The 108,384-nt window shown below is 59.9% G+C and carries 85 protein-coding genes and 2 riboswitches; of the genes, 38 read left to right on the top strand and 47 right to left on the bottom strand.

The features are described 5' to 3' along the window. Positions 1-112 precede the first annotated feature (112 nt). Positions 113-1,852 carry an N-acyl-D-amino-acid deacylase family protein gene (locus tag MB02_RS07695; RefSeq protein ID WP_067535116.1) on the bottom strand — a complete coding sequence of 580 codons (1,740 nt, stop codon included), beginning with the start codon at positions 1,850-1,852 and terminating at the stop codon, positions 113-115. 112 nt (positions 1,853-1,964) lie between these two features. Here MB02_RS07695 and MB02_RS07700 point away from each other — a divergent pair, with 112 nt between their 5' ends. The 4 genes from MB02_RS07700 (at position 1,965) to MB02_RS07715 (ending at position 7,413) form a co-directional block, all read left to right on the top strand. Then, positions 1,965-2,660, top strand: coding sequence for a TetR/AcrR family transcriptional regulator (locus tag MB02_RS07700; RefSeq protein WP_067535119.1), 696 nt, complete (start codon positions 1,965-1,967; stop codon positions 2,658-2,660). 595 nt (positions 2,661-3,255) lie between these two features. Then, positions 3,256-5,544: a TonB-dependent receptor gene (locus MB02_RS07705; protein WP_067535346.1), complete on the top strand. Its 2,289-nt coding sequence runs from the start codon at positions 3,256-3,258 to the stop codon at positions 5,542-5,544. 247 nt (positions 5,545-5,791) lie between these two features. Further along, entirely contained in the window at positions 5,792-6,367 is a 576-nt protein-coding gene (locus MB02_RS07710) for a nuclear transport factor 2 family protein (RefSeq protein WP_067535123.1), read from the top strand. Positions 6,368-6,471: 104 nt separating this feature from the next. Next, complete coding sequence (locus MB02_RS07715; RefSeq protein WP_067535126.1) at positions 6,472-7,413, top strand: IS1595 family transposase; 942 nt, start codon at positions 6,472-6,474, stop codon at positions 7,411-7,413. A gap of 319 nt (positions 7,414-7,732) precedes the next feature. Here the strand turns inward: MB02_RS07715 and MB02_RS07720 are convergent, their stop codons facing one another. Then, positions 7,733-8,374, bottom strand: a complete 642-nt coding sequence (locus MB02_RS07720) for a hypothetical protein (RefSeq protein WP_067535130.1) — start codon at positions 8,372-8,374, stop codon at positions 7,733-7,735. Between the two features lie 310 nt (positions 8,375-8,684). On the opposite strand from MB02_RS07720, the gene MB02_RS07725 reads away from it, so the two are divergent. From MB02_RS07725 to MB02_RS17670, 3 genes are all read left to right on the top strand, one after another. Continuing rightward, complete coding sequence (locus MB02_RS07725) at positions 8,685-8,867, top strand: hypothetical protein (protein ID WP_067535133.1); 183 nt, start codon at positions 8,685-8,687, stop codon at positions 8,865-8,867. Then, the gene (locus MB02_RS17665) at positions 8,864-9,007 is read left to right on the top strand and encodes a hypothetical protein (protein ID WP_156495453.1); all 144 of its coding nucleotides are present in this window, start codon (positions 8,864-8,866) and stop codon (positions 9,005-9,007) included. The genes MB02_RS07725 and MB02_RS17665 overlap by 4 nt, the downstream gene beginning before the upstream one ends. Before the next feature lie 134 nt (positions 9,008-9,141). Further along, positions 9,142-9,282: a hypothetical protein gene (locus MB02_RS17670; RefSeq protein ID WP_170304672.1), complete on the top strand. Its 141-nt coding sequence runs from the start codon at positions 9,142-9,144 to the stop codon at positions 9,280-9,282. A gap of 35 nt (positions 9,283-9,317) precedes the next feature. On the opposite strand, the gene MB02_RS07730 is transcribed toward MB02_RS17670, so the two are convergent. Beyond that, positions 9,318-10,211: an AraC family transcriptional regulator gene (locus tag MB02_RS07730; protein ID WP_156495455.1), complete on the bottom strand. Its 894-nt coding sequence runs from the start codon at positions 10,209-10,211 to the stop codon at positions 9,318-9,320. 248 nt (positions 10,212-10,459) lie between these two features. Here MB02_RS07730 and MB02_RS07735 point away from each other — a divergent pair, with 248 nt between their 5' ends. From MB02_RS07735 to MB02_RS07760, 6 genes are read left to right on the top strand one after another with little or no spacing between them, the layout of a single operon-like run. Next, positions 10,460-12,733 (top strand): TonB-dependent receptor, encoded by a 2,274-nt coding sequence (locus MB02_RS07735; RefSeq protein WP_067535139.1) that lies wholly within the window; start codon positions 10,460-10,462, stop codon positions 12,731-12,733. A gap of 11 nt (positions 12,734-12,744) precedes the next feature. Beyond that, positions 12,745-13,983 (top strand): cytochrome P450, encoded by a 1,239-nt coding sequence (locus tag MB02_RS07740; RefSeq protein WP_067535143.1) that lies wholly within the window; start codon positions 12,745-12,747, stop codon positions 13,981-13,983. A 13-nt stretch (positions 13,984-13,996) separates the two neighbouring features. After that, positions 13,997-14,860, top strand: coding sequence for an SMP-30/gluconolactonase/LRE family protein (locus MB02_RS07745; protein WP_067535146.1), 864 nt, complete (start codon positions 13,997-13,999; stop codon positions 14,858-14,860). Then, positions 14,857-16,278: an FAD-binding oxidoreductase gene (locus tag MB02_RS07750; RefSeq protein ID WP_067535149.1), complete on the top strand. Its 1,422-nt coding sequence runs from the start codon at positions 14,857-14,859 to the stop codon at positions 16,276-16,278. The genes MB02_RS07745 and MB02_RS07750 overlap by 4 nt, the downstream gene beginning before the upstream one ends. Continuing rightward, positions 16,271-17,128, top strand: a complete 858-nt coding sequence (locus MB02_RS07755; RefSeq protein WP_067535154.1) for an HpcH/HpaI aldolase/citrate lyase family protein — start codon at positions 16,271-16,273, stop codon at positions 17,126-17,128. Before MB02_RS07750 ends, MB02_RS07755 begins: the two co-directional genes overlap by 8 nt. Further along, positions 17,125-18,249, top strand: coding sequence for an SDR family oxidoreductase (locus tag MB02_RS07760; protein ID WP_067535157.1), 1,125 nt, complete (start codon positions 17,125-17,127; stop codon positions 18,247-18,249). Before MB02_RS07755 ends, MB02_RS07760 begins: the two co-directional genes overlap by 4 nt. A gap of 44 nt (positions 18,250-18,293) precedes the next feature. Here the strand turns inward: MB02_RS07760 and MB02_RS07765 are convergent, their stop codons facing one another. The 3 genes from MB02_RS07765 to MB02_RS07775 form a co-directional block, all read right to left on the bottom strand. Further along, entirely contained in the window at positions 18,294-19,022 is a 729-nt protein-coding gene (locus MB02_RS07765; RefSeq protein WP_067535161.1) for a TetR/AcrR family transcriptional regulator, read from the bottom strand. A gap of 120 nt (positions 19,023-19,142) precedes the next feature. Beyond that, the gene (locus MB02_RS07770; protein ID WP_082826059.1) at positions 19,143-20,042 is read right to left on the bottom strand and encodes a Coq4 family protein; all 900 of its coding nucleotides are present in this window, start codon (positions 20,040-20,042) and stop codon (positions 19,143-19,145) included. 12 nt (positions 20,043-20,054) lie between these two features. Continuing rightward, positions 20,055-21,809, bottom strand: a complete 1,755-nt coding sequence (locus MB02_RS07775; RefSeq protein ID WP_170304673.1) for an N-acyl-D-amino-acid deacylase family protein — start codon at positions 21,807-21,809, stop codon at positions 20,055-20,057. 316 nt (positions 21,810-22,125) lie between these two features. Here MB02_RS07775 and MB02_RS07780 point away from each other — a divergent pair, with 316 nt between their 5' ends. From MB02_RS07780 to MB02_RS07795, 4 genes are all read left to right on the top strand, one after another. Further along, positions 22,126-23,955, top strand: a complete 1,830-nt coding sequence (locus MB02_RS07780; RefSeq protein ID WP_067535355.1) for a sensor domain-containing diguanylate cyclase — start codon at positions 22,126-22,128, stop codon at positions 23,953-23,955. Positions 23,956-24,304: 349 nt separating this feature from the next. Continuing rightward, positions 24,305-25,492, top strand: coding sequence for an efflux RND transporter periplasmic adaptor subunit (locus MB02_RS07785; protein WP_067535164.1), 1,188 nt, complete (start codon positions 24,305-24,307; stop codon positions 25,490-25,492). Positions 25,493-25,499: 7 nt separating this feature from the next. Then, entirely contained in the window at positions 25,500-28,703 is a 3,204-nt protein-coding gene (locus tag MB02_RS07790; RefSeq protein WP_067535167.1) for an efflux RND transporter permease subunit, read from the top strand. Then, entirely contained in the window at positions 28,700-30,091 is a 1,392-nt protein-coding gene (locus MB02_RS07795; protein WP_067535172.1) for an efflux transporter outer membrane subunit, read from the top strand. Before MB02_RS07790 ends, MB02_RS07795 begins: the two co-directional genes overlap by 4 nt. 42 nt (positions 30,092-30,133) lie before the next feature. Here the strand turns inward: MB02_RS07795 and MB02_RS07800 are convergent, their stop codons facing one another. The 7 genes from MB02_RS07800 to MB02_RS07830 all read right to left on the bottom strand — a co-directional run bounded on the left by MB02_RS07800 (position 30,134) and on the right by MB02_RS07830 (position 37,017). After that, positions 30,134-31,087: an FAD:protein FMN transferase gene (locus tag MB02_RS07800; RefSeq protein WP_156495456.1), complete on the bottom strand. Its 954-nt coding sequence runs from the start codon at positions 31,085-31,087 to the stop codon at positions 30,134-30,136. A 50-nt stretch (positions 31,088-31,137) separates the two neighbouring features. Further along, positions 31,138-31,950, bottom strand: coding sequence for a DUF4198 domain-containing protein (locus MB02_RS07805; protein WP_067535178.1), 813 nt, complete (start codon positions 31,948-31,950; stop codon positions 31,138-31,140). Positions 31,951-31,964: 14 nt separating this feature from the next. Further along, complete coding sequence (locus MB02_RS07810) at positions 31,965-32,471, bottom strand: DUF2271 domain-containing protein (protein ID WP_067535181.1); 507 nt, start codon at positions 32,469-32,471, stop codon at positions 31,965-31,967. Between the two features lie 9 nt (positions 32,472-32,480). Next, positions 32,481-33,170, bottom strand: a complete 690-nt coding sequence (locus tag MB02_RS07815; RefSeq protein ID WP_082826060.1) for a PepSY-associated TM helix domain-containing protein — start codon at positions 33,168-33,170, stop codon at positions 32,481-32,483. A gap of 4 nt (positions 33,171-33,174) precedes the next feature. After that, entirely contained in the window at positions 33,175-33,969 is a 795-nt protein-coding gene (locus MB02_RS07820) for an energy transducer TonB (protein WP_235829461.1), read from the bottom strand. A gap of 53 nt (positions 33,970-34,022) precedes the next feature. Continuing rightward, a complete protein-coding gene (locus tag MB02_RS07825; RefSeq protein ID WP_067535184.1) occupies positions 34,023-36,245 on the bottom strand; it encodes a TonB-dependent receptor in 2,223 nt (740 codons plus the stop codon). A gap of 88 nt (positions 36,246-36,333) precedes the next feature. After that, on the bottom strand, positions 36,334-37,017 hold the full coding sequence (locus MB02_RS07830; RefSeq protein WP_067535187.1) for a Fe2+-dependent dioxygenase: 684 nt from the start codon (positions 37,015-37,017) through the stop codon (positions 36,334-36,336). A gap of 145 nt (positions 37,018-37,162) precedes the next feature. Between MB02_RS07830 and MB02_RS07835 the strand changes: the two genes are divergently transcribed. The 9 genes from MB02_RS07835 (at position 37,163) to MB02_RS07875 (ending at position 48,761) form a co-directional block, all read left to right on the top strand. Beyond that, entirely contained in the window at positions 37,163-37,807 is a 645-nt protein-coding gene (locus tag MB02_RS07835; RefSeq protein WP_067535190.1) for a TetR/AcrR family transcriptional regulator, read from the top strand. Between the two features lie 18 nt (positions 37,808-37,825). Beyond that, positions 37,826-38,323: a carboxymuconolactone decarboxylase family protein gene (locus MB02_RS07840; protein ID WP_067535193.1), complete on the top strand. Its 498-nt coding sequence runs from the start codon at positions 37,826-37,828 to the stop codon at positions 38,321-38,323. After that, positions 38,313-38,840: a carboxymuconolactone decarboxylase family protein gene (locus MB02_RS07845; protein ID WP_067535196.1), complete on the top strand. Its 528-nt coding sequence runs from the start codon at positions 38,313-38,315 to the stop codon at positions 38,838-38,840. Before MB02_RS07840 ends, MB02_RS07845 begins: the two co-directional genes overlap by 11 nt. Positions 38,841-39,299: 459 nt before the next feature. After that, the gene (locus MB02_RS07850) at positions 39,300-41,927 is read left to right on the top strand and encodes an EAL domain-containing protein (RefSeq protein WP_067535200.1); all 2,628 of its coding nucleotides are present in this window, start codon (positions 39,300-39,302) and stop codon (positions 41,925-41,927) included. A gap of 210 nt (positions 41,928-42,137) precedes the next feature. Next, on the top strand, positions 42,138-43,976 hold the full coding sequence (locus MB02_RS07855; RefSeq protein ID WP_170304674.1) for a putative bifunctional diguanylate cyclase/phosphodiesterase: 1,839 nt from the start codon (positions 42,138-42,140) through the stop codon (positions 43,974-43,976). 9 nt (positions 43,977-43,985) lie between these two features. Next, complete coding sequence (locus MB02_RS07860) at positions 43,986-45,974, top strand: sensor histidine kinase (RefSeq protein ID WP_067535206.1); 1,989 nt, start codon at positions 43,986-43,988, stop codon at positions 45,972-45,974. Beyond that, positions 45,974-46,420, top strand: a complete 447-nt coding sequence (locus MB02_RS07865; protein ID WP_067535209.1) for a response regulator — start codon at positions 45,974-45,976, stop codon at positions 46,418-46,420. The genes MB02_RS07860 and MB02_RS07865 overlap by 1 nt, the downstream gene beginning before the upstream one ends. A gap of 99 nt (positions 46,421-46,519) precedes the next feature. Beyond that, positions 46,520-47,197, top strand: coding sequence for a response regulator transcription factor (locus MB02_RS07870; protein WP_082826061.1), 678 nt, complete (start codon positions 46,520-46,522; stop codon positions 47,195-47,197). Continuing rightward, complete coding sequence (locus MB02_RS07875) at positions 47,187-48,761, top strand: PAS domain-containing sensor histidine kinase (RefSeq protein ID WP_067535213.1); 1,575 nt, start codon at positions 47,187-47,189, stop codon at positions 48,759-48,761. Before MB02_RS07870 ends, MB02_RS07875 begins: the two co-directional genes overlap by 11 nt. 65 nt (positions 48,762-48,826) lie before the next feature. On the opposite strand, the gene MB02_RS07880 is transcribed toward MB02_RS07875, so the two are convergent. Both MB02_RS07880 and MB02_RS07885 read right to left on the bottom strand, forming a co-directional pair. Beyond that, the gene (locus MB02_RS07880) at positions 48,827-50,572 is read right to left on the bottom strand and encodes a putative bifunctional diguanylate cyclase/phosphodiesterase (RefSeq protein ID WP_082826062.1); all 1,746 of its coding nucleotides are present in this window, start codon (positions 50,570-50,572) and stop codon (positions 48,827-48,829) included. Positions 50,573-50,614: 42 nt separating this feature from the next. Further along, complete coding sequence (locus MB02_RS07885) at positions 50,615-51,106, bottom strand: PilZ domain-containing protein (protein WP_067535220.1); 492 nt, start codon at positions 51,104-51,106, stop codon at positions 50,615-50,617. Between the two features lie 844 nt (positions 51,107-51,950). On the opposite strand from MB02_RS07885, the gene MB02_RS07890 reads away from it, so the two are divergent. The 3 genes from MB02_RS07890 to MB02_RS07900 all read left to right on the top strand — a co-directional run bounded on the left by MB02_RS07890 (position 51,951) and on the right by MB02_RS07900 (position 58,793). Beyond that, positions 51,951-52,481, top strand: a complete 531-nt coding sequence (locus MB02_RS07890) for a hypothetical protein (protein WP_067535224.1) — start codon at positions 51,951-51,953, stop codon at positions 52,479-52,481. Between the two features lie 9 nt (positions 52,482-52,490). Further along, on the top strand, positions 52,491-53,849 hold the full coding sequence (locus tag MB02_RS07895) for a CsgG/HfaB family protein (protein ID WP_235829462.1): 1,359 nt from the start codon (positions 52,491-52,493) through the stop codon (positions 53,847-53,849). A 120-nt stretch (positions 53,850-53,969) separates the two neighbouring features. Continuing rightward, on the top strand, positions 53,970-58,793 hold the full coding sequence (locus tag MB02_RS07900; RefSeq protein ID WP_082826063.1) for a beta strand repeat-containing protein: 4,824 nt from the start codon (positions 53,970-53,972) through the stop codon (positions 58,791-58,793). 186 nt (positions 58,794-58,979) lie between these two features. Here MB02_RS07900 and MB02_RS07905 read toward each other — a convergent pair whose 3' ends face one another. The 11 genes from MB02_RS07905 to MB02_RS07955 all read right to left on the bottom strand — a co-directional run bounded on the left by MB02_RS07905 (position 58,980) and on the right by MB02_RS07955 (position 69,000). Beyond that, positions 58,980-59,636 carry a response regulator transcription factor gene (locus MB02_RS07905; RefSeq protein ID WP_067535231.1) on the bottom strand — a complete coding sequence of 219 codons (657 nt, stop codon included), beginning with the start codon at positions 59,634-59,636 and terminating at the stop codon, positions 58,980-58,982. A gap of 588 nt (positions 59,637-60,224) precedes the next feature. Beyond that, the gene (cobU, locus tag MB02_RS07910) at positions 60,225-60,734 is read right to left on the bottom strand and encodes a bifunctional adenosylcobinamide kinase/adenosylcobinamide-phosphate guanylyltransferase (RefSeq protein ID WP_082826072.1); all 510 of its coding nucleotides are present in this window, start codon (positions 60,732-60,734) and stop codon (positions 60,225-60,227) included. Beyond that, positions 60,734-62,191: a cobyric acid synthase gene (locus MB02_RS07915; protein WP_067535238.1), complete on the bottom strand. Its 1,458-nt coding sequence runs from the start codon at positions 62,189-62,191 to the stop codon at positions 60,734-60,736. The genes cobU and MB02_RS07915 overlap by 1 nt, the downstream gene beginning before the upstream one ends. Then, positions 62,179-63,117 carry an adenosylcobinamide-phosphate synthase CbiB gene (gene cbiB / locus MB02_RS07920; protein WP_067535242.1) on the bottom strand — a complete coding sequence of 313 codons (939 nt, stop codon included), beginning with the start codon at positions 63,115-63,117 and terminating at the stop codon, positions 62,179-62,181. Before cbiB ends, MB02_RS07915 begins: the two co-directional genes overlap by 13 nt. Further along, positions 63,110-64,117: an aminotransferase class I/II-fold pyridoxal phosphate-dependent enzyme gene (locus MB02_RS07925; RefSeq protein WP_067535245.1), complete on the bottom strand. Its 1,008-nt coding sequence runs from the start codon at positions 64,115-64,117 to the stop codon at positions 63,110-63,112. The genes cbiB and MB02_RS07925 overlap by 8 nt, the downstream gene beginning before the upstream one ends. Further along, positions 64,090-64,809, bottom strand: coding sequence for an adenosylcobinamide-GDP ribazoletransferase (cobS, locus tag MB02_RS07930; RefSeq protein ID WP_067535248.1), 720 nt, complete (start codon positions 64,807-64,809; stop codon positions 64,090-64,092). Before cobS ends, MB02_RS07925 begins: the two co-directional genes overlap by 28 nt. Continuing rightward, entirely contained in the window at positions 64,806-65,375 is a 570-nt protein-coding gene (locus tag MB02_RS07935; protein WP_067535252.1) for a histidine phosphatase family protein, read from the bottom strand. Before MB02_RS07935 ends, cobS begins: the two co-directional genes overlap by 4 nt. Beyond that, positions 65,372-66,385 carry a nicotinate-nucleotide--dimethylbenzimidazole phosphoribosyltransferase gene (gene cobT / locus MB02_RS07940; protein WP_067535256.1) on the bottom strand — a complete coding sequence of 338 codons (1,014 nt, stop codon included), beginning with the start codon at positions 66,383-66,385 and terminating at the stop codon, positions 65,372-65,374. The genes MB02_RS07935 and cobT overlap by 4 nt, the downstream gene beginning before the upstream one ends. Further along, on the bottom strand, positions 66,382-66,789 hold the full coding sequence (locus MB02_RS07945; protein WP_067535260.1) for a DUF1636 domain-containing protein: 408 nt from the start codon (positions 66,787-66,789) through the stop codon (positions 66,382-66,384). The genes cobT and MB02_RS07945 overlap by 4 nt, the downstream gene beginning before the upstream one ends. A gap of 228 nt (positions 66,790-67,017) precedes the next feature. Next, a riboswitch (cobalamin riboswitch) is annotated at positions 67,018-67,207 on the bottom strand. A gap of 21 nt (positions 67,208-67,228) precedes the next feature. Continuing rightward, positions 67,229-68,011 carry an ABC transporter ATP-binding protein gene (locus MB02_RS07950; protein ID WP_067535263.1) on the bottom strand — a complete coding sequence of 261 codons (783 nt, stop codon included), beginning with the start codon at positions 68,009-68,011 and terminating at the stop codon, positions 67,229-67,231. Further along, positions 68,005-69,000, bottom strand: coding sequence for a FecCD family ABC transporter permease (locus MB02_RS07955; RefSeq protein WP_067535368.1), 996 nt, complete (start codon positions 68,998-69,000; stop codon positions 68,005-68,007). The genes MB02_RS07950 and MB02_RS07955 overlap by 7 nt, the downstream gene beginning before the upstream one ends. 88 nt (positions 69,001-69,088) lie before the next feature. Between MB02_RS07955 and MB02_RS07960 the strand changes: the two genes are divergently transcribed. Continuing rightward, positions 69,089-69,949, top strand: coding sequence for an ABC transporter substrate-binding protein (locus MB02_RS07960; protein WP_067535266.1), 861 nt, complete (start codon positions 69,089-69,091; stop codon positions 69,947-69,949). Between the two features lie 17 nt (positions 69,950-69,966). On the opposite strand, the gene cobO is transcribed toward MB02_RS07960, so the two are convergent. The 13 genes from cobO to MB02_RS08025 all read right to left on the bottom strand — a co-directional run bounded on the left by cobO (position 69,967) and on the right by MB02_RS08025 (position 90,170). After that, on the bottom strand, positions 69,967-70,572 hold the full coding sequence (cobO, locus tag MB02_RS07965) for a cob(I)yrinic acid a,c-diamide adenosyltransferase (protein WP_067535269.1): 606 nt from the start codon (positions 70,570-70,572) through the stop codon (positions 69,967-69,969). Next, positions 70,569-74,306: a cobaltochelatase subunit CobN gene (gene cobN, locus MB02_RS07970; RefSeq protein ID WP_067535272.1), complete on the bottom strand. Its 3,738-nt coding sequence runs from the start codon at positions 74,304-74,306 to the stop codon at positions 70,569-70,571. The genes cobO and cobN overlap by 4 nt, the downstream gene beginning before the upstream one ends. 1 nt (position 74,307) lies before the next feature. Continuing rightward, positions 74,308-75,342: a cobalamin biosynthesis protein CobW gene (gene cobW, locus MB02_RS07975; RefSeq protein ID WP_067535276.1), complete on the bottom strand. Its 1,035-nt coding sequence runs from the start codon at positions 75,340-75,342 to the stop codon at positions 74,308-74,310. Then, positions 75,339-76,154 carry an ABC transporter ATP-binding protein gene (locus MB02_RS07980; protein ID WP_067535279.1) on the bottom strand — a complete coding sequence of 272 codons (816 nt, stop codon included), beginning with the start codon at positions 76,152-76,154 and terminating at the stop codon, positions 75,339-75,341. Before MB02_RS07980 ends, cobW begins: the two co-directional genes overlap by 4 nt. Further along, on the bottom strand, positions 76,151-77,173 hold the full coding sequence (locus MB02_RS07985; RefSeq protein WP_235829463.1) for a FecCD family ABC transporter permease: 1,023 nt from the start codon (positions 77,171-77,173) through the stop codon (positions 76,151-76,153). Before MB02_RS07985 ends, MB02_RS07980 begins: the two co-directional genes overlap by 4 nt. Further along, complete coding sequence (locus MB02_RS07990; RefSeq protein WP_067535281.1) at positions 77,170-78,024, bottom strand: ABC transporter substrate-binding protein; 855 nt, start codon at positions 78,022-78,024, stop codon at positions 77,170-77,172. The genes MB02_RS07985 and MB02_RS07990 overlap by 4 nt, the downstream gene beginning before the upstream one ends. Further along, on the bottom strand, positions 78,024-78,581 hold the full coding sequence (locus MB02_RS07995) for a DUF7676 family protein (protein ID WP_067535283.1): 558 nt from the start codon (positions 78,579-78,581) through the stop codon (positions 78,024-78,026). The genes MB02_RS07990 and MB02_RS07995 overlap by 1 nt, the downstream gene beginning before the upstream one ends. Before the next feature lie 64 nt (positions 78,582-78,645). Next, positions 78,646-80,514: a TonB-dependent receptor plug domain-containing protein gene (locus MB02_RS08000; RefSeq protein WP_170304676.1), complete on the bottom strand. Its 1,869-nt coding sequence runs from the start codon at positions 80,512-80,514 to the stop codon at positions 78,646-78,648. A gap of 213 nt (positions 80,515-80,727) precedes the next feature. Beyond that, positions 80,728-80,976, bottom strand: a riboswitch (cobalamin riboswitch). Positions 80,977-81,073: 97 nt separating this feature from the next. Then, positions 81,074-82,879: a glycogen debranching protein GlgX gene (glgX, locus tag MB02_RS08005; RefSeq protein ID WP_067535289.1), complete on the bottom strand. Its 1,806-nt coding sequence runs from the start codon at positions 82,877-82,879 to the stop codon at positions 81,074-81,076. Further along, entirely contained in the window at positions 82,876-84,327 is a 1,452-nt protein-coding gene (glgA, locus tag MB02_RS08010) for a glycogen synthase GlgA (RefSeq protein ID WP_067535292.1), read from the bottom strand. Before glgA ends, glgX begins: the two co-directional genes overlap by 4 nt. After that, the gene (gene glgC / locus MB02_RS08015) at positions 84,324-85,592 is read right to left on the bottom strand and encodes a glucose-1-phosphate adenylyltransferase (RefSeq protein WP_082826066.1); all 1,269 of its coding nucleotides are present in this window, start codon (positions 85,590-85,592) and stop codon (positions 84,324-84,326) included. The genes glgA and glgC overlap by 4 nt, the downstream gene beginning before the upstream one ends. A 22-nt stretch (positions 85,593-85,614) precedes the next feature. Beyond that, positions 85,615-87,780, bottom strand: coding sequence for a 1,4-alpha-glucan branching protein GlgB (gene glgB, locus MB02_RS08020; protein ID WP_067535299.1), 2,166 nt, complete (start codon positions 87,778-87,780; stop codon positions 85,615-85,617). Continuing rightward, positions 87,777-90,170, bottom strand: coding sequence for a glycogen/starch/alpha-glucan phosphorylase (locus MB02_RS08025; RefSeq protein WP_407919334.1), 2,394 nt, complete (start codon positions 90,168-90,170; stop codon positions 87,777-87,779). Before MB02_RS08025 ends, glgB begins: the two co-directional genes overlap by 4 nt. 344 nt (positions 90,171-90,514) lie before the next feature. Here MB02_RS08025 and MB02_RS08030 point away from each other — a divergent pair, with 344 nt between their 5' ends. From MB02_RS08030 to MB02_RS08050, 5 genes are all read left to right on the top strand, one after another. Continuing rightward, positions 90,515-92,137, top strand: a complete 1,623-nt coding sequence (locus MB02_RS08030; protein WP_067535303.1) for an alpha-amylase family glycosyl hydrolase — start codon at positions 90,515-90,517, stop codon at positions 92,135-92,137. Positions 92,138-92,210: 73 nt separating this feature from the next. Continuing rightward, positions 92,211-92,978, top strand: coding sequence for an ion channel (locus MB02_RS08035; RefSeq protein WP_067535378.1), 768 nt, complete (start codon positions 92,211-92,213; stop codon positions 92,976-92,978). A gap of 104 nt (positions 92,979-93,082) precedes the next feature. After that, a complete protein-coding gene (locus tag MB02_RS08040) occupies positions 93,083-95,314 on the top strand; it encodes a sensor domain-containing diguanylate cyclase (RefSeq protein ID WP_206598581.1) in 2,232 nt (743 codons plus the stop codon). Positions 95,315-95,522: 208 nt separating this feature from the next. Beyond that, on the top strand, positions 95,523-96,788 hold the full coding sequence (locus MB02_RS08045; RefSeq protein WP_206598582.1) for a glycosyltransferase: 1,266 nt from the start codon (positions 95,523-95,525) through the stop codon (positions 96,786-96,788). Positions 96,789-96,791: 3 nt separating this feature from the next. After that, positions 96,792-97,796 (top strand): galactose-1-phosphate uridylyltransferase, encoded by a 1,005-nt coding sequence (locus MB02_RS08050; protein WP_082826068.1) that lies wholly within the window; start codon positions 96,792-96,794, stop codon positions 97,794-97,796. A gap of 12 nt (positions 97,797-97,808) precedes the next feature. On the opposite strand, the gene MB02_RS17675 is transcribed toward MB02_RS08050, so the two are convergent. The 6 genes from MB02_RS17675 to MB02_RS08075 form a co-directional block, all read right to left on the bottom strand. After that, positions 97,809-97,955, bottom strand: a complete 147-nt coding sequence (locus tag MB02_RS17675; protein WP_156495457.1) for a hypothetical protein — start codon at positions 97,953-97,955, stop codon at positions 97,809-97,811. 32 nt (positions 97,956-97,987) lie between these two features. After that, the gene (locus MB02_RS08055) at positions 97,988-98,284 is read right to left on the bottom strand and encodes a hypothetical protein (RefSeq protein ID WP_067535310.1); all 297 of its coding nucleotides are present in this window, start codon (positions 98,282-98,284) and stop codon (positions 97,988-97,990) included. A 90-nt stretch (positions 98,285-98,374) separates the two neighbouring features. Beyond that, on the bottom strand, positions 98,375-98,701 hold the full coding sequence (locus tag MB02_RS08060) for an ArsR/SmtB family transcription factor (protein ID WP_067535314.1): 327 nt from the start codon (positions 98,699-98,701) through the stop codon (positions 98,375-98,377). Then, complete coding sequence (locus tag MB02_RS08065) at positions 98,698-101,928, bottom strand: efflux RND transporter permease subunit (protein WP_067535317.1); 3,231 nt, start codon at positions 101,926-101,928, stop codon at positions 98,698-98,700. Before MB02_RS08065 ends, MB02_RS08060 begins: the two co-directional genes overlap by 4 nt. Continuing rightward, the gene (locus MB02_RS08070) at positions 101,925-102,911 is read right to left on the bottom strand and encodes an efflux RND transporter periplasmic adaptor subunit (RefSeq protein ID WP_067535320.1); all 987 of its coding nucleotides are present in this window, start codon (positions 102,909-102,911) and stop codon (positions 101,925-101,927) included. Before MB02_RS08070 ends, MB02_RS08065 begins: the two co-directional genes overlap by 4 nt. A 22-nt stretch (positions 102,912-102,933) precedes the next feature. Beyond that, positions 102,934-103,269, bottom strand: a complete 336-nt coding sequence (locus MB02_RS08075; RefSeq protein WP_067535324.1) for a rhodanese-like domain-containing protein — start codon at positions 103,267-103,269, stop codon at positions 102,934-102,936. A gap of 142 nt (positions 103,270-103,411) precedes the next feature. Between MB02_RS08075 and MB02_RS08080 the strand changes: the two genes are divergently transcribed. Genes MB02_RS08080 through MB02_RS08090 form a run of 3 tightly spaced genes read left to right on the top strand, consistent with a single transcriptional unit; the run spans position 103,412 to position 106,186 of the window. Next, positions 103,412-104,692: an NAD(P)/FAD-dependent oxidoreductase gene (locus MB02_RS08080; RefSeq protein ID WP_067535327.1), complete on the top strand. Its 1,281-nt coding sequence runs from the start codon at positions 103,412-103,414 to the stop codon at positions 104,690-104,692. A 12-nt stretch (positions 104,693-104,704) separates the two neighbouring features. Then, positions 104,705-104,908 carry a YgaP family membrane protein gene (locus MB02_RS08085; protein WP_067535388.1) on the top strand — a complete coding sequence of 68 codons (204 nt, stop codon included), beginning with the start codon at positions 104,705-104,707 and terminating at the stop codon, positions 104,906-104,908. A gap of 12 nt (positions 104,909-104,920) precedes the next feature. Next, positions 104,921-106,186, top strand: coding sequence for a TolC family protein (locus tag MB02_RS08090; protein ID WP_067535336.1), 1,266 nt, complete (start codon positions 104,921-104,923; stop codon positions 106,184-106,186). Here the strand turns inward: MB02_RS08090 and MB02_RS08095 are convergent. Next, positions 106,177-107,865, bottom strand: a complete 1,689-nt coding sequence (locus MB02_RS08095; RefSeq protein ID WP_067535339.1) for a SulP family inorganic anion transporter — start codon at positions 107,863-107,865, stop codon at positions 106,177-106,179. The genes MB02_RS08090 and MB02_RS08095 overlap by 10 nt on opposite strands. Before the next feature lie 5 nt (positions 107,866-107,870). Continuing rightward, positions 107,871-108,191, bottom strand: a complete 321-nt coding sequence (locus MB02_RS08100) for a helix-turn-helix domain-containing protein (RefSeq protein ID WP_067535342.1) — start codon at positions 108,189-108,191, stop codon at positions 107,871-107,873. Between the last annotated feature and the right edge of the window lie 193 nt (positions 108,192-108,384).

The raw sequence follows: 108,384 nt of genomic DNA on the forward strand, positions 1-108,384 counted from the left end.
GGCAACTGCCTGCGTATCTGCTCCGCAGGTAGTGGATTTCCCCGATGCGATAAAAAAGACGGGGCGGAGACCATCGCCTCCACCCCGTCCCTGAACAATCAGATGACTCTGCTTATTCGGCTGCCTGAGCGTACTGGAACTCCGGCGCGGGTGAGAGGAATTCGCCCGGGCGAGTACCTGTCGCACCCGAAGGGTCGAAGGTCGGGGTGCCGTTCACCAGGGTAAGCCGCATCGGCGCGGGATCGCGCGTATAACGCCAGGTGACGCCGCCCATGCCATCGGGAGTGTCGAAGATCTTGCGTTCTTCACGCCGCTCGATCTCGTCGATGTTGAACACGGTGATGTCGGCCGGGTTGCCGACTGCCAGCACGCCACGGCCTTGCAGGTTGAAATGCTCAGCCAGCTTGCCGGTCTGTACGTGGACGGCTTCCTCGATCGTGATCTTGCCTTGACGGACATAGTAGGTGAACAACAACATGTTTTCACCCGGGCCGCAGAACATCTGGGCGTGAGCCCCGGCGTCAGAGACGTTACCCGCCGACTTGGGGTCGCGGATAAGTTCGATGATCACTTCTTCGTTCATGGGGAACGGGGCCATGTGAACGGTCGACTTCACGCCATTGCGAAGGATCCAGTCCGCCATCGCGTCAGAGCGATGCTCGATGCCGGTCATCTTCATGTAATCGACAAGCGTGAGATTCATCGGGCCGACGCCATTGTCCGAATTGCGGAGCAGCAGACGGTCCGGGTTGTTCATGGGAGCATGGTCCCATGCCTTGGTGTCCCAGCTTTCACGGGCACGGGCGCGCCACTCGGGATCGGCCAGCAGCCGTTCCTTTTCTTCCCAGCTATCGGCCGTCACGACTTCATGCCACACGAAATCGCCGGACTGTGCGAAGATCAGCGACTTGGTAAGCGAGAGCGTGTTGGTCGGGGATACGTGAGTGTAGGCGGTCCAGAAATCACGACCATCCGCCTTGAGCTTTTCGTGCTGGGCCTTGAGGTTTTCAAGGATCGGCTTCTGGAAATCCAGTGTCGGCATCCCGCCCCACTGTACGCGAACGTCGAGACCTTCGGTCAGGCGAGCGAAGCGTGCGAGCGCATCCGGGCAAGTCAGCCGGATGAAGGTATCCATCACCACCTGGCACAGCGTTCCGGGGTGACGTTCGAGAACTTCGAACAGAGCCCGGTATTCCTTGTCCTCGGCTGCGAAGGTCGGCACGGGCCGCTCGTCGCCGTCGAAGTCGAGTTGATTGGTGGAAAGTCCGAGAGCGCCGGCCTTGCAGGCGTCATCCAGCAACTCGCACATGCGTTCGATTTCTTCGTCGGTCGCCGCACGTGTCCAGGCGTCCAGGCCCATTACGGCGAGGCGAATGGCGATATGGCCGACAAACGCAGCGTAGTTGAGCGGCAGCTTGATGCGCGATGTCATCGATGCCTTGTATTCGGACCACTTGCGCCAGTCCCAGGGCAATTCGTTGACAAATGCTTCCTTGTCGATGTCTTCGAAGAAGGCGAAAATCCCGACGATTTCGTCGCGGACCTTGGTGTCGTCGGAGATAGGAGCGGCAGAGAATCCGCAATTGCCCATGACAATCGTCGTTGCGCCATAGCCAGGCAGGGGGTTGAGATCGTTCTGCCACCACATCGTCGCGTCGAAGTGAGTATGGGTTTCGATGAAGCCGGGGGTTACGTAGCAACCGCTCGCATCGACCACTTGCTCGTCCGGGCGAGGGGCGAGGTCGGAACCGATTTCAACAATACGTTCCCCGGAGACGCGAACGTCGGCCGGATAAGCTGGCGCCAGGGTCCCATCGACCACCGTACCGCCTTTGATCAGAAACTCTGCCATTTCTCTCCTCCTTGTTATGTTCGATGACGCTATGATACAGCCGGAAATCGGCTAAGCACATTTTGTTAATGACGTAAATTAAATTCAAATGATGAACAAGGGGTAATTCGATATGGCCGGGCAAAAGGGGACCGTGCTGCGCATCCGGCCTCGGGGACGACCTGCGGTATTGTCGGCTGAGGCGATCGTGGAAAAGGCGGTCGGGATGCTGGATGCGCACCCGACGGCGGAGCTTTCCATGGCTGCGATTGCGCGCGAACTGGGTGTGTCCGCTCCGGCCCTCTATCGGTATTTTCCCGATTGGACTGCGCTACTTAACGCCATGTCGGCCGAGGTCTTTCGGGATTTTCCCGAGATACCCGAAGATCTGTCATGGGGCGATCAACTGCTGTTCTGGCAGAAGCAGGTTGTCAGCCTGTATCATCGGCATCGTGGCGTCATGATGCTCATGGGATGGGATGGGCAGTTGGCAGGCCCTTGGCTGCGCGTGCAGATGCCGGTGCTGCTCGTGCTCAAGTACATGGGTTTCCGAGAGCAGGCGCTGGTGGAAACATCCGCGTGGTTCCTCGCCGGAACGCTTGGCCTGATTCGGACTTATCTGCCGGCCGATATGGAAGATGTGGCCAGCAGCAACCAGTTGGATCTGGACAACGGCATTGGATACCTCACCGAGGAGCAGAGGCAGATGCTGGACGAGCAGAGGCCATGGATCACGTCCGGCAATACCGAACGGATATTGGAAACCGGCTTTCGCGCTCTGGTGGAAGGTGTGATCCAGGAACAGCGGCGGATTGGCGCGGCTGACTGACCGTTATGTCCCGGCGTTTGTTTTGCCGCGTTTGCGGTAAGTGCCTCTGTTCGGGATGGCCGCGCCGATGAGCCCTGTAAACGAGGTTGCGCTACGATATTCGTGGCGGTGAGCATTGACGCGTTCTTGCTTCCGAAGGCAACCTCTTCGATAGTCAGCGCAAATGGGATTCGGCTGCGGTCATAAGACTCGCCGTTCCGCACCATTTGCATATCCGGCAGCAGCATCACGCAAATAGCCCCTGCCGACAGGAACCCCAAAATCTGGCGGATTTCCGCCGAAATTCGACGCGTCCGGGCAAGCATCGCTTTGCTGTTGACACTCACATATTTTAATTTATGTGCTTTATAAAAGAGCAATAACTAATCGTCCGTAATTGGTCTGCGGCAGGGAAATCGCGGCCATCGAGCGGTGCCGGGAGGGATAGCGTCATGTTCTTCAGTCCATAATATCGCTGCGTGTTTCCTTCGGTGCATGCGTCCTGTTGGGACGCCGGGTCCGAAATTGAAATCATATCCAATGTGTTGAGTGCGTGAAGGCAGGGCGTTCGGCGTTCCTGACCTTTGATCGCGTCCCGGTTTGAGGAATGCCAATCATGAAATTTGCCAAGACGACTGCCGGCCTGCTGGCCGGCGCCTCGATGTTTGTTGCCGGAGCTGCTTATGCTCAGGCCGATCAGGCGCAAGAAGGTGGCCTGACGGAAATTATCGTCACTGCGCAGAAGCGCGAACAGAACCTTCAGGATGTGCCTATTGCGATCACGGCGCTGAGCACCGAAGCGCTTGAAAACAATCGCGTTACCAGCATCGGCAACCTGGACGGTCTTGCCCCCAACGTGACAGTCAAGGATCAGGGTGATCCCAGTGCACCGTCAATCACCATTCGCGGGATTGGTTGCTGTGCGACGCTGAATGCGGTCGATCCTTCGGTCGGCATCTACGTCGATGGCGTCTATATCGGACGTGCGAGTGGTGCACTGTTCGACCTCGCCGATATCGAGCGGATCGAAATCCTGCGTGGTCCGCAGGGCACGCTTTTCGGGCGCAACGCAACTGCCGGTGCCATGAGCCTGATCAGCCGTACGCCGAGCGGCGAACTGCGCATCAAGCAGGACCTGTCGTACGGCAACTATGATTCATTCCGTTCACGTACGTCCATCGACTTGCCGGCCTTTGGGCCGTTGAGCCTTTCGATGACTTACCTTCATGACGAATCCGCAGGATACAAGAAGAACTCGGCAGCTGGCCTGTCGATTGATTACGGTCCGTCCACGGAAGGCCGCTATGGGGTGCTGACCGCAGCGAAGAGGCTCGGCGCACGCAACACCGATGCTTTCCGTGTCGCGGCTCATCTGGAAGCGGCAGACGATCTCACGATCGACTACAAGTTCGACTATTCCGATACCCATGCAACTGGTGAGCCGGTGCAGGTCGTCGGATTCTCAGGCGGCGATGGCGGCGCCTATGCGGCCGCCATTCTTGGCGCGCAGAGCTACTTCGGCGGGCACACCAACATTGGCACGCGTCCGCTGGATGAAATCTACAATTTCAACACCGACCAGCACCTGCGCACTGGCGGCCACAGCCTCACAATGGAATGGAACGCCACTGACACCGTGACGCTGAAGAGCATCAGCGCCTGGCGTTGGATGAAGATCAGCCCGAACAGCTTCGACCTCGCGGCGAGCGGTGGCCTGGTCGATCCCGAAGGATCGGGCGCGCCTTACACCTTGCTCCAGTCGGTGCGGAAGACCAAGCAGCGCCAGTTCTCGCAGGAACTGCAATTGAACATTTCGACCGATCACGTCGATTTCGTCGGCGGCCTGTTCTATTTCAATGAACGTTCGCCCGCTTATGACCCGCTGTACACGTTCCAGGCTTACCCGGATAACGTGGCCTTGCCGCCAGTTGGTGGTGTGACGAATTCGGTTTCGAAGAATGAATCCAAGGCGGCATTCGGTCAGTTGACCTATCATTTCTCGCCTTCGTTCGATCTTACCGGAGGTATCCGCGCCACGTGGGATCGGCGGTTCGTCGATATCAGCAGCCTGCAGGGCGGTACGACAAACGTCGGGATTGGCGAGCACACCAGCAATTTCAGCAATATCGACTATACTGCGATCGCTTCGTGGAAGCCTCGTGACAATTTCACTGCCTATGCCAAGCTGACGACCGGCTATGTATCGGGTGGCATCGTTGCCGGTATTGCTTTCAACCCGGAAAAGCTGACGTCTTATGAAATCGGCATCAAGGGTGACTTCTTCGATCGCAAACTGCGCGTGAATGCTGATGCGTACTACATGGATTACAAGGACCTGCAGGTGCAGCAGTTCCTCAATGGACAGCTGGTATATGACAATGCCGGCAAGGCGAAGGTAAAGGGCTTCGAGGTCGAATTGCAGGCTGCGCCTGTTCGTGGCCTCACTCTCAATACCAACATCGGCTATCAGAAGTTCATCTATGAATCCTTCGTCGTTGGCGGTGTGGATGTTGGGCGCGACGGTCTCGACATCGCCACCCCGCGTGACGCACCGAAGTGGAACCTCTCGCTGGGCGGACAGTACGACTTCGCGGAATTCAGCAATGGTGCGGTGCCGTTCGTTCGGATCGACGCGCGTTATCGTTCGAAGTCGGCCGCCAATGTCGTGCCGATCGGTGTGCCTGAAACCGATGCGGTGGCCAAGCTGTCAGCCTACTGGCTGGTGGATGGCCGGATCGGCATCCGGGATTTCGATCTTGGCGGCGTGAAGGCAAACGTCTCGCTGTTCGGCAAGAATCTGTTCAACGAGCGTGAATTCCTGTTCATGAACAACCTCAGCACGGTTGTGGCAGGCGTCTTTACGCGTCCGCGCACTTACGGGATCGATTTCTCGGTCGAATACTGATCCACACTCGCCCCTGTCCCGCCGTTGGGATGGGGGCGGTGCCCAATCGGGTATGGTCTTGAAATTCAGCCGCTTGCCTGTTGGGGCGAGCGGCTGAATGCTTTTGCAGGAACAGCCGTTGTCTGAAGCGTTGGCTGGCTGGCGTGGCGATTGTGATCCCACGCTCGTCCGGCGGATGCATTGCAACCGTTGCGTTTCGGAGTCGGTTCCATAGGGTGCGCGATCACATAAACACCGGGGGACAGTCATGAACGGAAAAACGCCTGAGGATGCATCGACAGGACATTTTTCAGAGCTTTCGAGCGATGCGATGTTTTCGATACAGGATCTGGCCGCCCGCGCCGAGATAGCCGATCTGGTTGCCCGCTACAGCCGGGCAGTGGACCGGAGGGATTTCCAGCTCCTGCTCAGTCTTTACGCGCCCGGTGCAATTCACAATCATGGCGAGGCATTTTCGGGTGAAGCAACCGGATTTGTGGAATGGCTGCGCCAATCCATGGGTACCATGATTACCCAGCATCTCGTCGGAAATATGATCGTGCGTGTATTTGGCGAGGAAGCCGAAGGGGAAGTCTACACCGTAAACCACCACATGATCGAAGCGGGTGATACGATCCAGTTTACCGCCGGTGGCCGCTATCTCGACCATTACATCAAAACAGAAGGCCGTTGGCTGTTCGCGCATCGCCGCCGTGTCGTCGACTGGTCGAGGGAGGAGCTTGCCAGCCCCAGCAGCCATACTGCGGGGGTCCTGCGTGGGACTGTCAGTTCCGACGATCCGTCCTATGACACTCTCGGTCGCATGACCAAGATGTTGGGGTAGTTGGGCAAGGCCAGTCTGTTCGGTTTGCCCCCAAAAAAGGGCGATTATATATTTTGCAAACACACCTGATTCTGGTATGCTCTAAAGGGTAAGGAGTTAAGCCAGTGTCCGTCCTTTCGAAGCCCTATTTCCACGACGAAGAAGCGGCCTTCCGCTATCTGGAAAGCATCGTCTGGACGGACGGAGCAACCTGCCCGCATTGCGGCGGCGTTGATCGCATTACCAAGGTCAAGGCGAACCCTGAAAAGCGCATTCGTGTCGGCCTGTGGCGCTGTGGCGACTGCAAGAAGCAGTTCACGGTCAAGGTTCGCACAGTGTTCGAGCATATGCGTCTTCCGTTGCACAAAGCGTTGCAGGCCGTCTATCTCATGACGAGTTCAAAGAAAGGCGTTTCCGCTCATCAATTACACCGCGTACTTGAGATTACCTACAAGACGGCTTGGTTTCTATCGCATCGCATCCGCGAATCCATGCGGTCGGGCGATCTGGCTCCGATGGGCGGAGATGGAGGCATCGTGGAGATCGACGAAACTTTCATTGGGCATGACCGCACCATCAAGCCCAAGGGAGATAAGAAGGGGCGCGGCTTTCACCACAAGTACAAGGTTCTCTCGCTTGTTGACCGCAATACAGGTCGCGCCCGATCCATGGTGGTGGACTCGCTGCGCGCCGCCGATCTGACCCCCATCCTGCAAGCGAATATCGATTACGAAGCGTTTGTAGTTACGGATGAGGCTGGCCAGTACAGGTTCCTTGACCAGCATTTTGCTCAGCACGATTTTGTCTCCCATGGTCGTGGCGAATATGGCCGTGGACAGATTCATACCAATACTATCGAAGGCTACTTCTCGATCTTCAAGCGGGGCATGAAAGGCGTTTATCAACACTGTGGGAAGAAGCACTTGCACCGCTACGTCAGTGAGTTCGAGTTTCGCTATAACAACCGCGAAGCGAATGGTTTCAATGACCGCGACAGATCGCGGGAAGCACTACGCGGGATTGTCGGCAAGCGTTTAACCTATAGCAGCACTGGTCTCGAAGCCTGATCAGAAGATTGGACCGAAGGCCCGTAAGCGCAGTTTCAACGTTGGCGGACGAAGCCGCACCGCAAATCGCTAAAGAATTCATGTGGACGGCAGTTGGGGCTTCCGCTATGAAAATGACCGCTTAGCAATGCCACGCATCAGCGTGGAAAGCCGTTGAGCCTCTAGGGGTTCGGCGGCTTTCGTTTTTCGGTGGAGCCGCCGGGGATCGGACCCGGACCTTCGGCTTAGCAATGCCTCAGTAGCACCAGCTCGGCCCCATAAACGGCAAGCTACTCCGCCTGATATTCGCGGCCTAATTCGCCATTATATTCGCGGGAAATTAGCCGCGAATAGGCGGTTTCCCTCGTTTTCCGGGACCTCGTAATTCGCGGAGCAATTCGCGGAATTGTTCACGTGAGATTGAATTTTTTGGATAGGCTGCACGGGTGGCGGTTAGCGCTTTTCCCTCCGTCACCTGCTCGCCAAATGCCTCAAGGTACACCGTCAGATAGCGTTTCGTCTCTGCTGTGGGCAAAGGTGGGAGATCTGTGCCTGTTGGATCTACAACATCATCGCTATTTGCGACCGGGACTTCCGGGAAAGCAGTCGGATCAAAGCGAACGTCGAATAGTTCCATGCGGTTGGTCGGGCGCATTGGTGTAGTGTCAGGAAGGATCATTACCCCAACAAACGGCTCCTCATCGGTAATCGTAATGTCCCCTGTTTCCCAAAAATCGGCGTCCAATTGTCGCCAGGGGTCAGCCCAGAACTCTGGGCGGATGGCCGTGGGTTCGCCTGTGCTGACCTGCCTGTTGTGACTAAAGGTTGCTGCTATCGAAACGATCTGTCCGCTCGCTAGGCGTCGGTATATCCAACGCTTGCGGATTTCTGCATCAGGCCATTTCCCGGCGAGCGATTCGAGTGCCTGTGCGGGTGTGAGCCAAGTTTGAAAATCGATTGCATCGCTGTCACCTGCGCTCATCCCCGCTCCGTTCGGATCTCTCCGAATGGTGAGCAGGGAAACGCCTCGGAGTGCTGCGCTTTCGGTTGGCCGACCTATCCCTGCCATTGCGTGATAGCACATGGACATAAGACGCAAAGAGCCATATCCAGTCAAAGCCGTCCGGGTCTGAACAGCCTTGATGGTGCACAACATGTGCAGAGCACGGAACCGCCGTATGTCGGGCGGCTCCCGGAATACAATAGCCTCTCGGCGAATACGGGAGGCGTGCTGCACCGTGCTCGCACGTGTTCAACCACCCGGCACCCGCCGGCAGATGAGAGCACGGTAAATGTATAAGGTCTATGGCTTCCCCGAGCGGGGGGCAAAGAGTGTGATGGAAACCGCTAATATCGAGATAGCCAAAGATATAGCCGAACTACTCAGAGCTAAAGGCATGACCGTTCGCATATATGCACAAGATCGTAAAAAGAATGGTGATGTCGTCGAGACGCTGATAGAAAGCGCGAGATGACCTCAGGTAAAACGCAAACCCAGCGCGAGAAGTTCGAGGCACTGGTCCGCGAACTCGAATGCGACGAGGACGAGGCCAAGTGGGATGAGCGACTAAAGAAGGTCACCAAGGGCAAGCCGGCCCCAGAGAAGTCGGAATGACCCCTCGCGATTGTATCGAGTTAATCGCAGCCAGTTCTATTCCGCTGGCGATAATCGCACTCTTCGTAAACCGTTGGCATTCGGGCAGGAACTTGGGTGTCCGAGCAATCCAAATGCTTTCTGTGGCTATGTTCATGCCCGCGATCATCGTTCTGGCCATGGAAAAAATCATCGACGGCGCTGCCGTCGCGGCGCTTATTGGCGGTGTAGTTGGCTATCTCTTCGCAAACATCTCAGAATATGACCGGACCAAATATCGTGACGGTTCAGGCTAAGTTTGCAAAATATATAATCGCCCAAAAAAGCGGTATCAGTGGCGGACCAGTCGCCTGAAATCCGATGGGCTTTGCCCACAAGATCGTTTGAATGCGACCGAAAAACTGCTCGCCGTGGCGAACCCCAGCATATGGGCGATTTCCTTGATCGAATGCCCTTTTTCGGCGAGCAGCAGTTGCGCCCGGCCGATCCGTGTCCGTTGGACATGTTCGTGAATGGTTTCGCCTGTCGATTGCCGGAAACAGCGCATGAGATGTCCGGGGCTGATGCCGCAGGCCTGGGCGAGTTCGGAAATGGTCGGGCTCTGCGCCAGCGAGCTTTCGATATATTCGGTCACCCGGCGTAATTGGGCGGCTGAAAGACCACCGGCTACAGGCCGCTGGTTTTCTATGGTCTGGCGAACGTGGCGGACGACATCCACCATTGCCGTCTGGATCAGCAGATTGACCATGGTCTCGTGAGCAAAGCCGGGGGAGCGTAATTCCGCTGCGAGGCGCCGCATGATCTCGGACATTCCTGGCGTGCGAATGTCGCCACAGGCCAGCAGCCGTTCGTCCGACAGGCCGTCCTCGAACGGTGCCAATACCTTGAACATGCCGCGGTCGAGGCGGCAGGACAACGTCTGCTGCACACCGCCGGGGCCCCAACCGATGATGGGAACGCCACCGGGTACGAACGTGATGTCGCCAAATCGGAAGGGACGGGTTTGGCGGTGACGCCGGACGTAACATCCCGTCGACCCTTGGGGGCGTCCATTGAGGCTGAAGCTCAACACGTGATCGCGTCTCGCCTTGCCCGCCTGGCTCGGCGTGTCATGGCTGTACGTGCGGAGCTGCAGGTTGATGCCCGGTGCAGAATACATGGCATCGACGCGATAATCCCTGATCCGTCGTACGGGGCGACTTTCCAGAGAGACAGAACCGTTCACCGATCACTTCTCCATTTTCGGGGCCTACCGTGCAGGCGCGCCCTCTCTGCTGCAGCCGCAGGATAACGGAACTGCCATGGGGATTCCATAGACCGGAAGTCGCCGGGCCTTTGGAAAATGTTGGCATTTGAAACGATGCGAGTTTCTGAAAAGCCATAGTGCTTCCCGCCCGCTCCGGCCCTGCATAGCATTCCGACTGAAAACGGCCACGCATCGGCAGATGGCCATGATTTTACCGGAGAGGACCAATGATCCGCACGATACGCATAATCGCTGTCGTCAGTACCATGCTGGCATCGGGTACGGCGCTTGCCCAGACATCGGACGATACCGCCGCGCAGGGAAACGGCAGCAATGGCGGAGGCATTGCGGAAATCGTCGTGACGGCGCAGAAGCGAGCGGAAAACCTCCAGAGTACGCCGCTTGCGATCTCGGCCCTGACGTCGGAAGCCTTGACTGCGAGCGGGATTACGAACCTGGCGGGTGTTGCCGCGGTCACGCCCAGTATCTATTCCGCGCCATATCCCAATTCTTCCAATACGCTCAGTTATTTCATCCGTGGGCAGGGCGCCGCCGACCCGATGCAGATTACCCGTGATGGGGCAGTTGGCATTTACGTCGATGGTGTGTTTGTAAACCGTCCGCAGACATCGACGATCGATCTTGCCGATATCGAGCGGATAGAGGTGTTGCGCGGCCCGCAAGGCACGCTTTACGGCCGCAATACGACTGGCGGCGCAGTCAGCGTCATCAGCAGAAAACCGACCGGCGAGGCCGAGGTTCGCGGCAAGTTCACTTACGGCAATCGCGACCGTGTGCGGGGGCTCGTGAATGTCGATTTGCCGGCCATGGGTGATTTCGCGATCAAGCTGACCGGCCTGTTCAGCCGTGTCGACGGCTATGCGAAAAATCCCAATCGCGATTCCAACGATTTCCAGTTCGAAAGGCAGGTAGCAGGCCGTGTCGCGGCCCGCTGGACGCCAAGTGCGGATGTCACGGTCGATTATTCCTATGAGATCGGCAAGGTATCGAACACGCCGATCCTTTACGTCAATCCGGGGTTGGTCGGCGTCGTGCCCGGATATGACGGCGATGGGTATCGGGCTTATCAGCCTGTGAATCTCCCGCTCAGTACCACCAACTTCAACGATCACACCCTGAATGTGGAATGGGTCGCAAGCGACAGCCTGACATTGCGATCGATCAGCGGTTATCGCCGGGTGAAATTCATCGGTCATCAGGAGTTCGCCGGTGCCTACGGCTACGGGCTGACTGGTCTCGAAGACGTCCGTAGCCGACAATACAGCCAGGAATTCCAGGCCGTCGGCAGCATCGGTGACCGTATCGAGTACGTTGCGGGGCTATATTACTTCCGCGAACGCGCCTCCCACTATCAGGAGGTCGGTATCGATTTTTCGGCGGACCTCATCATTCACAATTACCGCAATGTCCGGGCTCTTTCGATCTCCGAAGCCGCCTACGGCCAACTGACCTGGACTCCCCCTGTTCTCGGCGACCGCCTGAAATTGACTGTCGGTGGACGGTACACGCACGACAAGCGCAATTCCACGCGCGACTATCTCGATCAATATATCACGACACCGGATGGGACGATTGTCATTCCCAAGGATCCGGGCACGAGCAACCGGCAGCGTTTCAGCCGGTTCAACCCTTCGTTTGTCGCCAGCATGGCATTTTCCGACAACATCAATGGCTACGCCCGGGTGGCCACAGGCTACAAGGCGGGCGGGGCCAATGAAGGTTCACCGAATTTCGCCGTTACATTCGGGCCGGAAAAGGTGACCAGTTATGAAATCGGCCTGAAAACCGATTTGCTGGACCGGCGGCTGAGAGTGAATCTTGCCGGTTTCATCACCGATTATCGCGGGATTCAGCTGGATCAGTCGCTCGATCCGCAGGACCCTTCCGTCACGGCGACCACCAATGCGGGCAAGGCGCGGATCAGCGGTATAGAGGCCGATGTGACGGCCAGACCGTTCAGGGACCTGACGCTGTCCGTATCCTATGCCTACCTGCATACGAAAATCAGCCGGGTGACGGCAGGGGCCGGGACCGTGTTCGATCCGGTGGTCAATCCTTCCTCGCCGTATCAGGTGGGGGACAATATCGCTTCGCTCTACGTTATTCCCTTTGCCCCGCAGCATGCGGTGACGTTGACTGGCGACTGGACCTTCCTCCGCTTCGACAGCGGAAAGCTGACCGCTCACGCAGACTACCGGTGGAAGGATGATGCGTTTGCCACATCGGGCGCGGGCCCGGCCGTTCCCGGCCGGGAAAAGAATCTCATCCCGGCCTATGGCCTTCTGGATGCGCGTGTCACTCTGGAACGGGAATGGAATGGCCGCCCCTTCACATTCAGCCTGTGGGGCCGCAATATCACGGACAAGCGTCACGTGATCCAGGGCAACGGTATCGGTGGGATACTGACCGGATATGCGGATCAGGTGTTCGCCTATTCCGAACCGGCCACCTACGGGGTGGAGATCGGTTTCGATTTCTGAGGGCGCAATTCATGTCGACCGGGACTCTTCAATTTCAATACGATCCATTCTCGCTGGAAGCGATGACGGACCCGCAGCCGCTCTACCGGAGGTTGCGGCAGGATTTTCCTGTCTATCCCCTGCCGCAGTATCGGGCCTGGGCGTTGTCCCGTTTTCAGGATGTGTGGGACGCGTTTCTGGATCGTGATCGCTTCACCGAAGCCGAAGGGCAGGTCTTTCCGCGTGAATTGCTGGAAGCGCCAGCATCGGAGACTGTGCCTGAACCGCACCTGGAGCCGTTGGACATCTTCAACAATCTCGATCCGCCGGTGCATGGCCATGTCCGGCGTGCGATGGGGGTCTCCCTTCTTCCGGGCGCGGTTGCGAAATTTGAGCCAATGCTGCGCTCCATCGTGCGGGAACGGCTGGATGTTCTGGCCGACACGGGTCGGATGGATGTCAATCACGATCTGGCCAGCCATGTGTCGGCTGGTGCCGCGTGCCATGTTGTCGGGTTGCCGCTGTCCGAAATTCCGGATGCGATATCGCTGGTCAACCGCTCCATGGTGCGTGCTCCGGGCCAATCCGGCATCACAGAGGATGGCTGGGCGGCAATTACGGAGATTACCGCGCGTCTGAAGGCATTGGTCGCTCGTCGCCGCGCCGGGACGGTGCCAGGCGATCCCCGCATGATCGACGGCCTGATTGCGGCGGAAGTATCAGGGCGGGGGCCTTTGACCGATGACGAGATCGCGCACCAACTCGTCAGCATCCTGATCGGCGGCACGGAGTCTCTGCCGAAAGTGGTCAGCGGGGGATTGCGCGAACTGTGGCACAGACCGGATCAAAGAGCGGCGGTGGCAAAAGATCCAGCCGCCAATGCGGCCTCGACGTTTGAAGAGATGGTCCGCATGTTCGCGCCAGCGCAATGGTTCGGCCGGACTCTGAAAGCCGATGCGGAAATTGCGGGCACCGCAATGCGTGCGGGAGAACGGGTGCTGTTGCTGACGGCATCGGCCAATCGGGACGAGCGGGAATTCGACGATCCCGACACGTTCCGCTGGGATCGTCCGACGCGGCGTGTCGTGGCATTCGGCATGGGGCCGCATTTCTGCATCGGTATCCACATTGCGCGTCTGGAAGGACGCCTGATCGTCGAAGAACTGCTGCGCCGCTTCCCCGATTACGAAATCGACGACACAACTGCGGAGCGTGCCGTTTCGGAATTCCAGATCGGCTGGGTCCGACTGCCAATAATTGTCCGCCAATAGGGAAAGGTGCCTGATGCATACATTTACCGCCAAGCCTGACATCGTTGCCACGGGCTTTGCCTTTGCAGAGAATCCCCGCTGGCACGATGGACGGCTGTTCTTCGCAGATATTCATGGCGGCCGGGTATGCGCCATGGCGCCTGACGGGAAAGTGGAGACGATCGTTTCCCCTCCCGATGCGCCCTCGGGCATTGGCTTCATGCCTGACGGGAGCCTGCTGGTCGTCGCGGTACATGAACTGAAAGTGATGCGTTGGAAAGATGGCGTGCTGTCGCAGCATGCAGACCTGTCCCATCTCGCGAGAGTCGGCCTTAACGATATGCTGGTCGATCCCGCAGGCCGCGCATATGCGGTTCAGTACGGTTTCGATTGGCGCGCGGGTGAGGCCGCAGTCGCGGCAGCCCTGCTGGCGGTCGAACCGGATGGCAGTGTCCATATCGCTGCCGAAGGGTTGGAGACAGGCAACGGCATGGCCTTGACGCCGGATGGCCGCACATTCGTGATCGCGGAAAGCGGTGCGTGCCGGTTGAGTGCGTTCGATCGCGCCGAGGACGGCCGCCTGTCCAATCGCAGGGTGTTCGCGCAGCTTCCCGATGGCCATTATCCCGACGGGATCTGCCTCGATAGCGAAGGTGGTGCATGGGTGTCGTGCTGCTGGGGGCCAGGCGTCGTCAGGGTGGAAGATGGCGGTCGGATCACGCATTTCGTGCCGATCGAAGGAGGACGGAATCCTTTCGCCTGCGTTTTTGGCGGGCCTGACCGCCGAACGCTCTATATTTGCACCGCAGAAGAGGAGGAACCAGGTGAGGCGCGGGCGCGGCTGTCATCGCGGATCGAAGCGATTGACGTGGGCTTCGCGGGTGCGGGCCTGCCATGAACATGCCGAATGATCTGCGCACTGCGCTTGCTGATGCTGTCGGGGCGGAACAAGTGTTCGAAGGCGAGGCTATCGACCTTCGCTATCACAGCGATCTTCGCGGCCAGCCCCTGCCGCGCCCTGCGTTCGTTGTCCGGCCGGGAAGTACCGGGGAAGTTGCCGCAGTCCTGAAAGCGGCGGCACGCTTCCACACCCCTGTCACAACCCAGGGCGGCCGCACAGGTGTCGTGGGCGGGGCCGACGCAGGTGCGGATGCGATAGTTCTGTCATTGGAACGAATGAACCGCATCCTCGAGATAGATCCTGCGAGCATGACGATGACAGTCGAGGCCGGTTGCGTTCTTCAGGCGGCGCACGAGGCAGCCGAAGCTGAAGGAATGATCCTGCCACTCGATCTGGGCGCCCGCGGCACTGCCACGGTGGGTGGCAATATCTCGACCAACGCGGGCGGTGTCCGTGTCCTGCGCTGGGGCATGATGCGTGACATGGTGCTGGGTGTGGAAGCGGTGCTGGCCGATGGCACTGTGTTGCCCGGTCTGCGCAAGACGATCAAGGATAACGCCGGGTACGATTGGAAGCACTTGCTGATCGGCAGTGAAGGCACGCTGGGTGTGGTTACGAAGGCCGTCTTGCGGCTCCGCCCGGCCCCGCGCAGCACGTCTACAGCCTTGCTATCCCTGGCCCATTTCGACGATGCGGTGCGTCTGTTGAGACGGCTGGAAGGCGACATGGGTGGGACCCTTTCGACTTTCGAATTGATGTGGGACGATTTCTATGAACTGATTACGACAGCGAATGCGGATAAACGCCCCGCCCCGCTGCCGGTCGGCTCGTCGCTTTATGCTCTCGTTGAAGTTCTCGGGGCCGATCCTGATAACGATCCGGTGAGATTCGAGCAGGTATTGGCTTCCGTCATTGCCGATGGTCTGGCAACCGACGCCGTAATCGCGCAATCCGGTGCGGACCGTGAGCGGTTGTGGGCCGTTCGCGAGGACTTGAACGAGGCATTTGCCAATCTGTGGCCGCTTTTCGCCTTCGATGTCAGCGTTGCAGTGTCCGACATGGCGGCCTTCGTCGCCGATGCGAAAGCCAGCGTCTTGTCCCGTTTTCCCGACGCGAGGCTGATTACGTATGGGCACATCGGGGACGGAAATCTCCACCTGATGGTCGGCACCGGGCATGCCGATCATGATACCCATCATGCAGTCGATGTCGCCGTGTTCGAGGCCGTTCAGCGGTTCGGCGGGTCGATCTCCGCTGAACATGGCATTGGATCGGCCAAGCGCAATTACATCGGCTATTCGCGTGCGCCTTCGGAACTGGCGCTGATGAAGGCGATCAAATCCGCGATCGATCCCGACAATATCCTCAACCCGGGAAAGATTTTCCCTGACCAACCGGAAAAACCCCATGGCTGAAATCGAACCGTTACGCCGATCCATGCTCTATCTTTCCGGTGCCTATCCGGACATGCTGGGCGTCTATCCCAAATTCCCTGCGGACATGTTCTGCTTCGATCTGGAAGACGGTACGCCACCGGCGGACAAGATCGTCGCTCGGCAACGCATTGCTGATGCGCTGAACGATCCGGACCCTGCAGGCCGCGAACGCCTGCTGAGAGTGAACGGCTTCGACACCCCCTGGGGTTACGACGACCTCGTGACCGCAGCGGGCATGCCGCTCGATGGAGTGTTGTTGCCCAAGGTCGAAGGAGCGGGGGCAGTGCGGCAGGCGATTGCTGTTCTTGACGCGGCAGGTGCGCCAGCTTCCCTGAATGTCTGGTGCCTTGTCGAAACGCCGATGGGAGTGTTGCGGGCGGAAGAGATCGCCACCTCCAGCGAGCGTGTGGCAGGGCTGGTGATCGGTGGTACCGATCTGGCGGAAACGACACACACCCGGCAGACGGCGGGGCGGCTGCCGCAGCTTGCCGCACTCAGCCATTGTGTGCTGGTCGCCCGGGCCTATGGCCTGGCGATTATCGATGCCGTCCATCCCAACTATAAAAACGACGACGGTTTTGCAGAGAGTTGCGCCCTTGGGGTGGAATTCGGGTTTGACGGCAAATCGATTGCACTGCCTGCCACGATTGCCGCCGCCAATGCCGCTTTCGGGCCAAGCGAAGATGAAATCGCCCATGCGCGGGAGCAGGTTGCTGCTTCGGATGGCGTGGGCGATGGCTATGCCAGTTTACATCTGGCCCACGCCCGGCGGCTGCTCGCGCGCGCTGAACAGGTCGCGGAACAGGATGCGCGGAGGGGAGCGCTGTGACCGGGAAAGTCCTGATCGCCGGAGGGCTGGGGCTCGTCGGACGTGCGGCAGTGGAACATTTCGAAGCGTTGGGTGACTGGGACATTGTCGCGCTTTCCCGCCGCGAGCCGGATTTTCCCACCCAGGCGGATTTCGTTTCGGTGGACCTGTCGGATCGCGAGGCGACGCTGTCAGCGCTTTCGAGAATCCGCGACGTCACTCACATCGTTTACGCTGCCGTGATGGAAAAGCCGGTTCTGGCCGATGGCTGGACCGATGCCGAACAGATCGCGGCCAACCTGGCGATGTTGCGCAATCTGCTTGACGGACTAGAGCCGGACAATTCGACACTGCGGCACATCACCCTGTTGCAGGGTGGAAAGGCCTATGGGGCGCATCTCGGGCCAATGAACCTCCCCGCGAAGGAGAGCGACCCTCGGCACATGCCGCCCAACTTCTATTTCGAACAGGAAGACCTGTTACGGCGAAGGCAGGAGCAGGGCGCCAAGTGGGCGTGGACGGTCCTGCGGCCAATGGCGTTGATCGGTTTTGCTCTCGGCAGTCCGATGAATCTGCTTTCCGCGATTGGAACATATGCGGCTATCGCCCGCGAACTGGATGTGCCGTTCCGGTTTACGGGGGCGATGCATCAGCAGATCGGTGAATTGACCGATACCCGGCTTCTGGCGCGCGCGATTGCCTGGGCGGGCCTGTCGCCTGCTGCGGCAAACCAGATTTTCAATGTAACCAATGGCGATTTCGTGGTCTGGCAGACGCTGTGGCCGAAGCTGGCGAACATGCTGGATGTCGAATGGGCGCCGCCACAACCGATGCCCTTGTCGCTGATGATGGCGGACAAGGCCCCGGTATGGGACGAGATCGTCGCCAGATATGGACTGGTGCCCCATCGCTACGATGCGATGGCCAATGCGTCATGGCAGTTTGCAGACGGGATGTTCGGTTACAACGCGCCCCCCAATCTGGCGTTGCTCAGCACGGTCAAGATACGCCGGGCTGGGTTTCACGACTGCATCGACAGTTGCGAAATGTTCGAAGACTGGATCAGTATTCTGCGATCGAGAAAAATCCTGCCGAGCATCAGCTTGTCGGCGCATAGGAGACATGGTGGCGTTTCAGGCTGAAAGGAGGCCTGCTGTATATTCGCGAGGCAACCGCTTGGCGTGTGTCAAACGTCTGCCGTTGTAGGCTTGTCGTCCGGGATCAATTCGGCAAGTCCGCGAATGATGTTGGCGATGCCGAAATCATAAATGGCATCGGTATCCGCATCGCCTATGGTGCGCACAAGTTCCTGAACCAGGGCGAGATCCTTCGGATCAAGATGCGAATTGCGTGCTGCTGTTATCTCGACCGCTGCGGCTTCCTCGCTTGAGGAGATGCGGGTCATCAACAACGCCATCGAGGTCCGGCCCACCCAGTTGGAACCGATGATCAGGGATTCGCCTGAAAGCCCTGCGCGAGACAGGATCCGGAGCAGCGGCACCCACACGTCCAGCCAGGATGGCGTCACTGCGCCGTCCCATTTTATCAGGCGGAGACCGATGGGATAACGGCCGAACAGGTCATACAGCGCCCGCAACCATGCCTCGACCGCATCACGCCATGGGAGGTCGTCCGGTGGCGCGTCGAAAGAGTGAAAAATCCTGCCGGCGGCGTCATCGAGCAGCGCCTCACGGCTGGGAAAGTAGGTGTAGAGCGTCATGACAGACGCGCCGAGCCGCCGGGCGAGCTTGCTCATTGTGAAGGCGGCAAGACCGTCATGCTCAAGCATATTGAGCGTGGCGTTCAGGATTCTGTCGCGGTCGAGCAGTTTGGGGCGCCCGGGGCGCCGCGCCGGCGATGATTGTTCTTGTTCGGAAGCCGCATCCTGGGGGGTGCAGGGGATAGCACGCGTCATATTGGTTATTCTAGAAGGCAATTCGCAACGCCGCAACATCCAGGGGCAATGTCCCCTTGATGTTGCGACGCCCGAGCCTCGCCTTCCCCCAAGTATGGGCGAGGCCGTTGTGGCCTGGCTTCAGCCTAGCAGCAGGTGATCGTCAGTAGCCCATGCCTGGCCCGGACCGCGGGTAAAGCCGAGATCGGCGGCGATATCGGCCATCTGCCAGTCGAGATAATCCTCCCAATTGACGATATGGAGTGGCTTGCGCAGTGCGCGCCCGGCTTCGATGCCAAGCTGGGTCGCTTCCAGCAGTCGGGGCATGCCCGCGGGATAATGGAGCGAACTGCGCATCAGGTTGGCTGAGGCGAGGAAATATGGCGAACGGGAAATATGGGCCGCGAGGTCGGGGCTGAAATAAAGGGCGTTGGACGTGACGTTCATCATGATGAGGGCGTGTTCACCCGCAATGTTCGGGCCGAACCCCGTGACCATATGCTGGATGTCATGGCATTCGCCCGCCCGCTTCATCAGATATTCGAGGTCGTTGGCAGGCTGCATGCCCTTGTCCATGAACTCCAGGTCGTAGCCGGACGAAATCATGAAATCCCGGATCGCTGCACCCAGCGTTCCATCCGCGTAATGGCCCATCGTGCGGGGATCGTACTGTGTCGTCCGCCGTTCTTCCAGCCAGGCGGCGAAGTCGGGCTTCTTGAGCTTTTCGATTTCGATCAGCTTTGCCCATTCGGCATAGTCGGCGACATCGTCTATCGCGCGCGACATGTCGGGAATGTCATAGGTGACCGCAATGTCATCGCCCATCTTGCGAAGGGACATGCGGCTGAATGCGTGGACGAATAACGGACTGTTGAGGAAGCGGGAGGTGGACATGGGCAGGCTGCCTTCCACCGCCGGGCGGTCGCCCCGCATGTATGCGGCTTCCGCGGGGGTCATTCCCCCGCGTTTGCGCACGAGAGGGGCCTCGCTATTGCTGGTTTCAGTTTCGGCCGGTTTCGATTTGAGGTCTTGATCGGACATGACGGGCTTCCTTCATTCAGCCGCTTGGGCGTAAGGGGCAGGTTCTGCTGGGTCGGTGGTAATGTACTCGCCGGGGAACTTGCCGGTGAACTCGCCCCGCACGAACGTTGCAGTGCCGTTGACCAGCGTCAGACGGACCGGGGCAGGCTTGCGGCTGTACCGATATGTGCAGCCGCCTTCGCCATCGGGCACGTCATAGGATTTGAATTCCGGACGCCGTTCGATCTCGTCGAGATCGAATACGGTGATGTCGGCTTTCTTGCCGACTTCCAGCGTGCCCCGTTCCGCCAGCAGATTGAAATGCTCCGCGATTCGGCCGGTTAGCAGGTGGACGCCCTGTTCGATCGTCAGTTTTTTCCTGTCGCGGACATAGCGGGTCAGTAACAGGACATTGTCACCAATCCCGCAGAACATCTTGCCATGGGCGCCTGCGTCGGAAATGTTCCCCACTGCCTTGGGATCGTGGAGCAGGTAATCCATTGCCTCTTCGTTCTTGGCCGCTTCTTCCATCCGCAAATTGGAATGGATGCCATTCTCGATCACCCAATCCGCCAACGCGTCGGATGGATGGCCATAGCCATTTTCTTCCATGAACTGGCGCAGGCTGATGCCGGTCGGTCCGGCATCGGTTTCGCTGTCGAACAGCTCGAATGCGTCGGGGCTCTTGGCGCGCGATACGTCGCGAATGCCGTCCCAGGATTGCCGGGCGCGTTCGCGCCATGCGGGATCGGCCAGCAAGGCGAGCTTTTCCTCTTCGGTCTTGGCCTCGATGATTTCGTGCCAGACATAGTTGTTGGTCTGCGCCCAGACGAGCGAATTGACGAAGCCCACCAGTGTTGTTGATGCGACATGGTGGTAGCCTGCCCACATATCGAGACCGGCGGCCTTGCGAGCTTCGTGCAGTGCTTTCGCGCCGTCGAACAGGCGGGCCTGATATGCCAGGTTGGGGACTGCTCCGGCAAGCTGGACGCGGATATCGCGACCTTCGACGAGCCGTTCGATCTTGGCCATCGATTCCGCAGCATCGACGCGCATGACGTAATCGACGATCACCTGCAACTGGCGGCCTGGATACCGCTCCAGAACGTCGAGCAGCGCGGACCATTCGGCATCGTCGGCCTTCTTCGTCGGAATCGGCCGGTCCTTGCCGTCATTGTCCAGCAGGTTCGAAGACATGCCGATTGCGCCGGCCGCTAGTGCGTCGTCGAGCAGCACACACATCTTTTCGATTTCGTCCGGCGTGGCTGCGCGATCCCACGCTTCCGGCCCCATTACGGCAAGACGGATGGCAATATGTCCGACATAGGCCGCGAAATTCACTGGCAGCTTGACGTTACGCTTCAACGAAGCGCGATATTCGCTCCACTTGTTCCAGTCCCATGGCAGCCGGTTGAGAAAGGGTTTTTCCGGAATATCCTCGAAGAAAGAGAATATCTGGACCATTTCCTTGCGCACGGCCGCATCCTGATGGACAGGTGCCGCGGTGAAGCCGCAGTTGCCGTTGACCGACGTCGTAACACCATAGCCGGGCATCGGCTCCATCGCGGGCATCCACCACATCGGGCCGTCGAAATGGTTGTGCGTTTCCATGAAGCCGGGCGTTACATAGCAACCGGAAGCGTCGATCACCTGTTCGCGCTCACGCCGGTCGAGACCGGGTGCGATTTCGGTGATGATTTCACCTGCGACACGAACGTCCGCTTTGTATGCAGGGCGGCCAGTCCCGTCCACGACTGTGCCGTTCTTGATCAAAAAGCCTCTCTTCACGGGGCCTCTCCTCGTCTTGTTGTTCTTGTCGCATGCCTGGCAGTCGCCAGCTTTGCCGACTCGTTATTTGTATAACATACGAATATTATGCTGGGGACCCTGTCAAGCGACGGGCGTGCCGCTGTTGCGTGCTAAACGTCGGGGAATCCGGGTATGCGGAAAATCATGCACAATCGGGGGTTGTGCAGTTGGGCGTGCTGACATCGCAAGTTCCCGGCGTTCCGGACACTGGAACAGGCTCTGCTGCTGCGGCACCTTCGGCTTGCGGTTGGTCATTGTTAACCTTTTTGTCGCGGTTGTTGGGCACAATGCAGCGATGCGTTTGGCAACAATCACAAACTGGGCCTATGGCGCGACAGTAGCGCTTACTCTTATATCCGGAACGACCATGATCATGGCGTCGAACGCGCAGGAGCGGGAACGCACTGCGGTCGAACAGCGCCATGTTCTCAACAAGGTGACGTCCCGGCTAGGCGCTAATCTCTATGCGCTGACGAATGAAGCGCGGCAGTACGTCAACACGGGCGATCCGAGTTACAGGATCGTCTATCGCCGGGAACTCGCCGACCTCGGTTCTGTGGAGGACCGCATCCGTCACATCGGTGACGCCGGGGCGAGCGCCAGCGAACTCAATAGTCTCAAGGAAGCGGTTCACTGGGCCGATACCCTGCATGATGAGCAGGCTGCGGCCCTCGCTGCGTACGAGGAAGGCAATGAAGCGCAGGCTCGCCGCATCCTTTTCGGTGCGGAATATGAAAGGGAACTCGACCGCGTCGAGGTGCTTATCGGCCGTTTTCAGGACCAGCTCGACCGGCGCACGGGGGAAAAGGTCCGGGATGCCACAGAAAGCGCGAAGTTATGGAAAACGGCGTCCGAGATCGTGCTTGGATTGACGGGTTTCCTGTTCCTTTGCGTCTTGTATTTCGTGTTTCGGCAACGGGTGTTGCGACCGGTCGTGAAGTTGAGCGACGTCGTCAGCCGGCTTGCGGCCCAGGACTATGCCGTTGAGCCGCCGGAACTGAAGCAGATCGACGAAATCGGCGACATGGCCCAGGCCATCCGGGTGTTCAGGGAGAATGGCCTTGAGCGGCAACGGCTCGCGGCGGAACGCGATGCCGACCGCACGATCCGCGACCTTCTGTCCCGGATGACCCAACGTATGCAGGGCTGCGATACGCTGGACGATATGACGGGAGTGATCCGGCGGTTCGTGCCGGAGATCGCCCCGGATCGGGCAGGCAGGCTCTATTTGATCGACAAGCGTCGCAACGCGCTGGTCGAGATATGCAACTGGATGGATCCCGGCCACTCGGAACCCGAATTTCCGCCTTCTGCCTGTTGGGCCCTGAGGCGTGGCCTGCCGCATCGTCCGAGTGGGGGAAATGTCGATGTGCCTTGCCCCCATCTTGGGCTTGAAGGGGAAGAATTGCCCAACACGCTGTGTCTGCCACTCACGGCGCAGCGGGAAACACTGGGGCTGCTTTATTTCGAGACTCGGGCCGACCAGCCGGCGGACCATTTGACGGCGGAAATCTACCTGCACATGCTGGCGGAAAATATCAGCCTTGCCCTGGCCAATCTGGGACTGAGAGATGCCTTGCACGAAATGGCCATGGCCGATCCCCTCACCGGGCTGTCCAATCGTCGTCAGCTCGACATCGTGCTTGAAAAGCGTCTGGTGGGCGCTGGCCACATAGATGGCCCGTTGAGCTGTCTCATGATCGACGTGGATCACTTCAAACGTTTCAACGACGTATTTGGCCATGACGCCGGGGATGCCGTCCTGCGAGAAGTGGGCAAGGTTCTGCGTGGCCACACGCGAGAGCCCGAACTGGCCTTCCGTTATGGCGGCGAGGAGTTTCTGCTGCTGTTGCCCGGCCTTGATGCCGAGAGGGCAGCCGACCGTGCAGAGGATATCCGCAAGCATGTCGGCGATCTGCGTATCAGCCATTCTGGTGAAGAGCTTGGCGTGATCAGTGTCTCCATCGGGGTAGCCAGCGTGCCCGAACATTGCGAGATCGACCGGCTAGTGCAGACTGCTGATGCGGCACTGCTGTACGCAAAAGCCCACGGTCGCGATCGCGTGGAAGTTTCCGCGACGCGCAAGGGAGACCGGGCATCCGCGAAGGCACGAGCGATAGTCTAGGCCGGGCAGCTTACTGATACCACACGGCTGGCAGAGGCGTTCTGTCCATGGCGGCATTTTGGTCGGGCAAGCATTTCTATACCGCTCTCAACTTAATTCTGTTCCCCCGGTGGATGCACTGTTGCGTGAAGGAGGCTTGCAAGTGTGCCGAAGCGTCAGGTTTTCTGCCCCCTCGGAGACCGTGAACCGGGGCGAATGCTGTGGGTTGCCGCATTCCGGGCTGCGGCGACCTGGGACGCTTTCCCACCGCAGAAAATGTCACAAATTGTCATAGTTGCATTTGGTTGGTTGCCAGTGGCCATGGGGGCTGTAATGGGCAGGATAATCCAGATCGTGACCCGCGCTGAACATGTTTCCAAAACACATCTCCAAGGGCCTGCTCCTCCTGCCGCTGCTTCTGGCCGCGATTGCGGCCTGTTCGGATAATGGCAGCCAGAACGCCCAAGGGCAGGTGAAGGAAGTCGGCTATGTCACGGTCAAACCACAGGCTGTCCCGGTAGAGACAACGCTTGGCGGCAGAGTGGTGGCATACGCCACCAGTGAAGTACGGCCCCAGATTACCGGTGTTATCCGCCGCCGATATTTTACGGAAGGCGGTTACGTACGCGCCGGCCAGCCATTGTTCCAGATTGATCCCAGCCTTTATCGCGCTGCCGTGAACGAGGCGTCTGCCGATCTGGCAAGTGCCGAGGCAAGCGCTGCGGCGGCTTCTGCCAAGGCGGATCGGTTCCGGCCACTGGCGGACATGGAAGCGATAGCGAAGCAGGATTATACCGACGCGGAAGCGCAGGCGAGAATGGCCAAAGCGGCGGTTGCTCAGAAGCGCGCGGCATTGGAAACGGCGCGGATCAACATGCGCTTTACCACAGTGCCAGCCCCGATCAGCGGGCGCATCGGCCGTTCGCTGTTTACGATGGGGGCGCTGGTCAGTGCCGGGCAATCCGATCCGCTCGCCGTGATTCAGAGCATCGATCCCGTCTATGTGGATATGCAGCAGTCGAGTGCCGATCTGACCAGGTTGCGAAACGGCTTCGGCTCCAAAGGCCTGACCGGGGGCAGTGCCGCCGTGCACCTCAAGCTTGAGGATGGCACCAGTTACGATCAGACCGGACGGGTCGAATTTTCCGAAGTGACTGTCGATCAATCGACTGGCACGGTTACTCTTCGGGCGCGGTTCCCCAATCCGGACGGGGTATTGCTGCCTGGCATGTTCGTCACGGCAGTGTTCGACCAGGCGATCAACCCGAATGCCTATCTCGTTCCTCAGGCGGCGCTGCAGCGCGATTTCGACGGTTCTGCGTTCGTCTTCATCGCGGGGAAGGATAGCAAGGCATATCGGCGGAAGGTGAATGCAGAGCGGACTGTCGGCCCGAATTGGGTAGTGACGGAAGGCCTCAAGACGGGTGAGCGGATCATCACCGAAGGAATCAGCGGTCTGGTTCAGGGCGCAGCCATCAAGCCTGTAGCCGCAAGCAAGCAGAAAAAGCCGGATACCTCGCCACCGCCCAAGGAAGCGTCTGCGAAAGCGGACGACTGAGTAACCGATGTCGCGGATCTTTGTAGATCGTCCGATTTTCGCCTGGGTCATTGCGATTATCGTTATGCTGGTAGGGCTGGCCGCATGGCATGCTCTCCCGGTGGATCGCTATCCGGATATTGCCCCGGTCCAGGTCAATGTCCGTGCAACCTATCCTGGTGCTTCCGCGGAAACGGTTGAGAACAGCGTTACGCAGATTCTCGAACAGCAGCTGACCGGAATTGACGGGCTGCTGTATTTCAGCTCGCAATCGAGTGCCACTGGCTCGGCGTCGATTTCGGTTGTGTTCGCCAAGGGCACGGATCCGGACATTGCGCAAGTTCAGGTCCAGAACAAGATCGAGTCCGCGATCTCGCGCCTGCCGCAGAGCGTCCAGAACCAGGGCGTGAGAGTCAGCAAATCGACACCGGATTTTCTGCTGCTGATCGCCATATATGACAAGACGGGGCAGCGCGCGGACGGTGAGATTTCCGATTACCTGGCCTCCTATGTGCAAGATCCGCTTTCACGTGTGTCGGGCGTCGGCGATGTGAACGTATTCGGTTCGGCGCATGCCATGCGGATCTGGCTGAATCCGCAGCGTCTGGCCGCTATGCATCTGATGCCGGGCGATGTGATCTCGGCGATTCAAAGCCAGAATGTCCAGGTGGCCGCAGGCCAGATCGGGGGACTGCCCGCGCCCGAGGGGCAAATGCTCAATGCGACAGTGAATGCCCAGTCGCAGCTCGAGACGCCGGAACAGTTCGAACAGATCGTGGTCAAGACTCTGGAGGACGGCTCGGTCGTCCGTATTCGGGATGTTGCCCGGGTAGAGATCGGCGCAGAAAACTATTCGACCATCCGCCGGATGAACGGTCTTCCGGCAGCGGGTATTGCGATCTCGCTCTCCCCCGGCGCGGACGCCCTCAAGACAGCGGAACTTGTGAAGGCGGAATTGAGCCGCCTGGCACGGAGCTTCCCCGACGGGCTGGCCTATTCCTATGCCAGCGACAACACGGAATTCATCAATCTGTCGATCGAGGAAGTCCAGAAATCCTTGCTGGAGGCGATCGCGCTGGTGGTGATCGTGATGTTCGTCTTCCTGCAAAGCTGGCGGGCGACCTTGATCCCGGCCATCGCGGTGCCGGTGGTGTTGCTGGGGACGCTCGGCGTGTTTTATGTCGCCGGGTTTTCGATCAATACGTTGACGATGTTCGGGCTCGTTCTGGCGATCGGGCTGCTGGTGGATGACGCCATTGTCGTCGTAGAAAATGTCGAACGGCTGATGGAAGAAAATCCCGGCATGAGTGCGCGGGATGCGACACTTCAGTCGATGAAGGAAATTCAGGTCGCGCTTGTCGCGATTGCGCTGGTCCTGTCCGCAGTATTTCTCCCGATGTCCTTTTTCGGCGGTTCGACGGGCGTCATCTACCGGCAGTTCTCGCTGACGATCATTTCCGCGATGGTGCTATCCGTTCTCGTCGCCCTTATCCTCAGCCCTGCGCTGACTGCGACCCTGCTGAAGCCAAGATTGCCCGAGGGAGAGGAAGCGCCGCCATCGCCATTTGCACGCCGTTTTCCCGCCTTGGTGGATTCCGTTCATCGTGTTCAGAACAGTTTCAACACCGGCTTTACAGCCTTCGTGGAAGGCTATCGTAATCTCGTCACCAAAGTGGTCGACCGCAAATGGCTGGCTTTGGGAGTGTATGGCGGGGTTCTGGTCGCCATGGGATTGCTGTTCGTGCGTTTGCCGGGCGGTTTTCTGCCCAATGAAGATCAGGGCATCATCCTGGTGCAGTTCCGCCTTCCCTCAGGGGCGACGCGGGAACGGACTGTCGAGGTGCAGCAGGCAGTCCAATCGTACTTCATGACGAAGGAGAAAAAGAACGCGGAAACCGTCTTCACGCTTGTTGGCGGCGGCGGGGGGAGCCCGACAGGGCAAAATTCCGGCCAGGGCTTCATCAGGTTCTACCCGTGGGATCAGAGACACGGTGAAGAAAACAGCGCGGAAGCGATTGCCGCGCGCGCGACCGAGGCGCTCCATTCGCTGCGGGATGCGCAGGTGTTCGCACTTGTTCCCGGTGCAATCAGGGGGCTGGGCAACAGTTCCGGTTTCACCATGCAGTTCCAGAATATCAGCGGGATGCCGGCCAAGCAGTTCGAAAACGAGCGAGACAGCCTTATTGCGGAGGCCAATGCGGACCCGCGCCTCACATCGGTACGCTTGAGCAATCTGCCGGATATTTCGCGGCTGAACATTGATATCGATACGCTCAAGGCGACTGCGCTTGGGCTCAAGCAAAGCGATATCAATTCCACGCTTTCGACAGCGTGGGGCGGGACTTACGTGAACGATTTCATCGATCGGGGCCGTGTTAAGCGGGTCTATGTCATGGGCGATGCGCCGTATCGTTCAAGCCCTGAGGACCTCAGCGAATGGTATGTGCGCAACGAAAGTGGAGGCATGGCCCCGCTGACTGCCTTTTCCCATGTGGACTGGAGCAGTGGGCCCAGCAGCACATCCCGATTCAACGGGGTGCCGGCATATGAAATCCAGGGTGAAGCTGCGTCGGGCACCAGTTCGGGGCAGGCCATGGATATCATGACGCAACTGGCCGCGAAATATCCGGGTGCGGGCGTCGCCTGGTCCGGGGGCTCTTATGAGGAGCGCCAGTCGTCCGGGCAGGCTCCACTGCTTTATGTACTTTCGCTGGTCGTCGTATTCCTGTGCCTTGCCGCCCTTTATGAAAGCTGGTCGATCCCGATAGCGGCGATCATGGTTATTCCTCTCGGACTGGTCGGAGCGATCTTCGCCGCCACCTTGCGGGGGTTGGAAAACGATGTGTTCCTCCAGATCGGCCTGCTGACCACCATGGGGCTGGCGACCAAGAATGCGATCCTGATAATCGAGTTCGCAGAAGCTGCCGAAAAGCGGGGGATGCGTGTCATCGACGCGGCGTTGGAAGCAGCTAGGATCAGGATCAGGCCAATCCTGATGACGAGCTTCGCTTTCGGTTTCGGCGTGCTGCCGTTGGCGCTTTCTTCCGGTGCCGGGGCCAACAGCCGGATTGCCATTGGCACTTCGGTGGTCGGCGGTATGCTGACCGCCACGGCGCTCGCGGTGTTCTATATCCCGCTGTTCTTCGTCATTGTCCGTCGGAGCGTGCGGGACAGCCTGAAAGCCGCCAAGGAGCGTTTCGGGACGAAGGAAGACGGGGAGGCGCAGGCATGAAGATGCGGACTCTCGTCGCCATTCTGCCGCCGCTTGCTCTGGCCGGGTGTTCGCTAGCGCCGCGCACCGATCTGCCGCCGCCGCCGGTGCCGCAATCCTGGCCGGTAGGCGACGCCTATCTCATGCAGAGTGAAGCGGCGCTGCCGGTCATATCCTATAGCGACATATTCCGCGATCCGGCATTGCGGGCGCTGGTCGAACTCGCGCTGGCAAACAATCGCGACTTGCGTGTCGCCGCTGCCAACGTCGCTGCCGCCAGAGCGCAGGCCAGAGCCACGCGAGCAGAGCTGTTTCCCGAAATCACTGTGGGTGGATCGGTCGAACACACCGACCGTTCCGGCGCGGAGCCTGAAACCAGCTACGCGGTGAGCGGTGGTGTTTCGAGTTTTGAACTCGATCTGTTTGGCAAGCTGGCAAATGCGTCTGAGGCAGAGCGAAATCGTGCGCTCGCAACCGAGGCGGCGGCGCGGGCTGTGCGTTTGGGGCTGGTGGCGGATCTCGTAAATGCGTGGGCCGGTTACGCCGCTGACCGCGATTTGCTGATCATAGCAGAGGAAACTGCGGCCAACGCGCGCGATAGTGTGCGCCTGACTCGTGCACGGCTGGAAGGCGGTGTCGCGCCGAGGACCGACCTGCGGCAGGCTGAGCAGATTCTCGCGAGCGCAGAAGGCGATATCGCACGGCAGAAAACCGCGCTGGCCCAGGATGAAAACCTTGTCCGTTTGCTGGTGGGGTCGGAGTTCGACACAAAGCTTCTTCCGACCGATATGGGGCAGGTTGTCGGCAACACGGAAGTCTTGCCTGCCGGGACAAATTCGCAGGTTTTGCTCCGCCGTCCGGACATCGTGCAGGCGGAATATTTGCTGCGAGCGGCCAATGCGGACATCGGCGCGGCGCGGGCCGCCCTTTTCCCGTCAATTTCCCTCACCGGGCTGCTCGGGTTTGCCAGCGATGCACTGGCGACCCTGTTCGACAGCGCGGCGTTCAGCAAGACGATCGGTGGGGCTGCCTCGCTGGCTATTTTCGACGGCGGGAAACGCAGTGCGAACATCGTCGCCGCGCAGGCCGATCGCGATGCGGCACTGGCGAATTACGAGGGTGCGATTCAGAACGCCTTTCGCGAAGTCGCCGATGCCCTTGCCGATCAAGGTACCGTTGGCGACCGGTTGAAAGCGGCGCAGGCATATCGAGAGGCAGCGGCGGACAACGCGATGCTGGCCGACGCGCGCTATCGCGGCGGAGTGGACAGCTATCTCGCCAATCTCGATGCCCAGCGCAGCCTGTTCGCCGCGCGGCAGGCAGAAGTTGCCGTGCAACTCGAAATGGTGCGCAATCGGGTTACTCTCTACCGGGTTCTGGGTGGCGATCAGGCCAGCCCAGCTAACTAGACCCCGGGCGCCTTATGGCGGCGTATGGGCAATCCCGCATTTCTATTCCAGCATTGCCGCCAATGTCGGTGTGATTTCCTCTGAGTGGCCACCGTCGCTTGATCGGATGATGCGAGCGGCGATGTCATGGCGTCGGGCGAACTCTCCTGCCCTGTCGCCAAGAGCGGTCAGCGCGGTTGCCAACGCGTCAGCGCGCATGGCGCTTGCCGTCAATACGGAGACGGAGACGACGTTGTTGCACAGAGGACGGCCAGTGCGTGGGTCAAGGCTGTGGCTGACGCGTGCACCGCCAATATCATGGAAACGGCGATAGTTGCCGCTTGTGGCGATGGCCATGTTGTACAAGGCTGCGCGGAACGGTGGCAAGGTTGCTCCGGGGGGATCTTCCAGTGCCACCCACCAGGGCTGCCCATCGGGTTTGACGCCTTGCCCGACCAGTTCCCCGCCCACATCCAACAGGAAGGCACCTATCCCGGCATTCCGGAGAACTGCCGCGGCCTGGTCCGCGCCAAAGCCTTTGGCGATGCCGGACAAGTCCAGATGCAAGCCGCCCGGCTGTCTCAGGCGGGCTTTGCCGCTATCAAAGTCCAGTTTGTCCCAACCCGATGCCGCAAGGGCGTCGGTGATGGCGGCATCATTTGGCAGTGACTGAATGGCTTTTGCACCGAAGCCCCAGATTTCGGTCACCCTGCCCAACGTGGGGTCGAAGGCACCGTCAGAAAGCCGTGCCATCGCCAGGGCTTCATCGATTACCTTGGCGAAATTGGGCGGAAGCATGTGCCAACTTCCCGCAAGGGCGCGATTGAAACGGGAAAGATCGGAATCCCGCTCCCATTGACTCATCTCAGCGACGACCCTGTCGAGAGCGGCCTGAATGGCCCGGGTCAGGACATTACTCTGTTCCGGTGCCGCAAGGGCGGCGAGGGCCGACCATGTGGTTCCCATGGTTCGGCCGCCCAGGCGCGCAACTTCCCCTTTTGCGGGGGCATCACGCATCGCGGCGGAAATGTCCGCCGGGATGGCGATGCGGATGTTCCCGGCTGTACTCAGGGTGTCATGACCTCCAGTGTGGAGACATAGCCCAGCCGCCTCTCGGTAGCGCCAGGGATCGTGGAATTACCGTCTTCGGCTTCTGCTTCGAGCCAGTACATTCCGGGTTGCGGCCAGGTAATGGAGACTTCTCCTGCCGCATTCGTTTCGAGAGCGATCTGGTCGAGCGAATTGCGATAACGACTGCCGCCGGGGGTGACGACGACTTTCAGGCCCGCGGCCGGTTGGCCATCAATGATGAAACGGAACAGGGCCGGTTCACCTGCGACGAGATCGTTGGGGTGCGTGACCGGCAGGAATTCCAACCCTTTTCCGCTAGGTTTGAAAACCGTTTCGGTGGGGGCCCCAAGCGTCACGAATGTCTCGTTGCGCATGGCGTTTTCGCTGATCTGTACGTCGGTCGCACCAGCGGGGATGAGGCTCTCGAGCTGGTCGGCGCTAGCCCCTCGGGGCAGGCGCTGCTGCTTGCCGTCCAGAGTATAGCGACCGAAGATGCCTTTGCGTTCAAAGCCGATCTTCCATGTCCCCTGCTGATCGAGATGGACGTCGAAAGTCGAACGATAATGGCCTGTATTCTGGTTCTCCAGCTCGGCTTCGCTGCCGTCCGGACGCCATACCTGCATATTGTCGAGCCGGAGCGCATTGTGATTGAAATAGAACAGATCATTGGAAACTGCGGCATCGACTGTAACCCAGCTCTCATCGCCGGACAGCACGGTCGATGACGGCAGGATCCACGCGTTGTGGGCCTGAACCGCGGCAGGCAAAGACAGCAGCGCCGCTGCGGCTAATGCGATACGGAATTTCATGGGCCTGTATCCTTTCAGGGCTTAACGGTTGCGATGACGGCGCCTAGTTCGCTCTTGCCTTCGGCGCGGGCGGTGGCGGAACGCTTGCTGCCCAGAGTGATGGGCATGCGGACCGTTTCGCGTCCGCCGACTTCGCGGGCAGCTTCGACGACGAGTTGATAATCACCTGCGGCCAGCCCCTTCAGGCTGCTGGAGGGAACTGTCAGGCGTTGCGGGCCGGGTGCGCGGGTGGCGCCTGTCACACCGTCAATCTGGGCGGAACGGCCGCCTTTGCGCCACCAGGTGCGCAAGTCGCTCAGCCACTTGCGGCCTTCGTTGTTTCGCATGTCATGATCATACCAGACGGCGAGAGTGCGAATGCTCGGCATGCCGGGCTTTTCAAGCCAGATGGCGACATAGGGGCGATGATATTCGGCGACCGACAGGCGCGGAACATTGACAGTTATATCCAACGATTCCGCTGCCGCGGGCGTTGTATAAGAGGCCAGACCGGCCAGTGCGAAAAGAACGGTAACGCGCATGGGAATCTCTCAGTGAATGAAGAACATGGCAAGCAGGAGGGGGATAACGAACCCGAGGCCGGTCACCGGCCAGGTAAGCGGCCGGTTGCGGGCATGCATGAAAAGCAGGATGAATCCGGTCAGTGTGAACAAGGTGGCGACGACGACGAACAGATCGATGAACCAGCTCCAGACCCCACCAGTGTTGCGCCCTTTGTGCAGGTCGTTGAAGTAGGCGATCCAACCGCGATCCGTTCTCTCGTAGGCGATCGCGCCGCTGACGCGGTCGATGCTGATCCAGGCATCTCCACCGGGGCGAGGCATGGGGAGATAGGCTTCCTGTTCAGTCCATTCGGCAGGTGCGGCAGGCAAGGTGATTCCAAGAAGGCTACCGGCCTCGCGGCGAACATCGGATGGAAGCGGGGCATTCTGCCCGTCCTCGAACGGGGCCAGCATTTTGAGAGCTTCTGGATCGAGCTGGGCTTCAAGGTGTGTGACCTTCGGTTCCGCCTCGATATCTGCGGCGTGATTCAAGGTGAAACCGGTGAGTGTGAACAGCAGCATGCCAACCAGCGCAAGCGCTGAACTGATCCAGTGCCAGCTGTGAAGCTGCCTGACCCAGAAGCCTCGCGTCTTGCGTTTTTTGGGCTTGGCGGCGGTTGACGGGGACGGGCCATCAACGCGACGCGCGCTCCGCAGATTGCGATTTCCGTCGTTCATATCTTCAACTCAGAAAGAAGCTGACCGGCACGAGGACCCAGGCTGCGACTGCCCGGCCCGCCTGCTTTGCAGGCAGGAAATGCCAGCGGCGAACTGTCTTCAGCGCAGCCTGATCCAGTCGGTCGAATCCGCTCGACTGTTCTACCTTGATGTCTCCGGCATTCCCTTGCGGGGTGACCAGAACCTTCAGCAGAACAACCCCTTCTTCCCGCTGGCGGCGCGATAGGTAGGGATATTGCGGGCCAGGATTCTTGAGCTGTGCAGCGGAAAAGTCGGGCGGAGTTACAGGCGCGGGTGGCGCCGGGGGGGCAGGCGGAGCCTCGACCGCGACCGCAGGTGGCAGGGAAACTTCCGCCGGTGCAGCGGTCGCTACCGTGGACAACTGAATCGGCGCGCGGGGTGCAGTTGTTTGCGTGGGTAATTGCTTCTTCGGAACCGAAGGATCCACTGGCGCAGGTGGTGGAGGCGGTGGAGATGCGGGATGCACGTCGAAGACGGCCAACCGTTCCGGTGGAGGCGGTTTCACTGCAATCACCCCCATGCCCAACAGGACCGAGATGACCGCAATATGGATTGCGATGACAGCCAGAATGGCAGGCGTGTTTACGCCGCCTGACTGGTAACCTGTCGATGGAGTGTAAGTCTGATGCAGGGGAAGCTCGCCCGCCCGGTCTGCACCGGTCTGCCGGAAAACATCCATATCGATGGTTTCCGGAGACCAGGTGTGACCGACACCGGCAAGAGCCATATCTGGCTGGCTTGCCGGTGCGGAGGAGAGTCGGGAGAGTGCTTGGCCCATAGCCTTACATTCACGTCCCTAGAGGATATTGCAAGCTATTTGCATTATCCTATTCAGTATCTGGCAGTAAGAGTGAGCATAGCCTGACGGCCGGCTGCCGGTTGCGCGAAGTGCGGATTGCGCAGCTTCGTGATGTACCGCTTGTCGCCGATATTCTGGACATTCAGTCTGACTGAGAAGTGGTCATTGATGTCGTATGCCGCATTTGCATCGAACCTGACGTAGCCATCAGCCTTGATGAGGTTTGCCCCGTCGGCATAACGCTTTGAGGCTGCGTAAGCGCCGCCTCCGATGCTGAGCTTGGGCGTAACCTGCACGTTAACTGTGGACGCGAAGTTGTGAACCGGGGCGTTGGGCAGGCGATTGCCCGGATAGTCCGTCGAACTGTTCGGATCATCGCTCAATTTGCTGTCGACATAGGTATATCCGATCATCATCGAAACCGGACCGACCTGGCCGGTCGCGCCGAGTTCGAAGCCCTGGATCCGGGCCTTGTCGAAGGTGTCGGTTACGACATCGTCATCAGTGCTGATAATATTGCTGCGATTGACGCGATAGAGCGCGCCTTCGAGCCGCAATTGGCCTTCAAACAGCTCGACCTTGGCCCCGATTTCCCAGTTTTCCGTCGTTTGGGGCTTGTAGAACGCGTCGTTGTCGTTGCCGATGTTTTCGGATCCCTCACCCACTGTCGTTCCCGGCGGCGTTTTGGAGTCTGCATAGGAGAAGTAGATGCTGGAGTTTTCTGACGGCTTGTAGATGATGCCGCCCTGCCATGACCAGAAATCGGACTTGTTCTTGGCGGAATAGCAGCTGCGGCCACAACCCGCGCCTTCGGCGGAGAACTTCGTCCAACGCACACCGCCGTTCACAAGCAGTTGCGGGACAATAGTGATCGTGTCGAATGCATAGATGCTGAATTCTTCGGCCTTTGCCGTTGAAGGCGATGCGCTGGGCGTGATCGTGCCGACCCAGGGATCTGATGGATCTGGGTTGTAGAGGTCGGTGCAGTTGAAGTCTGCAAGACCCGCAGTCGCGCAATCGTCACCCGTGCCGAAGCGATAGTTCCCGGTATCGACGCTGTAGTTGCGGTTGCGCGATTTGGAGTGTCCGTACTCAAAACCAATCGAGCTGCTGTGCTTGATCGATCCGGTTTCGAATTCGGCAGCAAGGTTGGTGTTGCTGATCCAGCTCTTGTTCGTCGAGTTGCGGCTCTTGGTGTTCCGCCAGACATAGCCATTGGCTACGTTCCCCGCGCTGTCGTCGGGATTGGTGACGATGTAGTTGTTACGCGTCGAACTGTAGCGCGTGGTATTGGACAGAGTCAGGCCACTGCCAAGCTCGGCTGAAAACAGGAATTCGCCCGAGTCGATTTTCGTTTTCTTGAAGTCGCGGTCGAGCAGGCCATAGAAGTTGTCGTAGTCGACATCGGCGGGTTCACGTACGCCGCCGGGCAGTTGGTTGCGCGAGGTCAGCGGAATGCCGTAATCGGGCATGCTATCGGTTTCGTAGTGGTAGTAGTTGAATGACGCGCTGACAGGCGTGCCGGCACCCCATGTGATCGAGGGAGAAATGCCCCACCGGTCGTCATAAACCGAATCCCGGCCCGCCACGTCGGCGTCATGATACATCCCGACTACGCGCACGGAGAGATTTTCAGCGATTTCCGCGTTGACGTCACCCGTAATGCGGATGAGATCGCTGGTGCCGCCCGTAACCTGAGCAGTGGCAAAGTTGCCCTGGCGGGCCACTTTCGACACGATGTTGATCGCGCCTGCCGCTGTTCCGCGGCCGCCGAGTGCGCTGTTCGGGCCCTTGAATACCTCGATCTGTTCGACGGCGAAAGTTTCGCGCTGCTGGGAACCGATGTCGCGTGCACCATTGACGAATACCGAGCCGGTGCCGTCGACGCCGCGGATCAAGGGAATGTCGGCGCTTGCAACACCGCCTTCGCCAGCGCCGAGCGTGATACCAGGAACGGTGCGGAGGGCGTCCTCGAAGCTGAAGGATGCTGAATCCTGCAGCACTTCGTTGGTGATGACACTAACGGTTCGCGGTGTGTCGAGCAGCGGGGCAGTTGCCTTGGGCGACTGCACGCGTTCGACCTTGTATGCGTCCTCGATTGCGGTGTCGGTGACAGTGACACCTTCAAGGCGAACCGCCTGGCCGGAGTTTTCCTGCGCCACGGCGGTACCGGAAAATGACGCTACGAAGCCAACGCAACCCATGGCGATGAAGTTGGCTGCGGACTGGCTGCCGCGTTTGCGGACTTGTGACATTGCAATTCCCCCCTTGTTTAGGTTCGGAGGGGGCTATTGCGACCGAATATCAAAAAGTCAATCCGTAATGAGAATCATTATCGCATAATTATGTATCGGCCCACTGGCGGAGGAGATTGTGGTAGAGATTCGTCAGTTCGAGCACGACGGGATCGTTTCCGCCCTTCTCCCCGGCCAGCGACTGAACAGCGCAATCGAGGCGATAGAGTTGTTCCCTTTCTCCATGGTCGCGCACCATGCTTTGTAACCAGAAGAAGGATGCGACTCGTTCACCGCGTGTGACGGGGGTGACGCGATGAAGGCTTGAGGCGGGGTAAAGGACCATGTCTCCGGCAGGTAATTTAACGCGGTGTTCGCCGAACAAATCCTCTACGATGAGCTCGCCGCCGTCGTAGTCGTCCGGTTCGGCCAGAAACAAGGTGCAGGAAAGATCGCTGCGGATGCGGAATTCCGTCCCTTCCAGTCTGCGGATGGCATTGTCGACATGATTGCCGAATTCCTGCCCCCCGGTGTAGCGGTTGAAAAGTGGAGGAAAGACTTTCAACGGCAGTGCAGCGGCTACAAACTGCGGTACGCGTCCCAGTGCTGAGATAACGAACTCTCCGGCATCGCGTGCGGCCTGGCCACCTTGCCTGAGTTGCAAATTGTTCTTGGCCAGTCGGGATTGATGGCCGGATGTCTCATTCCCGTCCAACCATTCCCCATCGTCGATGATGCTGCGACAGGCAGCAACCTCGGTCTTGGAAAGAACGTTCTCGATCCGGAGCATCATTGGGGCTTTTCCTTCTGTTGGAGGTGGAGCCTTAAGTTACGGGGAAGGTCATTCGCAACTGCCGTCTGTCACCAGGAGGCTCTGTTTCGTCAGATGCCCGGTTGACTGAGGCGAAGCTTTCAAATTACAGAATGGACATTCTGTAATGGCTCTTGCCAAGATATTCGGAGCAAGTGGAAGCATGTCAGGCCGTCCGGTCAGTTATCAGAGAGACGCAGTAGTCGATGGCGCCATGGTGGAATTCTGGTCGCGGGGGTTCGGGGCGAGCGATGTTGCGACACTGACGCAGGCAACCGGTCTGAACCGCCATAGCCTTTACAAGAGTTTCGCGGGAAAGAGGGGGCTCTTTCTCGATACGCTGCAACATTACATAGATGTGGTTGCCGTCGCATATGTCCGCGTATTGGAAGAAGGCAGCGGCCTTGATGACATCGTGGCCTATTTCGAACATGCCAGCAGGCAAAGGGAGTGCTTGGCTGAAACAGATGATCCCCCGGGCTTCGATCAGCGCGGCTGTTTTCTGGTGAACACGGCAATCGAATTGGGCCGAACGGATGCGGCAGTCGCCCGCTTGCTCGACGAATACTATGCAAGAATAGAACGGGCATTTGCAGGGCTCATTGTCCGAGGACAGCAGAGCGGTTCGATTCGTTCCGATCTCGATCCGGAAACGACTGCCCGGTGGCTGCGGGTCACAAGTCAGGGGCTGAGTGTTTCATCGCGGTTGGGTGCCATGCCGGTTGATATTGCAATGATCGTCCGCACCGCTCTCTCGCAGCCGAACAAATAACCAGACAGGAGGAAGAGGATGACCATACCGATTACCAGTGTCACGCTCGATCAATCACTATCCCGTGCGGGCCCCGCTGCCGCCAGCTTTGCGCGGCTATGGACCAGTCTGTGGGCGCAGGACCAATTGCCTCAGGGGCTATTGGAACTGTGCAGGCTGACATTCGCCCGGTTGCATCGCGATCAGGACGAATTGGCAGCATCCAATCCCTTAGCCGGTGAAAGGCCGGATATGGATGTTCTGAGCCGACTCGTGGCCGAAGACAAAGCGCATGACAGCCCGGCATTCACGGATGGCGAGAAAGCCGTTCTGCTGTTTGCCGAATATTACTGGACCGATACGCAGTCGATTCCCGATGAAGTCGCCGATCGGGTGAAAGCACACTTCGGTGATCCCGGTCTGGTTCTTTTGATTGAGGCGCTTGGCTGCATAGACGGTCGGATCCGCACCGCCCGTTGTCTGAGGGACATGGCTGCCAGCCGGAGCAAGATGGAGGAGGTCGCACATGTCGAATAAGCCGCACGTTACGGGCCCCGGTACGAATACCGGGAATGTCATTCGCGATAGCATGATGGGTCTGGTGCCCGGCACTGTATCGGAGATCATCGCGCTGAATGGTCATGTCTGGCGTGACAGCCTGGTTTCACCATCTCTGCTGGAAATCCTTCGCTTGCGAAATGCGCGAACGGTGAATTGCGTGTTCTGCAAATCGGTTCGCTATGATGTCGCCCGTGCTGATGGCCTGACGGAAGATCGTGTGGAACTGGTCGCCGATGGCTATGAAACCAGCGATCTCGCGCCGCGTGAAAAGGCGGCCATTGCGTTGGCCGATGCTTATCTGGGCTTTCCGGCCGGGATGGATGAAGAGACGGCTGGGCGTATTGCAGAACATTTCAGCGAGGACGAAATCGCCTCGATGATGGTCGCCTTGATGACTTACAATTTCACGTCGCGTGCTGCGGTCAGCAATGGTGGAATGCCGGAAGACCCGCTGCCGATTACGGAAATGCAAGTGGCGGTCGCGGGCGGATAATATTGACCGATCCGATCCGGCGGATTGCGTTCATTCGTATGCGCAATCCGCCGGATCAAGTGCTCGCATTGAACAGCCAAGTAGGCTTCCAAGCCCACCGATACTTGCTGCTGTTCGCGTCCGGAAAGTATATGATGGTTCCCGAGGCTCGCTATATTAATTTCAAATGTGGATAAAGATATTTTCGCGCGTACATTGCGCCAGTGTTTCTCTCCGAAATGCCCCATAAACCTCTGTGATTGCGTGATGGCAATGGGAAAAATGCGCATTTGCCACATGTGGATCCCTTATCGTCATGCATCTGAAATTTTTCGCTAATCACAAAATTGTCGGATGCGTTTTACGTCTAAAATAAAGAAGTGAATTCTCTAGGAAGAATTCGTTTACATTAATTGTGTCATATTAATCAAAAGGGGAAATGCACGAACAGGGGTCGCAGTGTGCGACTGGAGGCAATCGATGCCAGACAGAAAGAATTGGCTCTCGTATATCAATGCGGGATTTGCGGAAACCAACTGGTTTTCAGCCATCCGGATTCCGAGGCACAGTTCAGCGGATGAACTGTCTTACACGGCGCAGTGCATTGAAGTGCTGCGCCCCTTGCTTCCTCTCATGGGTGGGGCATCGTTTCTGTTCACGCTCATGTTGGTGGTGAAGAACTGGCCGGTCACCAATATAATCGGCGTGATCTGGACTGTAGCAAGTTTGTTCGTTTCGTCGTCGCTAATGAATGGCAGCTGGATTTTGGGCCGACGATTGCGCAACGATCAGATTCGGACAGCCAGAGTCGTCACTTTGGCTGTCGCAGCCACCGGGGTTCTTCTGGGGAGTGCATCGGGGGCCTTCGTCCATCCGGTAGGACTTACCCCCACACTTGGTTGTGTAATTATCGGCCTCGTGATTTTTGCGGCGTTCCCGCTGGCGCAAATCGTGTTCCTGGGCAGCTTTGCAGTTACTCAAATCACATACAGTCGAGAGCCATTGCCTCTCGGCGCGCTGGCGGTTCCGTTGTTTTTCTGCCTGGGGGCGATCTGGATTTCCGCGCATGTCCGCTTCACGCGGGCGAAGACGCGGATGGACCTGCACAAGGAGAGATTTGCCCGGATGTCGGAACTGGATGGCAGCTTCGTCTGGCAGGCAGACGTTGCTGGCAACCTGACTCAGGCGAGTGGAGAATTGTTCGCGACGCTCGGCGTGGGTCGGGACGCGTTGCTGCAACGCCCGATCTGGTCCCTCGTCGGGGCTGGGGTCAAGTGTGACAAGGAGCAGATGCGGGAAATTGCCTTCGGTACGGAAGTGCTGAAGAGGCATCACCACATGCAGGCGCCATTCGGTGAAGTGGTGATTTGCGCCCGTTCGAAGGATGGTATTCATCGGTTGTCGATATCCGGGCAGCCGCGATACGATTCCTCGGGTAACTTTGCGGGTTTCGTCGGTATCGGGCTCGATCTCACCGATTATTCTCGCAGCCAGGAGCGGCTTCTGGATGCGGCAGAGCGCGACGCATTGACGAAGCTGATGAACCGGGCCTGCTTCAACGAGAAGCTGGAACTGATGCTGTGCGGGCAACGTAGCGGCCGTGGCGCGACAGCCCTCCTGCTGATCGATCTCGACAAGTTCAAGCAGGCGAATGACACTCTTGGCCATCAGGTTGGCGATCAATTGTTGTGGCAGGTCGCCGAACGGCTGAAGATGTTCATCAACTCGACTGGCTTTGTCGGCCGGCTTGGCGGGGACGAGTTCGGCGTTGTCCTGCACGAGATTTCGGACCGCCACCGGCTGGATGGGCTGGCAGGCGAACTTGTCCGTAATCTGAGCGCGCCTTACGATATTTCCGGATTGCAGGTTTCCATCGGTGCGGCGATCGGGATTGCGGTTGGGCCGGAGCATGGGGATACGGTGGATGCACTGGTCCGAAATGCAGATCTTGCCCTCTATTCGGCAAAGGCCCGGGGCGGCTGCAAGCATCGCTTCTTCGACACGACGCTGTTGGACCATGCGCTGGAACGCAGGCAGCTGGAAATTGACCTTGGCAAGGCAATCGAAAACGGTGAATTGTCGGTTCAGTATCAGCCGATTATCGATGCCGCGACTGACAGACTATGCGGGTTTGAAGCGTTGGCCCGGTGGATTCACTCTGAACGGGGTGAGGTCGCTGCTGATGAATTTATTCCTCTGGCCGAGACTGCGGGCCTGATCGACCGGCTTGGTCAGTGGATATTGCGTGAAGCATGCGCGGAAGCCGCGCATTGGCCGGATCGTCTGGCGTTGGCAGTGAATATCTCTCCGGCTCAATTTGGCAGTCCGGGCCTGACAACCGCTATCGTGAGCAGCCTGGCCCAAAGCCAGTTGCCCCCGGAACGGCTGGAGATTGAAATTACCGAGAACATATTTCTCGGAGAATCTGAGACTACTCAGGCAATTCTGAGACAGGTTCATAACCTGGGCGTGAAATGGGTCATCGATGATTTCGGAACCGGATATTCGAGCCTGAAATATCTGCTCAAGGCACCGTTTTCGAAGATCAAGATCGATTGCGAATTCGTCAATGGGCTGTCTGTGCCGGACAGCCAGAAGCGCGCTATTGTCGGGACGATTATCGCATTAGCCAAGAGCATGGGCATGGCAACGACTGCCGAAGGCGTGGAATCGCTGAACGATCTCAAGCTGGTGAAAGAGCTTGGCTGCTCGCAGGTCCAAGGCTTTGTCTATGGCCCGACGCTGACAGCAACGGAAGCGCGTTCCTTCGCCAAGAACCGCCTGCCCATTCCTGCCGAAGGCTTTGAAATGACCCGGCGTGAACCGCGCATGGTCGTGTTGCGGAGTGCCGACATTCTTTGCGGGGGGACGGTTGTCCCCGGCACGGTGCGGAATGTATCCTCAAGTGGTGCCATGCTGGAGGCTGACGGGCCGGTTGCGGTCGGCAGCAGGGTCGAAATCCACATGGATCATGACAGCCCCCGGTCAGGTGTGATCCGCTGGGTGGATGGTATCCGTTTTGGAGTCCAGTTCGACGAAAGATATCCGAATGCGTTCCAGGCGGTTCGTCCGAACCGGGTGGGGCAGCCGAAGGCGGCCGCAGCCTAATTCCGGAAATTGATTATATATCTATCCCCATTTGGCCGTAGTGGTCGAAATATGGGGCATTACTCCGTTGAAATTATATCTAATTTCGGATTCAACTTTATCTACAAAATGACGATGAATTTGGTTGATCGGCATTAAGCCTTCATTATCGAATAATATTTATATCAGTACCTTACATTTTGAATTCATTGTGCATTCGCGGAGATGTATATGGGCGATGTACAACAGGCCAGTGGGGGAGGCCAGGCTTCGTCTGGACATGGCGAGTTCTCCGTTCTGGTCATCGAAGACAATCCGGGCGATCGGCGTCTTGCTGAACTCGCCCTGACGGCCGGTGCGGAAGGCACCGGGGCGTTCTGCGAAGTGCTCCTGGCTGGTACTCTGGAAGAAGGACTGCAGTTGCTGGCCACCGCAGAGCGGAACGCCATGCATGCGATCCTGTTGGACCTTGGTTTGCCTGATGCGGCAGGCTTCGATGGTCTCCAGAGGCTCAAGTCCCTCTATCCGGACATTCCGGTGATTATCCTGACCGGCCAGAATGAAGAGGCTGTCGCCATATCCGCGTTGAAGTTCGGTGCCGCGGATTATCTTGAAAAAGACGAAATCCGGCCGCGCTCCCTTTGGCGCTCCATCGGTTATGCGTTGGAGCGCAAGAAGCTGGAGGCGGAACTGGTCTATCTGGCGGCCACGGACCCGCTGACAATGGTGAAGAACCGCCGCGCCTTGCTGGAGGCGTTGCCGCTCATCATGGAAAATGCGTTGCGTTCCGAGCTCCACTGCGCAGTGCTGATCATAGATATCGACAATTTCAAGCAAATCAACGACTTGCTCGGGCACAGCACAGGCGATGAACTCCTCCTAACGGTCGCATCCAGAATCAGTGATGCCATTCGGCAGACCGATGTGGTCGGCCGTCTTGGGGGCGACGAATTTGCAGTGATCGCGACCAATCTGAAATCGCCTGAGGGAGCGATTGAGATCGCTGAGAAGATCACCCAAGCTATTGCTGCTGTTCCGGAAATCAATGGTCGGCCGATCGAGATTTCGTCCAGCGTGGGAATCGCCTTGTTCCCCTCAGGAGTGGAAAATTCCGACGAGTTGCTGACCCACGCAGATCTCGCAATGTACAAGGCGAAGAAGGAAGGCCGGGCTTCCATTTGCCTGTATGACGAATCTCTTCACCATGAATTACGCCGCCGGCTGCTGCTGAAACGGGCGATGGTCAGCGATATGGCCACTCCCGGCTTCTATCTCGACTATCAACCGATCGTCGATTGCAAGACCCATGAAATCGTGTCCGCCGAAGGCCTCGCACGTTGGCGGACGCGCGACGGGAAGATCGTGATGCCGGCGGAATTCATTCCCATTGCCGAGGAGAACGGCTGGATAGCCGATCTTGGCATGAGGATGATCGAACAGGCTTGCGAATTCATGAGCCGCTCGCTGTCGACCGGAGTCCCCGTGGTTCCGATCTCCATCAACGTGTCCCCAATCCAGTGCAAGGACAAGGGCTTTCCTGGGGAGTTCACCAGGGCAATCGAGCGGCGAGGGCTTAGCCCCACGTTGTTCAATATCGAGATAACCGAGTCCACTTTCATGCAAGATATCGACGGTGCACGGCGTGGCCTCGAAGCACTGATGCATGTCGGGATCGGCATTCACATCGATGATTTCGGGACCGGTTATTCCTCGCTCTCGCTTCTCCGTGATTTGCCACTGAAGCATCTGAAGCTCGATCGTAGCTTCGTCTCCAGACTGGCAGAGGATCTGGGGACAAGACCCATCATGGAAGCGATCATCGATCTTGCGCGCAAGCTTGAATTCAAAACGGTGGCGGAGGGCGTGGAAACCGCTGAACAAGTGAAATTGCTGACTGAAATCGGGATCGATTACCTGCAGGGGTATTATTTCTCTCGCCCGATCAGCGCCGCCAAGCTTTGCGAAGAACTGGTTATGGGCGGAGTAGTGCGCAATGGTTATGGCCTCGGGCTCGAAGCGGGCCATGACATGGATAACGCCGACAAGATATCCCGGGCGCTGGGCCGCTAGGGACGCAGTATGAAACGCATCGAGCCGTCCGCATTTGGTCTTGCGACGAAGATTGCGCTGGCTGCCGGTTTTATCGGGCTCTTGTCCATCGTCGCGTTGACGGCCTACATCTATAGCGGAAGCAGGGATATCCTGATCGAGCGAGATTCCGAACGCCTTGCCCGGAGTGTCGAGGTTTCCGCTTCGCGTTTCAATTCGCGCATCGAATTCGGGCGTCAGGATACGTTGCTGCTTGCCAGGACGCCTCCGATACTCGGCATATTTCGCGCTAGTGCGAGAGGGGGTGTGGACCCGCTCGATGGATCGACAGAGCGTCTGTGGCATGATCGGCTGTCGACCATTTTTGCCGGTATGCTCGAAGCGCGGCCGGAATATATGCAGGTTCGATTGATCGGTGCTGGTGGGCGGGAGATCGTTCGTGTCGATCGTTTGCGTGACGGCACGCTGTTCAGAGTGCCCGATAATGCGCTCCAGCAGAAAATCAGTCGGCCCTACGTCCATAATGCCCTAAAGATGGCCAAGGGGGAAGTTTACCTCTCCCGCATCGATCTCAATCAGGAGCATGGCAGGATCGAAGTTCCCAATCGTCCGGTAATCAGGGCTGCAACCCCGGTCTTCTCTGAAGCGGGAGAACTGTTGGGGATTATTGTCATCAACGTCGATATGGGTCGAATCTTCGATATCATCGAGGGGCCAGGATCCAGTCAGATCGATTTCTATCTAACCAATCAGGATGGAGATTATCTGGACCATCCGGAGGTCGGAAAGAGGTTCGGTTTCGAGCTTGGCCGCCGATATCTGATACAGGCCGAGTTTCCGGCACTGAAAGGTTTCGTCACAGGGAAAGCACCGGAGTTCGCCGGGATCGTCAATGGCCCGGCGGGGAAGGTTCTGGCTGTTGCGACCAAGGTTCATTACGATCCGAATGACACCGGCCATTATGTGGTCATAAGCGAGATGTCGCCGGCGGATGAACTGGCGGCAAGCATGGCAAGCGTGCGTAATCGCGCTGCGTTAGCGGCGGCAGTCGTCCTTGTGCTGGGCCTGGTTGCTGTTGCCTGGTTGGTCAAGGTGCTCTCTCGGCCGCTCAAGGAAATCAGCGATATGGCCGTGGCCGTGGCGCATGGTGACCGCCGGGTGGACATTCAGCGTATCGGAACGCGCCGCGATGAAGTCGGTGTGCTTGCCCGCAGTTTCGAAACCATGGTGGAGAAGGTGGATGCGCGAGAGGAAGAACTCGCCGCGGAGAAGCAGAAGCTGGAAAAGGCGAATGAGATGCTTGCTCGATCCAACGCGAAACTCACCCGCTCGAACCAGGAATTGACGCAGTTCGCTTACGTAGCGTCGCACGATCTGCAAGAACCGTTGCGCATGGTCGATAGCTACATGGGGCTGATCGAGCGCCGTTATAAAGGCAAGCTTGATGCCGATGCAGACGAATTCATCGGTTATGCGGTGGATGGTGCTCGCCGCATGAAGCGGTTGATCAACGAGCTGTTGTCCTACTCGCGTGTCAGTAACCGCCCGTTGAATGTCCGACAGGTGGATACGCGCGCAACGGTGGAGGGTTTGCTCGCGATGCTACGTGAACAGATCGAGCAGGTAGATGGAGTGGTCCATATTGGCTCTCTGCCGACGATTGAGGCCGATGCTGGCCAGATCGAACGGTTGTTCACGAACCTCATCGGCAATGCTATCAAGTTCAGGGGAAATGCCCCACCGCGCATCAGGATATCGGCAAAACAAACGCGCGATATGTGGGAATTTTCGGTTGCCGATAACGGTATCGGCATCGAGCCCGAATTTCGCGAAAAGATATTCGAGATATTCGCCCGCCTGCACAGCCGCGAAATCTACGAAGGCACCGGTATCGGCCTGGCTGCCTGCAAACGTATCGTCGAATTGCATGGTGGCACGATCTGGGTGGAATCTGCCCCCAATGGTGGCTCGATCTTCCGCTTCACATTGCCAGAACAACAGGATGAGGAACCCGTCTGATGCTGGATACTGCACCGCGCGCGATTGAGATTTTGCTCGTCGAGGATAACCCGGCCGATATCAGGCTGACTCAGGAAGGCTTGAAGGAAGCCAAGGTCGCCAACAATTTGCAGGCAGTAACGAATGGGAGGGATGCACTCGATTTCCTGCATCAGCGTGGTGCGTTCACCGATGCGCCGCGGCCTGACCTCGTGCTGCTCGATCTCAACCTTCCCGGGCTCAGCGGTCATTCGGTGCTGGCCGAAATCAAGAAAGAGCCCAATCTGCTGATGATACCGGTCGTTGTCCTGACATCATCGGAATCGGAAGCCGATATTATTCGATCTTACGAAGAACACGCCAACTGCTTCATCTCGAAGCCGGTCGATTTCTCGAGTTTCCTCGACATTGTCGCGCGGATCGAAAGCTTCTGGTTTTCCATCGTGCGGCTGCCGCAGCCCGGCTGAGAGTTGCTCCGTTTCCCGGCGGACGATGGCCCTGCGGTATTGGTACGGTATGTGAGATCGCGGCTTATTGTTGTCTTGGGGAAGGTACTGAATTTCAGAATGGTTCCTCAGGATATGCGCAAGGGTGCGGGTAAGAAGATGAGTTTCGAAGAGGCGGGACGATCTTCCATCGTCTACGTGGTGGATGACGATGCGGGGGTCAGAGCGTCGCTTGTGGAGTTGCTGGAGGCGAACTCGATTTCCGCGCACCCATTTTCTGGCGCAGGGAACCTTCTCGATGCGTTGGACAATTTGCAGCCGGGCCTCTTGCTTGTCGATATTCGTATGCCTGATCGCAGTGGTATTGATTTGCTGTCGGACTTGCGTGCGGCGGACTGCTATTGGCCGGTTATCATCATGACCGCGCATGGGGAGATACCCCTTGCCGTGCGGGCAATGCGGCTTGGCGCGTTCGATTTTCTTGAAAAGCCGTTTTCCAACGACGTGCTGCAGGCGACCCTGAAAGACGGTTTTCAGATGTTGCATGAGACGGTCAAGAAATCGGATCGCGCAAGAATGGCGCGAAGGCTCCTTTTGTCGCTGAGCCCCCGCCAGAGACAGGTATTCGAAGGTGTGGTGAATGGGCTGACCAGCAAACAGATCGCCCAACTGCATGGGTTGAGCCCTCGAACGGTCGAGGCCTATCGTCTCGACATGATGAACAAATTGCAGCTGACCCAATTGGTGGATCTCATGGAGCTTAAGGCGGTGTTGCGGGAATGCCAGCTTGCGATTTGAGGATTGCCGGGGTGTCTGTGTCGAACGTATCCGCAAGCTGCGTTGGGATACACGGGAAGCGGCGCTTTCCTCCACAGCACTCCACCTGTCGATCCAGATACTCGTTCGCTCGGTAGCGCCGAAGGTGATCCTCTGGGGCAGGGATTTCACCACCTATTACAACGACAACGTCATGGGGCTTTTCGAGGATGACAGTGGTGATGGCATTGGCATGCCATTCCCTGAATTCCGCCCGAAGATATGGGAACGCATTCGCGATCAGGTGAGGCTGGCCTTTGAGGGTGTTCCTTGCGGCAGCAGTGACGTGGCACTCCGGACGGGGAATATTCCGGGCCAGATTGTATACTATCAGTTCTGCTACACTCCCATTCCGGGTGAAGGAGGCCTGCCGGCGGGAGTCCTGATAGATATTCAGGATGTTACGCGGGTGCGGCGGGATTCAGAGATCTTGCGGATCGAAAACCACCGTCTCAACCGGCTTTTCGCCGAGGCGCCGGTCTTTTTCTCCCTCGCGGTGGGCCCTGAATTCCGGATTGTCTACGCGAACAACGCCCTTGAAAGACTTCTCGGTGGCCGGCCGTTGATCGGAATGACTGTCGCAGACGCTGTTCCAGAGATGGAAGAGCAGGGTTTTCTCGATATTCTCCGACAGGTTTACGAGAGTGGCCGGCCATGGGTGGGTTCCGATGTCGAAATGACCTTGCGCCACCCCGAAACCAGGGAAGAGGCTCTTCGCTACGTCGACTTCGTCTTTCAGCCCGTGCATCTCGGATATGGCAGTGAACCGGGAGTTATCGCAGTCGGCTATGACGTGACGGCCAGGCACATGGCGGAGATCGATGCGGAGCAGCTGCGTCGTCAGTTACTTCACGCCTCAAGAATTAACGCCATGGATACGATGGCCATGACCGTTGCACACGAGCTGAATCAACCTCTGGCGGCAGTGAGCAACTACATCGCGGCGGCTTCTAGCCTGTTGAACGAAAGCAACGCCAATGCAGGACGCTTGCTCAAGGCTGCCGCAGATGAAGTCGAGCGGGCGGGGGATGTCATTCGCCGCATGAGATCTCTGGTTCGTTCGGGTCGGGCAAATCGGGCACGCGTCTCACTTCACAGCGTCTTTGTTCGTGCCGTCAGGCTGATTGAGGCGACGGAGCATCACGATGTCGTGTTTACGCTCGATCTCGGTGAGGGGGCGAGCCATGTGATGGCCGACGAGGTGCAATTGGAGCAGGTCATGGTCAATCTGTTCCGCAATGCGATCCACGCTTCGCGGGAGAGTGAACGAAAGGAGGTCATCCTGCGGTCGGAACCGTTAGATGGTTGTGAGCGCATTGCTGTGACTGTCAGGGATTTCGGCCACGGATTTGGGCCGGAAGAACTCGATCACCCATTTGACCGGGTCGGACAAAGTGAAGGAGGGGGGCTCGGGCTCGGATTGCCTCTCACACGGACGATCATAGAGGCAAACGGGGGCACGATTGTAGTTGCAAATGCCTCACCTTGCGGCGCAATCTTTACTTTGGTTATGGATCGCTCGGAGATGCCCACGGAGGAGGAGTAGTTTTACTCTGCCTTTCACGTTTCGGTATTGCATGGCGTCGGGTCCGTCGGGCACAGATGCGTGTTTCAGGCGTGGGAGCGGTGCTGACGCAATAAATCGCGAATTTGCATGGCCGGGACAGCTTTCGAAAAGATAAAGCCCTGAATCTCGCTGCATCCCAGGGCAGTCACCATAGCCTTCTGTCCTTCCGTTTCGACCCCCTCCGCAGTGGTGTCCATTCGCAGGCTTTCGGCCAGATTGGTTACGGCCCGGACGATCGCGTTGGCCTCTCCGCTAGTCGACAAACCCTGAACGAACGACTGATCGATCTTGATCTTGTTGAAAGGGTGCTTCTGCAAGTAGCTGAGTGAGGAATAACCGGTTCCGAAATCGTCCATGGCGATCCGGACACCGATATTCTGCAATTCCGCCAATATCTCGAGAGTCTGTTCCGTATCGTCGAGCAAAACGGATTCCGTAATTTCCAACTCCAGACGTCCGGCCGGCAGGCCCGACGCTGTCAATCCGGAAATAACGGAATTGATCAGATCGCGGCTGCGAAATTGCACTGCGGAAACATTGACGGATACCATCACTTCCTTTGGCCATTTCGCAGCTTCGAGGCAGGCCGTATTCATGACCCAATCGCCGATATTGTTAATCAGGCCGATCTCTTCGGCGACGGATATGAACTCGCTTGGCCCGACGAGCCCCCTCGTGGGATGGTTCCAGCGGATCAGCGCTTCACAGGAAGTGATCCGGTTCGTCGCCAGGCACAGCAGCGGCTGGTAGTGGACTTCGAATTCACTCCTGGCGAAGGCGGATCGCAATTCCATTTCCAGATTGCGGCGCGCGGCCATTCTGGTGTCCATCCCGTTTTCGAAAAAGGTGCATGCCCCGCGCCCGCTCCGCTTCGCCTGATAGAGCGCGAGGTCGGCTTTCTTGAAAAGCTCTTCGCCACTCAACCCGTCCTGCGGGGCAAGGGCTATGCCAATGCTGGCGTCGATTTCTACAAGGTGGCCTTGAAGATTGAACGGGTTCCGCAGCGACTGACGCACACGTTCCGCCAATGCTGCGGCTTGGGCCGGACTGGAGAGGTCGGTCGATACGATCGCAAAGTCGTCACCCCCGAAGCGGGCAATCTGATCGTGCGAGCGGCGGCTGCAATGGCGGATGCGTTCAGCGGCCTCCTTCAGCAACTGGTCGCCGATGTTGTGCCCCAAGGCATCATTGGTCGTCTTGAAATTATCCAGATCAAGAAAGAGTACGGCAATCAGCTTGGATGGAGGTCGGCGTTCCAGTGCTTCGTCCAGTTGGTCGCACAATGCGGAACGGTTGATCAGGTCCGTCAATGAATCGTGCCGTGCCAGATGTTCGATCTGCTGTCTGGCCAACTGTTGTTGTGTGGTGTCTTCATGCGTCACCAGCCACCCGCCCGATGGAAGGGGGGTGCTGATGAAGTGAATGGTCCGGCCATCGTCGGCCATAATGTCGCCCGTCACTTCCTGTGCGGGAGAGAGCGAATTTTGCAGTTGCCGACAATACTGAATTTCGCGGACCGTAGGAACATTCGCGAGATGCCGTCGTGTGAAAAGATCGAGTAACGGAACCCCGGTTCGGATTTCATCTTCAGCAAAGCCATGCATCCTGCGATAGCGGTCATTGACGAAGGTGACGTGGCCCTGCGCGTCGAAAAGGACCACACCGTGCGGCAGCATATTCAGCAGCTCGGGAGTCGTGGCTTGAGCGCCGGGTGGATATTCCTGCTCCCCATCGCCTGAGGGAAATGTTCTGCTCCCACTTCGCGAAGTTGGCTTGGGTGATATGGTCATGGCCGTCTTTTCCCCCTGTTGAGCGCATGCCGGTACGAAACGTCAGTTTCTGGCAATGGCGCTCCCGACGGTGTCGCTCAGCAGCAGGAAATCCTGAGCGATTGTATGAGCAATAAGAAATGCAAGCGTTGCTCCGGCACCTGTCACAGCCACCCACTGCAGGGAGCGCGAAACCGTTTGGGTCAGTTGCTGGCGCTCGATATCCAAAGGTTCGCGTGGTCGGAGAACACCAGGTGCGGTCGATGCATCTATGGCGATGGTTTGAAATTTGGAGCCGCCCAGGATAATCCGCTCGCGTGTAAAGACGCCGATTTCCTGGCTGTTGGTCCAGACTACGCGACCCGCGAGTTCGCGGCCATCGAGACGGATAGCGATATATGATCTGGTGGGTGGGGGATACTCGCACGAGAGCATCATGCCGTGCGACGAGACATTGTGGACGCGGGCTTTTTGCGCGCTCATGTCGGACAGAAGGTTCGCTTCGAGGAACACTCTCTGTCTGGGCTCGCGTGCCTTGTGGCTTTGCCCGGTCATGGCTTGCAATCGACCGTAAGCGGGAGATCGCTGGCACTGATACGGGATAGGGTGCCGTCACGCACTGCGGAAATATATATGGCACCCGAAAAGCGGTTCCGGCTTGCCGGGACTTCTATGCAAAAGCCCATCATTGCTTATCTCCCGCATCGTATTTCTGGCTCGATGCAATATCAATTTACAACCCGGTCTTTAATAATGACTGGAATAAATAATATGCAATGCACCCTACCGTATAAAAACGGTATGACGAAGGCGGCTTGCTGCTACTCGCAGGTGAGCCTGAATGCGGCGGGAACAGGGTGCTCCAAGCACCGCTTTCCGGTACTCCATCGGTCTGCAGGTAAATATCGCGAAGCCAGCTTAGCTGGCGATTGTTGCAGTCCCAAGTCCGTTATCCAGGGCAGTTTACAAGTTCATCAAAATCGGCCTTCCGCACGATAGCCGCCGTATCGGCGCTGCTTGACGTTAACCTTCCGCTGATTATGGAAAATTTAACCATTTACACAAATTTTTCCATATTTCCCAATCCATTGTGAACCCACAATTCACCTCTATACCGTAATGTCCACATATTGTGGAGAGCCCCCATATGCCGCGATGTTTAGTTAATCCGAGGGCTAATGGAGGGGGCAGTCGGTTTTACAAAATTCCTGCATGACAATCGCAACGAAACATCCGCGAGATATCCTTCGCGGATGTCTTTGGGGATAGCGTTGTTTGGCGTTGGCGCGTTGCTGTGCGCCTGTTTGCGTGAGCGTTATGCGGGGATTGTTGGATAGCCGACTCTTGACTCGATCTTCCGCTCTATTTGAATAGATCCCGCCATATCAGGGGATAAATAATGCTACGTAATTGCGTAATTGCGATATTTCTATCGTCCAGCCTTCTTTCGACGCCTGCGCTTGCGAACAACGTGGGTGAGAACTGGGCTTGGCAGTTCGACACATCTGCCGACAAGGTGAACAAGGCGGCAGTCTTGGACATGCTGGAGAAGAAGAAGAGCGGTTACTATTCACCGCCGACTTACATCACGAATATTGAGCGGCAATATAATTGCAACGTTTCGGCGACTGCTACGGGCAATGAGGGGACGAATACCAACCTCGCGAATTCGCCGACGACTTCGGGTCCTACTTCCAACGCAACCGGCAACGACAATACCACCGACATCGGGGGATGGCGCGGGGATAGCCAAGCCTCCAACGACCAGGACAACGACGGCAGCGTCAAGGCTTCGGTCGATGGTTCGGTGAGCGCGAATGTGAGCGGCTCTCCGGAGCAGGCTCTCAACTCGACGCAGACGAACAGTGGCGATCAATCGGCCAGTGTCGACGGCAGCACCGCCTGTCATTTCGCTAACGTGCTGAACTAAGGGGCTGACATGACAGAAAAAGTTTTGGCGGGAGGTTCGCATCGTCGGCGGTCGCGTGCTTGGTATGGCACGATGTTCCTTTCACTTGGTGCGCTTCTTTCCGGATGCACCATTCCTGCGGCGCAGAAGGTAGCGCCTGGCGAATTGCCGCTCGTTCTCGGCCCGCCGGTGCGGGATAACGTAACCCCTATGGAAGGGGTTATTTCGTGTTTTGCCGATCATGTCGCGGCACTTCGCAAGGCCCCGGTGGTCATCGGCGTTGGCGACGTGAAGGATTTCACAGGCAAGTATTCTCTCAATGAAGGTAACGCGATAACCCAGGGCGGCGCCCTGATGGTCTATTCGGCATTGGGCAAGCTTTCGGGCGCAGTGCGGATCGCGGAGCGTTTCGATCCTTCGATTGCCGAACGTGAGCTTGGTTACATCGATCGTCGTCAACTTGGGGATGGCCAGATTCATGAGCTTGGTGGGCCGAACGGGGCGCAGCAGGTTCCGTGGCTGCCCTACTTTGGTGGTACCATCCAGCGTTCCGACTATTTCATCGTCGGCGGGATCACCGAGGTCAATTACGATATCCGTTCGGGCGGTTTCGAAGTCGGCGTGAACCAGATCAGCGGCAAGGGTCGTACCTACAGCCAGCAGGTCGCCGTCGATCTGCGGATTGTCGACACCAAGACTCTCATGGTCGTCAAGACGGTGAGCCTGGCCAAGCAGTTTACCGGCTATGAAGTCGGTACGGACGTGTTCCGCTTCTTCGGCAGCGATCTGTTCGATATCAACATCGGGGCGCGTGGGCAGGAGCCGTTGCAGCTCGGTATTCGCGCGGCGTTGGAAGAAGGGGTCGTTCGGCTCGTTTCCGCAGTTACCGGGGTTGATTACAAGCCCTGCGACGTCATGCGCACGGAAGATGGCCGTTTCTCGACCAAGCCTGCTGAAGAGCTTCGCACCGTCGAAAACCCGCCAAGTGAATTCGCTTCTCCACCGATCCGGGCCAATGCCGGTGCGGTTGTGAACGATGGCGGCTCGAAGAGCGCATCGACCAGCGGTGCGGACGCGCAGATCGGTTTTGAATTCGGTTCTTCCCAGCTTGGCGGCGAAGCGCTTTCACGGATCGATCAGATCGCCGCAGCGGCCAAGCAAGGCGGTGTGAATGTCCTGATCGTCTCGCGCGACACAGAGAATTTTGAACCCGGCAAGCGTGATGCGCTTACCGATCAGCGGATCGCTGCGATCACAAGCGCTTTGGCCAGCCGGGGCATCGCTCCGGGGGCAATACGCGTGCTGTGGCGGCCTGATCCGGCAGATACGTCGATCCACCGTGATGGGCCGGGAATGCAAGAATTGGCCAGGCTCCGGATCGGAGGCTGAGGCAGTAACCCATAATTTAATAATATAACGGGTGCGCATAAACTTGATGAAGTAAAAGTAATGTCGCGTAATTTTGCGCGTCGAAATTTCATCGCAATAAGGGGCAATGAAATGAATAGTATGTCGAGTAAAAGTAAGGCACGCCTGCTGACTACGGTCGGCGGTGCAATCGCTGCGTCGGTTGCAATCGCACCGGCGGCACAGGCGGCCGATACGACCATTAACGCTGCCGGCACGGTAGCCACCGTAACAGGTCATGTGGACATCGATTCCATTCTCGCCAATGCAGGCGCGATCGGGTCGACAGCCAGCGGCTCCTTCAACGGCGTTAGCCAGACGGTCAGCCCGACAACGGCGACCACCATCACCGTGACAGGCAACGAAGTCACCGCGACGTCCTTCGGCAACAACTTCGACAACCTGATCGATCTGACCACGATCGACAACGACGGCCTCAACGATGGTGCCGGCTCACTGGGTTCCGCGATCAACGACAGTTTGGGTTTGATCACCGCTGAGGCTAGCGGCAATGACATCGGCGCCGACCTCGACAATTTCGCTACCGGCAGCGTTCTGGTCGGAAGCAACAGCATCGACGCCAACGCCACCGGCAACAACGGCAGCACCACGCTGGCGGGTTCCATCCCTAACACCTACACGTCAACTGCACCCGGTTCCTCGTCGATTGATAACGGTGGCATCGACAACCTGCTCGAAGCACAAGGCAGCCTGGTTGCCAGCACGGCTCAGCAGTCGGGCGGCGACGTCACGGCAACAGCTGGCGACAACGATGTCGGTCTGAACCTGATCAGCGATCAGGACAACACGATCGTTGCTGCTCCGGCAGTTGAAGATAACAGCGTCGGTGCCACGGCCAAGGGCAACAGCTCCAACACCACCATCGACATTCAGTCGGGTGATGCGCCGACCTTCACCGGCAGCGCGGTGGCGACCAATGGTCAGATCAACAGTGCGAACATCACCGCAACCAATGGCGATGCCCGGATCGTTGCGACGCTCGATGCGGAATCCACATTCGTCAACACGCTCGCGGGCAGCCTGTCGGTTGACGGCAACACTGTCAGCTCCAGCGCCAGCGGCAACGAAGCACTGGGTGCGACTGCAGGGCAGGCGGGCAACCGCATCCTGCTGGCCGACGGCATGTCGTTCGCGGGCCCGGGCGCCTCTGCTTCGGTGGATACCGCTTATACCGGTGGTGATGTCTCCAGCGACGTTTCTGCTGATCTGGTCATCCACAACAGCCAGGGCAATACCGGTGCGGGCAACAGCACCCGTTTGAACATCGCTGCGACAACCAGCGCGAGCGTGATTGGCGCCGATGTGCAGGCGATCAACGGCGGTTCGATCTCCATTTCGGACAACGCCTCGACCGCGACTGCCAGCGGCAACGCTGCCAGCAGCGCACTGGCCAATGGTGACGGGGCTGCCTCGTTCGCCGGCACGGCTGCTGTCGCAAACCAGCAGACCAACCTCTACACCAATGTCGCTGCCACCAATGAGGGTGCGGAAATCGGTGTGGAAGTGGTCGACTTCGACACGGGTGATCTGCCCGGCAGCACGGTGACCGTGGACGGTAACCGCGTTGCGGCTTCGGCCTATGGCAACCAGGTCAGCCAGAGCCTTTCGGTCGATGGCGCTGCCACGTCCTTCCCGGCTCTCTCGGTCGACCTTACCGGCGGCACGGGCCCGGACGGCAATGTCCTGGCAAGCGGCAACCTGATCGTCAGCAACCTGCAAAGCCAGTACAGCAGCAATGTCTCGGCCGGTGAAAGCAGCGGGATTGGCCTCATCACTGATGCAGAGGAGGTTACGGCCTCCACTCTGTCAGTGACCAACGGCACGCAGGAAGCGATTGCTCTCGGCAACTCGGCTTCCAACGGCCTTTCGCTTTCGGGTGTTGGCGTTGACACTGGCGCCGGCATTTCGAGCGTACAGATCGTTGCCGATGCTTCGGCAGTAAGCGCGTCGACTGCGGCTGACGCCTGGATTGAAGGTTACGACATTTCGGGCAGCACTGTCGAAGTGAGCGGCAACCTGCAGCGGGCGATTGCCTATGGCGGTTCTGCCAACAACTCGCTGGCCATCAGCGGCGAAACCGTCGTCGTTGACAGCTCAGTCGATGATGTTGCTTCGACTGTCACATACGATGCAGGTGCAGCCGATGGCTTCGAACTCGACTTCACTAATGCACCGAATGTCCTTGCCGCATATGGCCTGCTGAATGTGCAGTCCGTCTCGGCTGACATCACCGCAACGGCTGATGGCTATTACGAAGGCGCGACGGGTATCTACGTTGACGATGTTTATGGTGGCAGCACCATCATCAATGACGGCAATGCCCTGGTTGCGGCTGCTTACGGCACGGACTCGACCAACACGGCGAGCCTCGATGCCGGTAACCTGGTTGCAACGTCGGATACCATTGTCGATGAACCGGACTTCGCATCGGTGCTTAACCTCACCAATGCACAGACGGTAACATTCGAAACGAGCATTCTGGCCCAGGTTCCGGGTGGTGTTGGTGCAGGCACCTACATTGACGGTGATCTCGATGGTTCGAGCGTTTCGACTTCGGACAACACCGTGCAGGCGCTGGCATATGGCAACCGTGCCGATAACGGTGTGATCGTTTCGGCGACCAACATCGATACCGAAGCGGATTCGTTCCCGTCAGGTATTCGTGGATCGGCTGCTGTCGTTTCCAACATTGCGACGACCGACGCTTCGTTCAGCCTGAACAGCGTGCAGTCGGCAGGCGGTTCAATCACTGCCGCTCTGGTCGATGACACTGGTTCGCCGACAAGTTCCGCTGAAATCTTCACGGTTGTGGACCTTGACGTCACCGATTCATCGGTTGCCAGCAACGGCAACACGTTGACCGCCGGTGCCACGGCTAACCGTGCGGATAACCTGATGGACCTGAGCGGCAACGAACTGGCCACCACCAGTGCGCTGACCAACTTCCAGGTTTCGGACGCAAGTCTCTCGGCGGTTATCGGGGTTGAAGGTACGGATGGTACTCCGGCTGATCCAGGTACGCCGGACACGCCAGGTTACACAGCCACGACCAATGGTTCTGGTACGGGATATATGAGTACGTCGGGTGATGATCTCATCATTTCGTCGGGCACGGTAACCGTCACATTTTCGGGTTACTCGTTTACTCAGCGTGAGGTCGACTACCTGAATAGCCTTAACGGTGTGAGCGGAGCGTCCTTGAATGGCAACACAGTGGTGTTGTCCGGAACGGTCGATACGACTGATTTCAATGGCTTTAGCTTCAGTTCAGGCGGTGACGCATCTGATACAGGGAATGAGACGATCGGCCTTAACGGTTTCGACGTTCCGTTGATCCCGGGTACGTCTCCGACACCAGCAATTCCACCGATTCCCAATGGTGGCGGAGTAATGGCCGCGATCGGAGAGGATGTGACTTCCTCGACGATTTCGGTCGATGGCAACCTGACGTCGGGTTCTGTGACTGGCAACAGCGCCGCCAACAGCCTGCTGGTGGAAGCCACTTCGGCTCCGGATGGCAGCGACCACTTCTGGACTTCGGCCACGGCCGATAGCCTTGGTGTGGAAGCTGGCGGTGACCACATGCTGGTGAATTCGCAGCTTGCGGGCCCGTCCAACCTCGACAGCACTGTTTATGGCACGTTCGCCATCAACATGAATGACAATGCGGACATCTCGAACTCCACGCTGACCGTTGACGGGAACAGCCAGAGCTCACGTGCGGTGGCCAATACGGCGGCCAACAGCGTGGAACTGGATGCGACCAATTCGGAAGCAGGAGCGGTTCTGGCCTCCAGCCAGTACAGCGAAGCTGCGGTGTCGGCCTTGTCCGATCTGGACATGTTCGCGCCCGTATCTTCGGATAACACGAGCGTCAGCCTGTCGGACAACAGCAACCTGGCGGTTGGTGTAATCAACAACGCCACCAACGCGGTGACGGTGTCGGGCACCAATATCGCTCCGGTAACGTTCGATCGTGATGTCTATCTCGACGTCGATACCGATATGGTTGCCTTTGGCGATCACATCCTGCTCAACCAGCAGAGTGCGACCACAGCTGCAACGGCAACTGCGGTGACCAGCATCTACAACGATGATGGTGCTGCGATTGCAACCGATGGCCTGACCAACAGCACGGTTGTTATTGCCGGCAACAGCACGCAAGCCGAAGCTTCGGCGAACCGCGCTGTGAACACCATGGACGTGAGTGCTGGCTCCAGCCTCGGAGCGAGTGCCGGGATCAACAATGCGCAGTTCAGTTCTGCCGTTGTTCAGTCCTCAGCCACGACGTCGGCCAGTGTCACGGTTGCGGGTGATACCGGGATTGCGGCAGCTGACAGCAGCAGCGTAACGCTGGGTGGTAACACGACCACCGCTCTGGCTCGTGGTAACTCGGCCACCAACGTGCTGAACTACTCGGCCGGTGCCAACTATGGCAACGCGACGAGCTTCGGCCCGGGTGCTGGTGTCTCCGTCGACAACTCGTCAGCCAATGTCACGGTCGGCGCTCGCGCCGGTGTGCTGAACGTTCAGACTAACTCTGGCGATGGCGTCACTGCAACGAGCACGAACGCCAGCTATCTGGTTGCGCTGAACGGTAATACGCCGACAGTCACGAATGCGACGGTTGGTGTGATCGGCAACACTGTGGCAGCGGCTGCCTATGGTAACACCGCCGCCAACACTGTGACGGTCGCCGCCCTGAACACGGGCATGCCGACGGCTGCAGTGGGCAATGTTCAGACGAACAGCGCCTCTGTAACTGCCACGGTTACGACGGTGACCTACGGCGTGACCTCTGGTCTGGGTGCGGTTGCCGGCAGTGCGCTGTCGGTGACGGGTAACTCGATCTCGGCCACTGCGGTTGGTAACAACGCCGTGTCGACGATTGCATCCGGCATGTAATAAGCCTCAACAGGCTTGAAACATCAGGGCCCCCCGCCACGATCGTGGCGGGGGGCTTTCTGTTTGCGGGTTTCTTTCGCAATCGGCGGGCATTGCGCAGGAATGCTTAGGCGCAGGCTCAAGGACACGCCGCGGTAAGCAAGCGTTGGCTTCGCGAAAGATGCACCCCCGCCGCGCGGGACAGGATCAGTTCGTGTGATTGTGGATCGCGTGTGTATCCGGCAGAGCTTCGGGCTGCTTCGTCGCCTGGAATACGATTGCCATCGCTTCGGGCAATGACCGGACTTTCAACCGGCGCATCAGATTTGCCCGATGCATTTCGACTGTCCGCGTGCTGATACCCAATTCGAAAGCGATCGCCTTGTTCGACAATCCATCGCCGAGCTTTTGAAGAACCTGCCGTTCGCGCCGGGTCAGGCTTTCCATCAGGGCCAACGCCCGTTCCCGTTCACCCCTGGAAGCCAAACGGTTTTCAAGCCGGTCAAACACCTCGCGCAAGGCTTCGATCAGAGCTTCGCGAGTGAGAGGTTTTTCGAGAAAATCCAGCGCGCCTTTCTTGATCGCGCGCAGTGCGCTGGCAATGTCGCCATTGTCGCTCATCATCACTACGGGCAGTTCCAGCCGGGTGTCCCCCATGCGATCCAGTACATCGAGGCCATCCAGGCCAGCCATGCAAAGTTCCAGCAGCACGCAGCCGGGCTGGCGCTCATGAATGTTTTTCAGGAAATCATGACCGGAAGCGAATGGGCTGGGTTCAAAACCAAGTGATTTCAGGAATACCGCCGCAGACATTCGGGACCCGCTGTCATCATCGACAATATAGACATTGCGGCGATGATTCATGGGGTGGGTCATCATTCAACGTAACGGGAAATCGCCTCCCGAATATCATGCTTTGTTTTATAAATCCAATGGTTAACCAGACCTGTCTGGCCGGTGGCAGTAATGGCCTCTCCGCTCGCATGCTAGGCACGCAATCGTTTTCAGAGCAATAGGCAAAATCACTACATGGGTCCAGTCATGAACATTATTGGCGATTGCCTGTGCGAGTGCCCGCCCTTGTAATTTTGAGGAATATCGATGGGAGAGAGGGGCCACACAGGCAAACTCCCAAAAAAACTTTGAGGTTTCCTTTTACCTCAGAGCAAAATGATGCAATAAAAGACCATCGTCTCATGAGAGATGCTCGGGTCTTGAAAGCTCCCTCAAGCTTAAGGCCAAAAAAATGGAAGGCGGCTTCACCTGAGGCCGCCTTCTTTGTTCTGAGGAGGTGCCAGTGAAAGTATTTATATACGTACTTTCACTGTAGAGGATGAAATTCTCTTCAAGCGTTTCTGAAATGCGATGGTATCCGGAAATATAGAGATCGCTTTCTGATCCCGCAGGTGCGATAATCGGTGGCAGGTGCGTGAAAATTGCAGACCGTATCGCTCATTTCATGCGCAGGGCCAGCCCGGCTGCGAGAAGCTGCACCTCGTCAGAGGCTTCGGCAACGCGCTGATTGACGATGCCAGCGGCATCGCGAAATTCCCGTGCGAGCGCATTGTCAGGGACGATACCCCAGCCCACTTCATTGCTCACCACGATCAATGGCCCGGCAGCAATGCGGATGGCCGAGGTCAGGTCGTTCACCGCAATGCCTATGTCACGCCCCCCGAGCAGCAGGTTTGTTACCCATAGGGTCAGGCAATCGGCCAGGATGACACAGTCCGCGTTCGAATGGGAGGCAATGGCGGCGGGCAGGTCCAGAGGTGCCTCGACAGTGGTCCATTGCTGGCCCCGGTCTGCACGATGGCGGGCGATGCGATCTTCCATCTCCTGATCGAACGCCTGCGCGGTGGCGATGAAGGTCGGGGGGAGGTTCGTGGCCTCTGCCCGCTGTTGCGCATAGCGGCTTTTGCCTGAGCGTGCGCCACCGATCACGAACAGTGTCTGGCTCATCATGGGCGCGCGCCGGAGATGGTCAGCATAGAATTGATATCACAGTATTTTTCGAGATCTTCCGCAATGGCGTCCAGCGCGGAATCGACCACGGTATCATGGTCAATGCCATCGGATAGGCTGCCGAACTGGCGGAGGAATGCAGCACGCAGGCCGGTGTTCGTCAACATGCCGTGGACATAGGTGCCGATCACGCGACCGTCGGCACTGACGGCGCCATCGGTGCCGCCGTGATCGAGTATGGCAAATGGGCGTGCCCGATCCTTCCCATGGGTTTCGCCCACGTGCATCTCATAACCGGAGAACTGCGCGCCCAAGGCGGAGCCGGTCGTCTGGCGCAGCGATTTCGACCGGGTGAGCGTGGTCTGCACTTCAAGCAGGCCAAGCCCTGCGATCGAGCCTTGCGTGCCTTCGATATGATGGGGGTCGGCAATGTCGGTGCCGAGCATTTGATACCCCCCGCAGATGCCCATAATCGCCCCGCCACGGCGGCGATGCGCAAGGATGTCGATGTCCCATCCTTCTGCGCGGATGGCGGCCATATCAGCTATCGTAGCCTTGGAGCCGGGTAGAATGATGAGATCGGCATCGCCAGGAATGGCGCGGCCGGGGGGAATCATGGACAATTCGACTGTGCTTTCCGCCTTGAGCGGGTCGAGCTCATCGAAATTGGCGATGCGTGGCAGGATCGGGCAGGCAATCTTGAGCCGCCCTGATGGAGATCTTGTGCTGCGTTCCAGCACGACGGCATCTTCGCTTGGTAACTTCACCGCAGCGGGCAGCCAGGGAACGACACCAAGGCCGGGCCAGCCGGAAAGCGTCTCGATCTGGTGGTAACCATCTGAAAACAGGGCGGGATCGCCCCGGAATTTGTTGATAAGAAAGCCTCGGATCATCGCGGCATCTGCCGGATCGATTACGGTGCGTGTCCCGACTACGGCCGCAATTACGCCGCCCCGGTCAATATCCCCGACCAGAATGACCGGCACATCGGCTGCCCGGGCGAAACCCATGTTGGCGATGTCTCCGTGCCGCAGGTTGATCTCCGCGGGTGATCCGGCGCCCTCGACCAACACCACATCGCATTGCGCCTGCAGCCGCCGGTAACTGTCCATGACTTCCGGCAACAGGGCCCCACGCGCCAGACGAAAATTGCCACTGCCCAGGGTGCCGCGCAGCTTGCCGTGCACGATCAGTTGAGACGTATGGTCCGCCTGGGGTTTGAGCAGAACGGGGTTCATGTCGGTGTGAGGGGCAATGCGGCACGCCAGGGCCTGAAGCGCCTGTGCACGGCCAATTTCGCCGCCATCGGCAGTGACGGCTGCATTGTTCGACATGTTCTGGGGTTTGAACGGACGGACGGAAAGACCGCGATTGGAGAGCGCGCGACAAAGCCCGGCGACCAGCACGGATTTGCCGACGTCAGACCCTGTTCCCTGCAGCATCAGAGCACCCATGCCAAGCCTCCTGAAACGATCCATAAGCCTGCACAAGCGCGAAGATAGATGCGCAGGGCGCAGTCGATATCATGCGGCCCGGCCTGGTTGGATCCAGTGCCGATCCAGCTTTTGTCTTCCCACGCGCCATCGTAGGAAACCGGACCGGCGATACGCAGACCAAGAGCCCCGGCCATGGCCGCCTCGGTCCATCCTGCGTTGGGGGAGGCATGTTTGCGTGCATCACGCAGCATGATCCGCCAGCCGCGTCCGGCAACCAGGCAAAGGAGAATTCCCCCAATACGTGCCGGAAGGAGGTTCGCCACATCGTCCACGCGCGCGGCGGCCCAGCCGAATGCGCTCCAGGGCTCTTCCCGATGACCGATCACGCTATCTGCTGTGTTGATGGCCTTGTAAGCCCATAAACCGGGCAGTCCCCCGATAAGCAACCAGAACAGCGGGGCAACAATGCCATCGCAAAAGCTTTCCGCCAGACTTTCGATGGCCGCCCGGGCAATGCCAGCCTGATCCAGAGCCTCTGTGTCTCGCCCAACGATCATCGATACGGCTTTGCGCGCATTTTCGATGTCGCCTTGCACAAGGGAGCGAGCAACCGGGCGCACGTGCGTGTAAAGGCTTCGTTGTGCAAGCGCCGGCCATGCGCAGATCGCGAGCAATAGCCAGCCAAACGAGCCTGCGTGGCTGATAATCAGGGTTTGCAGCAGCCATGCAGCGCCTCCGCTCGATATGACGAGAACAGCCATTGTCGCAACGCCGAGAAACCGGCGAGAGAGTTCGCCATACTCTGGCCGGTTCCAACACCTTGCGCATGCGTTGATAATGCGCGCGAACAGACCAACGGGATGTCCGATCCGAATATAGAGGCAATGGGGCCAGCCTATCGCGGCATCCAGAATGAGCGCGGCCATCGCGACCGGTTCAGCCATCGGACAGCGCCGCCTCCAATCGGCTGAATTCCGTCGCATTGGCCGGCAATCCGATCCGTAATCTGTTGGGCAAATCGTTGAACGGACGTGTCAGGATCGATTGTCGGGCCAGCCGTTCGAACAGGGGCATGGCCTTGTCGATCTCCACCAGCCGGAAAAGCGGGCACGCGCCTGAGGAGGGGAGGCCCTTGTCGTGCAACAGGGCGTCAAGCGCGAGCGCCTCTTCGCGCAGGCGATCCCTTGTGGCGGAGATCCACGCGTGGTCGCGATATGCCGCCCTGCCGACGGCGATGGCCGCTGCAGAAACAGGCCATGCGCCGATGCGACGGCGCAAGTGCGCGATCATTGGCCGTGGTCCGACCATGAAGCCGAGGCGTAAGCCAGCCAGGCCGAAAAACTTGCCGAAGGAACGGAAAACCACCAGCCGCCGGTTATCCCTGACAGCAGAGGCCATGCAATTTGAAGGATCACAATCGCCAAATGCCTCATCAACGATGAGCCACCCTTGCGGGCCGCGTTGAGCAAGCAACTTGGTCAATTGCACCGGGCTCAGCAGGCGCCCGTCAGGATTATTGGGATTGGCGAGGATCAATGTCGCCCCGTCCGCAAGATGCAGAGCGTCCATCGTCAGCGGCCGTGCGCCGACGATGATTTCTCCATGAGTGCGGTACGATGGCGTGAGGTAAAAGGCCGGAGCAGAAAAGCACTCCCCTGCGAGGCGTAATCCGATCTCTGTGCCGGGCAGGGCGCAGACGTGAGCCGGGTCGGCGTCGAAATGCGCGGCTGCGGCGGCTTCCAGGTCAGACAGCGCTTCACATTCGGGCAGACGCTGCCAGTCGACCGGGATGGTGCAGGTCTGGGGCCAGGCATGAGGATTGATGCCGGTGGAAAGATCTATCCAGGGCTCGCCCTGATCCCCGAAATAGGCCCGCGCGGCGGCAAGGCCACCTCCATGCCATGTCCATTGAGCAGTCACGCGAACCTTGCCCAGATCAGCCATGCGAGCAACAGGCCTGTTTCGATGATCTCAATTCCCGCGCCGTGACTGTCGCCTGAAATGCCGCCGATGCGGCGCATCACCCATCGGCCCCAGAGGAATACCAGTACAGGCGTGACCAGAATGGCGGGCATTTCCCATGTGCAAGCGATCAGGCCGCTGAACCACAAGCACAGATGCCAAGGGCGTATCGCCCCTTTGAAGCGCGCGCCCAGCCCTTCGTGCAAGGGAGGGAGCCAGACGGTCCAGACCAGCGGCCCGAACCGGGCAGCGAAAGGGGTGAGGACAAGTGCGGTCCAACCCGACAGTTCGATTACACTTTGGAGCAACAGCAGCTTGGCCAGCAATTGCAGGCCAATCGCGACCGTGCCGAAAGTGCCGATATGTGGATCTGCCAGCACCTCCAGCAGTTTGGCCCGATCCTTGTGTATCGCGCCGCTGGCGTCGGCAATGTCGCCCAGCCCGTCGAGGTGCAGCGCGCCTGTGACACCGATCCAGACGACCAGTGCCGTCAAGGCCCCGGTCCACGGATCAATCCGGCTGCCTGCCCACGCTGCGCCTGCCACACAACTTCCGACAACGACGCCCACGATGGGAAACCACCGGATAGAGGCGGCGAATTCGGCACTCGACACCGAAATGCGGGGCATGGGAAGCCGAGTCATGAACTGCAGTGCAATGATCGCTCCTTTCATCTCCTTAGTCCGATGATCTGTGCGCTGCGGGGCTGGCCTGGCCAGATCTGGATGGACAGGAGAGAGGCGCAGGGCAGGTCGAATGCCCAGAGCGCCGGATGGTCGAAGCCGAACAGAACGGCCAGCGCTGCACGCATTGCACCGCCGTGCGTGATGACGAGTGTCGGGGCCTGATCGAGGTCGTCGATCGCCTCCGATACACGGGCTACGAGTGACGACCAGAGCTCTCCGCCCGGCGGGGGGTGTGCATCGGGATCGTTCCAGAACTGCCCGATGGTTTCCGGATCGACTTGAGACGGGGGAAGGCCGTCCCATACGCCGAAATCCAGTTCTCTCCACCGAGCATCTTCACGCACCGGCACGCCATGCACTTTGCCGACCGCGCGGGCGGCCAGAGTGGTCCGCGACAAGTCGGAAGAGACCAGCCGGGTAAAGGAAATTCGCGTAGCTTGCCGTATGCAGGCGGTTATCCCGTCGGGGGTGGGTGCTCCATCGGTCCGTCCCATGAGGAGGCCGGGCACCTCGGGTGCGCCATGCCGCAGGAGATGCAATGCAAAGCCGCTCATTGTGCGGGGGACACACCGGCCTGAGCGAACGTGGCCATTTCCGCATGGGCAGCGAGTGCGGATCGGACGATATTGACAGCCACTGCCGCTCCACTCCCTTCACCGAGGCGCATTTCCAGATGAAGCAGGGGATCCAGGCGAAGCAATTTCAGCAGACGTCCGTGGCCGGATTCAGCGGACTGATGGCTGGCAAGGCAATGACTGGCGATATCCGGCACTGATGCAGCCAGTGGTGCCAGCGCAGAACAGCAGATGAAGCCGTCCAGCATTACCGGGATACGCAGTTGGCGTGCGCGCAGGATTGCCCCGGAAATGGCGGCGATCTCACGCCCACCGACCCGGCGTAATGTCTCGAAAGCGCTATGGGGGGCATCGCGATGGCAGGCGATAGCTTTATCGACCACTCTGGCCTTGTGCGCCACGCCTTCCATGCCAATGCCGCTGCCCGCACCGGTCCAGGTCGTTGCCTCTCCGCCGAAGGCACGCGCGCAGAGTGCTGCAGCCGCTGTTGAATTGGCAATGCCCATTTCCCCAAGCACGAGCAGATCGCTGTCTGGGGGCACTGCATTCGCCCCGATGGAAAGGGCGACCATGCACTCGTCTTCGGTCATGGCAGGTTGGGTGGTGAAATCGGCAGTGGGACGGTCAAGTTCGATTGCCACCACGGCGAGATCCATGTCAGCAGCCCGCGAAAGTGCGTTGATCGCGGCCCCTCCGGCCTGGAAATTGGCCACCATCTGAGCGGTGACGGACGTTGGAAAAGCGCTGACGCCGTGCGCGGCAACGCCGTGGTTGCCAGCAAAGACAATCGCGTGGGGCCTTTGGAGTAACGGGATCTCCCGCGCTTGCCAGCCCGCGAGGAACAACGCGATCTGTTCGAGCCGGCCAAGCGAACCGGCGGGCTTGGTCAATTGTCCCTGTCGTGCCTGGGCGGCCGCGATGGCGGTGTCGTCCGGTTGGGTTCGCTTTTCGAGTGCCGTCTCGAAGTCGATAATAGAGGAAAAGCTCATCGGGCAACGAACCCTTCCGGTGGGGAACGGGTAATGAAGTGCCCTTTCACGCCCTCTGGCCAGTCGGCATAGGGGACCTGACCAAATTCACTGAGCGCGTAATGCGCGGCGTAATCGAGGATAGCCCGCGCCGCATCTTCGCCGGGGACGAAGCGGCCCATGACGTAATTGATTTTGCCGGGCGCGCGCAGGTGTACGGTGCAGTAGTCCGAACAGGCGAACAGGCACGGCATTTCCTGGATAGCGATTGCGGTATAGCGGCTGTCGGAGCCTTGGACCGCACGCAAGGCATCGGCCAATCGCGCCCCACCGCGCACCCCATGTTCGTCCTCGCGCGCGTTGGCCGAATTGCGGCAGGTGTTGCACACGACCACCGCAGGGCCGGTGCTCACAGGCATGAGCATGGAACGACCTCCTGACGCAGTCTTACGACAAGATCGGGCACCGGGCCGGATCGGGACAGGGGAACGAATTTCGACAACATAGGCGAACACCTTCAGACAAAGGGCCGCTCTCGTTTGGGGAACACCGTGGGCGTGGAACACACCGCGGCCATCCCCCGCGCGATACGCGGGCCGGATCTGTCGCCGCTCGGGTTCACACCCCGTCCGCCCGGCACACCCTGTCCGCACGAAGGACGACAGCGAAAGGCAGGTCTCCTGGCTTGCGGATCGTCGCCGGATCGCGCCGCCTTCTCGGGACAGTATCCCAATGGCATATGGCGCGCGGCTAACCGCTCACAGTTGCAGGGGCAGCCGGGGTATCGCACCCCGTTCCCGTTTTAATCCCCGCTACCGGGGAACCTGTCGCTGGCAGCAGCGATAGGCACGATGATGCAATGCGTCAATCGGCAGAAACGCGTTCCACGGGCACGATCATAGGGGTATTTCCGTCCGTCCGGACATAGGCACCGATGCCGTACACTCCCGCCAGCCTTTCCGGGGTCAGGACATCGGCAGGCGGGCCATCGGCCACCAGCCGACCCCGGTCGATCAGCAACAGACGGTCGCAATAACGGGCTGCCATTGTCAGATCGTGCAGCACCGCGATGACCAGCGCCCCGCCATGTGCTTCGCGGGCGAGCAGCGTCATGACATCTATCTGATGGCCGGGATCGAGCGAGGCGAGCGGTTCGTCGGCGATTAGCCCCTTCGCGCCCACCGCCAGGGCACGAGCCAGCAACACGCGGGCCCGTTCACCGCCGGAGAGTTCCATCGCATTGCGATTGCGCAGATGGAGCACATCCGCGCGCTGCATGGCCTGTTCGATTATGCCGCCATCCTGCGCTCTGATTCGCGAAAGCGGGCCGAGATGAGGCAAACGGCCCAATGCGACGAGCCGTTCCACGGCAAGAGGCCAGTGCAACGTCTGCCCCTGAGGAAGGTAGGCAAGCATCCGGGCGAGAGTCTGCCGCCCCATTTGGCTGACTGGCGTCCCGTTGATCCGTATTGTCCCCTCCGCAACGGGAGCAAGGCCCAGCGAAGCACGGACAAGCGTGGATTTTCCGGCGCCATTGGGTCCGATAATTCCGACCAGCGAACCACTGTGAAGCGTGGCAGACACGTTCCGCACCACCATGCGGCGGCCCAGCGCGACTGTCATGTCGGCAAGTTCCATGGTCACCATATGCGCCGTTCCCGCATCAGGTGGAGCAAGAAGACCGGGACGCCGAGAAAGGCTGTGACTACCCCCAGTTTCAGTTCTGCCTGTGTGGGGATGATCCGCACAGCCACATCCGCCAGCGTCAGTAACACCGCGCCCCCGATCATGGATGGAAGCAGGAGCGTGGAGGGGCTGCGGTCAGTGAAAGGCCGGATCAGATGCGGGACGATCAGACCGACGAAGCCGATCGAACCGGACACGGCAACCGCGCCTCCGACGCCTATGGCCGTACCGAGCAGAATGGGCAACCGTGCCCGGGCAAGGTCGAGGCCCAGCGATTGCGCGGCGTCTTCCCCGAGACTTAATGCATCGAGCACCTTGCCACTGCCGAGCAACAGAGCGGTGCCTGCCAGAACGCAGGGGAGGGCGATCCACACGTGGCGCATCGACCGGTTTTCCAGCGAGCCGAGCAACCAGGACGTAATCTCCATCGCCGCGAATGGATTGGGTGAAAGGTTGAGCGCGAGGCTTATCCCCGCTCCGGCAAGTGTCGATACCGCGATGCCGGCGAGGATCAGCGTCAACGGGCTGCCGGAATTGCCGGCCAGCACAAACAGCATGCTGAGCGCGACGAGACCGCAGGCGATCGCCATGAGAGGCAGGAGCGCCATGTTCCATTCCGCCAGCCCGAAGTAGATGGCGACGACCGCGCCCAGAGCGGCTCCGTTCGAAGCGCCGAGTACGGAGGGTTCGGCCAGTGGATTGCGCAGATAGCCTTGCAAGACCGCGCCGCTCAGGCCGAGTATTGCGCCGACCAACAGGCCGACAAGCAGCCGGGGCAGGCGCAGGTCGACGACAATGGCCGTGGCGATCCTGTCGCCATGCCCGGTAAGGGCGGACAGAATGCGGGGAACCGGCAAGGGCACCGGACCCAGCGCCAGCGATGCGGCGGCGGCGGTTGCCAGCAGCAGGATCAGCAGAGGCAGCAGCCAGCGATGCCGCCGGTCAGGCAGAGGAGGGGCATTCACGAAAACCTCGCATTGGATCGGTTGCCCCGTCACGCTTGTGTCCCGGGGTCGTGCTGATAAGGGATGCGGCATAATGCCGCAGACGAAATATTTTGGAGCCCGCGTCGCCGGGGCTATCGGTGTGTTGCTGGGCGCCCTTGCACTGGGGGCAGGCGCATATGCTTCGAACCGCGCAGAAGCGGCGAAGCCAGCCCCGCAACGGATCGTTTCGTTGAACCTTTGCGCGGACCAGTTGCTCCTCGCATTGGCCGATCGCGGGCAGATTGCGGGCCTGACGCACAATGCAGACAACGCGGAACTGTCTGCGGCGGCATCGCGGACGAAAGGTTATCCCATTCTCGGCCAGTCGGCGGAAGAAGTGTTGGCGATCGAACCGGATCTGCTGGTAGGCATGCCTGCGCGGCGCAGTGCCGTGATGATGGCGCTGGCGGATCGAGGCTATCCGGCGCTGGATGTCGACCGGGCGGAGAGTCTTGCGGACATCGTGAGGGAAATTCGCAAGGTTGCCGGTGCCGTTGGCCATCGGGAGCGTGGGGAAGCATTGATTGCCGATATGGAACGGCAACTCGCGGCCATTCCGAAGCCGGGCAATGGCCGGGTAGCGGCCTATTACCAGCGGCGTGGTTTCCTGACCGGTACCGGCACCTTGGTGGACGACCTGATGCGGCGTGTCGGGTTGGTGAATCTGGCCGAAACGCTCGACAAGCCGCCGCTCTCGCACATGTCGATCGAGGAAATGGTTGCCGCCCAACCCGATTTCATCATTGTCGAAGCCGGGGCCGGCCACGTTTCGGACCAGGGTACCGAGATGTTGCAGCACCCGGCACTGCGGGACATCCCGCGCCTCCGCTTGCCACAGGCATGGACAGTCTGCGGAGGACCCGCATATGTCGAGGCCGCGCGCAGTCTCGCAGGGCAGATTGCGGCGGATTGAGATGAACGTGGCCGGGGTCAGAATTCAATCCCCGGCTGGGCTTTCACGCCGCTGCGGAAGGGGTGCTTCAGCATGGTCATCTCGGTGACGAGATCTGCCGCTTCGATCAGCGGTTCGGCGGCATTGCGGCCGGTGACGACCACGTGCTTCATCGGTGCGCGATCGGTCAGAACGGCCAGCACTTCGTCCAGCGGCAGGTAATCGTAACGCAGGACGATATTGAGTTCGTCCGCCAGCACCATGTCGTAGGCCGGGTCGGCGATCATGCGCTTGACCTCTTCCCAGGCTTCGCGCGCAACGGCGATGTCCCGTGCACGATCCTGAGTGTCCCAGGTGAAGCCTTCGCCCATCGGCTTGAATTCGACGTTGTCGGGGAAAGCATCGAACACGGCCTTTTCCCCGGTTGTCATTGCGCCTTTGACGAACTGGACCACGCCGACTTTCTTGCCATGGCCGATCATGCGCAGAACCATGCCGAGCGCGGCGGTCGTCTTGCCTTTGCCCTTGCCGGTATGAACGATCAGCAAGCCCTTTTCGGCGGTCTTGCTGGCCATGATCTTCTCGTGGGCGGCCTGTTTCTTTTTCATTTTCTCAGTGTGGCGATCACCGGTGCGTTCGATCATATCGGTTTCTCCTTGATGAGTTCGGCCAGCAGCAGGGCGGCGCTGTTGGATCGGGGCTTCCACATCTGGCGTTCGATTGCCTCGGCCATGCGGGCAGCGCTTTCGCGCAGGGCGGCCGGATTCGCCTCGGCCATGAAGCTGCGAACGGCTTCGTCCTCGAAAAAGGCGGCATGGACAGCGTCGAAATGATGGTCCCGCACGGCGTGCGTCGTGGCGGCGAACGCGAACAGGTAGTCGATGCTGGCGGCGATCTCGAACGCGCCCTTGTAGCCGTGACGCATCACGCCCGCGATCCACTTGGGATTGGTGACGCGGGCCCGGACCACGCGGCCGATCTCGTCGGAAAGAGTGCGAGCTACGGGGCGTTCCGGGCGGCTGTGATCGTTATGATAGGATAGCGGAACCTTGCCCGACAGATGTTCCACCGCCGCAGCGATTCCGCCTTCGAACTGATAGTAATCGTCGCTGTCGAGCAGGTCGTGTTCGCGATTGTCCTGATTCTGGACCAGGGCATCGACGCGGGTGAGACGCATGGCAAACAGGTCGCGCTCCGCCTCTCCTTCAACGCCGCCGCCATAGGCATAGCTGCCCCAGTCGAGATAGACGTTGGCCAGGTCTGCCCGTTCCTGCCATATCCGCTCGTCGATCATGGCCTGTAGTCCGGCCCCGTAGGCCCCCGGCTTCGATCCGAATACGCGCGCGCCGACGCGGCGGGCGGCCCGTGCCGGGTCCGCCCCCTTGGCGACCAGGGCGGCAATCTCATCCCGATGGCGCGCCGCCGCCGGGTTGTCTTCCTCCGGTTCGTCCAGCGCCATGACGGCCCGTGCCGCGCTGTCGATCAGGTTCATCTGTTCAGGAAAAGCATCGCGGAAAAAGCCGGAAACGCGGAATGTCACGTCGACACGGGGGCGGCCCAATTCTGCCAGGCTCATGATTTCGAAGCCGAGGATACGGCCGGATGTCCAGTCCCAGCGAGGGCGGGCTCCCATCAGTGCCAGGGCCTGCGCGATATCGTCCCCTCCGGTGCGCATGTTGGCTGTCCCCCACGCGGACAGGGCCATTGCGCGCGGATATTCGCCTTCGCGCTGGAGATAATCCTGCACCAGCAGTTGCGCGGACCGCAGCCCGAGATCCCAGGCCACCGCAGTGGGGACGGCTCGCGTATCGACGGAATAGAAGTTGCGCCCTGTGGGCAAGACGTCCGGCCGCCCCCGCGTTGGCGCTCCGGAAGGGCCGGGGAGGACGAAACGCCCATTCAGCCCTGCGAGCAATGCTGCTCGCTCTGCCGTTCCACAGGCATCGACACGCGGCGCGATTGCAGTCGAGATGGCGTGAAGGACAGCGGTGCTTTCAGGGCCGGGCGGAGCCCCGCCTTCGATCAGCTTCGCTGCCAGCTTTTCCAGACGTTCGACGGTGTCGCCGGTGGTGCGCCACACGTCCGGTGACAGCTCTGCCAATGCCGTTGGCCGGGGGCCTGCCCATGGATCGCCCAAGCGGCAATCCAGCGGGTCGAAGCCAAGCTCCAGATCGTTGGCCAGTGCACGCAGAAGGGATGCCTGCCCCGGTTGGTCGTAGCCGCGCGGCGTGCGCGCCAGAGCAATCAGGAGATCGCGCCGCAGCGGCCCCTGAGGGGACAGCGTAAAGACATGCAACCCATCGCGGATTTGCATTTCCTTCAATTCACACAGGTAGTTGTCGATGGCGGCCAGTGCGTGATCGTCTTCGCCTTCGGCCCCGGCATCCTGATCCAGACCTTGCGAACGGGCGAGGTCGATTATGTCCCGCCGCAGCCGTTCCAGCCTGCGTGGGTCCATTCCCGCGGCGAGGTAGTATTCGTCGACCAGGGCTTCCAACTGCTTGAGCGGCCCATAGCTTTCTGCGCGGGTCAGCGGCGGTGTCAGATGATCGACGATACAGGCCCCGATGCGACGTTTTGCCTGAGTGCCTTCGCCGGGATCGTTGACGATGAAGGGGTATAACTGAGGCACCGGCCCGGCACAGATTTCCGGAAAGCATGCCTTTGAAAGAGATACGGCTTTGCCTGGCAACCATTCGAGGTTCCCGTGCTTGCCGACATGCACGACCGCGTGAACGCCAAACTCCCGGTTCAACCAGACATGAAAGGCAAGGTAGGCATGCGGCGGTGGCAATGCCGGGTCGTGATAACTTTCCTTGGGGTCGATATTGTAACCGCGAGCAGGCTGAACTGCGACGACCATGTTGCCAAACAGGTGAACGGGAAGCCGGAAGCACCCGTTTCGAACCATGGGATCGCTCTCCGGCGCACCCCAGCGTGTGCTCACTGCCGCCCGTGCTTCTTGCGGCAATTCGGCGAAGGCAACACGATAGTCATCCAGTGTGAGGGCCACTTCTCCGGGCCGATCACGGGAAGTGAGGTCGTTGGTTACTCCGCCGGTCATCCGTTTCATCAATGCTGCGCCGTCCGGTGGAGCACCATCGCAGAGGTATCCCGTATCCTTCAGCGCGGCGAGTATCGCGGCGGCGCTCGCTGGCGTGTCCAGTCCGACACCGTTGCCAATGCGCCCGTCGCGATTGGGGTAGTTCGCCAGAATCAGCGCAACCCGTCGTTTTGCCGGGGGCGTTTGCCTTAGACGTGCCCAGTTCGCAGCGAGGTCTGCGGCAAATGCCAGTCGGTCGGGCTGTACTCGGGGCACGACAATGCCGCATTCGGTGACAGGGTCGAACCGTTCCGCCGCCTTGAATGCGACTGCGCGGGAAAACAGCCGCCCGTCCACTTCGGGCAGGGCGATGTTCATGGCGAGATCGCGCGGGCCGAGGCCTCGCATGCTGTCCTGCCAGGCGGTCTCTTCCATTCCGGCAAAGACAACCTGGAGGATGGGGCAGTCTGCATCCTCAAGCGGAGAGGGGACACGGCTTTCAGAGGTGGAGGATGCGGCGAAAGACGTCGCATTGACGATGACGTCGGGCGCGATTTGGGGCAGGCTGCCTGCCATCCAGTCTCGCACGAAAGGTTCGCGTAATGAGCGGACATATACGCCCGCGACATTAAGATCGCGTGCTTCCAGCGCGGAAATCATCGCATCTACCGCACCCAGCGTGCCGGCGATCACCAAGGCCCGATAGAACACGATCAGGGCGGTCGGGCGGTCCTTGTTCCAGCGGGCCTGAACCTCTGCCAGAGTGGGGCGATCTTGGCCCGGCAGATAGAGTCCGGCGTCGGCCACGGGCACGGGATCGTCAGGTTGGCCGCAGTCCTTGCCGATCAGCCGGGCGGCTGTTTGCAGGAAGCTCAGGGCGTTGGCCTTCCCGCCCTGCCGCAGGTAGGCGCGCAGATGCTGGCAAGTCTCAGCAGACAGCGTGGACGCACGATCCAGGGCGGGGTCTGCTTCGCGCCCATCGGCAATCGCGGCAAAGGCAATGCCATGCTTGCGCGCCACGGCGGTTATTTCGTCCACCCCATAGGGCCAGTAGCTTTTGCCGCCGAGCAGGACCACGCACACGAAGCGGGCCTTCGCAATAACCTTCTCGACATAGAGATCGACCGAATAGGGATGGCGCAGTTGCAGCAGATTGGCGAGGCGCACTCGTGGCGCATCGTCGCACAGTGTCCGCAACTGCGCTGCGGCCTGGGCAAAGCACGCAAGTTCGCTGTCAGCCACTGTCAGCAATACGATATCGCCCGGCGACTGGTCGAGGTCGACAGCCTCGTCGCCATTGGCAATGTTGCCGGGGGTGGCTGCCAGCAGGTGCATGTCAGGCGATCGCCTCGGCAAGGCCGCTTTCGATGGCTGCACGGTCGAGGCCGGTCTGGCCGATCACGACCAGCTGGGTACGGCGCGCTTCGCCTGCCTGCCAGCGACGATCGAAATGGTGCTGGATACGAGGCCCAACAGCCTGAATGACAAGCCGGGTCGGTTTGTCGGCCAATGCGACCATACCCTTGACGCGAAGAATGTCGTGAGTGCGGATCAGAGTGGTGAGGCGATCGAGCAGGTTCTCCAGATCGCCGACTTCCCCGCCGGAAACAGCGAAGCTCTCGAAATCGTCATGATCGTGATCTTCATTGCCGTCATGATGCGAAGGACGGGCATCGAGATCGTCTTCCGCACCGGAAGCAAGGCCAAGCAGAATCGCAGGATCGACTGCGCCATGGGCGGCATGAACCAGCCTGACGCCTTCCCGAACTTCCTCGGCAAGGTTTGCCTTCATCGTTGCGAGGGCCGCCGCATCGACAAGGTCGGTCTTGTTGAGAATGACGAGATCGGCACAACCTAGCTGATCTTCGAAAAGCTCCTCCAGCGGGCTATCGTGGTCGAGATTGGGATCGGCCGCACGTGCGGCGGCCAGCGCGGCCTCATCCGTGGCAAATCGCCCGGCGGCGACCGCGTCGGCATCGATCAGCGCGACGACGCCATCGACTGTGGCTCTGGTGCGGATATTGGGCCACTGAAACGCTTTGACCAAGGGCTTGGGCAATGCCAGACCCGACGTCTCGATAACGATGTGATCGGGCGGGTTCGGCCGGTCGAGCAGCTTTTGCATGGTGGGCAGGAAATCGCCCGCGACCGTGCAGCAGATGCAGCCGTTGGCCAGTTCCACGATGTCGTCTTCAGGGCAACTGGCATCGTTGCAGCCTTTCACCAGATCGCCATCGACACCGACATCGCCGAATTCGTTGATGATGAGCGCGATCCGGCGGCCCTGTGCATTGTTCAGCAGGTGGCGGATGAGCGTGGTCTTGCCCGCGCCCAGAAAACCCGTGATGACTGTGGCAGGCACTTTGCTCATGCCGTTTCTCCTTCTTGGTTGGGTTTGCGATCGGCGGCATTCAGGGTGCGCCAGGGGATGACGAAACGCTCCGCCTCATGCGTGCCGTGATGAGCGGCGACGGCATAGTGCTGCTCCATTCCGGCGGGAGAGAGCACATCGTGCGGGGGGCCGTCGGCGGCCAGCCTGCCGTCGCGCATCACCAGCAGCCGGTCGCAAAACCGCGAAGCGAGTGCGAGATCGTGCAGCACCGCGATCACCAGAGCGCCGCGTGCCGCCTCTTCGCGCAGCAGGCCGATGATGTTGAGCGCATGGCGCGGGTCCAGTGCGCCCACCGGTTCATCTGCGATCAGGATTGGCGCCTCTACCGCAAGGGCCCGGGCCAGCAGGACGCGGGCTCTTTCCCCGCCGGACAATTGCTGGATGTTGCGGTCGGCGAGGGAGAGAACATCGGCCCGGTGCAAAGCGGCCTCTACGGCCCGCCGGTCGCCGGGGGATGCCGTGCCGAAACGTCCTGAATGCGGTGCCCGGCCAAGGGTGACGGTCGCCCGCACGGCAAGCGGCCAGTGGACCGTGTCGCCTTGCGATAGATAGGCGATTTTCCGTGCGGCATCGCGCCGGTCCATAGTGTCGAGTGCCACGCCATTGACGGCAATCGTGCCGGAAGCTGGCTGCAATAGCCCGGCGATGGTTTTAGCCAGGGTCGATTTTCCCGCACCGTTAGGCCCCACCAGCCCGATCAGGCTTCCACCCTCCGCCGTGAAGCCGATGTCATGAAGGATCGTCCTGCCCGCAACGGGGACGTAGAGGTGATCGATCTCCAGCCGGGTCATGGCAGTTGCCGCCGCAGATGAAGGACGAGGTAGAGGAAGAACGGCGTACCGAGCAGCGAGGTAAGGACGCCTAGCTGCAATTCCGGGCCGATTGCGATCAGGCGTACGACGATGTCGGACGCCAGCACCAATGCCCCGCCGCCAATGATGCTGGGCAGTACAGTGCGGCTGGGCACTTGCCCGACCAGCGGGCGCACGAGATGGGGCATCATCAGGCCAACGAAACCAACCGAGCCGGACACCGCCACGCCGGCCCCCACCGCCAGACTGGTTCCGGCAATTGCCATGGTGCGCAGACGGCTGGCGTTCAGGCCCATGCTGCGGGCGGTGTCCTCACCCAGAGAGAGCAGGTCGAGCGATGGAGCCGCCGCAAGCAGGGCGGCCAGCCCGACAATCACGAACGGCAGTGCGAGCCAGACTTCGGAGAATGTCCGGTCCTTGACCGATCCGAGCAGCCACATGGCGATTTCGCTGACCGCCCAGGGGTTGGGGGACAGGTTCATCGCCAGCGACGTCAGGGCAATGGCGATTCCGCCAATTCCGGTGCCGACCAGTATCAGTGTCAGCGTGCTTGCGCTGTCGCGCGCTACCACCAGCAGGATTACAGTGGCAATGGCCGCACCGGACATGGCGCAGAGCGGCAGCGACATGGGCACTGTGGCAGCCAGCCCGAAATAGAGCGCGACCACCGCGCCGAGGCTGGCGGCGCCGGTAATGCCCAATGTGCCGGGTTCTGCCAGCGGATTATGCAGCAGGCCCTGCAGCACGGCTCCTGCCCCGCCGAGCGATGCTCCGACCAGGGCGGCCAGGATCATGCGGGGCATGCGCAGCTGTTGGACAATGGTAGTGGTCGCCGGATCGGCCATTCCGAATGCGGCCTGCACGAGGCGTCCGGGAGGAATGTGGACGTAGCCAATGGTCAACGACGCCAGCATCAGCCCTGCAAGTATGCCGAGCAGAATGAGGCAGAGCGGAGCGGTGCCGATACGCGAGGTGGCCGGAGCGGGCAGGCGGTTCAATTGCGCCTCCTTGCCAGCAGGCGTTCGCGTTCGGCGGCAAGTTGCTCGACGGCCTCGATCAGCAGGGGGCTTCCGCAGTTCCAGTACTTGCCGTGAATGTTCACCACGGGCCGGGTGCGCGCCTTGCCCCACAACACGGGATTGCGCCGCAGCACAGACGATGCATTGCTGCTGGTGTCGAAATAGCTCACGGCGAACACGTCGGGCGGATGAAGCACGATGCGTTCGACCGGGACCCCGCCCCAGAATGGCGGCCCCCATTCGGCCTGCAGGTTGCGGAACCCCGCCGCCGACAACGCGGCATCCACGAATGTTCCGGTGCCTGCGCCACCCCCGTCGGGGCGGTAATAGATTGCGGTGGGCCATGCGCGGCGGGGCTGTTGAGGGCGAACCCGCGCCAGCCTCGCTCTCAAATCGGATATCACAGCCTCGCCTTGGCGCGCACGACCGATTGCAAGCGCGACTCTGCGGGTCATGGCTTCGATTTCCGGCCAGTTGTTGGCTATGGGAACGTCCACGACATCGACGCCGAATTGCGCCAGCGCATGAGCGCTGCGTTTATCTACGGCATCGCTTACCAGCAGGATGTCGGCACCTGAGGCGATGACTTCTTCTGCGGCTCCACGATTGGCAGGAAATGCCCGAGCGCGCCGGGCATAGAATGAAAGCGGTCCGACGGCCTGAGCCGAGACGGAGGCAATCTGGCGGCTGTCGCCCAGCATCAGTAGCATCTGGTCGGCACACAGGCCGAATGACGCCACGCGGGGCAACGTGGGGTTGGCGGCGCCTGCTGTCGGCGCCATGGTGAACGCCAGCGTCATGCACAGAAGGAAGGCCGGCCGTGCAGGCATCAATGGCCAAACCCCTGTCCGGCGGTATCGCGACCGTCGGGCTGGTGCCCGGCATAAGTTTCAAGCGCATAGTGCCAGAGAGCCAGGCGGCTCCAGTCGGGGCGCTCCGCCAGTCCGTCTTCATCGGTCAGAAACGGGTTCGGGAAGTAGATGCTGAGAGTGGATTCACCCTTGCCGTTCTCGACTCTCAGGGACCAGGTGACCGGATTGCCGTGCTTGTCCATTCCGCGCACGAGCTCTGCCTTGGAAGGGCGGCGATGCGCGGCGGTTTCGGGATCGGCCCGGCTTTCGCCGAGACAGAGGTGGAAATGCCCGAAACGCCCCCAATGGACTGTCAGGTAGCCACCGCCATAGGAAATGCGCTGCGGCTGTTCCGGGCAGCGCAATTCATAGGCGCCCCCGGCAATCATCGGGCCGAAGGTCAGACCTTGCCAGTGGTTGTGAAACAAGTCGCGAAACAGGGTTTCAAGGAAGGTTTCGTCGAGGGGTAGTGGCCAGACATCGGCTTTCCGCCGTCCGTCCGCGTGTCGTTCCTCGATTTTCTTGATCGGGGCCATCGTGCTTCTCCCGTCTATGGAAAAAGGCAGGGCGGCGTCGCTGTCCGCCGCCCTGCAAGGGGCTTCAGAAGCTGACGCGGACACCGCCGTAGGCGCTGCGGCCCAAGGCGGCGGTCCCGTAGCTGACCTGGTACCACTTATCGAACAGATTCACGACGCGGCCGAAGATCTCGACATTCTCGCTGATCCGATAGGATCCGAGCAGATCGACAACGGCATAGGCGCTGGTCGCGCCGCCATAGCCGGAGAGATCCTTGTCACGGAAACGGGCCCGCAAGGTGAGCTCTGCCTGCTCGACCGGCAGAACCGTGATGGCCGAACTGGCAGTATACTTGGGCCGACCGCTATCGACGTAAGTCCCGTCGAGGTCGTCGTCCGTTTCGTGATCGGTGTAAGTGAAGCTCTGGTTCAGCTTCAGCCATGGAAGCGGCTCGGCCGTAAGGCCCAATTCCACGCCACTGGCGCGGGTTCGGCCCCACTGGTCATATCCGCCGTATGGCGGTCGGCTGCCATCGAAGACGATCTCGTTCTTCTTCCTGAGGAAGAAATAGCTGGCCTGGATCGACAGCGTATCGGCCAATGCGACATCGACACCAATATCCCCGCCCCGGCTGGTTTCCGCCTTGAGATCGGGGTTGCCATAGGTGGGATCGAACAATTGATACAGTCCGGGCGACTTCGCCCCTGTCCCGTAGCTGGCGCGGAACTTGAACGGCCCGGCCGCATAGGCGATTGTGCCGCGATAGGTGTCGAACGTCCCGAAGCGGCTGTTGTCGTCGATGCGGGCCGCACCGGTCAGCGTCAGCCCTTCTGCCGGGCGCAGGGCGATTTCGCCATAGACCGACCTGGTGTTGATCTTTTCGAGGAAATCGCCGGAGTAGTAGGTCTCCTGATCGGTCTTTTCCCGTTCCAGATTGCCGCCGGCCGCGATGCTGGCCAGCCCGCCGGTGTCATAGGAAACATCCAGAGAGAGTGAGTCCTTGGTACCCTTGTAAAGATCGCCCTCGGGCCGGTTGGAAGTGCCGAAATAAAGCCGGCGGGCGACGTATCGGCTGCCCGTCAGCTTTACGTTCAACTTGTCGTCGTCGCTCCTGTAGAAGCCTTGGCCGGCAAAGGCATATTCCCGTTTCTTGACGGTATTGAGCGTATCCGACGTGGTGTTGTCGAGATCGGAAAAGGAATCGAGCCAGAAGCCGTTCAGCTGGAAGCTGAGGTTGGGGCTCGCTTCCAGACCGGCGCGACCGGAAAAGCCATAGCGCCAGTATTCGTCATCTTCCGTTACCGGCGCAGTCGCGGTGCGCGGATCGGCCAGCGATGGGCCATCATGGCGATAACCGGTTGCTGTCAGGCGAAAGTCGAGCGGCCCGGTTTTGCCGAGAATGGAGGCTCCGCCATTGAGTGTGCCATGCGAACCGGCCTGGGCCTCGGCATTGACCTTCACTCCTTCCTCAGTCGCGCGCTGGGTGATGATGTTGATGACGCCGCCAATCGCATCCGAACCATAGAGCGAGCTTTGATTGCCGCGCAGCACTTCGATCCTCGCGATGTCGGCGGCGATCAGGTGGTCCGACTGGAACTGGGTGCTTGTGGAACTGGGATCGCCCAATTCGATACCGTCGACCAGCCATAGCACTTCATCGTTGTTCGATCCCCGAATGCTGACACTGGCATAGTTGCCCGGCCGGTCGGTGCTGACCAGCACACCTGGAACGTCCTGCAGGACATCCTTGACGAAGGTGACCTGGCCTGACGCAAGCTGTTCCTGTGTAACCACTGAGACTGCACTGCCGATTTCACGCGGCTCGGTCGTTGCGCGTGAAGCCGTGACGACGATGTTCTCGCGCCCTTCCGCAGCCAGATCGTCGGCAGATTCCGCATGGGCGGACACAGCCCCGGAAAATGCGAGTAATGGAAAGAAATATATCGTCTTCATGGGTTTACCCCCGCGCCAGAGCAACTGACGGCAGGGGCAGCCAACGTGCGCATGGGGCCGGTGCCAAGGCACCGGGCAGGCGAACGAACGACCGGCCAGCGCCGCGGACGGGCGCATGATCGCCCGCGTGCGCATGACCGCGCGGCCCCAGCCGCATCGGTTCGTCGCTCAGACGGAGTGTTACCGTGCCATGGCCATCCCCTGGACCGCGGCAAGAGCGACCATGCGCCGGCAGGTCTCCTGGCTCGCGGGTCAGGGCTCGATGCACGGCCTTCCCAGGCCCCGCATGATTTAGCGTCCGGCCCAGTGGCTGCTCCCCTCCGTTATCGGGTGGGGGGCGATGTGCATCGCGCTCGCCGCTTACAGTTGCAGGGACAGCCTCGGATTCGGAACGGCCATCGGCCTTTCCTCACCGCGTTCCCATATTAAGCCCTCTCGGGCACCGGCGCGATCATTGGAAGCAGAAGGATCCGCTTCCGGGACCGGCCCATAATCGCAAATGCGGGCAAAGCCAATCCTCCATCGCAAGATAGCGGGAATGGGGCATAATCGGCGGGTGTCAGCGGGACTGTTCGGTTGTCGAAACCGATACCGTGCGGGTATCCCGATCCACCCTGACGGTGTAGGGCCGTTCTTCCTCGCCGGATTGGAAACGGAAACCGGGCGCCCGGGGGTCTTCCCAGTCGGGAATTTCCATGCGCTTGCCATCCAGGCGGAGCCAGTCCCCGGCTGAGGGAAAGTCCGTGAACCATTGCACATGGGCTGCTCGCCATGCGGACAGAGAAACGGTATAGTCCTCCAGTGCCGTGTCCCGTCCGGCCCAGCCGATCCAGGTCGTTTCGTTGTCCTGCGCATAGGCGTTGTTGTTGCCATGCTGCGTGCGGGCAAATTCGTCCCCGGCAGTCAGCATGATCGTCCCGGTAGAGGCGAACAACGTGCCGAGCAGTGCGCGCAGGTCTGCCTGCCGACGGGCCAGCACCGCGGGGTCATCGCTCGGGCCTTCGACGCCGTTGTTCCAGGAAAAGTTTTCGCCATGGCCGTCCCGGTTGTCTTCGCCATTCGCGTGATTGTGGCGGTGGAGGTAGGCGACCGTATCGGCCAGTGTGAAACCATCGTGCGCGGCCAGAAAATTGACGCTGCGGCAGCGGTGCCCGAAAATGTCGGACGATCCCGCAATCCGGGTGGCGAGCTTGCCCGGTTCTTCATCGCCGCGCCAGAAGCGCCGGACATCGTCGCGAAACCGGTCGTTCCATTCGAGCCAGTTCGCCGGAAACCGGCCCAGTTGGTAGCCACCGGGCCCGATATCCCATGGTTCTGCGATCAGGACCCTGTCGGCCAGCCAGGGATCGCGGGCAATCTCCGCAAAAATCGGGGCATCGCGGGAAAAGCCCGGCCCCCGGGCGAGGATCGGGGCGAGATCGAACCGGAACCCGTCGATGCCGCAGTGCTTCACGAAATGGCGTAGCGTGTCGATCGCCATGCGCCGGACGGCCGGATTGGCGAAGTCGAGCGTATTGCCGCACCCGGTGTCATTGATGAGCGCGCCGTCGGCATCATGCGCATAGGCGGCGTTATCCAGCCCGCGCAGGGACAGGACGCCGCCATGCACATCGCTTTCACCCGTATGGTTCAACACGAGGTCGAGGATCACTCCGATCCCTTTGGCATGGAGCGCCGCGACCGTTTCGCGCAGTTCGGTCACGCCGCCCGGGCACAATCCGGGATCGAGCGCCATGGGGGTCACCGGGTTATAGCCCCAGGCATTGCGCAGCCCGAGCGGCGGCAAATGCCGTTCGTCGATCCAGGCAACGATCGGCATCAGTTCGATCGCCGTAACATGCAGCTTGCGCAGATGCGCCAGGACTGCCGGATGGGCGAGGGCGGCGACAGTCCCGCGTAATCGCTTGGGTACTCTGGGATGCCGCATGGTGAAGCCGCGCACATTGATCTCGTAGATCAGACCGCCGGGTGTGAAGCGTGGCGGGCGGCGCAGGCATTCGGGCAGCAGATCGGGAACCACGGCGCGGGGAACCAGGGCGGCAGTGTCTTCGCCGAATGTGGCGAGCCGGGGATCTTGCGTAAACCGCCGGTCAAGCTCCAGCGCATAGGGATCGACCAGCAGCTTCGCTGGATCGAACCACTTCCCGCTCTCGGGCGCCCATCCGCCATGCGCGCGATAGCCATAAGGGGTGCCTGCAAGGTTTCCGGCAATTTCCGCTGTCCATCCGGCGTCCGTCCGATTCATGGCGATGCGCCGTTCCACGCTTCCTTCGAAGAGGCAGAGATCCAGCTTGTCAGCCTCCGGAGCGCGCACGGCAAAGCGGGTTACGCCGTCCGTTACGTGCGCACCCGGTTGCTCTTTCATGTGGCCAGCGACGCATAGAGATCGGCGTAAGCCTTGCCGCTGCGCGACCAGGAGAAATCGCATTTCATCCCGTTGCGCTGAATGGTGCGCCATTGGTCCCGTTCGCCATAGAGTGCGGCAGTCCGGCTGACGGCGGCGCGCAAGGCGTGGTAGTTTACCCCATCGAATTGCACGCCTGTGGCCGTTCCCGCCCCCAGGGCGGCGATATTGGCGTCTATTACCGTATCGGCCAGCCCTCCCGTGCGGGCGACCACCGGGACGCAGCCATAGGCCAATGCGTAAAGCTGGGTAAGGCCGCAGGGCTCGAAACGGGATGGGACCAATATGGCGTCGCCGCCAGCCTGCATCCTGTGAGCGAGCGGCTCATCATAACCGATCCTGACCCCGATGCGGCCGGGATGGCGTGCGGCGGCGGCGTGAAAACCGGCTTCCAGTGCGGCGTCGCCTGCGCCCAGCAGCGCCAGTCGGCCACCGATGCCGACCAGGTGGTCCAGCACCTCCAGCAATACGTCCATACCCTTCTGCCAGGTCAACCGGCTGACGACGACGAACAACGGGCCTTCGTCCTGCTCCAGCCCGAATTCCTCTTCCACGGCGCGTTTGTTGGTGGAACGGCGCGTGAGGCTGCGCTGCCCGAAATTGGCGGCGATGTATTCGTCCGTTTCCGGGTTCCACAAGGTAGTGTCGATCCCGTTGACGATCCCGTGGACCCGGCTTTCATGCGCCATGATGACGCCTTCCAGCCCCATGCCGAATTGCGGATTACGGATTTCGGCGGCGTAAGTGGGGCTGACGGTAGTTATCGCCCCTGCTGCTTCGAGGCCTGCCTTAAGGAATCCCACGCCCCCGTGGTATTCGACGCCATGCATGGACCAGGCGCTGTCGGGCAGGCCGAGTTGAGGAAACACTTCCGAACCGAAATGGCCCTGAAATGCGATGTTGTGGATGGTCATGACCGAGGCGAGCGGCTTGTCGGTGCCGGAAGCCGGGGCAAAGCGCAGATAGGCCAGTGCCATTGCGGCCTGCCAGTCATGGGCATGGACGACATCGAAGCGTTTGCGCTTGATCGCACCTCCGGCGAGATCCGCGGCAGCCCGCCCGAATGCGGCAAAGCGCCGCCAGTTGTCCCTCCAGTCGTGGCCTGCCGGATCGGCATACGGTCCGCCATCGCGAGAGAAGAAGCCAGGTGCGTCGAGCACGATCAGCGCATGGTCGCCCATTTTGCCCGCGATCAGGCGGGCGGGTTCGCCCATCAGCGAAGGATAGCTGTGCAGCAGGCGACCCTTGCCGATGGCCCGCATCACAGCGGGGTATCCCGGCAACATGGTAGTCATCGCGATGCCGTGGGGGGCAACCGCGCCGGGCAGGGCGCCTGCCACGTCTGCCAGCCCGCCGGTCTTGATCAGCGGCACTGCCTCAGACGCGAGGGAAAGGACCGATAGCGTCATCCCTCGGCCTTGAGTTTGTCGATCATCACCTTGGTAATCAGGCACACGCCCTTTTCAGTGCGGCGGAACCGTTGCGAGTCCAGCTCCGGGTCTTCGCCTACGACCAGACCTTCGGGAATGCGGACGCCGGAATCGATGATGACTTTCGACAGCCGCGCGTTCCGTCCTATGTTGCAGTAGGGCATGATGACGGCTTCTTCGACGCTCGAATAGCTGCCCATCTTGACCCCGGTGAACAGCAGGCTGCGATGGGCAGTGGCGCCGGAAACGATGCAGTCCTGAGAGATGAGGGAGGACACGGCCATTCCGCGCCGTCCTTCCTCGTCATGCACGAACTTGGCCGGTGCGGCGACGATCTGGTCGGTCCAGATCGGCCATTCACGATCATACATGTTCAGTTTGGGCACGACGTCGGTAAGGTCGAGATTGGCTTCGAAATAGGCGTCCAGCGTGCCGACGTCGCGCCAGTATTCCTCGATCTCCTCTGCCGCGCGGATGCAGCTGTTGGTAAAACGATGGGCGACGGCTTTGCCATGCTTGACGATGTAAGGGATCACGTCGCCACCGAAGTCGCGCCTTGAATCCGGGTCGGCGGCATCGCGCCGCAACTGTTCGAACAGGAATTTCGTTTCGAAGACGTAGATTCCCATGGAGGCGAGCGCATTGTCGGGATCGCCTGGAATGCCGGGCGGGTCCTTGGGCTTTTCGATGAACGCCGTGATATTGTCCTGTTCATCGACATGCATCACGCCGAAGCCCGTGGCGTCCATCCGTGGAACGACCAGGCACCCGACAGTGACGTCCGCGCCAGAATCCACATGCTGGCGCAGCATCAGCTCGTAATCCATCTTGTAGATGTGATCGCCCGCCAGAATGACCATGTAGCGGGGGGCATGTGCTTCGATGATGTCGATATTCTGGTAAACCGCGTCCGCCGTGCCTTCGTACCAGTGGAATTCGTCGATACGCTGGGAAGCGGGCAGGATGTCGAAGCTTTCGTTCCGCTCCGGCCGCATGAAGTTCCAGGCCCGCTGCATGTGGCGGATCAGCGAGTGGGCCTTGTATTGCGTGGCGACGCCGATGCGGCGAATGCCCGAATTGATCGCGTTGGACAGGGCAAAATCGATGATCCGGCTGACCCCGCCGAAATAGACTGCTGGCTTGGCCCGGCTGTCGGTCAGTTCCATCAAGCGGCTGCCGCGTCCGCCGGCCAGGACATAGGCCATGGCCTCGCGGGCGAGCGGTTGTCCGTACGAATCCCTCATCTAGGGGCCTCCCAACGCTTCACTACTCAAACTCCAGCATGATGGTTGCCAATGGCGGTAATGTGACATGGGCGGCGCCATGTTCTGCCCGGACCTGGCCGAGATTTCCCTGCCCGCTTCCACCGTAGGCGGTGGCATCGGTGTTGAGCACTTCATGCCAGAGACCGTCATGCGGCAATGGCAGGCGGTATCCGGTGCGCAGGGCTGGCGTCATGTTGCTGACCACTGCAACGGGCCGTGCGCCGGGTGCCTTGCGGAGCCATGCGAAAACGGAGTTATGGGCATCGTCTACGATCAGCCATTCGAAGCCGTCGCCTTCGCAGTCACGAGCGTGTAGCGCGGGCTTTTCGCGGTACAGGCGATTGAGATCGCGAACCAGCGCCTGAACCCCGGCGTGGGCGGGCGCATCGCACAGATCCCAGTCCAATGCGCGATCTTCCGCCCATTCGCGGCGTTGGGCGAATTCCTGGCCCATGAACAGCAGCTTCTTGCCCGGATATCCCCACATGAGCCCGTAATAGGCCCGCAGATTGGCGAATTTCTGCCAATCGTCGCCTGACATCTTGTTGAGCAGCGATCCCTTGCCGTGAACCACTTCATCGTGGCTCAGCGGCAGGACGAAATTTTCGCTGAAAGCGTACATCAGGCCGAAAGTGATGTCGTCGTGGTGGTAGCGGCGATGCACCGGCTCCCGCGCCATGTAGCGCAAGGTATCGTGCATGAAGCCCATGTTCCATTTGAACCCGAACCCCAACGAGCTTGCGTGAGGGCCATCTTCATAGGCCGGCAATGTCACGCCAGGCCAGGCCGTGGATTCCTCTGCAATGGTCATCACACCCGGATGGGTGCCGTACACGGCGCGGTTCATGGCGCGCAGGAATTGCACCGCTTCCCAGTTTTCGCGCCCCCCTTCGGGATTGGGTATCCAGTCGCCCGCCTTGCGGGAATAATCCCGGTAAAGCATCGACGCGACGGCATCGACGCGCAGCCCGTCCACATGATATCGCTCGGCCCAGAACAGCGCGTTATTGACGAGGAAGCTGGATACTTCCCGCCGTCCGAAGTTGTAGATCGCGGTATTCCAGTCGGGATGAAAACCCAGACGCGGATCTTCATGCTCGTACAACGCCGTTCCGTCGAAATGAGCCAGGCCATGTTCGTCGGTGGGGAAATGGGCCGGAACCCAGTCGATCAGGACGGAAAGGCCCGCCTGATGGGCCCCGTCGACAAAGCGGGCAAAGCCGTCCGGCGCGCCAAAGCGGGCGGAAGGGGCATAGAGCCCGGTCGTCTGGTAACCCCAGCTTGGGTCATAGGGATATTCGGATACCGGCAGGAATTCGATATGGGTAAACCCCATGTCCGCGACATAGGGTATCAGCCGTTCGGCCATGGCGTCCCAGCTCAGGAACCATCCGTGTTCGTCGCGTTGCCATGATCCGGGATGGACTTCGTAGATCGCGATCGGCTCACGGCGTGGGTCGGCGCTGGCCCAGAAATCTCGATGGGCCGTGTCGCCCCAGTCCTGCTTGCCGGTGCCCGCCACGACCGACGCGGTTTTGGGGCGCAGTTCCGATGCGAAAGCGAAAGGGTCGGCTTTCAGCGGCTGGACTGTTCCATCAGGGCCGACGATCCGGTACTTGTACGCGCGCCCCGGGCCGATGTCGGGAATGAATATCTCCCATACCCCGATGTCCTTGCGGCTGCGCATGGGATGGCGGCGATGATCCCAGTCGTTGAAGTCGCCTACCAGCGACACTTGCCGGGCATTGGGAGCCCAGACCGCGAAATGGACACCCTGCGCGCCCTGATGTTCGATACAATGGGCGCCAAGCTTGTCGAACAATCGGAAATGGGTGCCCTCTGCAATCAACAGGTCGTCAATCGGGCCGAGGACCGGTCCGAAACTGTAGGGGTCGGTAATCCACCATTCGTGATCCCCGGTCGTACAGCGGTATTTGACCGGTTTGGGTTTGCCGCGGAGCTTGCCCTCGAACAGACCGCGTGGGTCGGTGCGCGTCAGTTTGCCAAGTCGCCCGCCCTTGAGACTGAAGGCTGCGGCAGTCTCTGCGCCGGGCAGGAATACTCGCGCAAAAGTACCATCCGGGCCCGGATGGACACCCAAAAGCGAGAAGGGATCGGCGTGAGAGCCTTCCAGCAAGGCCTCGATCGCGCTTGCGGGTGGTTTCACAAGACCTTCCAGATATCCCTCGCATATTCGGAAATCGTCCGGTCGGAAGAGAACCAACCGACATTGGCGATATTGTGGATCACCGATTTACGCCATCCGGCCTGATCCTCCCACCGCTGGTCCACGGAGCGTTGCGCGGCGGCATAGGAATCGAAATCGGCGGCGACCATGAACCAGTCATGATCGTAAAGGCCCCCCATCAGGTCCGCGTAGCGGTTGGGATCGTCCGGGGAAAAGACACCGGTGGCGATAGCAGAAACTGCCTGCTGCAATTCGCGAGAATTCTCGATCACTTCGCGTGGCTTATAGCCGTCTGCCCGCCGTTCCGCGACTTCTTCCGCAGTCAGGCCGAAGATCACGATATTGTCATCGCCGACCCGATCCTTGATCTCGATATTCGCACCGTCGAGTGTCCCTATGGTAAGGGCTCCGTTCAAGGCGAATTTCATGTTGCCCGTGCCGGACGCTTCCATCCCGGCGGTGGAAATCTGCTCGGAAAGATCGGCTGCCGGAATGATCCGTTCGGCAAGACTGACGTTGTAGTTCGGAACGAACACCACCTTGAGCAAACCGCCGACAGAGGGATCGGAATTCACTCTGCGGGCAATGTCGTTGGTCAGTTTTATAATCAGTTTGGCATTGTGATAGCTGGACGCGGCCTTGCCCCCGATGATCTTGACCCGGGGCACCCAGTCGCGTTCCGGGTGGCTGCGGATCTGGTCGTAAAGGCCGACCGTTTCCACCAGATTGAGCAGTTGCCGCTTGTATTCGTGGATGCGCTTTACCTGCACATCGAACAGGGCATCGGGATTGAGGCGAACGCCTGTCAGCTCCTTGAGATGGGCGGCGAGTGCGACCTTGTTGGCGCGTTTGACCTCGGCCACGCGTTCCCCCAGCGCGGGATCGCTTGCCAGCTTGTCCAGTTCGACAAGCTTTTCCGCATCGTCGAGAAAGGCGTCGCCGATGGCGTCGCGGATGACGGAGGTCAGACCGGGGTTGCACTGTTGCAGCCAGCGGCGTGGGGTGACGCCGTTGGTCTTGTTGTTGATCCGGTCGGGATAAAGCCGGTGAAGGTCCGCGAAGACCGTCTCCTTCATCAATTCGGTGTGCAGGGCCGCTACGCCGTTGACGCTGTGCGCCCCGGCGAACGCCAGATTGGCCATGCGCACGCGCCGTTCCCCTCCCTCGTCGATCAGCGAGATCGCGGAAATGGCGCCATCGTCCAGCCCGGCCTTGTGGGCTTCGCGCAGGACGCGGCTGTTGATGGCATAGACGATCTGCATGTGGCGCGGCAGCAACCGCTCGAACAGGGGGAGAGGCCAACTCTCCAGCGCTTCCGGCAGGAGAGTGTGGTTGGTATAGGCAACGGTGCGGCGGGTAATGTCCCACGCCTCGTCGAATTCCAGCCCGTGAACGTCGAGCAGGAGACGCATCAGTTCCGCCACCGCGACGGACGGGTGCGTATCGTTGAGCTGGATCGCTGCCTTGTCCGGCAGGGTACGAATATCCCCTTCATACTGGACGTGACGGCGCACGATGTCCTGAATGGAGGCGGACGAGAAAAAGAATTCCTGCCGCAGCCGCAGTTCCTGCCCCGCGGCGTTGGAATCGGCCGGATAGAGCACACGCACCAGGCTGTCCGCGCGCACCTGGTTGGCCATGGCTTCGGCGTGGTGGCCGGCGTTGAATACATCCAGGCTGATCGGGTCGAGCGCGCTGGCGGTCCACAGCCGCAGCGTGTTGACGCGTTTGCCCCGCCAGCCGACGACGGGGGTGTCGATGGCGGTCGCCTCGACCTCTTCTGCCGGGCGCCATTCCACACCGTCGTTAAGGCCCACGACTTCGCCTCCAAAGCCGACCCGATAGGCGCTTTCACGCCGTTCGAATTCCCAGGGGTTGCCATGGGCAAGCCAGGTCTCCGGCAGTTCGAGTTGCCAGCCGTCCTTGATCCTCTGGCGGAACATACCGTTCACGTAACGGATGCCATAGCCGTAAGCCGGGATGTCGAGCGAGGCGAGGCTTTCCATGAAGCAGGCCGCCAGCCGTCCGAGCCCGCCATTGCCGAGGGCGGCGTCCGGTTCCAATTCTTCCAGCGTGGCGAGGTCGAAGCCATGGTTGCGCAGGGCCTCTTCCATTGCCCCGGTCAGTTCCATGTTGCTCAATGCATCGCGCATCAACCTGCCGATGAGGAATTCGAGGCTGAGATAATAGACGCGCTTTTCGCGTTCCGCATATGTGCGCCGGGTGGCTTCCATCCAGCGGTCGATGATCCGGTCGCGTAGCGTAAGAGCAGCGGCGGTGAACCAGTCGTGTGGCTTTGCCGCCCGTTCGTCCTTGCCGATGCGGTGCCGCAGCACGTCGATCAGCAATTCATCGATGTCGGCAACGATTGCGTTGGGGAACGGGGTATCCGGCAGCTGAGGCGTGGTGTCGGCAGGCAAGGCAGTCGCTCCTTCGATCAAGCGCCTTTCGGGATGTACCCGTCGGGCCGGCAATTTACGGCCTCTCCTGCTGCCAACATCCACCGTATCAGGCGGCTGGCAGGGGTATTCCCGTGCTTGCCGACTCCCGATGGAGATTGCTCCTCCTGTCGTCTCCTGATGTTGGGAGTAAGCCAGAGAAGGCGCTTCGACAAGATGGCTTTGCAGCATTGTGCAACTGCAAAAGATTGCGCGGGCATCCGGCGCAATTCATGATAGGAAACAGGCCTCTTCCACGGAGCCGTGAACGACGCATGATTGCCGAAAAATTCTCTGGTCCGCGTGCGGGTTCGTCGGAACCATGGTGGCGGGGCGCGGCAATTTACCAGATATATCCGCGCAGTTTCCAGGATAGCAATGGGGATGGCATCGGCGATCTGCGGGGCATCACCGGGCGGCTCGATCACGTAGCATCACTGGGCGTGGATGCGATCTGGATTTCGCCGTTCTTCGCATCGCCGATGCGGGATTTCGGGTACGACGTTTCCGACTATTGCGCGGTCGATCCGATTTTCGGGACCCTGGAAGATTTCGATGCGCTGGTTGCCGCTGCTCACGCACGCGGGCTGAAGGTCCTGATCGACCAGGTCTATGCCCACACGTCCGACCTGCATCCATGGTTTGCCGAGAGCAGGGCATCGCGGGACAGTGCCCGGGCAGACTGGTACGTGTGGGCCGATCCGAAAGCGGACGGTACTCCTCCCAATAACTGGCAGTCCGTATTCGGCGGCCCGGCGTGGACGTGGGACGCCCGCCGTTGCCAGTATTACATGCATACTTTCCTGAAAGAGCAGCCGCAGCTCAATGTGCATCAGCGCGACGTGCAGGATGCCTTGCTGTCGGTGGCGCGCTTCTGGCTGGAGCGGGGCGTGGACGGGTTCCGGCTCGATGCGTTGAACCATTCGATGCACGATCCGCTTTTGCGGGATAATCCACCGGCACCTGATAATGGCCGGGTGCGGACGCGGCCATTCGATTTCCAGTTGAAAGTGCACAGCCAGTCGCAACCGGGTGTCGTCGCATTTATCGAACGGCTGCGCGCGCTGTGCGACGAATTCGGGGCGATCCACACGGTCGCCGAAGTGGGCGGTGACGATGCGGAGGCGGAACGCAAGGCCTATACCGCCGGCACTCACCGGCTCGACAGTGCGTACGGCTTCGACTTCCTCTACGCGCCCGAATTGACGGCAGCGTTCGTGGCCGAGACCATGAAGGGTTGGCAGCAAGGCGAGAGCTGGCCGAGCTGGGCGTTTGAAAACCATGACGCGCCGCGAGCGGTTTCGCGGTGGTGCGCGCCCGGGGAGATGGCCCGGTTCGCGCGGGTGAAAATGGCCTTGCTCATGGCTCTGCGGGGCAATGCCATCATCTACCAGGGGGAGGAACTGGGGCTCGAACAGGACGATATTCCCTTCGATCTGCTGCAGGACCCTGAAGCTATCGCCAACTGGCCGTTGACCCTCTCGCGGGACGGTGCGCGCACGCCAATGCCGTGGGTCGATCAGCCGCTTGGCGGTTTCACGACCGGTACGCCCTGGTTGCCGTTGTCGGATGCCAACCGCAGGCGGTCAGTGGAAAGGCAGGATACCGATGAAACGTCCCTGCTGAACCTGACGCGCCATTTGCTTGTCCTGCGCAAGAGCCATCCGGCATTGCATGGGGGCGCTTTCACGAACTGCCGGGCCTCGGGCGATTTGCTGAGTTTTGAGCGCACCGCTGGAGCGCAGCGAATTTTCTGCCTGTTCAATCTGGTGGCGGAATCTGCGGCTGTGATGCCATCGCTTCCCGATGGGGAGCCCATTCTGGCCATCAACGGTGCGACACGGCATGCCTTGCCGGGATATTCCAGCGTGTGGTTGTCGTGCTCTCCGGCCGCTTAGGCAGGCCTGACAGACGCCATTGGATTTTCTCCTGCGTTCGTAGATGATGCCCTGCGAAAGGGGGAAGGGCAGCATGACGATTCACGACCGCCTGACTGCCTTGTACGAAGGGAATACCCCGACTGCACGCGCCTACGGCTATTTCCTGCTGATCTTCGACATCGTCATGATCGGCTACGTCATCATCTCCTCATTCTTCCTTGGCACGCAGTTAATCGAAGTCATCGACGTGTTCTTCGGCATAGTCATCGTGTTCGACTTTGCTGCCAGACTGATCATCAGCCGGTCGCGCTGGCGCACGCTGTTTGGTGTCTGGGGGCTGGCCGATCTGGTCGTGATATTGTCACTGCTCGCGCCGATTGCGGGCGAAGGGTTTGCCTTTTTGCGCGTCGTGCGCACTTTCCGCCTGCTGCGATCCTATCATTTGCTGAAGCAGTTGCGCGACGATTCCCTCTATTTCCGGCGGAACGAGGCAACGCTCTTTGCCCTTATCAATCTTGGCTTGTTCATGTTCGTAACCACCGCGCTGGTGTTCGAAACCCAGCACGGCACGAATCCGCACATTCAGAATTATGCCGATGCGCTGTATTTCACCGTGACCACACTGACCACGACCGGCTTTGGCGACATCACTCTGCCGGGTGTGACGGGGCGATTGCTGTCCGTTGCGATCATGATTTTCGGAGTCTCGCTGTTCGTCAGGCTGATCCAGGTGCTTTTCCGGCCGCCGAAAGTGGAATATGAATGCCCCGACTGCGGGCTTGCCCTGCATGATCCCGATGCGATCCATTGCAAGCATTGCGGGCGAGTGCTGCACATTCGCAATGAAGGAATGGCTTGATCGGCGGACCTGTCGCACCGCTCAATTTGTTTACCTTCGCACGATAGTCTGCATCCGGCCCAAACGAACAAGGCCGCGTTCATGGCTGACAGGCAGTTGCATGGATGCGGTCCGAAGGGGATGCCATGGCTGCTTTCCTCAACGACCAGCTTGATTTCATTTTTTTCTTCTACGGGCTGGCGTTCATTCTGCTCGGCGCGACATGCTGGTTCGCGACCAGCAAGGGCGCGGGCCGGGCATGGGCCATTCTCGGAGGCTTCGGCTTCCTGCACGGCTTGAGCGAATGGCTCGACCTTACGGCGCTTATTATCGGAGATTCCGCCGCATTCGCCGCTGCGCGAATGGCGGTCATGACCGCCTCTTATTTCCTGTTACTGGATTTCGCACGGATCGAAGCGATCCGGTTGGGGATGAAGCTGCCCGGGCGGTGGATCTATGTCATTCTGGCGTTGGCGATCGCTCTGGTCGCTGTCGCGCAGGGGGCGACAACCGGCGGGATCATCGCGCGGTACACAATCGGTTTCGTCGGGGCGGCAGGTGCGGGATGCGTATTGGCATGGCAGGCCCGGCGTTTTTCCGGTGCGGCAAAAGGTTTTGCTTTGTCCGCATCGGCTGGTTTCATCCTCTACGCTATCGCAGCGGGGCTTATCGTCCCTGTGGGGCAGTTCTGGCCAGCCAATGTCCTGAATTACGCCGCCTTCACCGATGCGGCTCAGATGCCGATCCAGCTGGTACGGGGACTGCTCGCGTGCTGGATTTCCTTCTCCGTCTGGGCGGTTTGGAGCCAGCGGGTGGCCTCGGACATCGCGTCGCCGCGCTACACCGCATACGTCAACGAACAATTCACCTGGACGCTGGTCATCATGGGGGCGATCCTGGTGTCCGGCTGGACCCTGACCCAGTACCTTGGCGGGATATATCGGGACAATGTGGAACGAGAGGCCCGCACTGACATCGACATGCTGGCCAGCCGCCTTACCGGAGACGTCTCCACAGTCGAAGCCATGGTTCAGTCTCTGGCGGGCTCTCCTTCCATCCTGCCCCTGCTGAGCCAAGGCGGCGCGGTGCAGCGTCAACAGGGACAGTCGATGCTGGATCTCGATGTCGAGGCGTCGGGCGCTGAACTGGGGCATATTCTCGACCGTACGGGAAAAGTTGTTGCGTCGTCTTCCCGCCGGGAAGTCTTGCCGGGGGCGGAACGTTTCGGTTCAACGCCAGATTTTCTTGCCGCTATGGCGGGCAAGCCTGCCGGAAGCTTTTCCTGTGCCCCCGCATTGGAGGCGTGTGATTATTCCGCCAGCTATCCGATCCAGGACAGCGCTGGAGAAGTCGTGGGCGTGGCGGTCCTGGCCCGGTCGTTGGCATCTTTCGAGGCGGACCTGAGGGGATTTGAACGGCCCTATTTCTTCATCGATCCGGATGGCGTGATCGAGATGACCAATCGCCCGGAAGCATTGCACCGTACCTTGTGGCCGTTGTCCGCGGAACGGAAGCAGGCACTCGTGAACCGCCTGAACCAGTCGAACAACCGGCCAATGATGGACCTGCCTATCGTCGATGCCAGCTGGATGACGGTTGATGGAGAACGCAGCTACGTTCGCCGCCGGTTTGTCGACGACAGCGGCTGGTCGCTGGTCATTCTCAAACCTCCCCATCAGATCTTTGCAACGCGCCTTCTGGGGATCGTGATCACTCTGCTGGTGACGATCATGGCGCTGATCTACCTCATGGGCAGAGCCCGCCGGGTGCATGACGAAGTCCAGCGGGACAATCGGCTGCAATTGCAGGAGCTCGCGCAGGATCTCGGCGTCAAGGCCACCACCGATGCGCTGACCGGCCTGCATAACCGGCTGAAGCTCGAAACCGTGATGGGCAATGAGATCCAGCGGGCGGAACGCTACGACACGCCGCTGACGATCATCATGTTCGACATCGATCATTTCAAGGCGGTCAACGACACGTTCGGGCACTCCGCAGGTGATGAGGCACTGGTGCGGCTATCCGGCTTCGTCTCCGGTTTCATCCGTAGCAGCGATCTGCTGGTGCGTTGGGGCGGCGAGGAGTTTCTCATTCTCATGCCCGGTGTGGATGGGATGATGGGGTGTCAGGCCGCTGAAAAGTGCCGCGAGGCGATCGAGCATTTGCAGCTGGGGCAGGCGGGGACGGTAACGTGCAGTTTCGGCGTCGCGCAGTATGCGCCGGGTGAAACGGGTGCCCAATTCATGGCCCGGGCTGACGCGGCACTTTATCGGGCAAAGACGGGAGGTCGCAATCAGGTCAGACTGGCGCCTGCGCCTGGCGGCCCAGAGAAAGGCCGGCAAGCGTTTGCTGCCTGACGGCTCAGCGATGCCCCATGGCTTTGCCGGGGCTTGCAAGCCGCTGTTCCCGGCATGGCTTGCTTCCCCTTGCCGGGCGCCTCTAGTCTGCATGACCCGCGACCGGTCCGGAATTGGCGCGATTGTCAGACCGTTTCCGGATTTTTGACGGCTGCCGTGGAGGGGCAGGCCATCGTGATGTGATTCCCAAGGAGGAGGCCTGAAACGAATGGATATGCTATCGACGGATTCGATCCCTTATTCTCTGCCGACAGTTGAAAGTTATGAACCGCTGATTGGCGGGGAAACTGTCGAAAGGATCCTGGCCAAGGCGGAGCGGTTGCACGACCTGCACGTCGTCAACGTGAACTCGACCTATTATGGCGGCGGTGTTGCGGAAATCCTCGGTTCGCTGACACTCCTGATGAATGGCGCCGGCATACGCTCCGGATGGCGGGTGCTTCAGGGGCGCCCAGATTTCTTCAGCATCACCAAGAAGATGCACAATGCGTTGCAGGGTGGCGAAATCAACCTGAGCGATATGAAGCAGGACGTTTACGAGGAAGTCGTTTACGAAAACGCCGCCCGGATGCATCTCGATCACGACCTTGTCGTGGTGCACGATCCACAACCTCTCCCCCTGATCGATTATTTCAGGAAGAAGTCGCCGTGGGTGTGGCGCTGCCATATCGACCTGACCCAGCCGGATCCCGGCCTGTGGGATTACTTGTGTGGTTTTATCGAGCGTTATGATGCGGTCGTCCTTTCACTGCCCGAATATGCTCAGGAAATTTCTCCGCCCCAGCGGTTCATCATGCCTGCGATCAATCCGTTTTCGACAACCAACAAGGGGTTGTCGGACGAAGAAATCGACGAACGGCTGAGCAATTACGGGATTCCGGATGATCTGCCGCTGGTGGTGCAAGTCTCGCGCTTCGACAAGTGGAAGGACCCGCAAGGCGTGATCGAGGCGTTCCGCATCGCGCGCAAGGAAGTGGATGCCACGCTGGTGCTGGTCGGAAACATTGCGACCGACGATCCCGAGGGCCAGGAAATATTTGAATCGCTTTGCCAGTGCAGGGAAGAACGGATCCACATCCTTTCGGTTCAGGATTCCGCCCTGGTCAATGCGTTGCAGCGCAGGGCCGCAGTTGTTCTGCAAAAGTCGATCAGGGAAGGATTCGGGCTGACCGTTACCGAAGCGATGTGGAAGGGAACAGTCGTTATCGGCGGCAATGTCGGAGGGATCAGGCACCAGATCGAAGACAATGTGAATGGGTTTCTGGTCGATAGCGTCGAAGAGGCCGCGAGCCAGATCGTGCGGGTGCTCAAGGATCATGATCTGCGGGCGAGAATAGGGCGCGAAGCGCGTGAAACCGTCCGCTCACGCTTTCTGATGACGCGCCTGATGGAAGACTGGCTGGATTTGTTCGGTGCCTTCGAACCGCATTTCAGCCTGACCGGCAAGACTGGCCATCCGGGTTGGGGGCGCTGACGCGTGAGTGAATTCAGGCAGGATCCTCTCAGTGGTCTGTGGTCTGTCATCGCACCGGGAAGGGCCCGCCGGCCCCACGAGATTGACGAAACGGAAACAGCGGTTGTTGCTCATGAGGGCAAGCCGGAGTTCGATCCGGATTGCCCGTTCTGCCCTGGTAACGAGCATATGCTCCCGCCCATGGTGGAAGAACGCGAGGGTGACGAGGCACCTGGATGGTTCACGCGGGTGGTGCCGAACAAATACCCGATCCTGTCTGGGGCAGGCGGAGAGTTGCCTGCTGATTGCCTGACAAGCGGCTATGGACGCCATGAAGTGATTATCGAGACGCCAAGGCATGACGCCGATCTGCCTGATCTCGATCCGGCCGGAATGCAGGCAATCGTCGATACCTGGCGCGCCCGGTTTACGGCAGTGTCGGCAATGCCGGGTATCGAGGCGGTCGCGCTGTTCCGCAATCGCGGGAAAGGGGCCGGGGCATCCGTGGCACATTCTCATTCGCAACTGGTCGGCATGCCATTCACGCCGCCATTGCTGGCAGAGGGGCTGGAACGGGCGCTCGCGCATTATCAGGAGCATCGCCGCTGTTTGACATGCGAATATCTGGAACGGGAACTGACGGCAGGTGACCGGGTGGTCGAAATGGGCGGCACGTTCGCCATGCTCGTCCCGCTCGCAGCGCGTGGCCCGTTGGAACAATGGATCGTGCCGATCCGTCATTCACCGGATTTTGCGCAAGGAAGCGAAGACGAGAGAAACGTGCTTGGTGGTGTGATTCAGCGCGCGATCCGGCGGTTGCGCAAAGTCGTGGGCGATGCAGCCTACAATATGGTCGTGGAACCGGGATCATCCGATCCGGCCCATCGCCCTGCCGCACACTGGAAGATACGGCTGGTGCCTGACCTTCTCACCCCGGGTGGGTTTGAATTGCTATCGGGCCTGGCAGTCGTGCCGAGTTCGCCTGAAAGCGATGCAGAAAGCCTGCGTGGTGTGAATCCTGCGGCCTGAGGCCCGCCGCCATTACCAGCCGTCATGCCCACTGGTGGCATAGCTGGATTCCTTGTTTGCGGTTCCCAGCGCACTGTTTTTCAATTTGGTCAGGCCGTCACCTGCGAACCAGATGATTATGACCACGACTGAGAGGAGCAAGAGCACTTTCCTGAACATCGCATTGCCCTCCGATCCCTGGCTTGGGTCTGCTATTCGGCAAGGTGAACGAACGCGGCGAAATGTTGGACGATTGCCGGGTGAAGCGGCGGCACCAGTCTAACGCAGGCCGTGCCTTGTTCCGTCGAATGCACGTCGGCTGTGAAAGGGCCAATCGTGCTGAATGACAGATCCACGCGGTCACCGGCATGCAGGTCGAGGTTCTCGCCAGACAGTCGGCATTCGTCGGCAGAAAGCCGCGAAACGAAAACCTGCCGGTCCGAATGCCCCCGACGATGGATAGCGCCTGGTAATTCGAGGCCGAACAGTGGCGCGTGTCCGTGATCCATCCCATTTCTCCCTCCAATGGTATGGACGGGGAAGCTGCACCCATATGGCTAAAATAGCGTTACTAAAGCCGAATGAAGCGGGCGGGATGCTCAGCCTTCCGGCGCTTGCTCGCAGCCATCTCCGCACAGCTCGCACAAAGCATGGATGATCGCGCTCACGATCGGATCCTTGAGGCGATAATATCGCGTTTGCGCCTCTCCCCGGATACTGACGACGCCTTCTTCCCGCAGCATGGCAAGATGTTGCGATACCGCGGATTGAGAGAGGCCGGACAGTGCGACCAGTTCGCTGACAGATGCCTCGCCTTCGTCGAGCCGGCACAGCATGAGCAACCGCTCCGGATGGCTCATGATTTTTAGCCGTGCCGCCATACTGGTGGCGTTGGCCTTGAGTTCAGAGAGGTCGGTGGGCTTCATTGCGGCGCTTCCGGTAGAGGTTTTCCGTCATCGCGCAAGACCACGTAGATCGCCGGAATGACCAGAACGGTCAGCAGAGTGGAGGAAGCAAGGCCGAACAGCAGGGAAATTGCCAGGCCCTGAAAGATCGGATCGGTCAGAATCACGGCTGCGCCGATCATGGCCGCGGCAGCGGTCAGCACGATGGGCTTGAACCGGATCATGCCTGCTTCAAGCAAGGTTTCGCGCAGGGATTTGTCCGGAGACCGGGCATGCCTGATGAAATCGACCAGCAGGATGGAATTGCGCACGATAATCCCGGCAAGAGCAATGAAGCCGATCATCGAGGTGGCGGTAAACGGGGCCTGGAACAGCATATGGCCCAGCACGATCCCCACCAGCGTCAAGGGAATAGGGGTGAGGATGACGAGCGGAATCTTGAAATTGCCGAACTGTCCGACGACCAGAACGTAAATGGCAAGCAGGGCGACCATGAAGGCGCCGCCCATATCGCGGAACGTCACCCAGGTGATTTCCCATTCGCCGTCCCACAGGATCGAGGGATGGCTTTCGTCGTCCGGCTGGCCGTGCAGGATCACTTCGGGTTCGCTCAGGCCATGGGCTTTCCAGTCGTATTTGCCGATAGCATCGTCGACTGCCAACATGCCGTAGATCGGCGCTTCGTAGCGTCCGGCAAGGTCGGCCATGACCATGGCTGCACCCCGTCCATCCCGCCGGAAGATCGTCTGCCCGCCGGGCTGGACCGAAGCATCCACCAATTCGCCCAGAGGCAGGAGCTGCCCGCCCGGGGCGACCGCGACCGGCGTTGCGGCCAGTGAGGCCGACCAGCTCCGTTGCGACTGGTCGAGCGCCATTTCGATCGGCAAGGGATCGCGTTCTCCGCCGCGTGGAGCATAGCCGATGGTCTGGTTGCCCAGCAACGTGCCGATGCTGTCGAATACCTGCCTTTCGGAAAGACCGTAATGATCGAGACGCGCCCGATCCGGCACGATCCGTAGCGTTGGGCGGGGATCGCCGAAACTGTTGTCGGTATCGACAATGAACGGCACGGACTTGAAGATCTTTTCGACCTCGATGGCGACTGCACGCCGGGTGCCCTCGTCCGGGCCATAGATTTCCGCGAGCAATGTCGCCAGTACCGGGGGGCCGGGCGGCGTTTCGACGACCTTGATCGATCCGCCCTGCGGCAAGGGAACCGCCTTCAGCTTTTCGCGAAGATCGACAGCGATTTCATGGCTTGATCGTGAACGATCGCCCTTGGGCTCCAGCGTGACCATCAGATCGCCCATTTCAGGCTCTGCCCGCAGGAAGTAATGGCGCACCAGGCCGTTGAAATTGAACGGCGCCGAAGTCCCGGCGTAGGCTTCCATCGCGACAACTTCGGGTACCTGCCGCGTCATGGCTGCAGCCTGCTCAAGCACGCGTGACGTTGCCTCCAGGCTGCTCCCTTCGGGCAGGTCGACCACCAGCTGGACTTCGCTCTTGTTGTCGAACGGCAGCAGCTTCACTGTCACGGCCTTGAAGTAAAACATGGAGCAGGCGACCAGAGTTGCCACGCCGACACCGATCAGGAATTTCTTCGCGCTGGAACGGGTGGCGATCACGCGGCTGGCATAGCGGGCATAGAGTTGCCCCAGCTTGCCGCCATGGGCGCCTTCGTGTTCGTGCCCGGCCAGCGTAGTGCGTGCGAAGCGGACCATCAGCCACGGTGCGATGATGACGGCGACGAAGAAGGAAAAGATCATCGCGGCAGACGCATTGATCGGAATGGGTGCCATGTAGGGGCCCATCAGCCCGGAGACGAACAGCATCGGCAACAAGGCGGCTACCACTGTCAAAGTGGCGATGATGGTCGGATTGCCCACTTCGGCGACGGCATCGACGGCTGCTTCTATCCGCGTGCGGTCGTCTTTCATTGCCCAATGCCGGGCAATGTTCTCGATCATAACGATAGCATCGTCGACAAGGATACCGATGGAGAAGATCAGCGCAAACAGGCTGACGCGATTGATGGTGAACCCCATCACCCGGCTGGCGAACATTGTCAGCATGATGGTGGTGGGAATGACGATGGCGGTGACGCCTGCTTCCCGCCAGCCGATGGCGAAGCCGATCAGGATGACGATGGACACGGTTGCCAGGGCGAGATGGAAGATCAGCTCGTTGGCTTTTTCGTTCGCACTTTCACCGTAATTCCGGGTGACGGAAACGGCGATGGATTCCGGAATCAGCTTGCCCTTGAGCATTTCGACCCGGTCGACCACGCCTTCGGAAACGGTCACGGCATTGGCGCCGGCACGTTTGGCGATGGCGAGGGAAACGGCTGGCGTCATGGCCCAACCGGGCTTTGCGTCCGTGCCGGTTTCGACCTTTGCCCAGCGCCATGAACGCGCCTGATCCTGCGTTGGCGCTTGTTCAACCCTGGCAACGTCGCGCAACAGCACAGGTGCGCCGGTCGCTGAGCGGACGGTCAGGTTCCCCAGTTCTTCCGCGCTTTTCAGAGTCTGTCCGGCAGTTACCGAGACGGCCTGGCCACCTTCGCGCACGCGGCCTGCGGGAAACGAGCGGTTGGCCTGAGTGACGGCCTCGATCACATTGCCCAAGGGCACGCGATGGGCGGCCAGCCTGGCGGGGTCGGGCACAACCCGCAAGGCTTCCCGCTGTCCTCCGGTGATGAAGGTCAGGCCGACATCGTCGACTTTCGCGATTTCGGTTCTGAGCTTGCCGGCCAGTTCGTATAACGCCTGATCGTTCCAGTTACCGGGAGCACCGGGTTTGGGCGCCAATGTGAGGACGACGATCGGCACATCGTTGATCCCGCGCACAGTCACTTGCGGTGGGGGGATGCCCACCGGAATGCGGTCGATATTGGCGTTGATCTTCTCGTCGATGCGGGTAGCTGCATCTTCCGGGTCCGAACCGACCAGAAAGCGGGCTGTCACCATGACGCCATTGTCTTGGGCCTGCGTATAGACGTGCTCGACGCCATCGACGCTCTTGACGATTGTTTCCAGCGGCTTGGCCACCAGTTCCACTGCGTCTGACGCTCCCAGACCGGGCGCGGCGACGCGAATGTCGACCATCGGCACCTTGATCTGGGGTTCTTCCTCGCGCGGGATCGTGATCGTGGCGATCAGCCCGACCATGATCGCGGCGAGCAGGAACAGAGGTGTCAGCGGCGACTGGATTGTCGCGCGCGTCAGCTTGCCGGAAATGCCGAGGCTCATTTGCCGGCGGCTCCGGCTTTCTGGCTGACGAGGGTATCGCCCGCTGCCGCGCCCGAGAGTATCTCGATCTTGCCGGGCTCAGCCACCGGGGCCGTTTGCACGGGGACCTGGGCTGCCGAGCCATCCTTGGCCAGAATTGTCACATAATCAATGCCGTATCGGCTCATCACATAACTTTCAGGCACCAGCAGGGCCTTACGGGTGCCGGTTTCCACTCTGGCGGCAACCCGGCGCCCGATCAGCTGATTGTCGATTCCCGGCATTGTGACGTCGGCAGTGACCTGACCGGCAGACACCGAAGGGTAAAGCCTGGTCACAGTGCCCGTCGCGGAGCCCTCACCAATACCCTCAGCGGTAACACGTGATCCCACATGCACCTTGGTGGACAGGGATTCCGGCATTTCCAGTCTGACGATTGTCGGCCCTGCAGTGATGACGGCAATAGCCATTCCCGGCGCGACGGGGGCCCCGGCGGGAATATCGGCACGCAACACGCGGCCCGAAGCCGGGGCGACGACCGCGCCTTGCCTGGCAACCGCGCTTGCCGCTGCATGTTGCGCGCGGGCAGAGGCTGCCATGGCTTCCGCCTGTTCCAGCCGGGCATCGGCATAAACACCGTTCTTGTGCAGGAAGCGCACCCTCGCCAGTTCAGCCTGCGCCTGTACCGCCTGCGCCTTGTAGGCTTCGGCCTGGAAGCCGAGTTGGCTGTCGACGATCCGGCCGATCGTCTGGCCCTTTTTCACCACGTCGCCTTCACGGACGGAAAGCGTGGTGAGAATGCCTGGAATACGTGCGAGGACCTGAGCCTGATCGACAGTGGTGGTTTCCGCGCTGACATCCTGCCAACTGGCCGTATCGGTCGGTTGGAGAACCAGTTTCGGGCCGGTGGGCGCGCTGGCTGCCGTGGTGGCTTCGTCGCCGTTCCCACATGCTGCCAGCGGCACGGCCAGCAACAGTGTCAGGGCGCTGATCGATGCCCTCATTGCCCTCCTCCCCCTCGTTGTATCAGCGTTCGACGGGCAGGCGAGCGGCCTGCCAGGCGTTGAAACCCCCGGCAAGGTGCGTATCGACATTGGCCTTTGCGATACCGCACTTGTCCAGCGCCATTCCCGATCGCTTGCCGCCGAGGCAATTGAGTACGAGTTGGCGGCCTTGAGGATCAGGCAGTTCATCCGGCGAAAAACGCGATAGCGGCAGATTGACCGCACCCGGGATATGCCCTGCGGCGAATTCGTCCGGTTCGCGCACGTCAACGACCAGCGCACTCCCGTCGCGCAGCATCGCGTCGAGTTCCTGCGCATTGATTTCCTGATGCTTCGATTTGCCAAACCCGAAAACCATCTTGCCATCTCCTTAGCGGCAATCTGCCAACATTATCTCTTGTTTATATTCTGTGATACTTATATAAGTCAAGAACGATGTAACCCGATGTACAGTTGCCCCTCGGGTCGCTTCGAAGGGATGAGAAGGCGGGAGAGCTTATATGTCATTGCCTCAGATCATTGTCCTTGGCGCGGGCCTTGGCGGTACGATTGCAGCTTACGAACTCCGTGAAACGGTGAAAGGCCGGGCGGAAGTTACTGTTATCAACGACTCGGAAGATTACTGGTTCGTGCCATCGAATCCATGGGTTGCTGTCCGCTGGCGCACAGCCGATGCGATCAAGGTGCATCTCCCGCCGATCATGAAGAAAAAGGGCATCGGATTTACCGCCATAGGGGCGAAGCGGGTTCATCCCAAAGAAAACAGAGTCGAACTGAACGATGGTACGTCGCTCTCATACGACTATCTTGTCATTGCAACCGGCCCGGATCTCGCCTTCGACGAGATCGAGGGACTCGGCCCGGACGGCTATACGCAATCCGTGTGCAAGACCGATCATGCGGTTGCCGCAGCCGATGCTTTCGAAGAACTGACGAAGGATCCCCGGCCGATTGTGGTCGGCGCGGCGCAAGGGGCCTCCTGTTATGGCCCGGCATATGAGTTCGCGCTGATCCTCGATACGGAACTGCGCCGTCGCAAGATCCGCGACAAGGTGCCGATGACGTTCGTCACCGCAGAACCTTACATCGGCCATCTCGGCCTTGATGGCGTGGGCGACACCAAGGGGCTGCTCGAAAGTGAAATGCGTGATCGGCACATCAAATGGATCACCAATGCTAGGATTCCCAAGGTCGAAGACGGCATGATGCATGTCGAGGAAGTGGCGGACGACGGATCGGTCAAGGCGACCCACGATTTGCCCTTTGGCTTTTCCATGATCCTCCCGGCATTCCGCGGAGTGGAAGCCGTGCGAGGGATAGAAGGGCTGGTCAATCCCCGCGGCTTCATCCTCGCTGACAAGAATCAGCGGAACCCGGCCTTCAAGAACGTCTATTCACTGGGTGTCTGTGTCGCCATTCCGCCGGTCGGCCCGACCCCGGTTCCGGTGGGTGTGCCGAAGACCGGCTTCATGATTGAATCGATGGTGACGGCCATCGCCAAGAACATCGGCAGTGAACTCGATGGGCTGGAGCCGACGGCGGAGGCGACATGGAACGCGGTATGCCTGGCCGACTTCGGTGATGGCGGTGTCGCCTTCGTAGCAGAACCGCAGATCCCCCCGCGTAACCGCAACTGGTCATCGAGCGGGAAATGGGTTCATCTGGCCAAGATCGGGTTTGAGAAATACTTTCTGCGCAAGGTGCGCAAGGGGGAGAGTGAGCCCTTCTATGAAAAGCTCATGCTCCATGTCCTTGGCATCCGCAAACTCCGCTTCGACTAGGAGACCATGGTCATGACTCTCGATGCTGCTGTCCTCCGTTTTGCCGGGTGTGTCGTCCTCGTCAGTGTGCTGCTGTCGATTTATGTCCACCCCTGGTGGATCGCCCTGACGATTTTTGCCGGGCTCAACATGATTCAGGCCAGCTTTACCGGATTCTGCCCGGCGGCCGCAGTATTCAAGAAGCTGGGCATCCGGCCCGGCAACGCTTTCGACTGAAGCGAGTTGCCCATGCGTCGTCTGATTCTCGCTCTTTTGCCTTTGCCATGTCTCGCTGTCGCGCCCGTGGCTGCAGCACAGGACTTGTCCGCTGCAATTGCCGATGCGCTTGAAAATGCGCCTGTGCTGGCAGAGGCTGACGCGGGAGAGAGGGCCGCGAGGGCCCGGCTGGATCGCGCCCGGGCAGAGCGTAATCCTCTCTTGCGGGTGGAGGGCTCCGTCGCCACGGGCAGGATCGACAACGACGGGTTCTTCGGGATTACTGCGGATGACGTGCGCCCGGTCTCCGTTCAGGCGACCACAGAAATGCCGCTGTTTGCCGGAGGTCGGATATCTTCTGCCATCGACCAGGCGAAGGGCGGGGCGGAGATTGCCAAGCTGCAGGCGGAGCAGGCCCGGCTGCAAACCATTGTCCAGGCGGTGCGCGCCTATGCGGAAACATTGACTGCGCGGAAGCTCGAAACGCGTTTTGGGCGTCTGGTCACGGAACTGACGGAAACCGAGCGGCAGGCGGAACTGCGCTATAGGGTAGGCGAAATTCCGAGCTCGGAACTGGCACAGGCGCGTGCACGCAAGGCAGAGGCGGACGCGGGGCTGGCCTCCGCACAGGGACGGCGGATTTCTGCGGAGGCGGCCTACCAGCGGCTGACGGGTAAGCCCGCCGGCGATCTGGCCCCTTTGCCGGACTTGCCGGAAACGCCCGCATCGCTGGATGAAGCGCTCGATCTGGCGCGCAATGCCAATCCGGCGCTGGGTCAGGCAAGGGAAGCGATCAATGTCGCCCGCGCAGGCGTTCGCGCCGCAGAGGCCGAAGGGCTGCCGACGGTCGGGGTCTTTGCCGAAGCGTCCCATGTGCGGGATCAGTTCTTTCCCGATTATCGGGCGGATTCCTTTTCGGTTGGCGTGCGTGGTCGCTGGACGCTCTGGGCCGGAGGCCGGGTCGCAGCCCAGACGCGTGCGGCAGATGCCGATCTGAGTGCCACTGAGGCACGGTTGAGGCAGGCCGATCAAATGCTGGAAGGCATGGTCATCGACGCCTGGCAGGGCCTGATTACGGCCCGCCGCATGGCCGATGCATCGCTGTTACGGCGTGACGCGGCAGCGGAAGCGTTACGGGGAACGCGGCTGGAAGCGCAAGTAGGCGCGAAACCGACTTTGGCCGTGCTCGATGCGGAGCGTGAGGCCATCGAAGCCGAAGCCGCCTTGCTGGAGGCAGAGAGCATGCGGACCGTAGCCGCATGGCGCCTGAATGCCCTGACCGGGGAGGCTTACCCTTGAGCCGGATTATCGGCGGATTGCTGCTTCCCTGCACAGGTTTCCGCAAGAGCGACGGCTGCCTCGAAATTCGGTGCGAAGTGGAGCCCTTCGGTTGAAGGGGTGATGTCTGCCCTGGCCAGCATCGCCGTGGGTTGCGGCTGCAGCGAGGAGAAAATGATCTGCGTACCTGCGCGCCTTGCCTGTGCGACGAATTCTTCGATCATCGACACACCGCTCGCATCAAGCATGGGAACCAGCCGCATGCGCAGAATCACGACGCTCGGCTTCTGTCCCATGCGGCGCAGGGTATCCAGCAATTCCCCGGCAACGCCGAAAAACACCGGGCCACTTATGCGGAACACTTCCACGCCGGGCGGGAGTTCCTTCCGCTGGGCCAGGTCGTCGCTATCCAGTTCGGTGTCGGGTTTCAGACTCTCGCCGGTTTCGAGCGCGACGGTCTCGCTCATGCGGGCCATGAACAGCAACGAAGCGACAGTGACGCCGACGCCGATGGCGACGGTCAGGTCGACCAGCACGGTGAGCCCGAATGTCAGCAGCAACACGACCCGGTCGCTGTTTGGCATGCGGAGCAGGGCGATGAAGCGGTCGATCTCGCTCATGCCCCATGCGACCATAAACAGGATTGCAGCGAGGGCGGCCATCGGTACGAGGACCATCAACTGCGCTGCGAAAAGCAGGAACAACAACAGGAAAACCGCATGCATCATGCCCGCGACGGGCGTGCGCGCACCGGCACGGATGTTGGTTGCGGTACGAGCAATGGCGCCGGTGGCCGGCAGCCCGCCAAACATGGCAGACGCAATATTGGCTACACCCTGTCCGACCAGTTCCTGATTGGGCCGATGCCGCGTTCCCGCCATACCGTCGGCGACAACTGCCGAGAGCAAGGCCTCGATTCCCGCAAGGAATGCGATGGTGAAGGCGGACGGTACCACTTCGCCAACCTTGGCGAGGGAAAAGTCGGGGAACGAAGGAGCGGGAATGCCGACAGACAGATCGGCATAACGCGATCCGATGGTCGCGACCGGCAGATGGAAGATTGCGACGGCGGCAGAGGTGCAGACGATCGCGATCAGGAAGCCGGGCAGCCTGGGGGCGAGCTTGCGCAGCACGATGATGAGAGCCAGCGAGGCCAGCCCAACCCCCAGCGTAGCCGGGTCAATCGATCCGATTGCCTTGAAATAGGCGCCCCACTTCGGGAGGAAGTCGGCTGGGACTTCGCCGATTGCAAGCCCGAGGAAATCCTTGACCTGAGAGGTGGCGATGATGACGGCGATACCTGCCGTAAAGCCAGTGACGACGGGGTGCGGAATGAATCGGATCAGCCTTCCCAGTCTGAGAACGCCGGTTGCGATGAGGATCAGGCCGGCCAGAAATGTGGCGATCAGCAGCCCGTCATAGCCATGGGTTGCGATGACATTGAATACGACGACCACAAATGCGCCGGTCGGCCCGCCAACCTGGACCCGGGACCCGCCGAGGGCCGAAATCAGGAGCCCGGCGACCACGGCGGTAATCAAGCCCTTGTCCGGCGAGGCCCCGCTGGCGATTGCAAGGGCCATCGAAAGAGGCAGTGCAACGATCGCGACGGTCAGGCCGGCAACGGCATCCGTGCGGAAAGTCGAAAAATCGTAGCCTTCCTTCCACACTGTCCAGAGTTTGGGAGTCAGGCTGAGCATGGTGGTCAGCCCTGCCGTTCTTCTGGATCAGCCTTGTCGAACAGGAGCGATCCAGCCCGTTGCGACTTGCGGCCGTTGGCGGTTTCCCGAAGGCGGACACCGCGGCCAAAACCGCCGCTGGCCGCGTTTTCGCCGATGATTTCGATCCCGGCACTTTCCAGTGCGGCGATTACCTTCACCAGTGTGTCCACGACTCCGCGCACCTGGCCGTTGGAAGCTTCCATGCGCTGGATCGTTGGCAGGGAAAGGCCTGCCAGCTCCGCCAGTTGGCGTTGGTCTACCCCCAGGAGGGCTCTTGCCGCACGCATCTGCTGTGAAGTGATCACACGTTCATCCTGATATATAAAACATCAAATTAGATTATTATCAATCTCTCCTTATTATGTATATAGGGAACCTCAATTTCAGAGACAGGAAATTGGATTCCGTACCTGAATTGAAACTGGGTCGGGGTGTCGCATTGTATGCGGCGCTCCCTGTTGGATTTCTCTGGAGAAGACGTTGACAGTTTCGCTTTCG

The sequence above is a fragment of the Croceicoccus estronivorus genome (assembly GCF_001625325.1).
GTDB lineage: Bacteria > Pseudomonadota > Alphaproteobacteria > Sphingomonadales > Sphingomonadaceae > Caenibius > Caenibius estronivorus.

What these genes read in the sequence shown, in the direction of transcription:
- MB02_RS07695 (WP_067535116.1), bottom strand. Translation starts at nt 1,852, where the DNA reads ATGGCAGAGTTTCTGATCAAAGGCGGTACGGTGGTCGATGGGACCCTG.
- MB02_RS07700 (WP_067535119.1), top strand. Translation starts at nt 1,965, where the DNA reads ATGGCCGGGCAAAAGGGGACCGTGCTGCGCATCCGGCCTCGGGGACGA.
- MB02_RS07705 (WP_067535346.1), top strand. Translation starts at nt 3,256, where the DNA reads ATGAAATTTGCCAAGACGACTGCCGGCCTGCTGGCCGGCGCCTCGATG.
- MB02_RS07710 (WP_067535123.1), top strand. Translation starts at nt 5,792, where the DNA reads ATGAACGGAAAAACGCCTGAGGATGCATCGACAGGACATTTTTCAGAG.
- MB02_RS07720 (WP_067535130.1), bottom strand. Translation starts at nt 8,374, where the DNA reads ATGAGCGCAGGTGACAGCGATGCAATCGATTTTCAAACTTGGCTCACA.
- MB02_RS07725 (WP_067535133.1), top strand. Translation starts at nt 8,685, where the DNA reads ATGTATAAGGTCTATGGCTTCCCCGAGCGGGGGGCAAAGAGTGTGATG.
- MB02_RS17665 (WP_156495453.1), top strand. Translation starts at nt 8,864, where the DNA reads ATGACCTCAGGTAAAACGCAAACCCAGCGCGAGAAGTTCGAGGCACTG.
- MB02_RS17670 (WP_170304672.1), top strand. Translation starts at nt 9,142, where the DNA reads ATGCCCGCGATCATCGTTCTGGCCATGGAAAAAATCATCGACGGCGCT.
- MB02_RS07735 (WP_067535139.1), top strand. Translation starts at nt 10,460, where the DNA reads ATGATCCGCACGATACGCATAATCGCTGTCGTCAGTACCATGCTGGCA.
- MB02_RS07740 (WP_067535143.1), top strand. Translation starts at nt 12,745, where the DNA reads ATGTCGACCGGGACTCTTCAATTTCAATACGATCCATTCTCGCTGGAA.
- MB02_RS07745 (WP_067535146.1), top strand. Translation starts at nt 13,997, where the DNA reads ATGCATACATTTACCGCCAAGCCTGACATCGTTGCCACGGGCTTTGCC.
- MB02_RS07750 (WP_067535149.1), top strand. Translation starts at nt 14,857, where the DNA reads ATGAACATGCCGAATGATCTGCGCACTGCGCTTGCTGATGCTGTCGGG.
- MB02_RS07755 (WP_067535154.1), top strand. Translation starts at nt 16,271, where the DNA reads ATGGCTGAAATCGAACCGTTACGCCGATCCATGCTCTATCTTTCCGGT.
- MB02_RS07765 (WP_067535161.1), bottom strand. Translation starts at nt 19,022, where the DNA reads ATGACGCGTGCTATCCCCTGCACCCCCCAGGATGCGGCTTCCGAACAA.
- MB02_RS07770 (WP_082826059.1), bottom strand. Translation starts at nt 20,042, where the DNA reads ATGTCCGATCAAGACCTCAAATCGAAACCGGCCGAAACTGAAACCAGC.
- MB02_RS07780 (WP_067535355.1), top strand. Translation starts at nt 22,126, where the DNA reads ATGCGTTTGGCAACAATCACAAACTGGGCCTATGGCGCGACAGTAGCG.
- MB02_RS07785 (WP_067535164.1), top strand. Translation starts at nt 24,305, where the DNA reads ATGTTTCCAAAACACATCTCCAAGGGCCTGCTCCTCCTGCCGCTGCTT.
- MB02_RS07790 (WP_067535167.1), top strand. Translation starts at nt 25,500, where the DNA reads ATGTCGCGGATCTTTGTAGATCGTCCGATTTTCGCCTGGGTCATTGCG.
- MB02_RS07795 (WP_067535172.1), top strand. Translation starts at nt 28,700, where the DNA reads ATGAAGATGCGGACTCTCGTCGCCATTCTGCCGCCGCTTGCTCTGGCC.
- MB02_RS07800 (WP_156495456.1), bottom strand. Translation starts at nt 31,087, where the DNA reads ATGCGTGATGCCCCCGCAAAAGGGGAAGTTGCGCGCCTGGGCGGCCGA.
- MB02_RS07805 (WP_067535178.1), bottom strand. Translation starts at nt 31,950, where the DNA reads ATGAAATTCCGTATCGCATTAGCCGCAGCGGCGCTGCTGTCTTTGCCT.
- MB02_RS07810 (WP_067535181.1), bottom strand. Translation starts at nt 32,471, where the DNA reads ATGCGCGTTACCGTTCTTTTCGCACTGGCCGGTCTGGCCTCTTATACA.
- MB02_RS07815 (WP_082826060.1), bottom strand. Translation starts at nt 33,170, where the DNA reads ATGAACGACGGAAATCGCAATCTGCGGAGCGCGCGTCGCGTTGATGGC.
- MB02_RS07820 (WP_235829461.1), bottom strand. Translation starts at nt 33,969, where the DNA reads ATGGGCCAAGCACTCTCCCGACTCTCCTCCGCACCGGCAAGCCAGCCA.
- MB02_RS07825 (WP_067535184.1), bottom strand. Translation starts at nt 36,245, where the DNA reads ATGTCACAAGTCCGCAAACGCGGCAGCCAGTCCGCAGCCAACTTCATC.
- MB02_RS07830 (WP_067535187.1), bottom strand. Translation starts at nt 37,017, where the DNA reads ATGATGCTCCGGATCGAGAACGTTCTTTCCAAGACCGAGGTTGCTGCC.
- MB02_RS07835 (WP_067535190.1), top strand. Translation starts at nt 37,163, where the DNA reads ATGGCTCTTGCCAAGATATTCGGAGCAAGTGGAAGCATGTCAGGCCGT.
- MB02_RS07840 (WP_067535193.1), top strand. Translation starts at nt 37,826, where the DNA reads ATGACCATACCGATTACCAGTGTCACGCTCGATCAATCACTATCCCGT.
- MB02_RS07845 (WP_067535196.1), top strand. Translation starts at nt 38,313, where the DNA reads ATGTCGAATAAGCCGCACGTTACGGGCCCCGGTACGAATACCGGGAAT.
- MB02_RS07850 (WP_067535200.1), top strand. Translation starts at nt 39,300, where the DNA reads ATGCCAGACAGAAAGAATTGGCTCTCGTATATCAATGCGGGATTTGCG.
- MB02_RS07855 (WP_170304674.1), top strand. Translation starts at nt 42,138, where the DNA reads ATGGGCGATGTACAACAGGCCAGTGGGGGAGGCCAGGCTTCGTCTGGA.
- MB02_RS07860 (WP_067535206.1), top strand. Translation starts at nt 43,986, where the DNA reads ATGAAACGCATCGAGCCGTCCGCATTTGGTCTTGCGACGAAGATTGCG.
- MB02_RS07865 (WP_067535209.1), top strand. Translation starts at nt 45,974, where the DNA reads ATGCTGGATACTGCACCGCGCGCGATTGAGATTTTGCTCGTCGAGGAT.
- MB02_RS07870 (WP_082826061.1), top strand. Translation starts at nt 46,520, where the DNA reads ATGGTTCCTCAGGATATGCGCAAGGGTGCGGGTAAGAAGATGAGTTTC.
- MB02_RS07880 (WP_082826062.1), bottom strand. Translation starts at nt 50,572, where the DNA reads ATGACCATATCACCCAAGCCAACTTCGCGAAGTGGGAGCAGAACATTT.
- MB02_RS07885 (WP_067535220.1), bottom strand. Translation starts at nt 51,106, where the DNA reads ATGACCGGGCAAAGCCACAAGGCACGCGAGCCCAGACAGAGAGTGTTC.
- MB02_RS07890 (WP_067535224.1), top strand. Translation starts at nt 51,951, where the DNA reads ATGCTACGTAATTGCGTAATTGCGATATTTCTATCGTCCAGCCTTCTT.
- MB02_RS07895 (WP_235829462.1), top strand. Translation starts at nt 52,491, where the DNA reads ATGACAGAAAAAGTTTTGGCGGGAGGTTCGCATCGTCGGCGGTCGCGT.
- MB02_RS07900 (WP_082826063.1), top strand. Translation starts at nt 53,970, where the DNA reads ATGTCGAGTAAAAGTAAGGCACGCCTGCTGACTACGGTCGGCGGTGCA.
- MB02_RS07905 (WP_067535231.1), bottom strand. Translation starts at nt 59,636, where the DNA reads ATGAATCATCGCCGCAATGTCTATATTGTCGATGATGACAGCGGGTCC.
- cobU (WP_082826072.1), bottom strand. Translation starts at nt 60,734, where the DNA reads ATGAGCCAGACACTGTTCGTGATCGGTGGCGCACGCTCAGGCAAAAGC.
- MB02_RS07915 (WP_067535238.1), bottom strand. Translation starts at nt 62,191, where the DNA reads ATGGGTGCTCTGATGCTGCAGGGAACAGGGTCTGACGTCGGCAAATCC.
- cbiB (WP_067535242.1), bottom strand. Translation starts at nt 63,117, where the DNA reads ATGGCTGAACCGGTCGCGATGGCCGCGCTCATTCTGGATGCCGCGATA.
- MB02_RS07925 (WP_067535245.1), bottom strand. Translation starts at nt 64,117, where the DNA reads ATGGCTGATCTGGGCAAGGTTCGCGTGACTGCTCAATGGACATGGCAT.
- cobS (WP_067535248.1), bottom strand. Translation starts at nt 64,809, where the DNA reads ATGAAAGGAGCGATCATTGCACTGCAGTTCATGACTCGGCTTCCCATG.
- MB02_RS07935 (WP_067535252.1), bottom strand. Translation starts at nt 65,375, where the DNA reads ATGAGCGGCTTTGCATTGCATCTCCTGCGGCATGGCGCACCCGAGGTG.
- cobT (WP_067535256.1), bottom strand. Translation starts at nt 66,385, where the DNA reads ATGAGCTTTTCCTCTATTATCGACTTCGAGACGGCACTCGAAAAGCGA.
- MB02_RS07945 (WP_067535260.1), bottom strand. Translation starts at nt 66,789, where the DNA reads ATGCTCATGCCTGTGAGCACCGGCCCTGCGGTGGTCGTGTGCAACACC.
- MB02_RS07950 (WP_067535263.1), bottom strand. Translation starts at nt 68,011, where the DNA reads ATGGTGACCATGGAACTTGCCGACATGACAGTCGCGCTGGGCCGCCGC.
- MB02_RS07960 (WP_067535266.1), top strand. Translation starts at nt 69,089, where the DNA reads ATGCCGCAGACGAAATATTTTGGAGCCCGCGTCGCCGGGGCTATCGGT.
- cobO (WP_067535269.1), bottom strand. Translation starts at nt 70,572, where the DNA reads ATGATCGAACGCACCGGTGATCGCCACACTGAGAAAATGAAAAAGAAA.
- cobN (WP_067535272.1), bottom strand. Translation starts at nt 74,306, where the DNA reads ATGCACCTGCTGGCAGCCACCCCCGGCAACATTGCCAATGGCGACGAG.
- cobW (WP_067535276.1), bottom strand. Translation starts at nt 75,342, where the DNA reads ATGAGCAAAGTGCCTGCCACAGTCATCACGGGTTTTCTGGGCGCGGGC.
- MB02_RS07980 (WP_067535279.1), bottom strand. Translation starts at nt 76,154, where the DNA reads ATGACCCGGCTGGAGATCGATCACCTCTACGTCCCCGTTGCGGGCAGG.
- MB02_RS07990 (WP_067535281.1), bottom strand. Translation starts at nt 78,024, where the DNA reads ATGCCTGCACGGCCGGCCTTCCTTCTGTGCATGACGCTGGCGTTCACC.
- MB02_RS07995 (WP_067535283.1), bottom strand. Translation starts at nt 78,581, where the DNA reads ATGGCCCCGATCAAGAAAATCGAGGAACGACACGCGGACGGACGGCGG.
- MB02_RS08000 (WP_170304676.1), bottom strand. Translation starts at nt 80,514, where the DNA reads ATGAAGACGATATATTTCTTTCCATTACTCGCATTTTCCGGGGCTGTG.
- glgX (WP_067535289.1), bottom strand. Translation starts at nt 82,879, where the DNA reads ATGAAAGAGCAACCGGGTGCGCACGTAACGGACGGCGTAACCCGCTTT.
- glgA (WP_067535292.1), bottom strand. Translation starts at nt 84,327, where the DNA reads ATGACGCTATCGGTCCTTTCCCTCGCGTCTGAGGCAGTGCCGCTGATC.
- glgC (WP_082826066.1), bottom strand. Translation starts at nt 85,592, where the DNA reads ATGAGGGATTCGTACGGACAACCGCTCGCCCGCGAGGCCATGGCCTAT.
- MB02_RS08030 (WP_067535303.1), top strand. Translation starts at nt 90,515, where the DNA reads ATGATTGCCGAAAAATTCTCTGGTCCGCGTGCGGGTTCGTCGGAACCA.
- MB02_RS08035 (WP_067535378.1), top strand. Translation starts at nt 92,211, where the DNA reads ATGACGATTCACGACCGCCTGACTGCCTTGTACGAAGGGAATACCCCG.
- MB02_RS08040 (WP_206598581.1), top strand. Translation starts at nt 93,083, where the DNA reads ATGCGGTCCGAAGGGGATGCCATGGCTGCTTTCCTCAACGACCAGCTT.
- MB02_RS08045 (WP_206598582.1), top strand. Translation starts at nt 95,523, where the DNA reads ATGGATATGCTATCGACGGATTCGATCCCTTATTCTCTGCCGACAGTT.
- MB02_RS17675 (WP_156495457.1), bottom strand. Translation starts at nt 97,955, where the DNA reads ATGTTCAGGAAAGTGCTCTTGCTCCTCTCAGTCGTGGTCATAATCATC.
- MB02_RS08055 (WP_067535310.1), bottom strand. Translation starts at nt 98,284, where the DNA reads ATGGATCACGGACACGCGCCACTGTTCGGCCTCGAATTACCAGGCGCT.
- MB02_RS08060 (WP_067535314.1), bottom strand. Translation starts at nt 98,701, where the DNA reads ATGAAGCCCACCGACCTCTCTGAACTCAAGGCCAACGCCACCAGTATG.
- MB02_RS08065 (WP_067535317.1), bottom strand. Translation starts at nt 101,928, where the DNA reads ATGAGCCTCGGCATTTCCGGCAAGCTGACGCGCGCGACAATCCAGTCG.
- MB02_RS08070 (WP_067535320.1), bottom strand. Translation starts at nt 102,911, where the DNA reads ATGAGGGCATCGATCAGCGCCCTGACACTGTTGCTGGCCGTGCCGCTG.
- MB02_RS08075 (WP_067535324.1), bottom strand. Translation starts at nt 103,269, where the DNA reads ATGGTTTTCGGGTTTGGCAAATCGAAGCATCAGGAAATCAATGCGCAG.
- MB02_RS08080 (WP_067535327.1), top strand. Translation starts at nt 103,412, where the DNA reads ATGTCATTGCCTCAGATCATTGTCCTTGGCGCGGGCCTTGGCGGTACG.
- MB02_RS08085 (WP_067535388.1), top strand. Translation starts at nt 104,705, where the DNA reads ATGACTCTCGATGCTGCTGTCCTCCGTTTTGCCGGGTGTGTCGTCCTC.
- MB02_RS08090 (WP_067535336.1), top strand. Translation starts at nt 104,921, where the DNA reads ATGCGTCGTCTGATTCTCGCTCTTTTGCCTTTGCCATGTCTCGCTGTC.
- MB02_RS08095 (WP_067535339.1), bottom strand. Translation starts at nt 107,865, where the DNA reads ATGCTCAGCCTGACTCCCAAACTCTGGACAGTGTGGAAGGAAGGCTAC.